Here is a 96,559-nt window from a genome sequence, read left to right as displayed (position 1 = left end):
GACGCGAGCTCGGTGTCCTGGATCGCGTTGACGAGCGTGATCGAGGTCGCGACCAGGAGGTAGGCCGCGAGCGCGCCCCGACGAGCGCCTTTCGCCCGGCCCACGGCGTGCCGAGCTCGCGGTCCGCGAGGAGCCGGGCGAGCGGGAACGACGCGAAGAAGAGCCCCTGCATCATCACGAACCCTGCCGCCCACGCATCCCGGTTCAGGATGACATACGCGAGGTAGGCCGTCGGGATCAGCGTGAAGAGGAGGTGCGCGTCGTTCCTCCTCTTCCACCACACCCACCACGAGAGCGCCACCGCCGGGAGGAGGCCGGTGCTCAGGAGCTTGAACCCGACGCCCCGCCAGCTGGAGAACCCCTGCTGGATCCCGGCGGCGTAGACGAGGTTCCTCGCGCTCGAGAGGCCGTCGAGGGCGTTGAGGAGGACGAAGGGGGGCCATCCGAGGACCGTCACGGCCGCGGGGCTGCCGCCGGACGAGAAGGTAGATGACGAACCCGAGGGCGAAAACGGCTGCAGAGAACTTGAAGAGAAACGCGATACCGACGAGGAGGCCCGGGACGAACGCGTCGCGCCGCGACACGAAGCGCCAGATGCCGAGGGCGAAGAAGAGGAGGGTCGCGAGGTCGTCCTGCTCGCCGACCGCCACGTTGAGGTTGGTCCCGGGGTAGAAAGCGAAGAGGACCGAGGCGAGGACGACCGTTTCCGCACCGAAGAGCGTCCGGCCGACGCGCGCGTGCACGACGAGGAGCCCCGCGAAGAGCGCGAGATTGACGAGCTTCAGCCCCCAGAGCCCCGCCAGGTGGTAGACGCCGTACCAGAGGACGGGCCCCACGAACGTCTTGCTCGTGATCCGGTAGCCTTCGACGCCTCCGAGCACGTCCTTCCCGAGGTTCACGGCGCCGATCACGTCCGGGTAGAGTCGGCCGTAGAAGGCGACGATCAGCGCGAGCTTGAACAGGATCGCCGTGGCGAAGAGCGCGAGGAGGGAGCGAGAGGTGCGGTTCACGGCCGGGCCTGGGCCCTCGCCGCCAGGAGGCGGCGGATCTCGCCGGGTCCGCGGGCGGCGCCGACCGCGATGAGGACCGTGAGGAACACGACCGGGAAGAGGTAGTACCGGTCCCAGTCCACCGGTGTCATCAGGGCCGGCCCCGCGGTGAAGAGCCCGACCGCGAGCAGGACGACCGCGGCGGCCGGTCCGCTCCCGTCCTTCGTCCACCGCCGGGTTCCCCGGGCCAGGAAGAGGAGGCCGAGGCCCGCGAGGAGAGCGTTGAGGGTCGCGACCCGCGTGACCGTGTACTGCTTCAGCGTGCGGCCCGCGACGACGAGGATGCGGCGGCCCGGCGTCGAGAGCCCCCACCGCGGGTCACTCTGCTGCTCGGCCAGCTGTTTCGCCCGCAGCCTCAGCATCGCTGTCAGGTGCGCCGATGGACGGTGGTGCAGCGACGGGTTGACGGCGACGAACGTCGCTGCGCACGAGCCCAGAACGAGCACCGAGGCTCCCGCGGCGAAAGCCGGTCGACGCCACCCGCGTCCGAGACCACGTCCGCCGAAAGCGAGGAGGCAGGCCAGGACCGCCCCGGCGCCGGCGACGGCCAGCCCGTTCAGCTTCGACCCTCCGGCCAGACCGGAGGCGACCCCCATCGTCGCGAGCCAGCCGAGGGCGCGGATCGCGCCCTCGCCGGAAGTGCCCTCGGGGGCCTCGTCGCGCGTCCGCAGCGCCCTCGTGCCGGCCCACATCGCCAGGCAGGTGAAGAAGAGAAGGGCGGGATCTCCCATCGCGCGGCGCAGGTGGACGAGGAAGTAGCCGGACGCCGAGAAGAGGAAGACGAACACGAGGCCCGCGATCCTCCCGGCGCCCTGCCGAACGAGCCCGTACAGGACGAGACCGCTCACGACGCTCAGGGCGGCCGTGGAGCGGCGGGCCGCCTCCAGCAGGCCGGCAGACGGCACGTTTCCGAGGAGAGCGTTCTCGTCGGGACCGAGCTTGGACTCCCATGGGCGGTTCAGGTCGGAGGCGGCGTAGCCGTGCAGGCGTCTGCCGATCGCGATCAGGTAGCGCGCCACGGGAGGCTGGTCCAGGGAGAAGTAGTGAGGCCCCCACGTGATCCGGGAGCTCCAGCCGCCGGGCGGTCCCTTCTGGGCGTGATCCGGGAGCGCCGGCTCCGGTCCGCGGACGCTCTCGCGGAACCACTGCGGCGGGATGAAGCCCTCGTCGACCGCCGCCTCGAAATAGAGGCTGCAGCAGATCCAGAGGCTTTCGTCCATGTGGAAGGGCACCCTGTCGAGGCCGCGGGAGAAGGAGAGCACCAGGACCGCACCAGCGACGACCCACTCGGCGAGGCGAGCCAGATGCGGCCGGATCGATCTCATCGTACGAGAGGCCCGCCCCCTCGGATCGCGACCCGCTCTGCACGGGTCCCTGCAGCGTTCGCCAAAGGTCGCGAGGTTAGCAGGTCGTCCCCGAGGCGAGGGGCTCACGCTGCCGGGCGTCCTCGCCGCGCACGGGCCAGGAATCGTCGGGAGGCCCGCTCTCCATGTGAGCGCGGGGGAGGACGGCGCCCTCCCCCCCCGCGGGGCGCTCAGCGCTCCTTGCGAAGCGAGGAGAGGTTCCTCGGGAGGCCGAGACGGGCAAGGTCGTCCTGGTCGCCCCGGATGCTCACGCACTGACCCCTGTAGTTCGCGTCGGAGCAGAGCTGCCAGGTCCCGCGGATGCGAATCGACATCGCCCTGTCGTTGAATCCGCGGTCGCGCAGGTTCGACGCCTCTCCCGTCACCGTGACCGAGCGGCCGCGGAACCCGGACTGCTCGTAGAGGATCGCCTCGTCGCGCGGGCCTCCGCCCGAGCCGCCCCAGCCGCCGCCGGACCGCACGAGCTGGATCGAGTTGATCTGGTCGTTGATGCCGAACTCCCGGAGGTCCTGGACGTCCTCGCCGATCTCGATGCAGCCGTCGAAGCTCGACGTCCGGCAGAGCCGCCAGCGCCCCCCGGACACCTTGACGGAGGAGATCTGGTTTCCCATCCCCATCGACCCGAGGTTGCGGACGTCCTTGTCGAAGCTCCATGAGCGTCCCGAGTAGTCCTTGTCGCGGTAGACGGTGATGGAGACGCGGCCGCCACCGGAGCCGCTGCCGCCCGGCCCGAGCTCCTGGATCGAGCTGACCTGGTCGTTGAAACCGATGTCGCGCAGGTTGGAGACGTCGCCCGAGATCTCCAGGCACCCGCCGAAGTTCGGGGAACGGCAGATGCGCCAGCGGCCGCCGAAGATCCGGACGGACGAGATCCGGTTGCTCAGGCCCATCCGCGAGAGGTCCCGGATGTCGTCCGAGAAGACCCACGAGCGGCCCCGGTAGCCCTTGTCGGTGTAGACGGCGATGCCGATGCGGTCCCACTCCGTCTCGCCGCCCCAGCCGCCCCAGGTCCCGCCGCCCCCCGCGCGGACGGGCCGGAGACTCGAGATGCGGTCCTGGAAAGGCGTCCCCTGGAGGTTGCTGCGGGACCCCGAGAAGGTCTCGCAGCGCCCGCGGAAGTCCGTCTCGGTGCACATGAGCCACGCCCCCGAGCCGATCGAGAAGCTCGAAATGCTGTTCGAGATCCTCCAGTCGCCGAGGTCGTTCACGCCGTGTCGCAGGTCGATGCACGGCGGACGCATGTTGGCGTTCTCGCAGACCCGGATGTCCGCCGCGGAAGACACGCGAGACGGGGCGAGGAAGACACCGCCGAGGAGGGCGGCGCCGGCGACGAGATTCAGAGCGCGCTTCATGTACGGAGGCTATTCGCGCACAGGACCGCGATCAAGGGGTCCGGCCCGGGTTCGGCGGGAGAACGCACGTCCGTACAGGTCGGTGCTGCAGGCAAGGGGCCCCACGTCGCGGCCGCGGAACCGGCGCGGAGAGATCTACAATCCCACCCTTCGGCCGGCCCGGCCAGTGCGAGGTAAAGACACATGTCACAGACGACCGTACGACGATCAGCGGGGCTTTCGTCCGTCCAGGGACCCGCCCTCCTCAACGCGGTCGTCGCGATCGCCTTCGCGGCCGCCCTCGCGGGGCCGGCCGCGGCTCAGAGGCTCACCGAGGTCGTCTTCGACCATGCGGGTCCGGACACGCACGAGTACGTCGAGGTCCACGCGAGCCCCGGCGCGTCCCTCTCGGGCTACACGCTCGTCGGGCTGGACGGAAGCGCCGGCGGCGACCCGGGGAAGATCCTCCACGTCTTCACGCCGACGACCGCCAACGACGCAGGGTTCTGGACGACGGGATACCTGACGTCGACGCTCGATGGGCCGGCGTTCACGATCCTCCTCGTCTCGGGCTTCACGGGCGCGATCGGGCAGGACCTCGACGCCGGGAACGACGGCGCGCTCGACGTGGTCCCGTGGACGTCCGTTCTCGACGGCGTCGCCTTCTCCGACGGCGGAGCGGGGGCGCTGACCTACGCCTCCCCCGTCCTCGGTCCCGGGTTCGACGGGAACGCGACGGCGCCGGGCGGCGCGTCCCGCTTCCCGTACTGGCGGGACACGGACTCGGTGACGGACTGGAAGCGGAACGACTTCGACGGAGACGGGCTGCCTACGTTTCCCGGTTCCCTCGCGCCGGGCGAAGCCCGGAACACCCCGGGCTCGGTGACGCGCGTGAACGTCGCGGACTACTGGGCCGCGGTCGACGCGAGCAACCCGTCAGACCTCCGGACGACGGTCCACGCCGCGATCGAGAACCACGTCATGTTCCCGTACTCTGCCGGCGCAGACGGCCCCACCGATACCTGGGACATCCTGAACCGGGCGGAGCAGGACCCGGTCGACGCGGGGATGATCCTCGACAAGTACAGGAACGCCTGGTACGTGAAGACCCCGGGCGGCGACGGGGTCTACAACCAGCGAGCACTCGTGGCCGAAGTCGTACGGCTTCCCCGAGGACGGGGACGATCCCCTACTCGGACTGCCACCACCTGTTTGCGACGAACAAGATCTACAACGGCAACCGCGGCAACGACCGTTCGGGACCTGCAACACCGGTTGCGCCGAGAACCCGACCCACCTGAACCACGGATCGGGGGGAGCGGAACGTATCCGGGCAATTGGAACTGGTCGTCTCCGTCGACCCGGACGTACGAGGTCTGGAACCATCGACGCGGCGACCTCGCCCGGGCGCAGTTCTACATGGACGTCCGGTACGAGGGGGGGAGCCACGCGGTCAATGGGAAGAGCGAGCCGGACCTCGTCCTCACGGACAACCTGTCCCTCGTCTCCGACCTCGGGCGGAACCGCCTACATGGGCCGCCTTTCCGTCCTCCTCCAGTGGCATCTCGACGATCCCGTCGACGACGACGAGCGGGCGCGAAACGACGTCATCGAGGCTTTCCAGGGGAACCGGAACCCGTTCGTCGACCACCCGGAGTGGGTGGAGTGCGTCTTCTCGGCGACCTGCGGCGGCAACCCGGCGCTCCTCTTCTCGGGCCTGAAGTCGGCCACCGACCCGAGCCTCTGCGCCGTCTCTGGCGTCGACCTCGCGTGGAACGTGCCGTCGGCGTGGAACGACGGCTGCACGTCCGGCTGCGACCGCGGGTTCCGCATCCTTCGGGACGGCGTGGCGATCTCCACGGGCGGCTGCGCCGGGCCCTTCTCCGCCTCCGCGACCTCGTGCGCGGACGCGACCGGCGTCACCGGCATGTCCTACGCCTACGCCGTCGAGGCCTTCAACCACGAGGGCGAGACGAGCACCGGCAACGGACCGATTTCCGCGGCCGACCGGACCGACGACGATCTTCCGCCGGCCTTCGCGAGCGGCCCGTCGGCATCGTCGGCCGCGCCGTCGTCGTTCACGGTGACCTGGACGACGGACGAGCCGTCGGACAGCCGCCTCGAGTACGGCGCCACCGCCTCCTACGGCTCGACGGCCCACGACGCGACCCTCGTCACGACACACTCGCTCACGGTGACGGGCCTCTCGGCGACGACGGAATACCACTTCCGCGCCGGCTCGACGGACCCCTGCGGGAACGGGCCGACCTGGTCTGCCGACGGCACGGTGACGACGGCGGCCGTCAGCACGGCGCTCGACGTCGGCGGCTACACGCTGACCCAGGCGAACTCGACCCAGACCTACACGCTGCCGGCAGGGACCACCGTACCCGCGGGCGGCTATGTCGTGATCGCGCGCAACGCGGACAAGGCGGCCTTTGAAACTGCCTGGAGCGTCACTCTCGGACCGGACGTCGTCTTCCTGAACTCGGGCGAGCAGGCGCCCATGATCAACGGTGGCGAGACCTACACGCTGACGAACGCCATGGGCGCCGTCGTCGACGGCCCGACGATCGCGCTGTCGTCGACGTTCCCGAGCGTCCGACGCAACGACCCTTGCCTGCCCGCGGGCTCGGCGGGGAGCTGGACGGCCGGAGCCGTCTCGTCGGCCACGCCCGGCTCGGGCGCCGGGGCGGGCTGCGGGACCGGTCTCGTCATCAACGAGTTCAGCGATGCGAGCGCCTTCGCCAACGAGTTCGTAGAGCTCCACTGGGACTCTCCCGCTGCGGCGCCCGCCGCCACGACCGAGGCGGCGACCGACGTCACCACGACGGGCGCGACGTTGAACGGAACGGCGAACCCGAACGGCGCGGCGACGATCGTCTCGTTCGAGTGGGGGCCGACGCCGTCGTACGGCCAGACGACGGCGGGCCAGGCCGTCGGCGCCGGGACGACGGCGCAGGCGATCTCTGCCGTGCTGACGGACATCGCCCCCTGCACGACGATCCACTACCGCGCGAGGGCGACGAGCGCGGGCGGCACGACGACCGGCGACGACGCGAGCTTCCGGACCGCCTGCACGGGCGGCCGCTTCCACGCGCTCACGCCGTGCCGCGTCCTCGACACCCGGTTCGACGCTCCGATTGCCGTCGGCGCGCCGCGCGTGGTGTCGTTCCACGGGATCTGCGGGATACCGGCCTCGGCGCGAGCCCTCGCGTCGAACTTCACCGTGACGGAGTCGTCCTCCGCCGGCTGGGTGTCCGCCTACCCGGCCGACGTCGCGTCGACGGAGACGAGCGTCGTCGCCTTCGGGGCCGGGCGAACGCGAGCCTCGAACACGATCCTCAAGCTCTCCGGGGACGGCACGGGTCGCGCCCGGCTGGAAGCGACCGTACCGGGCGCCGGGACGGTCCACGTCATCGTCGACGTAGCCGGGTACTTCGACTGACGCGGGGGAGGCGGCGGCCGGGGGGGCGCAGGGCGTTCGTGCGTCCTCCCGGGCCTTTCAGGCCCGAAGCCCACGCATTTCTCCCGCCTCCGGCAACCTTTGGCGGGCTGCCGCGTAGAAATCGGGGCGCCTCTGCCAGAACGTCTGATCTCCCAGGGGGCCTTCTTGAGCGATATTCGTCAATTCGGTGAACAGGTCGAGGGGTACTCGGTTCCCGTTCTCAACGAACGCGAGATCCGCGCAGCGGCGGGAATCCTCTTTCTCGCCACGTTCCTCGCGCTCCTGTTCATCCTCTTTCGCGGGAACTTCCTCCCCATCAAGTTCGTCATCCCGTTCTTCCTCGCGGACTTCCTGGTGCGCGTGGGCGTCAGCCCCCGCTTCTCGCCCACCCTGATCCTCGGGCGCCTGATCGTCGGGAACCAGAGCCCGGAGTACGTGGCCGCCGAACCCAAGCGCCTCGCCTGGATCATCGGGGTCGCCCTGTCGGCGACGATGTTCGTGCTGATGGTGCTGATGAACACCTACGGGCCCATCTCCGGGATCATCTGTCTCGTCTGCCTCGTCTTCCTCTTCTTCGAGGCCGCCTTCGGGATCTGCCTCGGCTGCAAGTTCTATCGCCTGGTGTACCGCAAGACTCCAGAGCTGTGCCCCGGCGAGGTGTGCGAGGTGAAGGCGCGGCAACCGATCCAGAGAACCTCACTCGCCCAGGTGATCATCCTCCTCGCCTCGATCGCGCTGATGGTGGCAGCGACCGTCACCCTGACGGAGACCCTCTCCATTCGACCCCGTCCCCTGTTCGGGGCGGAAGCGACGACTCCGGGACCGTAGCGTCCCGGGACGGAGGCAGAACGATGGGCAAGAGGGACCCGCGCGTCGACGCGTACATCGCGAAATCCGCAGAGTTCGCGAAGCCGATCCTCCAGCATCTCCGGGAGGTCGTCCACGGGGCCTGCCCGGAGGCGGAAGAGACGGTGAAATGGGGGATGCCCCACTTCCTCCACGAGGGAATCCTCTGCCACATGGCGGCCTTCAAGGCCCACTGCGCGTTCGGCTTCTACAAGTCGGCGCTTCTCTTCGACGACACGCCGAAGCAGAAGGAGGCGATGGGGGACATGGGGCGGATTACCTCTGTTGCCGACCTGCCGCCGAAGAAGGAGCTGGTCCGGCTCGTCCGGGCGGCGCGCAGGCTCAACGAGGAGAGGATCGCGGCGCCGCGCACGAAGACCGGGCCGAAGCCTCCCGTCGAGCTGCCCGGGGACTTCGCGGCCGCGCTCGTGGCGAACGCGAAAGCGCGCGCGACGTTCGCGGCGTTACCGCCGAGCCACCGGCGCGAGTACGCCGAGTGGATCACCGGGGCGAAGCAGGACGCGACACGGCAGCGCCGCCTCGCGCAGGCGATCGCGTGGCTGGAAGAGGGGAAGTCGCGGAACTGGAAGTACGAACGCTGCTAGCAGGCGCGGTGCACGCATCGGTGAGCGCGACCTCCGCGAACCGGCGTCGAAGCATCGAATCTCAACGCGGCGGCACCGGACGGGGGTGCTCGTCCGGCGATACGCCCGAACGTCGGTTCGCCTCTCTCCGGGTCTCTGCTCGAACCGTCTGGACGGCGTATGGGCCCGCGAATCGGCTGAGGACCGCCTGGAAGGTGCCGTTTGACTGAAGCCCGGCGGGGGCGGGGGCTGCCACCGTCCACCAGGTCGCCTGACCGCGCCCCCGAAAATCAAGACCTGACCCCAAGCGGTCGGCCGGTGACGAGCTCGAATCCGTGGAGGTAGCCGGCGCCGGCGGCCTCGACGCGCACGTCGACGAGCCCCGCGCCGGAGAGGAGCCCGGCCACCTCGGCCCCGTCGCAGGGATCCACCACCGCGCCCCGCGTCATACCGACGACCGCGACGGCGAGCCGCTCCTGCAGCCTGTCGAGGGACCTCTTCCACCGCGGCCCGCCGCCGCTCGTGAGGACGACGAGACGGCCTGCAGACCGGAGGCGGGAGGCGGCCTGGGCCACGAGCGCGGCCCGCTCCGCCCGCGGGACGAGGTAGAGGACGTCCACGATCACGGCCTGGTCGAACGCCCTCTCCGTGACGCGCTCGATGCCGCCGGTGCGGAACGTCCGGCGCGGGGATTCCCCCACCCAGGCCCGGGCCCTCTCCACCTTCCGCTCGTCCGGGTCCACGCCGAGGTAGGTCCCGGCATAGCCGAGCCGGTCGAGAAGGTGTGCGAGGAGCCCCGGCCCGCACCCGACGTCGAGGAGCGCCGAGCCCTCGAGCGCGAGGGCGCCCACGACGCGAGCCCAGGGTGCGCTCGAGAGGCGTGCCGCCAGGTGCGCCCGCGCCAGGGCCGGGAGGGCACTCGATGCGCGGACGACCTCGAGGACTCCCGGTACGGCGACTTCAGACCCGGCGTTCATCCCGCGTAGAGTAATCTCGAGCGGCGCGGAGCGAGGCAATCCAGGATGAGAGAGTCGGGCTTTCCCTGGCCGTGGAGCGGGCCTCAGAACCGCAAGCTCGCCCTTCTCGTCGTGGCGTGGATCGCCGCCCTCAACCTGTGGGCTCTCTTTTCGATCCAGGCCCTTCCGCTGGCCCGCCCGTCGGACTGGGACGACGACGTCACCCGCCGCGCCCCGCTCTTCGCCCGGTACGACTCCGGCTGGTACAGCACGATCGCCGAACGGGGCTACCAGGCGCCGCCCGCCCCGGGAAAGCAGTCGGAGCACGCCTTCTTCCCCCTCTACCCGATGACGGCTCGCGTCCTCCACGTCGCGACGGGCCTCGACGGGTTCCGGGCCGGCCTCCTCGTCTCGTACGCCGCGCTCCTGTTCGCGATCCCGCTCCTCGTGGAGGAAGCGAGGGAGCGTTTCGGCGAGGCGCGGGCCCGCGCCGCCCTTCCGTTCCTCTTCGTCTACCCGGTCGCGTTCTTCCTGGCGTCCGTCTACACCGAGTCGCTGTTCCTGCTCCTCGCGCTGCTCGCCTTCCGCGCGGTCCGGCGGGGGAACCTCCCTCTCGCGATCGCCCTCGGGCTCCTCCTCGGGTTGACGAGGGCGCCGGCGGCGGCCGTCGGCCCCGCGCTGGCCGTTTCCTTCTGGCTCGGCCGCCGGGAGGGCGAAAGCCGCCTCGCCGGGGCGGTCCTCCTCTTCTTCGCTCCCCTCGCGGGCGTCCTGGGCTGGATCTTCGGTCTCGGCTACGCGAAGGGCGAACCGGGCGTCTTCTTCCGGTCGATGGCGGCGTGGCGCCACGCGGCCGGCGACCCCCTCGCCGGCGCCGCGGCGTTCTGGAACGAGCTCACCGGGATGCTGACGAGCGGCTGGTTCCTGCAGAATCCCGGCGCGATCGCCCCGTATTTCCACTTCGTCCTCTACGCGGTCCTCGGTGCCGCCTTGCTCCACAGCCGCAGCTTCTCCGATGCCGCCTGGATCGCCTGCGCCCTCGCGCTCCCCGTCCTGACCGGGACGGCCACCGGAACGCCCCGCTACACGCTGACCATCTACCCGGGCCACTTCGCGGCCGCGGCCCTCTGCGAGGGGCGCCCGTGGCTGAAGTGGCCCTGGCTGGGGGCCTCGCTCTTCGGCCTCCTCGCCGAGTCCGCCCTTTTCGTCAACTGGCACTTCATCTCCTGACGATGCGAGCCCCCCGTTCCGTCTCCCTCGTCGTCCCGATGCGAAACGAGGAGCGCAGCCTGCCCCACCTCCTCGACGTCGCGCTCGACGCCCTGCCGCGCCACGCCGAGGACTGGGAGATCGTCCTCGTGGACGACGCGTCGGAGGACGAGACCGTCGCGGTGGCCGAGGCCCGGGCCGCAGCCGAGAACCGAATCCGCCTCGTGAGGCACGCCGCGAACCGCGGGCTGGGAGGGGCGCTGAAGTCGGGCTTCGCTTCGGCGACGAAGGAGTGGGTCCTCTACAGCGACTGCGACCTCCCGTGGGACCTCGAGGAAACGGGCCGTGTCTTTCGCGCCGCAGAGCTGACCGGAGCCGACGTCGTCTCCGGCTACCGGCACGACCGCACAGGGGAGGGAGTGCTCCGGACGATCTACTCCTTCCTCTACAACGGCCTCGTCCACCTCGCGTTCGGCTTCCCGATCCGCGACGTCAACTTCTCCTGCAAGCTGGTGCGCCGGCGCTTCCTCGGGGGGCTGCCGCTCGCGAGCGAGGGCTCGTTCGTCGACGCCGAGCTCCTCGTGAGGCTCCGCAACCGCGGGGCCGTCATCCAGCAGGTCGGGCTCGACTACTTCCCGAGAACGCGCGGCGTCTCCACGCTCTCCTCTCCCCGAACGATCCTGAGGATACTGCGCGACTTTGCAAGGCTCACTCCGACGCTGCGCGCCGAGAGGCGGCGCCTTCCCCGGTGACGCGGCTCGTCCTGACCGCGGACGACGCGGGCCTCGCCGGCCCCCTGTCGCGCCGCATCGCCGCCCTCCTCGCCTCGGGCCGGCTCACGGCGACGAGCCTCCTCCCGTGTGCCCCGGCCTTCGGCCTCGCGATCGCAGCGCTCCGCGACGCGGGCGTCGCCGAGGCCGGCGTCCACCTCTGCGCCGTCGGCGGCGAGACGCCGCTCTCCCCGGCGTCGGCCGTCCCGACGATGGCTCCCGGCGGCCGGTTCCCGCGCGCCTGGCCCGCGGTCGCCGCGCGCGCCGCCACGTTCCGCCTTCGCCGCGCGGAGGTCGAGAGGGAGTGGGAGGCGCAGGTCGTCGCCGTCCGCGAGGCGGGACTGCGGGTGACGCACCTCGACTCGCACCAGCACGTCCACCTCCTCCCGGCTCTCCTGCCCGTCGCCCTCTCCCTCGCGCGTCGCTTCGACGTGCCGTTCGTCAGGGCGCCGCGCGGCGACGACCCGGCGTCCGTCGGGACTCCCGCGGGGGCGGCGGCCCGGGCGAGGGCACGGCTCCTCTCCCTGTTCGGGGCGGCGGCTCGCCGCCGCGTCGCTTCCGCCGGCCTCCCGGAGCCCCCGCGCGTCCTCGGCCTCGCCGAGGCCGGGGCGATGACGCTCCCTCGCTGGTCGGCCCTCCTCGAGAGGCTTCCCGGCGATGGGACGTTCGAGGTCGTCCTCCACCCGGGCGCGGAAGACCCCGAGGCCGCCTCCCGCTACCCGTGGGGGTACGAGTGGGAGGCCGAATCCCGGGCGCTCGAGAGCGAGGAGCTCGCCGCGCTCTTCGCGGAACGCGGCGTCGAGACCGTCCCCTTCTCCCTCCTCGCGAAGGGCTGAGTCTCGCCGACCCCGACGCGTCCGCTCGCCAGATTAGAAAATCAAGACCTGACCCCGGTGTCTCGGCCGGGCCGTACGGCCCCGGAGGGCGGCACTCCCTCCCGTCAGAGCCGGTCGGGACCCTTCGAGCGGGGCACGCTTCTGAGCGGCGGACCGGGCCTGACGGTGTAGACGACCGCCGGTTCTCCACGCTCCGCGATCCTCTCTTCCAGCAGCGCCAGCAGGCGCCTGCGGCGCTCGAGAAGAGCGTCGACCTCGAGAGGGCTCATGTACGGAGCCAGCCGCCCGGCCGTAACGGCGGGGTCGAGGGCCTTCAGGCCCTCCCATATCCGCCGCTCGCATCGCTGGATTCGATCCGCCGGGATGTCCCGTTCCCGGCCGAAGGCGCGGCTGTGATCGATCCACCACACCTTGCCGGCGGAGTCGATCAGGACGTTGCCCTCGTGCCGGTCCTGGTTCCCGATGAGCACGTCGAAGACGAGCATCCTGTCGGACTCCATGGCCCATAGCCCGGGGTCGCTCGGCTCCTCGGTCTCGCTCGGGTGCCATCCCGCCCGGGCCTCCTCGATCCAGAGCTGAAGAGCGCCGGGCTGTCCCTTCAGCTGCCAGGGTACGGTGGGGGGGACGGTGTGAAGCCCCAGCAGCAGGCTGAGCTGGTACGCCGCCAGCTCGGAGAGGTACGTGTCGCGCAGGAACTCCGTGAACCGCCCCGATTCCCAGCGGGCGTTCTCCTCCTCGCGATGATGCGAGCGGAAGACCGCCTGAGCGCGCACCTTTCCGCTCTTCACGAGGACCTTCGACGGCGCAGTCGCGCCGTAGAGCTTCCTCTTCGAGACGCTCACGAGCTTCGACTCCCGTAGAAACGCCTCGACCTCCGCGCCGGTCCGGAACGGCAGGGTGCTGCCTTCGGGCCCGCGCCAGACGGTCTCGGCGTCGGGCTGGCTCGGTGCGCCGCCGAGCGACGCCAGCTGGAACCGCGGCCGGGGAAGAGTGAAGGCGCGCCCGCTCGACAACGGCGGATCGTTCAGGCTCGAGCGACCGTCCTTGTAGATCGCCGTGGTGCGGTCGCCGACGATCTCGAGCGCCGAAGGGCGCCCGTCCGAGGCATAGCCGCGCAACATGCCGGTGTCGATCAGGAACACCGCGTTGCCGAAACGGGAGACGATCCTCCGCCCGCCCTCGAGAATGTGGTGCCCCACGACGAACCGCCGCGCGCCGAGGCCGCTCAGGAGTCCGGCGACCTTCTCTCTTCCTTCTTCCTCGCTCCATTCGGCGAACCCGCGGAACCAGAGCGGCCCGGTCGGGCTGTAGATCGTCCATTCGTAGATCGACCCGGCGGTCTGGAGGACCCGGAGCATGTCGCTGGACAGCGGTGCGTCGCGCGCGAGCTCGAGCTTGACGACCGCGGAGATCTCGGGATAGGTGAAGAAAGGCAGGATGAGCCGCTCCGCGACGAGGTACTCGCGGACGCGATCGAAGGCTTCGATCTCCATCTGCACCTGGCGGTTGATCTTGTCGATCGTGGCTTCCCTCGCGTTCGGGCTGATCCCGCCGTGGACGAACACGGTGTCGTCCACCTTGACGACGGCCGACTTGCTCCGCAGCCAGCGCCCGTACTTGCCGTCGCGGCCGAGAGCCTCCTGGAACTCGACGAAGCCCAGGGGGTGCGCTTCACTCCAGGCACTCGCGTCGAGCAGCGGCCACGGCGCCCGCCCGTACCTCGTCGAGAGCCGATCGTGGAGGGCGGCATACCGCTCGTAGGCCGTCTGCCGGCGCTTCTCGGAACGGCGGTCGGCGAAGGCGGCGTACGCCGCCGGGTTCGCCTCGTGGAGAACCGAGGTCAGGTTCATCAGCTCGTGATTCCCGAGGAGAACGACGGTTCGCCCGCGCTTCCTGGAGGACTCGCGCTCGAGGTCCATCAGGAGGTCCATCACCTTCCGAACGTCCGGGCCGCGATCGAGGTAATCGCCCACCTGCACGAAGGTCGTTCTACCGCCCGTCCATCGAAGCCTCTCGTCCACGAGGCCGGCCTCCTGGAGAATCGAGACGAGCCCTTCGTACTCGCCGTGAATGTCGCCCACCGCCACCACGCGCTGTTCCGTCGCGGAGATCGCGGACGACGACAGGAGCAGGATGCAGAGGAACAGGGATCGTACGAAGCGGGGCTGGCCCCTCCGCGTAACGGGCTCGTGCCTTGCGGGTTTTCCCATGCGGGGGAAAGCGTAACTCACGGCATCGGCCCCTCGGCGTTGATTCTCGCAACGCCGAGGCGCGCCCGCGCCGGGGCCGACGCGGGAGGCCGGGTCGGTGGCTCCCTCCGACCGCTCGAACGGTTTCGAAGGGGTCCTCGAAAGCGCCGACGGCCTTGAGCGTGAAGGCGTCGACGGAAAGGGGGCGTTTCAGCTGTCACCCTCCGGTGAACACGGACGCGCCTGCGGGACGAAGGGGGTCCGGGGTCTCGAGGGCTCCCGTCAGCTCCCCGCCCCCTCGGCCTCGTACCCGAGGTTCGGGGCGAGCCAGCGCTCGGCCTCGTGGAGCGGCATCCCCTTGCGGCGGGCGTAGTCGGTCACCTGGTCGCGGCCGAGGCGGCCGACGGCGAAGTAGTGGGCTTCGGGGTGCGCGAGGACGAAGCCGCTGACGGAGGCGGCGGGGAACATCGCAAGGCTCTCGGTGAGGGTGATGCCCGCGTTCGCCGGAGCGTCGAGGAGCGCGAAGAGCGTCCGCTTCTCGGTGTGGTCGGGGCAGGCGGGGTAGCCGGGCGCGGGGCGGATGCCGCGGTAACGCTCGCGGATCAGGTCGTCGTTCGTGAGGGCCTCGGTCTGCCCGAAGCCCCATGCCTCGCGAGCGAGCTTGTGGAGGCGCTCCGCGGAGGCCTCGGCGAGGCGGTCGGCGAGCGCCTTGGCGAGGATCGAGCGGTAGTCGTCGTGGTCCTTCTCGAAGCGCTCGCAGAGGGCCGGGAGGCCGTGCCCCGCCGTGACGGCGAAGAGGCCGACGTGGTCGCGCCGCCCCGACTCGCGGGGGGCGACGAAGTCGGCGAGCGCCTCGTAGGGCGCGTCGCCGCTCTTCTCCTGCTGCTGGCGGAGCGTGTGGAGCGTCGCGAGGAGGTGCTCGCCGCGGGAGTCGGAGTAGAGCTCGAGGTCGTCGCCGACGGAGTTCGCGGGGAAGAGGCCCCAGACGGCCCGGGCCTGGAGAAGCCGCTGCTCGACGATCTCGGCGAGGAGCGCCTCTGCGTCGGCAAAGAGCTCGCGGGCCTTCTCCCCGACGACCGCGTCGTCGAGGATCTGCGGGTACCGGCCGCGCAGCTCCCAGGCGTGGAAGAAGGGGGACCAGTCGACGAACGGGATCAGCTCCGTGAGCGGAACGTCCTCCTCGGCGCGGACGCCGGTGAAGGAGGGGGCCGGCAGGTCGGCCGTCGCCCAGTCGAACGTCCGCCTGCGGGCGCGCGCTCCGGCGAGCGGGAGCAGGGGCTTGCTCTGCCGCCCCGCGTGGTCCTTGCGCAGCACGTCCTGGAGCGCCGCGTTCTTCGCGAGGAACGCGGGCCGCAGCTCGTCCGAGAGAAGGCTCCCGGCGACGCCGACGGCGCGGCTCGCGTCGGCGACGTGGACGACGGGCTGGGGCGCCGCGGGCGCGATCTTCACCGCCGTGTGGGCCGGGCTCGTCGTGGCGCCGCCGATCAGGATCGGGACGGCGATGCCCTCGCGGGAGAGCTCGCGGACGGTGTGGACCATCTCGTCGAGGGACGGCGTGATGAGGCCCGAGAGGCCGACGAGGTCCGCCCCCGTCTCGCGCGCGGCCTTCGCGATCCGGTCCGCGGCGACCATGACGCCGAGGTCGATCACCTCGTAGCCGTTGCACGCGAGGACGACGCCGACGATGTTCTTGCCGATGTCGTGGACGTCCCCCTTCACGGTCGCGAGGAGCACCTTCCCGGCGGCTTTCATCGTCCCGGCGGCCTTCTGCGCCTCGAGGTGGGGCGTCAGGACCGCGACCGACTTCTTCATGACGCGGGCGCTCTTGACGACCTGCGGCAGGAACATCTTCCCCGACCCGAAGAGGTCGCCGACGACGTTCATCCCGGCCATGAGCGGCCCCTCGATGACGGCGAGCGGCGCGCCGAGCTTCTCGAGCGCCTCGAGCGTGTCGGCCTCGACGTGGTCGGCGTTCCCCTTCACGAGGGCGTGGGCGAGCCGCTCCTCGACGGTGCCGGAGCGCCACGTCTCCGCGTGCGCCTGCGGCGCGGCACCCGTGTCGCGCGCCTTCAACCCCTCGGCGAACGCGACGAGCCTTTCGGTGGCGTCGGGGCGCCGGTTCAGGAGGACGTCCTCGACGAGACCGAGGAGCTCCCTCGGGACCTCCTCGTAGACCGCGAGCTGGCCCGCGTTGACGATCCCCATGTCCATGCCGGCGGCGATGGCGTGGTAGAGGAATGCCGCGTGCATCGCTTCGCGCACCGGGTTGTTCCCTCGGAATGCGAACGACACGTTCGAGACTCCGCCGGAGACCTTCGCGTGCGGCAGCTCCGCCTTGATGCGCCGTGTCGCCTCGAAGAAGGCGAGGGCGTAGTCGGCGTGCTCCTCGATGCCCGTGCCGACCGTCAGGACGTTCGGGTCGAAGAAGACGTCCTCCGGCGGGAAGCCCTCCTCGTCGACGAGGATCCGGTAGGCGCGCCGGCAGACCTCCACCTTGCGGTCGGCCGTTGCCGCCTGCCCCTCCTCGTCGAACGCCATGACGACCGCGGCGGCGCCGAACCGCCGCACCGTCCGGGCCCGCTCGCGAAAGGTCGCCTCGCCGTCCTTCAGGCTGATCGAGTTGACGACGGACTTCCCCTGCAGGCACGTCAGGCCCGTCTCGATGACCTCCCAGCGGGAGCTGTCGACCATGACCGGAATCCGCGCGATGTCGGGGTCGGCCGAGAGGAGGTTCAGGAAGCGACGCATCGCCGCGACCGAGTCCAGCATCCCCTCGTCCATGCAGACGTCGAGGACGTTCGCGCCCCCCTCCACCTGCTGGCGCGCGACGGCGAGTGCCCCCTCGTAGTCGTTTGCCGCCACGAGCCTGGCGAACCGCGGAGAGCCGGTGACGTTCGTCCTCTCGCCGACGACGATGAAGTTGGAGTCGGGGCGGATCGTGAGCGGCTCGAGGCCGGAGAGGCGCGTGAGCCGATCGACCGTCGGTACGGGCCGCGGCGGGATCCCCTTCACGGCCTCGGCGATGGCCCGGATATGCGCAGGGTTCGTGCCGCAGCAGCCGCCGACGACGTTCACCCAGCCCGCCTCGGCGAACGCCCGCAGGTCCTTCGCCATCGACTCCGGCGTCTCGTCGAAGCCGCCGAAGGCGTTCGGGAGGCCCGCGTTCGGGTAGGCCGAGACGAGGACGGGCGCGATGCGCGAGAGCTCCTCGACGTAGGGGCGCATTTCCTTCGCGCCCAGGGCGCAGTTGAGGCCGACCGAGAGGAGCGGGGCGTGGGAGACGGAGTTCCAGAACGCCTCGACCATCTGTCCCGAGAGGGTCCGGCCGCTCCGGTCGGTGATCGTCACCGAGAGCATGAGCGGCACGGCCGTCCCGCGCTCGGCGAAGACCTCCTCGACGGCGACGAGGGCGGCCTTGCCGACGAGCGTATCGAAGACCGTCTCGACGAGGAGAAGGTCGACGCCGCCGTCCAGGAGGCCGCGCACCTGCTCGGCGTAGGCCGAGACGAAGTCGGCGAAGACGTTCGTCCGCTTTCCGGGGTCGTTCACGTCGACGGCCAGGGAGAGGGTCCGGTTCGTCGGGCCGATCGACCCGGCGACCCAGGCGTGCCTGCCGGGGCTCGCCGCCTCGAACGCGCGGACCGCCTCGCGCGCCACGCGCGCGGCCGCGGCGTTCATCTCGCGGACGTGCCCCTCGAGGCCGTAGTCGGCCATCGAGATCGCCTGCGCGCTGAACGTGCAGGTCTCGAGGATGTCGGCCCCCGCCTCGAGGTAGGCGCGGTGGATCTCGCCGACGACGTCGGGGCGGGTGAGCGGGAGGACGTCGGCGCACCCCTGCAGCTCGCGCGGGTGGTCCGCGAAGCGCGCGCCGCGATAGGCGGCCTCGTCCAGCCGGTAGGGCTGGATCATCGTCCCCATCCCGCCGTCCAGGACGACGATCCGCTCGGAAAGGGCGGCCGCGAGGGTGGCCGGGAGCGGAGCGGGCCTCCTCATCGGCCTTCCCCCGTCCCGGCGGCGACGGACGAGGGCTCCCCGCGCGCCGGCAGCGACGCGAGAACCCTCTGCACGACGTCGTACCGCGCCATCGGCATGAGGTGGATGCCGCGGGCACGCTCGGCGATGGCACCCGCGAGCTCGATGCCGATGGAGAGCCCTTCTTCCGCCTCGAACTGAGGCCCCTTCTCGGCGGCCTTGCGCATCCGCGCGAGGATCGCCTCGGGGACGAACATCCCGGGGACCTCGTTCGCGAAGTAGAGCGCCTGCTTCAGGCTCTTCGGCGGGATGAGACCGACGAGGACCGGGATGAGCCGGGCCTCGGGCCGGGCGAAGAAGCGGTCGAGGGCCGCGACGTCGTAGACCGGCTGCGTCTGGGCGAAGGTCGCACCCGCCTCGATCTTGGCGGAGAGCTTGGAGATCTCGACGTCGAGGTCGGAAGCGGCCGGGTTCGCGGCACAGGCGATGGCGAACGACGTGGAGGTCCCGATCGGCGAGCCCACCAGGTCGACGCCGGAGTTGAGCCCTCTCACGATCCGGAGGAGGCCGAGCGTGTCGACCTCGCCGACGTGCCGTCCCTGCGGGTAGTCGCCGATCTTCAGCGGGTCGCCGCCGACGACGAGGAGCGCCTTGATGCCGAGCCCGGCCGCGCCGAGGAGGTCCGACTGGATGCTGAGGACGTTCCGGTCCCGCGGGGAGAAGTGGAAGACGGTATCGACCCCCGTCTCGTGCCGGATCATGTGCGCCACGGCGATCGAGGACATCCGGAGGCGTGCCATCGGGTTGTCGGTGACGTTGACGGCGTCGACGCCGTAGCTCCGGAGGAGCTGGGCGCCGTCGAGCGCGGCGGAGGCGTCGGTCCCCTTCGGCGGCTCGATCTCCACGGTGACGACGAGCGCTCTCGGGTCGGCGAGCTTTCTCTTCAGCGGCGAGGTCTCGAGCGACTCGGCCGCCGGGGCCGCGGGGGCGGAGACGAGCGCGCGGGCGACGCGTTCGACGACCGCTCTCCTCTTCCCGACGACTTCTCTCGCCATGGCGGCGACGTGGGCGGGCGTCGTGCCGCAGCAGCCGCCGACGATCGCGGCGCCGGCCTTCACGAAGTCGCGCGCGACCTCGCGGAAGTAGTCGGGCGTGGCGGGGTAGACCGTCCGCCCCGAGACGTTCCAGGGGTAGCCGGCGTTCGGCATCGCGGCGACGGGGACGCCGACCCGGGAGACGACCTTCTGGAAGACCTCGAGAGTCTCCTGCGGGCCGATCGTGCAGTTCATGCCGACGACGTCCGCTCCTGCCTCCTCCAGCGCCGACAGCGCCTCGACGACCTCGGTCCCGAACGTCGTCTTGCCGTCGGCGAGGAACGTCATCGAGGCGAGGATGGGGATCTCCTTCGAAAGGTCGCGCGCCGCCTTGATCGCCTCGATCGCCTCGAGCCTCGAGGAGAAGGTCTCGAAGAGGAGGAGGTCGACCTTTTCCTCGAGGAGGATGCGGATCTGCTCGGAGAAGAGCTCGCGGACCATCGCCTTCGTGAGCGGCCCGTAGGGCTTGACGAGCTGGCCGAGCGGCCCGACGTCGCCTGCCACGAGGACGTACTCGCCGGCGGCGGCCTCGTGGGCGAGGCGGACGGAGGCGCGGTTGATCTTCTCGAGGGAGTCGGCCCAGTCGAACTTGGCGAGCTTGACCCGGTTCGCGTCCCAGGTGTTCGTCGTCAGGATCTGCGTGCCCGCCTCGACGTAGTCGTCGTAGATCTCCCGCACGAGCTCGGGCTGGGCGATGGCGAGGGGGGCGCGAGGGCTCTCGGGGGCCGCACCGCGCGAAACGAGGAGCGTCCCCATCGCCCCGTCGGCGAGGAGAACGTCGGTCTTCAGGCGCTCGCGGATGTCGTGCTTCATGAAAAAACCCCTCCGAGGACGAAGGGGCGTTTCGTGCGATTCGCTTCCGTTCGGCCTCGATTTCATCTCTCCCCGGCCGTGCCGGAGCGGGAATTGGCACCTGCCACCCCACCCTGCCGGACGCCGAGAGCGCCGGGCGGGGAGGAGCCGGTTGCCGCGGCATCGCAGGGCCCGTCCCTCCGCCGCTCGTGATGAAACCCGGACTCAAAGAACCGGATGGAGCCTACGGGAGCGGAATTCGGTGCGTCAAGCGGGGCGCGGGAGAGGAGCGTGGACCCGGGCCGGCCCCCCCGCCCCGGGGGCTGGTTTAGACTTCCGCCCCAATGAGAATCCTCGTCGTCGGCTCGGGGGGTCGCGAGCATGCCCTCGTCTGGAAGCTCGCCCAGTCTCCGGACGTGAAAGAGATCTTCTGCGCCCCCGGAAACCCCGGCATCGCGCAGATCGCGACGTGCCTCCCGATCGGCGTGACCGACATCGTGGAGCTGGCCGACTTCGCCGAGACGATGAAGATCGACCTGACCGTGGTGGGGCCCGAGCTTCCCCTGACGCTCGGCCTCGTCGACGAGCTCGCCAAGCGCCACCTCCTCGCGTTCGGTCCGAACAAGCTCGCGGCCGAGCTGGAGGGGTCGAAGGTCTTCTCCAAGGCGTTCATGCGCAAGTACGAGATCCCGACGCCCGAGGCCGAGGTCTGCACGACGCGCGCCGAGGCCGAGAAGGCCGTGAAGTCCCTGGGCCTGCCGTGCGTCTTCAAGGCCGACGGTCTCGCCGCAGGCAAGGGGGTCGTCATCGTCCGCGACGAGGCGGACCGCGACAAGTCCCTGAAGCTCTTCTTCGGCGAGAGGGTCTTCGGCAGCGCCGGGGACCGGGTCCTCATCGAGAGGTACGTGACGGGGGAAGAGGTCAGCTTCATGGTTCTCTGCGACGGCGAGCGGGCGATTCCCCTCGCGACGGCGAAGGACTACAAGCGGGTCTTCGAGGGCGACCGTGGCCCGAACACGGGCGGGATGGGAGGGCACAGCCCCTCGGTCTTCGTCGACGCCGCGACCGCCCGCGAGATCCTGACCGACATCGTCCACCCGACGCTCCGGGGCATGGCCGAGGAGGGGCGCCCGTTCCGCGGGGTCCTCTACGTCGGCCTGATGCTCGAGAACGGGATGAAGCCGTACGTCCTCGAGTACAACGTCCGCTTCGGCGACCCCGAGACGCAGTGCATCCTGATCCGCATGGAGGACGACCTCCTCCCGTACCTCCTCGGCTCGGCCCGCGGCAAGTTCGAGGAGAGCGCCAAGCCGGTGTGGAAGAAGGAGGCCGGGGCGGCCGTCGTTCTCTCGGCCGAGGGATATCCCGGCCCGTTCGAACGCGGGAAGGTGATCGAGGGAATCGAGGACGCCACGGCGGAAGACGGGGTCTTCGCTTTCCACGCCGGAACGGCGAAGGCGGCCGACGGCAAGCTCGTCACCGCCGGCGGCCGGGTTCTCGTCGTCGCCGCACGGGCCCGCGGCCTCTCCGAGGCGCTTGCCCGCGCCGTGGGCGCGGCGGAGAAGATCCGCTTCGACGGAAAGTACTTCCGCCGGGACATGGGGACGAAGGCGATGGAGATCCTCCGCGAACGCACCGGCTCCGGCCTGAGCTGACGTCCCGGTCGCCACGGATCGACGGCGCGACGGGTGCCGCCGCGAAGAGCGGGACGTTCGCCTGCCGCTCTACGAGGGGGGCCGCGACTCCCGCCCGGCCGACCGCATGCGCGCCACGAAGTAAGCCGAGAGTCCCAGGAGCACGACGGCGATCACCAGGCCGGCAGGTGTCGGCCTGCGGAGCAGGACGAAGACCGCGACCGCGGCCGCGACGAGAGCCTGCGTCCGTAAACGACGGACGAATGAACCGCGGTTCCCACCGGATTCGGAAGGCGGCGAAGCTTCCTCCCGCCCGCTCTCCCGGTCCTCCGTGCGTGTTGGTCCGCTTTCGCCCGCGCGGGCGGCGCGAATCGTCTCGTATGCCCTCAGGACCGCCTTCAGCTTCTCCTCGGCCTTGAGCCGCAGCTGCGGGTCGTTTCCGAACCGGTCCGGGTGCCAGACCTTCGTGAGGTCGCGGAAGGCCCTCTTCACCTCTTCGTCGGAGGCGCCCGGGTCGAGGTCGAGGAGCCGGTATTCGTCGTCGAGCCGCATGGTTTCGGAGCGGACCTTACGACGGCGGGAATTCGATTCCAAACCTGGACGTTGTTTCGTCGTGTCGCTCCGGGTTTTCCGGAGCTTTCGTCCGCGAGAGGAGACCCGATGGAGAACCAGTTCCCGAACGTGCTCAAGTTCAAGCCGCCGAACATCCCGGGAGGCCTCGTCCTCAAGGGCGTCCTCGGCCTCGTCGCCCTCGCCGTCCTCTTTTCGGCCTGGTTCACGATCGAGCCGGAGGAGGCCGGGCTCGTCCTGCGCTTCGGGCGGTACGTCCGGACGGTCTCTCCGGGCCTTCACCTGAAGCTCCCGAGCCCGATCGAGCGCGTCGTCAAGGTCCCGGTCGAGCGGCAGCTGAAGGAGGAGTTCGGCTTCCGGACGGAGTCTTCCTCGGGGACCCGGCGGACCTACTCGCAGCAGGACCTCTCCGCCGAGTCGCTCATGCTGACGGGCGACCTCAACGTCGCCGTCGTCGAGTGGACGGCCCAGTACAGGGTCAGTGACCCCTACAAGTACCTCTTCAAGGTGCGCAGCGTCCAGAAGACGTTCCGCGACATGAACGAGACCGTCATGCGCGAGGTCGTCGGCGACCGGAGCGTGAACGAGGTCCTGACCGTGGGCCGCCAGGAGATTGCCGCGGAGGTCGAGCAGCGGCTGCAGGCCCTCTGCGAGCAGTACGAGAACGGGATCAAGGTCGAGCAGATCGTCCTGCAGGACGTCAACCCGCCCGACGCCGTCAAGCCCTCCTTCAACGAGGTCAACCAGGCCCAGCAGGAGAGGGAGAAGCTCATCAACCAGGCCCGCGCCGACTACAACCAGATCATCCCGAGGGCCAAGGGGCAGGCTCAGCAGGCCCTCGAGCAGGCGGAAGGGTTCGCGACGGACCGCGTCAACCGCGCCCGCGGCGACGCCGAGCTCTTCGTCAAGGTGCACGCCGCCTACCAGCGCGCGCCCGAGGTGACCCGGCGGCGCATGTACCTCGAGACGATGAGCGAGATCTACCCGAAGGTGAAGAAGAAGGTCGTGCTGGACGAGAAGCTGAAGGGGGTCCTGCCCCTCCTCCCGATGCCGGGCACGCCGGAGGTGAAGCCGTGAAGGAGATCCGGATCACCGTTCTCGTCGTCGGCGTGATCCTGGCGGCCGTCGTCCTCTCCAACGCCCTCTACACGGTCTCGGAGACCGAGCAGGTCGTCGTCACCCAGTTCGGCAAGCCCGTCGGCAAGCCGATCATGACGCCCGGGCTCAAGCTCAAGATGCCGTTCACCCAGACGGTCCACGCGTTCGAGAAGCGGTTCATGGAATGGGATGGCGACCCGAACCAGATCCCGACGAAGGACAAGCGGTTCATCTGGGTCGACTCCTACGCCCGCTGGCGCATCACCGACCCGCTCCTCTTCTTCCAGCGCCTCCGCGACGAGCGGGGGGCGCAGTCGCGCCTCGACGACATCCTCGACGGCGAGACGCGGAACACGATCGCCAAGAACGAGCTCATCGACCTCGTGAGGTCGACGAACCGGCCGTTCGTCGTCGCCGAGGACGTCGCCGAGCTGAGCCAGCCCGAGGCGGCCGAGAAGGTCGACCACGGCCGCGAGAAGCTGACCCAGGAGGTCCTCGCGAACGCCCGGCGCCGGACCGGGGACCTCGGCATCGAGATCCTCGACTTCCGGATCAAGCAGATCAACTACGTCGAGGCCGTGCGGCAGGAGGTCTACGCCCGGATGATCTCCGAGCGCAAGCGGATCGCCGAGCTCTACCGCTCCGAGGGGGCGGGCGAGGCGGCCCGGATCGCGGGCGAGAAGGAACGCCAGCTGCGGGTGGTCGAGTCCGAGGCCTACCGCAAGGCCCAGGAGATCCGCGGAAAGGCCGACGCCGAGGCCGCCGACATCTACGCCGCCGCCTACAACCGCGACCCCGATTTCTACCGGTTCCTCAAGTCGATGAACACCCTGCGCGAGAGCATCGACCCGGAGACGACCCTCATCCTTTCGACCGACAGCGAGCTGCTCCGGTACCTGAATTCCGCCAAGTGAGTCCGGCCGCAGAATAGAAAATCAAGACCTGACCCCTTCCCCGGGGCGGGGCTTCGGCCCCGCCCCGGGCCTGCTAGAGTCCGTGGACATGAACACGCTTCTCATTTCCACGATGGTGCTCTTCCAGATGGCGTCGTCCCACGCTCCGGCCGGCGCGACGAATGCGGCGGGCGGTTTGGCGTGGACCGCGCCCAAGGAGTGGGCCGTGGCGCCGTCCGCTTCCTCGATGCGCGTCGTCACGTACAAGGTGCCGGCCGCCGCGGGAGACACCGAGGGGGGCGAGGTCGCGGTCTTCTACTTCGGACAGGGACAGGGGGGCGGAACGCAGGCGAACGTCGACCGTTGGATCGCCCAGTTCAAGGCGGAGAAGGGGAGCGCCGGGCCCGGAAAGCCGATCGCGATCAAGGCCGGGACGATCCCGGTCACGATCGTGACGACCGAGGGGACCTATTCCTCCGGGATGCCCGGGGGCGCAATGACGCCGAAGCCAGGCTGGGCGCTCCGCGGCGGCATCGCCGAGGGGTCTCAGGGTCCCGTCTTCTTCAAGATGGTCGGCCCGAAGAAGACGGTCCTCGCGGCGACGCCGGCCTTCGACGCGCTGCTGAAGGCGCTGAAGAAGGGGTGAGCCCGGGGGCTCAGCCCACGCCGTAGGTCGAGGCGAACGGGTCGGCGCCCGGGCGGCGCTTCACGCCGTGGTCGGGATTCGCCGCGAGGTGCTCGAGTACCTTCCAGGAGGTCTCCGCCCCGGCGTTCGCCTTCCTTGCCCACTCCTCGGCCGTCCGGAAGGTCGCGTTCTCGGTCCGCATCGCGCCGAGGAGCGCGCGCTGGACGTCGAGCACGGCCGCCGCCGCCTTCTTTCCCGCCTCGACCCCCGGCTGGTGGTAGGCGTTCACGCCGACGAGGAGGGCGTAGAGGCCGACGGTCCGCTCGAAGAGCGCGACGAGCGCACCGAGAGATCGGGCGGAGACGTCCTCGACGGTGATCGTCACCGAGCCGCGCCCCTTCTCGGAAAGCGCCTCGCGCGTCCCGAGGAAGAAGCCGTGGAGGTAGTCGCCGGCGGTGACGTCCTCCTCGACGGCGAGCGAGGGGAGGCCGTCCTTGCGGTCCTTGAGCACCTCGATGAAGGTGACGAAGAAGTTCGGGACCCCGTCCCGCAGCTGCTGGACGAAGGCGTGCTGGTCGGTCGAGCCCTTGTTGCCGTAGACGGCGATCCCCTGGTGGACGGTGTTGCCGGAGAGGTCCTTCTCCTTGCCGAGCGACTCCATGACGAGCTGCTGGAGGTAGCGGGAGAGGAGGAGAAGCCGGTCCTTGTAGGGGAGGACGACCATGTCCTTGCGGCCCTGCCCTTCCGTCTCGCGATACCAGGCGAGGGCCAGGAGGGCCGCGGGGTTTTTCCCGACGTCGGGAATCCGCGTCGCCGCATCGCAGGAGCGCGCCCCCTCGAGGAGGCCGTCGACGTCGAGTCCCTGGAGCGCGGCCGGGAGGAGCCCGACGGCGGAGAGCTGGGAGGTGCGTCCGCCCACCCAGTCCCACATCGGGAAGCGAGCGAGCCACTTCTGCCGCCGGGCGCGCTTGTCGAGGTCGCTGTCGTCCTGCGTCACCGCCACGGCGTGCCGGCCGAAATCGAGCCCCTTGGCCGTGTAGGCCGCCTGCGCCACGAGCATTCCGTTGCGGGTCTCCTTCGTGCCGCCCGACTTCGAAACCACCACGGTGAGCGTCCGGGCGATGCCGCCGGCGGCGGCGATCCGGTCCATCTCGCGGGCAATCCCGTCCGGGTCCGTGTTGTCGAAGAAGAAGAGCCGCATCCGGTCGTCCGGTGTTCCCAGGGCGTCGGCGACGAGCTGCGGGCCGAGCGCGGAGCCGCCGATCCCGATCAGGAGGACGTTCCTGAAATGGCCGGCCGTCTCGGGAGCGACCTTTCCGGAGTGGATGTCGGCGGCGAACGCCTTCACCCGGGAAACGGTCTCCTCGATGGCGTGAGAGAGCACCGGCTCCGGGGCGAGCTCCGGGGCCCGGAGCCAGTAGTGGCCGACGCGGCGCCCCTCGTCGGGGTTGGCGATGCCGCCCGCCTCGAGCGCGGCCATCCCCGAGAAGGCGGCCGGGAACGCCTCGACGAGGAGCGGGTCGCTCGTCTTGGCGTGCGCCGGGAGGCACGTCCTCGAGACGTCCACGAGGAGGGGAACCGCGGGGGCAGCGGCGGAAAGGCTCCGGAGACGGGAGAGGGACGGGTCGGGCACGATTCACCTCTGCGTGGTCGCGATGGGTTCCCCTTAGACTAACCGCAAAGGAGCGTCTCATGGCCGACGGGAAGAACCTGGCCCTCGGAATCGACGTCGGGGGGACGAAGGTCCTCGCGGGCGTCGTCGACGAGAACTGGCAGATCCGCGGGCGGGGAAAGGTCAAGAGCCCTTTCCGTGGCGGGCCGGGGGAGATGACCGAGGCGCTCGTGGCCGCTGCGGACACCGCGCTCGCAGAGGCCGGTGCCGAAAGAAGCGACGTCACCGCGATCGGCCTCGGGCTCCCCGGTCCGCTCGACGCGGCGCGGACGACGCTGCTGCGGGCCATGAACCTGGGCGTCGAGAAGTGGGAGGTCCCCTCGGCGCTCGAGCCGGCGTTCCCGGGCATCCCGAAGCGGCTGGAGAACGACGTCCGGGTCGCGGCGCTCGGAGAGGCGCGCCTCGGAGCGGCAAGGGGCGAGCGCCTCGTCGTGGCGATCTGGGTCGGCACCGGAATCGGTGGGGCCGTCGTCCTCGACGGAAAGCTCTGGCTCGGCCGGAACCGCAACGCGGGCGAGATCGGCCAGAGCTTCGTCGACCTGAAGAAGGCGGGGGACGGGACGATCGACGGCACGCTCGAGGGGATCGGCGCGAAGATCGGCATGACCGCATTCATGCGGCGACGGATCGAGAAGGGGGAGAGGACTTCGGTCGCCCGGTCCGTCTTCGAGAAGGACGGGCGCCTCAAGGGCTCGGACCTGCGCAAGGCGCTCGCGGCCGGCGACGCCCTCGTGGAGCGCGCGGTCGCGCGCTCGGCCCGGGCCGTCGGCATCACGATCGCCACGCTCTGGAACGTCTTCTCGCCGGACCTGTTCGTCCTGGGAGGCGGGGTCGCGGAAGACGTCGGACAGGGGTACATCGAGCAGGTCCGCGTCGCGGCCAGCCGGCACGCCTTCTTCACGGACCTGGCGGACGTCAGGATCGTCCCCTCGGCACTGGGAGACGACGCCGGGATTCTCGGCGCCGCGGTCCTGGCCCGCGAGGGGCACGAGCCGCGGGGATGACGGGGGCCGTTTGACCTGCGGCGACCGGATCGTGAGAATCAAGGGTTCGTGAGCTGTTCCAGCTGCTCCCTCGGCACCCTCGTGAACCCCGGCGGCAACTACGTCGGGGCCCGTCTCGCCGACGCGATGGACGGGAAGATGACGATCGTCTTCGCCGGCGAGGTCGGTGTCCGGGCGGGGGAGAGGATCGTCGTCGACACGGAGGACGGGCCCGAGTACGCCGAGGTGGTGACCCTGACCCCGGTCCTGGCGAAGTCGTGCTCCCAGAAGAAGGCGAAGCGCCTCCTCCGGCTCGCCTCCGACTCCGAGTCGGCCGACTTCGCCGAACGTCTCGAGCTCCAGGACGAGGCCGCGCGCTTCGCGGCCCAGCGGATCGAGGAGCTGCGCCTGCCGGTCAGCCTCATCAAGTGCGCCGTGCCGTTCGACCGGAGGCGGATCACCGTCCTCTACTCCTCGGAGGAGCGGGCGAACCTGCGCGACCTCTGCCGCGAGATGGCCGACCGCTTCCGGACCCGCGTCGAAGCCCGGATGGTCGGTGTGCGCGACGAGACGAAGATCGTCGGCGGCATCGGACCGTGCGGCCTCACCCTCTGCTGCTCCACGTGGCTCAGGGGCTTCCACCCGGTCACGATCCGGATGGCCAAGCTCCAGGGGATCACGCCGAATCCCTCCAAGCTCACCGGGATGTGCGGCCGCCTCAAGTGCTGCCTCGCCTACGAGCTGGAGGGCGGGATCGAGGCGGCCCGCAAGATGTCGAGCAAGGGCCACGACCGCAAGGACGGTGACCGGAAAGGCCCGGCCCCCCCTCCTCCCGCCGCCTGAACCGCGCGCGGGCCCTTCGGGTAGACTTCCCCGAAACACACCCCTCGAGACGACCTCCCCTCTCGGGAAGGAGCCTGCATGGCCTTGGTCCGCAAGCCACCCACTCCGGGTCCCTCGACGGGCGCCCCCGACCCCAACAACGAGCTGGCACCGCGGAAGCTGATCCGTCCCTCGCTCTCCGACGTGAGGCGCGATCCTTCCGCCCAGCGCGGCGTCCGAAAGGGGGCGCCGGCGGACCAGACGAACGCGGAGTCGTTCTACTACCTCAAGCAGATGCAGGCGCGCACGCCCATCGTCGTCCGGCTCGTCGACGGCGAGGAGCTCCGCGGCTGGATCGAGTGGTACGACAAGGACGCCCTCAAGCTGAACCGCGAGAACGCGCCGAACCTCCTCCTGCAGAAGAGCGCCATCAAGTACCTCTACAAGGAGGAGGAGGAACGCCAGTTCCGGCGGCGGCGGGTGCGCGCGGAGCGCGGCGCCTCCGAAGAGGACGGCGGCGCCTCGGCCCCGCCCGGGGCCCCGTCCCGCTGAACCGCCTGACTTTTCCACGCCCGGGAGCCCGGCACGATGCGCCCGGGGGGCGCTAGACTTCGGGGCATGAAGACCGAGAACCTCACGCGTGAAGCCCTGAAGAAGTACGCTGCGGAAAACCGGGAGGCGTTCGAGGCCCTTCTGAAGGACTTCGTCGAGATCCCGAGCATCTCCGTCGACCCGACGAAGAAGGACGCGATCCGCGAGAACGCCAAGCTCGCGGCCGACGTGATCCGCCGGTTCGGCGGGGAGGCGAAGATCCTCGAGACCGACGGTCACCCGATCATCTCGGGGACGTGGACGAAGAATCCCGAGTGGCCGACCGTCACCGTCTACAACCACCTCGACGTCCAGCCCGCCTCGATGGAGACGGAGCCGTGGGCCACGGAACCGTTCACCTTCACGAAGCAGGGCGACCGCTACTTCGGACGCGGCACGACCGACGACAAGGGGCCTGCGCTGACCGCTCTCTACGGGATCAAGGCCGCCCTCGAGGCCGACCTTCCCGTGAACCTGCGCGTCCTCTGGGAGTTCGAGGAGGAGATCGGCTCGCCGAGCTTCGAGAAGGCGATCGCGGCGCACGCCGCCGAGCTCGCCACCGACTCGGTCCTCGTCTCCGACACGATCTGGATCGCCCGCGGAAAGCCCGCCTGCCCCGCCGGCCTGCGCGGCCTGCAGGGCTTCCTCTTCACGCTCGAGACGGGCGAGACCGACCAGCACTCGGGCGTTTGCGGCGGCGCGGCGCGCAACCCGATGGCCGAGCTGATGAAGCTCGTGAACGACTGCTTCGACGCCACGACGGGCCGGGTGAAGATCCCCGGCTTCTACGACGACGTCGTCCCGCCGACGAAGAAGGAGCTCGAGGACTTCAAGCGCTCCGGCTTCACCGTCGCCGGCTTCAAGAAGGACCACCTCTTCAAGTCGCTCCGGACCAGCGACCCCCTCGACCTGATGAAGAGGATCTGGGCGCAGCCCACCTTCGAGATCCACGGCATGATCGGCGGCTACACCGGCCCGGGCGTGAAGACGGTCATCCCGCCGCGCGGCGAGGTGAAGGTGTCGTGCCGCCTCGTCCCGAACCAGACGGGCGAGAAGATCGCGAAGCTCGTGACGAAGTTCGTGAAGTCGAAGAACAAGGACGTCGTCGTCCACGTCAAGAACCGCCTCGACCCGTACCAGGGGAAGACGGTCGGGCCGCTCGCCGAGGCGGTGAAGCGCGCGATGCAGTTCGCCTTCAAGCGCGAGCCGGTCTTCGTCCGCGAGGGCGGATCCATCGGCGCCGTCGTCACGATGGAGAACGTCCTGAAGTGCCCGGTCATCTTCCTCGGCCTCTCGCTGCCCGAGCACGGCTACCACGCCCCGAACGAGAACTTCGACTGGGAGCAGGCCTCCGGCGGCATGGCGGCCTTCACGCGTTACTTCGGCGAGGTCGCCGCCCTCGGCAAGCCCTCGAAGATCGCGACGCCCGGCAAGAGGCCGGTCGTGAAGGCGGCGGCGAAGAAGGCTCCGGCGAAGAAGGCCAAGCCCGTCGTGAAGGCCAAGCCCGCGAAGAAGGGGACGAAGAAGAAGTAGTCCCCGGAGCGGACTCCATACGACCCGGAACAACGGAACAAGGAAGCCCCCGCGACGAGCGGGGGTTTCTGCTTTGGGCGACGGTGCTGACGGACCGGGGCACGAGGGCACGAGGGCACGGGGGAGCCACTTCAGGAATCGCGTCGATTCCTCCGGGGGCCGCGTGCGGTGCGGTACGTCTCACGGCCGCCTGCTGCGCGCGCCCGACCCGCTTCCGAGTCCGCTGCGGCCGGGCGGGGGGCCCGCGCGAACTCCTCGCTTCGCTCGTCAGACACGCGCGCGGGCCTGATCCCCGCCCGGTCCTCGCGAACTCGAGCGGGTCCCCGGGCGTGCTCGGGGGCGGCTCGCGAGACGCACCGCCCCACCCGCGGCCGGCGCGCTTCAAGCGTTCGTGAGGGAGACCTGCGGAACGAGAGCGCTGAAGGCCTAAGGCCGGACTTACGGTCGGATGAGCGAGTAGACGAAGGCGTCCTGGAACTGCCCGTGAACGAGGAAGCGGGAACGGAGACAACCCTCGAGGAGGGCGCCTGTCTTGAGGGCGACCGCCTGGCTGGGGGCGTTTCCGACGGCGACGAGGAGCTCGAGGCGCTGCAGGTCGGTGTTCTGGAATGCCCATGCCGCGACCTGACGCGCGGCCTCCGTGGCGAACCCGCGGCGGGTCGCTGAGGAACGGATCCAGTAGCCGAGGTTTCCGAGGCGGAATCCCTTGTTGATCTGGTTCACGCCGCAGCAGCCCAGCAGGCCTCCGTCGGCACCGATGACGAGAAACTCGAAGGCCGTGCCGGCCTCACGGGCTGCCGGCTGCTGCGCGATCCAGGTGGTCGCATCCTCGAGGCCGTAGGTGAGCGGACACCAGGGCGCCCACGGGTGCAGCTCGGCCATGGACTCGCGGACCGCGTCGAAGACTCGATCGGCGTCTTCAGGAACGGGAAAGCGCAGCGTGATCGTCACGCGTTCGAGTATGCCGCCCGGTCGACGATCTGTCGTATCGCGGATGGTGAGCGGGCGGGAGGGGTGTCCCGCGAGCGGCCTTCGAGCACGTGCGGGGCCCCGCACGGCTGCCGCGAGCAGGTCGCCGGATCAGGCGAGCGCACGTGTCCGACGAGCGAAGCGAGGAGTTTGCGCTCGCCCCGGCGGCCCGCGGAGCGGAGCCGTTGCGGGTCGCGCGCGCGCAGCGGCCGCCGTGGGACACCCCTCCCGCCCGCGACTTGAGAGCACGGAACCCAAAGGCGCCGGGTGTGCCCTCGTGCCCTCGTGTCCTCGTGTTCTCGTGCCCTCGTCGCTGCCCCGCCGGTCAGAAGAGGCCGAGGGCTCCCTTGCCGGCGTAGCCGGTCAGCTCGACGTAGGCGCTCCCGGCGGGGCTGCCGGAGCCGGGGAGGGGGCGGACGGCGCAGGCTCCTTCCCAGTAGGTGACGCGCGTCGAACGATCGGTGACGAGCTCCTGGTCGGGGAGGAGGGGGACGACCTCGAGGGCGAGATTGGCTTTCGGAACGCGGAGGATCCAGCGGGCCGGGTAGACGCCCTTCGAGCGCGGGCTCGTCCAGCGGTCCGTCACCTCGACGGTGAAGTCGGTTGGCGCGAGGGGCGTGGAGCGGCCTTCGCGATCGACGAGGGTGCCGGAGGAGTGGAGCGTGCGGGAACCGTCGGGACCGCGCAGGAGGTAGAGCATCAGGTCACGGCCGTCCTCGAGCTGGACGGAAAACCAGTCCCACCCCGTCGTTCCTTTTCCGATGGCTCCCGAGCCCCACTCGTGGTCCATCCACGCGGTGCCGGTGACGGCGTGGGCTGTCTGGCCGCGCGTGAGCCAGCCTTCGGCTTTCAGGCGGGTGAAGCTGACGTAGCGGCTGACGGCGTCCGGTTCGGGGGCCTTGCGCGAGAGGCCGTTCTCGCCGTGGAGGACAGGAGGCTTGAGCGGTGTCAGCAGGAGCGTCAGCGTCTCCTCGCGGCCGTTGGCGGGGTCGCTCGCATGGAGGAGGAGTTTGCCGCCCAGTTCCGTGAGCCTCCAACTCTCGTTCGCCACGTCGAGGTGCGTCGACCGCGCGGAGGCGCCGCCGGGCCCGTCGCGGTGAATCCGCTCGGCATAGCGGAACGTCTTCCCGTCGACGTCCGTTCGGGCGAAGTGGGCGAGGTGGAGGTCGCGCGGGGCGAAGGAGGAGGTGCGCGTCCCCTTCGCCTCGTCCGCGACGCCGGTCCGGAAGAAGGTGAGCTGGAAGCCGGAGCGGCGGCCGTCGGCGTCCTGCAGGTGGCCGGTGACGTACCACCACTCGACGCGCGCGTCGTCGTGGGCCCCGTGGTCGCGGGGAAAGGAGACGGTGGCTTTGGGGTCGAGGGGGCGGAACCGGTCTGCAGCGGGTGCGGGAGCGGCCGAGGCGAGGAGCGCCAGGGCGAGGAGCGTTCTCATCACGCCTATTCCTCCTTCAGGACGGCGGCGGCGTCGGTCGCGGCGGCGAGGCGGGCGGGGCGGCCTGCGGCCGATAGAGTGGCGAGTGCGACGAGGGCGAGCGCCCCGGCGAGGAAGCCCCACGGGACGTCGGTCCGGATCGTCCAGCCGAACGACTGCTTGTTGACGACGTGGATGAGGATCCACCCCATCGCGCCGCCTGCGAAGACGCCGAGGGCGATGCCGAGGGTGGAGAGCGCAGCGGCCTCGTACCGGACGGCGCGGGAGATGCGGGCGGAGGAGGCGCCGAGGACGCGCAGGAGTCCGATCTCCCGCCGCCGCTCGAGGACGAGCGCGAGGAGCGTCGAGAAGACGCCGAGGACGGCGACGGCGATCGCGACCGCCTCGAGGGCGTAGGTCACCGCGAACGTCCGGTCGAAGAGGGCGAGGGCCGCGTCGCGGAGCGAGGCGTTCGTCTGGACGCGCAGCGCGAAACGGCCCTCGGCCGCGGCGAGGATGCGGCGGCGCCCTTCCTCGGGAGATAAGGCGGGGTCGAGCCGCAGTGCGAGGCTGACCGCGCCGTCCATCCGGAAGAGGCGGCGGAAGAGAGTGCGGTCGATCGTGATCGTCCCGCGATCGTTCGAGTAGTCGCGGTAGACGCCGGCGATGCGGAGCGTGACGGGGCCGTCGACCGCGGGCAGTGTGACGAGGTCGCCGGTACGGACGCCGAACTTCACGGCGTAGGGCTCGGAGACGACGGCCTCGCCCCGGGAGAGAGCGCGCGCGAGGACCTCGCGCGTGTCGCTCCCGTCGGCCATCGGCAGGTCGCCGTGCGCCGCGACGAGGGCGAAGCGGCCCGACCCGACGGTGAAGGGGACTCCGTCCCGCGTCGCCTCGAACGAGAGGAAGGGGTCGACGGAGGCGACGCCGGGAACCCGCTCCAGGAGCGTGACGACCTCCTCGGGGAGCCGGCCGAGCGCGCGCTGCGACCGCCCTCCCTCGGGGGCGACGAAGAGGTCGGCCTTCAGCGTCTGCGAGACCCAGTCGACGACGGTGGCGCGGAAGGAGCCGACCATCACCGCGACGGCGACCATCATCGAGATCCCCATCGAGAGGGCCGCCACGGCGACGGCCGTCCGCGACAGGCTCCCGGTGAGGTTCGCGCGGGCGATGCGTGCCTCGACGCCGAGGAGGCGGACGGCGAGCCGGTCGGCGCGCCGGGCGACCGTCGTGACGGCGAAGGGGGCGAGGAGCGAGACGCCGGCGACGACGAGGAAGACCGCCGCGAAGCCGAAGAGGGGAAGGCCGCCGACCGGCCCGGGACGCGTGGCGAGGGCGGCGAGGAGGAGGAGGAACGCGCCCGCGATCGCGAGCGGCTTCACGGCCCTTCGCCGCGAGGCCTCGACGGAGCCGTGCCGGAACGTCGAGGCGGGGTCGACGTGGGCCGCTTCGAGGGCGGGAGCGAGGGCGGAGAGGATGGAGGTGAGGAGGCCGGCGAGGAAGGCGATGGCGAGGGCCCGCGGCTCGAGGGCGAGCGACGGGGCGGCCTGTGTCAGGTAGAAGTCCGTCGCCGTCCCGCCGACGGCGGCGAGCGCGGCCTTCGCCATGCCGGCCCCGAGAACGAGGCCGAGGAGGCTGCCGAGGACGCCGAGCGCGGCGCCTTCCGCCAGGAAGACGAGGAAGACCGATCGGGACGAGGCTCCGAGCGCGCGGACCGTCCCGATGTCGGTCCGGCGCCTCAGGACCGAGATGGAGAGCGTGCTGTAGACGAAATAGGTCCCGACGAGGAGCGCGATGAGGCCGAGCGCCGTGAGGTTCACGCGGAAGGAGCGGACCATCCGGTCGACCGTCGCCGTCCGCCGCTCGGGGCGGCCGACGGTCACGCCGGGGGGGAGCGAGTCCCGCACCGACTCTTCGAGAGCGGCGCGGTCGGCGTCGTTCAGGCCTTCGGGAAGGACGAGGTCGATCCGGTCGAGGAGCCCCTCGCGGGAGAAGAGCTCCTGGGCCGTGGCGATGTCGGCGAAGACGACCGACCCGGCGGCCGCACGGGCGGCCCCTTCGAGCCGGAGGATTCCGGCCACGCGGAGCCGCCGGACGGCGCCGCCGGCGAAGACGCCGAGCTCCGATCCCTCCGTGAGGCCGAGCCGCTCTGCGAGCGGGGCGGGCACGAGGACGGAGTTCCGCTGGAAGACCGCGAAGAGGCGGCCGAGGGTCGTCTCTTCGGCATCGAGCCGCGAGGCGAAGCGGTAATCGCGGACCGCGGGGTCGGTGACCGGGTCGATGCCGAGGATCTCGACGACGTCGCCGTCTCCCCCCTGCAGCGCGGCCGTCGCGACGACGGCGGGGACGACCGTGACGCCGCGCGCCCGGAGCCAGGAGAGCCGCTCGAGCGTCTCTTCGGGGATGCCGGGGCCGTCGGCGAGGACCGTCAGGCCGGCCTTTCCGGCGACGACGTCGACCGTCGCGGAGAAGGAGGCGAGGACCGAGGCGTTCGCGAGGAGGATCGCGGCCATCGTCGCCACGCCGACGGCGATCCCGGCGACGGTGAGGGCGAAGCGCAGCCGGTCGCGCCGGAGGGGGCGGAAGAGGAGCGGCCCGAAGAGGGGCGCGACGCGGCTCACGCTTCGAGGAGGCCGTCGCGGAGGCGGAGGACGCGCGTCGCCCGGGCCGCCGCCTCGGTGGAGTGCGTGGCCAGGACGATCGTCACGCCGCGCCCCGCGACGAGGTCCGAGACGAGGTCGAGGACCCGTGCCCCGGAGCGCGAGTCGAGGTTCCCGGTCGGCTCGTCGGCGAGAAGGAGCGAGGGCCTGGCGACGAGGGCGCGCGCGACGGCCACCCGCTGCATCTGTCCCCCGGAGAGCTGCCAGGGGAAGGCGCCAGACTTCTCCGGGAGGCCCACCTCCCCGAGGGCGGCCGCGGCCCTTTCGTCCGCTTCCGCGGGCGGTACGCCGTCGAGGAGGAGCGGCAGGGCGACGTTCTCGAGCGACGTCATCGTCGGCAGGAGGTTGAAGAACTGGAAGACCGTCGCGGCCGTCCGGCGCCGGTAGAGGTCGCGTCCGGCGTCGGAGAGGAGCGCGAGGTCGTGGCCGTCGACGAGGACGCGCCCCGAGGTCGGACGGTCGAGCGCGCCGAGGAGGTTCAGCAGGGTCGACTTGCCGCAGCCGGAGGGGCCGAGGAGGGCCACGAAATCACCGGGCTCGAGTGAGAACGAGACCCCCGCGAGGGCCTCCGAAATGGCGCCCTCTCCCGCCCCCGGGACCGGTACCCAGGCCTTGCGGACACTCTCGACGACGACCCTGGCGCCCATCGTTCGACAATACGCCGGCCCGTTCCGGCGGGATGGGTCGGGACGCGCGCGGCGCCGCGTATCATCGACGACCGGAATGGAGCGGCTCCGCGACCTCTGGCGCCACCGGGCGCTCGTCGGCGTCCTCGTGGCGCGCGAGGTGAAGGCGCGCTATCGCGGGAGCGTCCTGGGCTTCTTCTGGTCCCTCCTGAACCCACTCCTCATGCTGGCCGTCTACGCGGTCGTCTTCCAGCTCCTCCTGCCGAACCGGAGCCCGTCGACGTCCCCGTACGCCCTCTTCCTCTTCTGCGGCCTCCTCCCGTGGAACTGGCTCTCCTCCTCGATCTCCGACGGAGCCGCCTCGCTCCTGACGCACGGCGCGCTCCTCAGGAAGATCCTCTTCCCGGCGGAGGTCCTGCCGGCCGTCGCCGTCTTCGCCCAGGGGGTCCACTTCCTCCTGGCGCTTCCGGTCCTCCTCGCGGCGCTCCTCGCCGGTGCGTTCGGTGCGTTCGGCCCGCGCGTCCCGCTCGGGTGGGCCCTCGTCCAGGTGCCGCTCCTCCTGCTTCTCCAGGCCGTCCTCCTCCTCGGCATCGCTCTCTTCCTCTCCGCGCTGACGGTCCACTTCCGCGACGTGAAGGACCTCCTGCAGACCGTCCTTTCCGTCCTGTTCTTCGCGACGCCGATCCTCTACTCGCTGAAGGACCTCCCGAAGGGGCGGATCACCGGACTGCTGGCCCTGAATCCCCTCGCGCCCCTCTTCTCCGGCTGGCACGACGCCCTCTTCTACGGCAGGTTCTCGCCGCCGGGGACGTGGGCGGCCGCCGCGGGGATCTCGCTCGTCGCCTTCGCCATCGGGTGGGCGTTCTTCGACCGCCTCCGCGACTCCTTCCCGGAGGCCGTCTGAGCGCGCGCTCTCCCGTCGCCGTCGAGGCGCGCGACCTCTCGAAGGTCTACCGGCGGTGGGGCCGGACCCGGGCGTTCGGGACGCTGAAGTCGGCGCTCCTCGGGCGGGGCTTCGGAAAGGTTCTCGAGCCGTCGGAGACGGTTTCGGCGCTGTCGGGCGTCTCGTTCGACGTGCGGCGCGGCGAGACGTTCGGCGTCATCGGGGCGAACGGCTCGGGGAAGTCGACGCTCCTCAAGCTCGTCGCCGGCCTCTTCAAGCCGACCTCCGGGACGCTCCGCGTCGACGGCAAGGTGTCGGCCCTCATCGAGCTCGGCGCGGGCTTCCACCCGGAGATCTCGGGGCGCGAGAACGTCGTCATCAACGGCGTCATGCTCGGCCTGACGCGCCGCGAAATCGAGCGCAAGCTCCCGTCGATCATCGAGTTCTCCGGGCTCTCGGAGTTCATCGACGAGCCGGTGAAGACCTACTCGTCCGGGATGTACGTGAGGCTCGGGTTCGCCGTCGCGGTTCACGTCGACCCCGAGGTCCTCGTCGTCGACGAGGTCCTCGCGGTGGGCGACGAGGCGTTCGCCCGGCGCTGCCTCGACACGATCAAGGAGTTCTCCGCGAGGGGAAAGACGATCTTCTTCGTCTCCCACTCGCTCGTCCTCGTCGAGGAGCTCTGCGATCGCGTCCTCTACCTTTCCGGAGGAAGGGTCGCGGGGCTCGCCGAGCCGCGCGAGATGCTCGCCGCATACAGGCTGGATGTGTCCGCGGGCGAGGGGACGCGCCTCCTCGCCGAGCACGCCGTGGAGCAGGAGACGCTCCGGGCCGAGGAGGCCGCCCCGGCGCCCGGCCCGGCGCCCGAGACCGCGAACGAGGTCGAAGCCCCGCCGGCCGAGAGGGCCCGCCGCTGGGGAGACCGGTCGGCGACGATCGACGGTGTCCGGCTCCTCGGGGTCGCCGGCGACGAGCGCTACGCGTTCCGGACGGGAGAGCCCGTCACGGTCGAGATCGAGGCGACCCCCGCGCGCCCCCTCTCCGACTTCGTCTTCGGCGTCGGCCTCTTCACGCCGGAGGACGTCTGCGTTCACGGCACCAACACCGAGATCGACGGGCTCATGCCCGGCGCGTTCGACGGGCCGGCGCGGGTCCGGCTCACGATCGGGAGCTGCGACCTCGGCCCCGGCACCTACCTGATCGACGTCGCGGTCCACGCGCGCAACGGAACGCCCTACGACTACTGGCGCGGGGCATGCCGGTTCCGCGTCGACTCGCCGCGGACCGAGGCCGGAATCTGGTCTCCCGAGCGGTCCTGGTCCACCGAGGGGGGAGTCTCTTGGGCCCGTACCTGACGAGCGGGAGCCGCTTCCGCGCCGAGCCGCTTCCGGTCGCCTCCCGCGTCCTCCTCTGGACGCTCCTCGCGATCGCCGTCACGTTCCTCGTCGTCGAGACCGGGCACACCCCCTTCTTCGAGCCCGACGAGTCGCGCTACGCCGAGATCCCCCGCGAGATGCTCGCCACCGGCGACCTCGTCGCGCCGCGCCTGAACGGGTATCGGTACTACGAGAAGCCGCCGCTCCACTACTGGGCCGTCGCGGCGTCGATGTCCCTGTTCGGCGAGGAGGAGTGGGCGGCGCGCCTCCCGGTGAAGCTCTCGGCCGCCGGGATGGTCCTCGTCACCGTCCTCTTCGCCCGGCGGCGCTTCGGGGAGAGGGTCGCCCTCCTGGCGGGGCTGATCGTGGCGACGTCGCTGCTCGTCGTCGCGCTCGCCCGCCTCAACATCATCGATCCCCCCCTCTCGCTGGCCCTCTCGTCGGCGGCGTTCGCCTTCGCCTCCTTCCAGGAGCACGAGCGATCTGGGGACCGGGGACGCGCCCGGGCCGCGCTCTACCTCCTCCACTTCTCCTGCGCGGCGGCCGTGATGCTCAAGGGCCTCGTCGGCCTCGTCCTTCCCGGGGGGGCGATCCTCGTCTGGGCACTCCTGTCGAGGAGGATCTCGATCGTGCCGAGACTCTTCTCGCCCGGGCCCCTGATCCTGTTCCTCGCCCTCGTCCTGCCGTGGCACCTCGCCATTGCGCGCCGCGACAAGGAGTGGTTCGACTTCTACGTCGTCGGCGAGCATTTCCGGCGGTACTTCGAGACCGGGCACCGCCGGAGCGCCAACCCTCTCATCTTCGTCTGGGCACTCCTCCTGGGCCTGCTCCCATGGACCCCGTACCTGGGCAGGCTCGCGGGGGCCTTTCCCTCGGTCCGCCGCGGGGAATGGCGGGAGAGGGGCGCCGAAGCGTTCCTCCAGGTCTTCTGGATCCTCGTCCTCCTCTTCTTCACGGCGTCGCGGTCGAAGCTCGTTCCCTACATCCTTCCGGTCTGGCCGGCCGTGGCCGTCCTCGTCGCGCTCGGCCTCGAGAGGGCCCGGCAGCGGGGAGCGCCGCTGCGCCCGGAGAGAAGGGTCGCGGGTCTTCTCTTCGGCGTTCTGACCGGCGCCGTCGCCGCATACGCTTTTGGGGCGGGGATGGCGGCCCGGTACGGTGTGGTGGCCGAGGCCGCCGTCGCGACGGCCTTTCTCGGCCTCGGGGCCCTCCTGAACCTTCTCCCGGCCCGGGGCGACGCCCGCTCCCCGCGGAGGCCCGCCTCGACGGAACGCCTCGCCCTCACGGTCGCGGCCCCGTGGATCGGGTTCGTCGCGGCTCTCGTTTTCGCTCTCCCCTCCGTCGCCAGGTCCATCACTCCCTGGCCAATGGTGGCCGTCCTGAAGCGCGAGCTGCGTCCCGACGACCTCCTCCTGCAGAAGGGGCACTACGTGCAGGCGCCAGCCTTCTACACCAAGAGGCTGACGCCCATCGCCGGCCTCCCGTGGAGCGAGCTCGACTTCGGGCGCGAGGAGGCCCGCCGCCGCGGTCTCTACCTGTCCGACGAAGAGTTCGCCCGGAAGTGGCACGGGCCCGCCCGGGTCCTCTGCATCGTCCACTTCGGCCACCTTCGCGACTTCGGAAACCCCGCCCGCGGCCTTTCCCTGCCGCACGTCCTCGCGAAGAGCCCCAATGGGAAGTTCTATCTCGTCGCGAACCGGCCGTGAGGGTGCCGGGCCGCCCGCCGGGGCGGCGTTCGGCCCGCGGGACGCCGTCCCATAAAATCGGAAGCCCGTGACGAATTCCGCCCCCGCCGCCCGCAAGGTCTCCATCGTCATCCCCGTCTACAACGAGGAGAGGAACCTGCCGCACCTCCTTCCGAGGCTCGTACCGGTTCTCGAAGGGCTGGGGAGGCCGTGGGAGGTCGTCTTCGTCGACGACGGCTCGCGCGACCGTTCGCTCGCCCTCCTGAAGGAGGCCGCCCGGGGGTGTCCGGGGCGCGTGAAGGCGGTCGAGCTCCTGCGCAACGCCGGGCAGCACATGGCGATCATGGCCGCGTTCGGGGAGACGGACGGCGAGTACGTCATCACGCTCGACGCGGACCTGCAGAACCCGCCGGAGGAGATCCCGAAGCTCGTGGCGAAGATGGACGAGGGGTACGACGTCGTCGGGACGGTGAGGACGAAGAGAAAGGACTCGCTCTTCCGGAAGGCCGCCTCGCGCCTCGTGAACCGGACGACCGGGCTCCTGACCGGCATGCGGCTCGGCGACTACGGCTGCATGCTGCGGGGCTACCACCGCGACGTCGTCGACGTGATGACCGCGTCCGACGAGGTCTCGACGTTCATCCCGGCGCTGGCGCAGCTCTACGCGCGCAGGCCCGTCGAGATCGAGGTCGCGCACGAGGAGAGGGCGGAGGGGGAGTCGAAGTACTCGCTCCTGCGTCTCGTGCGGCTCAACTTCGACCTGATGACCGGCTTCTCGGTCGTCCCCCTCCAGCTGTTCGGCCTCCTCGGGTTCCTGACGGCGCTCTTCGGGTTCGGTTTCGGCCTCTTCCTTCTCGTCCGGCGCGTCATCGTCGGCTCCGAGGTGGAGGGGGTCTTCACGCTTTTCGCTCTCGCGTTCCTCGTGATGGGGGTCATCATGGCGGGCGTGGGAATGGTCGGCGAGTACGTCGGGCGGATCTACCAGCAGGTGCGTGGCCGCCCGCGCTTCCTCGTCCGCCGCGTCCACGCGGGAAAGGAGGAGCCATGAGCGGAATCGTCATCTGCGCATACGGCGACGTCGGGTACCGCTGTACGAAGTGGCTCCTCGACGCGGGTGAGCCCGTCAAGCTCGTCTACACGCACCCCGACGCCCCCGGCGAGGAGCGCTGGTGGGAGCCGGTCGCCGACCTCGCCCGCTCGCGTGGCGTTCCGGTGAAGCTCGTCGCGTCGATCGACGCCCCGTCGGAGGAGGCGGTGATCCGGGCCGCCGGGCCCGACGTCCTCTTCTCCTTCTACTTCCGGAAACTGATCCCGGCGAGGGTCCTTTCGATCCCCGTGATGGGGGCCCTGAACATGCACGGCTCCCTTCTCCCCGCGTTCCGCGGCCGGTCGCCCGTGAACTGGGCCATCCTGAAGGGGGCCCCCGTCACCGGCGCCTCCCTCCACTACATGACCGACAAGCCCGACGCAGGAGACCTCGTGGACCAGGAGCCGGTCCCGATAGGGCCCGACGACGAGGCGCTCACCGTGGCCCGCCGTGTCACCGAGGCGGCCGTGACCGTCCTCGCGCGGAGCTGGCCGAAGCTGAAGGCGGGGACGGCCCCGCGCGTCCCTCTCGACCTGTCGAAGGGCTCCTACTTCGGGGGCCGCAAGCCCGAGGACGGCCTCATCGACTGGTTCCGCCCGGCGCAGGAGGTCCACGACCTCGTCCGCGCCGTGACCCACCCGTGGCCCGGTGCCTTCACCGACATCTTCGGCCCGCGCGTGACGATCTGGAGAACGCGGCTCTCGGGCTACGGCGGCCACGACACCTTCCCCGAGAAGATCGAGCTGACGGAGAAGTCCGTCATCGTCTATTGCGGAGACGACCGCCCCGTGGAAATTCTCCTGGCGCGCCCGGAGGGGCAGCCGGACCTGAACGAGGCTGCGTTCCGGGCCTGGACCCTGGCCCGGGGCTGAGGCGGCCGGAAAGGCGCGATGCGCGTCCTCATCCTCGGAGTCAACGGCTTCATCGGCAACGCCCTCACGCGGCGAATCCTCGGCACGACGGACTGGGAGGTCTACGGCCTCGACGTCGGCAGCGACCGGATCACGGAGTTCCTCGACGACAGCAGGTTCCGCTTCCTCGAGGGCGACATCGCCATCAACCGCGAGTGGATCGAGTACCACGTCAAGAAGTGCGACGTCGTCCTCCCGCTCGTCGCCATCGCCACGCCCGCGACCTACGTCAAGAACCCGCTCTCGGTCTTCGAGCTCGACTTCGAGGAGAACCTCCGCATCGTCAAGATGGCGGCCAAGTACGGCAAGCGGGTCGTCTTCCCGTCGACGTCGGAGGTCTACGGGATGTGCCCCGACCGCGAGTTCGACGAGGACTCCTCGCCGCTCGTCTACGGCCCGATCCGCAAGGAGCGCTGGATCTACTCCGCCTCCAAGCAGCTCCTCGACCGGGTCATCTGGGCGATGGGAAACGCGAACGGCCTGCGGTTCACCCTCTTCCGCCCCTTCAACTGGTACGGCCCGCACCTCGACGACGTCGACGCGCCGAAGGAGGGGTCGAGCCGCGTCCTGACGCAGTTCCTCCACAACATCCTCTACGGCGTCCCGATCAAGCTCGTCGACGGAGGGCACCAGCGGCGCTCCTTCACGTTCATCGAGGACGGGATCGACGGGCTGATGAAGATCCTCGTCAACGAGAACGGCTGCGCCGACGGTCAGATCTTCAACCTCGGCAACCCCGAGGCCGACCTCTCGATCCGCGAGCTCGCGCAGCTGCTCCTCGCGGCGGTCGGGACCTACGAGAGGTTCGCCCCGCTCGCGAGGGACGCGAAGGTCGTCGAGGTCTCCTCCGCCGACTACTACGGCGCGAACTACCAGGACATCACGACGCGTGTCCCGTCGATCCGCAAGGCGAAGGAGTGTCTCGGCTGGACGCCGTCGACCGATTTCCCGACGGGCCTGAAGAGGACGCTCGACTTCTACCTCTCCGGGCGGACGACGCCCGAGGTGTAGCGTCCTGCCTCCGCGCCTCGCCCTGAAGGTCGACGTCGACACGCTTCGAGGGACGGTCGAGGGGGTTCCCCGCCTCCTCGACCTCCTCGCCCGCCACGGCGCGCGCGCCACGTTTCTCTTCTCGCTCGGACCCGACTCGACCGGGAAGGCGGTAAAGCGCGTCTTTCGGCGCGGCTTCGTGAAGAAGGTCATGAGCGCCTCGCCGGCCGCGTCCTACGGAATCCGGACGATGCTCTACGGAACGCTCCTGCCGGCGCCCGACATCGGCACGCGCAAGGACGCCGTCCTCCGGATGCGCGAGGCGGCCGCGGCGGGACACGAGTGCGGCGTCCACGCCTGGGACCACGTCGACTGGCACGACCGGCTGCCGCGGATGGATCGGGGCGAGGTCTTCGCGACGTTCGGCCGGGCGGCGGAGCGGTTCGCCGACGTCTTCGGCCGGGCGGCGGAAGTGGCGGGAGCGCCCGGGTGGACGGCGAACGGCCTTTCCGTAGAAGCCTACGAATCGCGCGGCATCCGCGTGGCTTCGGACACACGCGGAGGGCCGCCCTTCCGTCCGCTCCGGTCCGACGGGACCACGTCCTCGCTCGTGGAGGTCCCCTCCACCCTTCCGACGCTCGACGAGCTCCTCGCCTTCGACGAGTTCCGCGGGGAGAAACGCGACGGGGCGGTCGACTCCCTTCGGCGGGCCGTTCGAGAGGCGGAGGGAATCAGCGTCCACTCCGTCCACACGGAGATCGAGGGAGGGCGGGCGTTCGCGGGCCTCTTCGCCCGGCAGCTCGAGGCCTGGGTCGAGGACGGAGTCTCCTTCGTGACCCTCTCCGACGCCGCAGCCGGCGCCGGCGCACTCCCGGCACGACCGCTCCGGTTCACGGCCGTCCGTGGAAGGTCGGTCCCGGTGGCGACCGGAGAGCCCGCGGGTCAATCGTAAGATGGAGAAATCGGGGTCAGGTCCAGAACGGTGTATTGTTGAAAACAATACACCGTTCTGGACCTGACCCCATGTTCTCCGCTCTGCGGGGGATCCGTCAGGGCGCCAGCAGGATCTCGACCCGCGATTTCCCGGACGGCACCGCGACACCGACGAGGTGGATCTGGGTCGCGTAGACCGTTCCTTCTCCGCCGTTCACCGTCGCCCGCACGCGCGGCGTGAAGGAGCGGTCGACGAGGAGGAGTGCGGGGCTCGAACCGCTCGTCTCGACGACGAGGGCGTCGGGGCCCTCGGCGACGACGCGGGCGCGGGCCTCGGGATCGGCGTCGGGAACGTCGGTTCCGACCGGAGGGCGCCCGGCGACGACGCCGTCGGTGGCGGGGTCGAAGGTCGCGTCGTCCACGATCGCGACCGCCGCGCTGACCGAGGCTGCGCCCCGGACACGCGAGAGCCGCCGCGTGCCCGCAAGCGGGTCCGCGAGACGGTAGAGGGTCGCCGCCGGTCCGATGCGTCCCTCGGTGAAGAGCGGAACGAGGCCCGGAAGACCGGGCGGGACGTCGCCGGCGATGACGCTTCCGACGCCGGCCGCGCGGAGCCACTTCAGCCGGGCGGGCCAGTCCCGCTCCGTGACGACGTTCCGGGCGAAGCGGTCGAGGAGCGTGTAGCTCCCGTCGGGGTCGGGGTCGTACGCGTAGCGGAGGCCATGGGGCGCGCCGGCGAGCGCCCAGCCCTGCGAGACCTGGGCGAGGGAGAGGGCGTACCTCTCGTCGGCCGGCAGGGGGCCCGAGAGCCCCCGCCTCACGGCGTCGATGTCCTTCCCGGTCCACTCGAAGACGCGTCCCGGAACGCGCGCGGCCGCCGCGACGAGCGGCGACGGCCGGTCGAACCACTCGGAAGGGGCACGCGGGAGATGGAACCGGGCGTGCGTGAGCCCCTCGGCCGCGAGCGCGAGGAGGAGGAGCGCGCGGCCGCGCAGGTCGCCGAGACCGCGGGAGAGGAGGAGCCCGAGGGCGAGAACCAGCGCGGCGGAAGCCGCCGCCTGGCGGGGGAGCCGCGCGAGGACCGGCGCGAGGACGACGCCCGGGTCCGAGGCCCACGAGGGGTCCCAGAGGGAAAGGAGCAGGCGCTGCGGCAGCTCGGGCCGGACGCGGGAGGCGACGGCCACGATACCGAGGAGCCCGGCGAGGACGAGAAGGGCGAAACCGGCGCGGGAGCGCCAGCGGGGGAGCGCCTCCTCGAGGAGGAGGCGCTCGACGGCGAGGGATGCGAGTACGGCGACGGCGATCGTGGCGATCAGGAGCGCTTTCACGGGATAACGGACCGAGTGGAGGAACGGGAGGGCCTCGTAGAGAGCGCGCGCACCCGGGATCCACGGGAGAAACGAGACCAGGAACGCGAGGCCCCGCCGCGGCGAGCCAGAACCGTCCCTCGCGCCGCCTCGGAGAGAGGGCGAAGGTCGCGGCGAGGAGCAGCGGCAGGACCCCGAAGGAGAGCGACGCGAGGTAGGGCGGGTTCCCCTGCGAAGCGGCGAAGCCCCAGAAGGCACCCGAGAGGGTCCGCGACGGGTCGCCGAAGAGGAACGGGAATGGGGTCTCGAGGAGCCGCAGCGGGTGGAAGCCGACCGCGGAGAACTCGGCCCACGAGAAGCCGCGCAGACGGCGGGAGGAGGCTTCCGTCGCCCGGAGGACCTCGAGGAGGTACGGCGCCGCGGCGAGCGACGCCAGAAGACCGCCGCCGATGAGGGCGCCGATGGGCCGAAGGCGCGTTCCGCGGGGGCCCGCGAGAGCGAAGGCGAAGGCGAGGAGGATCCCGAGGAGGCCCAGCGCCGGCTCGCCCGCGTGCGCGAGCAGGGCGCTGCTGGCGGCGACCCCGAGGAGACCGAGCTGGAGAGGACGGCGCCCCTCGAGCCGCGCGGTCGCGACGGAAGCGAGGAGCCAGGGGATCCACGCGAGCGTCGTCGCGGCATTCAGGAACGCGGTGCAGGAGAGGGCGAAGCCGGAGAACGAGAACGCGAGCGCGCCGGCGAGGGCGGCCAGCGGGGTGCGGCCGAGGAGGCTCAGGAACAGGAGGAACCCGAGCCCTCCGAGCGCCGCATGAAGCAGGATCTGGACGCCGAGCCACCGGGGCGCCACGGGGAAGGGGTAGGCCAGGACGAGGTTCGGGTTGGCCCGGAAGGGCTGACCGAAGGAGGCGTGCGGGTTGAGCGAAGCGCCGTCGAGCGAAGCGGCCAGGGCGCGGGCCGGGCGCTGCGTCGTGGCGATGTCGCGGAACGAGGGGGTCGCGCGCCCCGAGAGGAGGTCGAGGTTCGCGACGGCGACGGCGACGAGGACGAGCGCGGCGAAGGCGGCCGGGAGAAAACGCTTCACCGGAAGATCGGGTCGCTGCGGTAGCCCCACTTCTGGAGCTTGTAGCGGACCATGACGCCGAGGATCGAGAGACCGTAGACGCAGGAGCGGAAGAAGTTGATCTGCGACGCCTCGTCGAAGTAACGGGTGACGATCGGGATCTCCCGGATCCGCATCCCCTTCCAGATGCCGGCCGCGATGATCTCGGTGTCGAAGACGAAGTCGTCGGAGAAGGATGCGAGGTTCACCGACTCGAGGTAGCGGCGCGAGTAGGCGCGCAGGCCCGAGTGGTACTCGGTGAGGTAGAGGTAGAAGGTCGCGTTCTCGATGGCCGTGAGGAAGACGTTCGCGAGGTACTTCCACTTCGGCATGCCGCCCTCGAGAGGCCGCCCCCCGAGCATCCGGCTCCCGAACATCGCGTCGACCTTCCCCTCGGCGATCGGCTCGATCAGGTCGTGGAGGACCGACGCGTCGTACTGATGGTCGGGATGGATCATGACCACGACGTCGGCCCCGCGCGCCAGGGCGGTCCCGTAGCAGGTCTTCTGGTTTCCGCCGTAGCCCCGGTTCGCCGGGTGGACGACGACCTCGAGACCCTCGATCGTGCGGGCGAGCGCCACGGTCCCGTCGCGGGAAGCGTCGTCGACGAGAAGGATGTCGTCGACGAACTCCTTCGGGATCTCCTCGAAGCTCCTGAGGAGGGTCTTCTCGGCGTTGTAGGCGGGCATGACGACGGCAATCCGCTTCCCATGGCGCATGATCGGAGGATTATGACGACTCTGCGGCGGAGCCCGGGAGCGTGGATCGTGGCGGGGCTCTTCGCCCTGCTCGCACTCCTCGTCGTCCCCGTCTTTCCGCACTTCGTCTCGCCGAACGAGACCACGCGATGGGCCCTCGCGGCGGCGGTCGTCGAGGACGGGACTCTCGAGGTGACGGGGCCGGCCCGGATCCTCGGCCCCCGGATGGAGGACGTCGCCGAGGTCGACGGGCGGCTCTACTCGAACAAGGCGCCGGGGACGGCACTGGTGGCGCTTCCCGGCTACCTCGCGGCCCGGACCTTCGCGGGGGCCCCGTCGGCTTCCTCCCTGCGCCCCTCGCTGACCGCGATGCGCCTCGCGGGGGCGACGCTTCCGGTTCTCCTCCTCGCCGTCGTCTTCCTGCGCCTCTCGCCGGAGGCCGGGCGAAGAGAAGCCCTCTTCGGTCTCCTCTTCGCGACCCCGCTCTTCGCGTACGCCCTGCTCCTCTTTGCGCACGCGTCCGTCGCGGCCTGCCTCTTCGCCGCCTGGGCGGCCCTCTTCGCGCCGGCCCGTGCATCCTCCGACGTCGTCCGGGAGCTCGCGGCGGGGGCGCTGCTCGGTCTCGCGGTCCTTTCCGAGTACCCCGCGGCGATCCCGGCGCTCGTCCTCGTCGCGGTTGCGGCGTGGGGAGCTCCCGCGCGCCTCCTCAGGATCGTCCTCGGGGGTCTTCCTTTCGCGGCGCTCCTCGCCGGGCACAACGCGGCCTGCTTCGGCAGCCCGTTCGTCCTCTCGTCGGGGCTCGAGAAGGACCCCGCCTTCCGGGAGCTGGCCCGGCAAGGTCTCTTCGGAGTCGGCCTCCCGCGCCCGTGGATCCTCGCGCGGCTCCTCCTCGATCCGTCGAAGGGCCTGCTCGTCTTCTCGCCGCTCCTGCTCCTCGCTCCCGCGGGCCTCGTCGCCGCCCGCCGGACCCTCCCTCCGAGAGGCTTTGCCGCGCTGGTCCTCGTTCCGGTCGCCATCCTCCTGACCTACGGCGGCTATCCGAACTGGCACGGAGGCTTCACCGTCGGAGCGAGGTATCTCGTCGGGGCGCTCCCGTTCCTCCTGCTTCCGCTGGCGTACGTGAGGTGGGGACCGCTCGCCGCGGGCCTCGCCGGGGCCTCGACGGCCGCAGTCGCCCTCACGACGCTCGTCTTCCCCTTCGTCCCGCCCGGGTTCCCGCTCCCCTGGGGGAGCTTCGCGGTGCCTCTCCTCTCGGAGGGACTCGTGGCGCCGAACCTCTTCCACTTCGTCTGGCGGCCGCTCGCGATCGCCGCGCCCTTCGTACTGGTTCTGGCGGCGGCCCTCGCGGCTTTCGGCCGGCAGAGGCTCGCCCCGTTCCTCGCCGGGGCCTTCCTCTGGACCGCCGCGGGCCTCGCGCTCCCGCTGCTCGCACCCCTGTCGCCGCCGCTCGTGGTGCAGCGCGGGTACGTGGAGGAGGTCTACTTCACCAGGGGAGGGGCGCTCGCGCGCTCGATGCCGGCGGGGGTGCCGGTTCCGCCGCGGCTCGGGGCGCGGAAGGCTCTGGAAGAGACCCTGCCGCCCTCTGCGTGGCCGTTCTGACGCGCCAGACCCGGAAGCGGGGCACGACTCTCCCGTCGGGCGAGCGGTAGGCCGTCCGCGAATCGAGGGCGAGCTCCAGGAATGGGACGGGACTCGCCGTGGGCGACTCGTGGACACGCACGGAGAACGTCGCGTCGGGGGGCGTGCCCTGCCGTCCGGCCGCGCCCGCGTACGCGGGGAGGACGGCCCGCAGGTCGGTCGTGAAGAGCCAGCCGCAGCGCGCGTCGTCGAGGATCCGCTCCGCCTCGCCGTCGTCCGTCGCCGTGAAGAGGCGCGCCTGCCGTCGCCAGCCGTACCCGAACGGGTCGGCGGCGGCCGGGTATCCGGTGAGCGCGGTGACGAAGTGCCCCGCGGACCAGGGAGCGAAGACCCCTGGAATGGACCCGGTCAGGGGCTGAGGGAAGGCGGCAGGGTCCGCGGGGGGCGGTGCGAGGGTGCGCAGGCGGGCGAGAGTCTCCACGAGGTCGGTTCCCGGCGCGCCGGCGTACCGCACGACCCGCCCGTAGTGCGGCAGGCCCGGTAGAACGACGAGGAGGGCTGCCGCCGTGGCCGCCGCGGCTGCGGGACGCATCCGTCCGCGCGGGGCGAGCCGGGCGAGCGCTTCGGCCAGGGCGAGCGCGGCCAGCGGCGCGAGGTAGTAGACGTTGCGTTGCTGCGAGAGCGCCATCACGAAGAGGACGCCGCCGAAGAGAGCGAGGAGCCGCCGGTCGGCGCGCCGGCGGGCCCAGAGGACGACGGCGAAGGGAAGGAGGACGAAGCCGGGAGAGAGCTCCTCCACCGCCGCGCGCAGGGTCGCGCCCAGCGGCGGCCTCACGAGGGGGCGCGCCTCGGCGATGACGGCGAGGAAGTCCTTCGGGTAGGAGAGGTAGCCGCCGCGGTCCATCTCGTCGACGCTGACGCCCGCCGCGTGGACGGCGACGTACCGGGATCCCCGCAGGACGGCGGAGGACAGAGGCGGCGCGAAGGGGACCGTCGCCGCCGCGAGGAGGAGCGCGAGCCCCGCGAAGGCGCTTCGGGCCGCTCCCTGCGCGCGGAAGGTGGCGATGACCGCGACGGCGGCCGAGCCCGCGAGGAGGAGCGCGGGCTGGAACCAGCCGAAGGAGACGAAGGTGAACGGCAGGTCGAGGCCCGCGGCGTACGGCAGCGTTCCGAGGGCCGTGAGGCTGGTCGCGGAAAGGGCGAGAAGCGTGGCATCGCGCGGACGGAGGGCGAGGGCGGCCCAGAGGAATGCCAGGGCGGCGGCGAAGACCGCTCCCTGCCACGTGAGAACCATCGCGGCGACGGCACCGCCGGCCAGGACCGCCCGGCGCAGGGAGGAGCCGGGTGCAAGCCCCTCGCCGCGTGCCCTCGCGAGGGCGAGGAGGAGGAGCAGGAGGAGAAGGGCTTCGGCGACGTGGTGGTCACCGTGGCCGAACTGGCTCCAGATCGCCGCGGCGGGAACGAGAGCGTAGCCGGAGACCGCGAGGATCGCCCGCCGGCGGGAGAGCACGCGCCGGGCCAGGTAGAAGAGGGGGACGACGTGGAGCGCCCCGAGGAGGGGCGGGAGCGTCGCCAGCACCCGTGCGACCTCGTCCTGCGTGGCGTCGGCTCCGTAGGCGAGACGGGCCGTGCCACCCGCGAGCAGGTCGAAGGCGGGCGGCCAGATGTAGATGCCGCCCTCCGGGTGGTTCAGCCACGCGTCGCGGACCGGAACGCGCGGAAACCTCCGCGCGACGGCGGTCGACCGGCGGAGGTGGGCATACGAGTCCGGCGAGGCGAGGCGGAGTCCGCCCGTCGTGGCCGCGGGGAGCGAGAGAAGGCGGACGGCCAGGGCGAGGAGAAAGGCGCCGCCGAGCCAGAACAGCTCCGCGCGTGTCGTCCGGAGAGACCTCACCTGCCGAGTCTTACACTTCACGCCAGATGATGCGTCCTCTCGGCCGGGCCGCGGCGGCGGGAGCCGTCCTCCTCGCGCTCCTGGGCGCGCTGCTCGCCGTCGACCACCAGCGGCTCGACAGCGCCACGATGGACGAGCCGTTCCACGCGCTCGCCGGCTGCGAGTACGCACTCTCCGGGACCTACTGGGCGAACCTCGAGCATCCCCCGCTCGCCAAGCTCCTCGCGGGGGTTTCGGCCGGTCTCGCGGGAGCCCGCCCGCCCCGGCTCCCAGCCCCCTTCAGCTTCCGGACCGCGGAGTCGCCCCAGCCGTTCCTCTACCAGAACGAGATCCCGCCGGAGCGGCTCCTCGCGGCCGCACGCCGGCCCTTCCCTCTTCTCTTCGTCGGGGTCGTCCTCCTCGCCTCTTTCGCCGCGTGGCGGGCGGCCGGGCCCGTGGCCGGCCTCGGTACGGCGCTCCTCCTCGCCTTCGAGCCGACGCTCGTCGCCCACGCGGCCTTCCTCCACACCGACGTCGTCGCGGCCCTCGGCTTCCTGGCGACCGTCGTGGCGGCGCACCGGGCGCTGATGCGCCCGTCCGCGCTCCGGTGGGCGGGAACCGGCCTCCTCCTCGGCCTCTCCCTCTCGGCGAAGTTCACGGCGGTCTTCCTCGTCCCGATCCTCCTCGTCCTCGTTCTCGTGCGGCTCCTCGCGGGCCGCCGGGAGACGGGGCGCTTCTCGCTGGCGCCGCTCGGAGGACTGCTCCTCGCATCGGGAGTGGCCGGGGCCGTCCTGCTCGGGGTCTATGCCGTCTCGATGCGGAACATGCCGTCTGCCGAGGCGGAGAGATCGGCCCGGTACTTCCTCCTCGGCCGGCTGGCGTCCTCCGGGACCGTGGAGCGAGTCGCCCGCATCTCTCGTCTTCTCCCGCCCGCGGGGCACTACGTGGCCGGGCTCGCCGGCGTCGCGGAACAGAACCGGCGGGGAGGCGGGATCAACGTCTTTCGGAGAGAAGTCTCGATCGAGGGATTCCCCTCGTACTTCCCGGTCGCGTTCCTCGTGAAGTCCTCGGTCGGCTACCTCGCCGCGCTCCTCGTCGCCGCGGGGCTGGTCGCCGCGCGGCGCGTCCGGCCCGGCTTCGGCGCCCTCGTCTTCCTCCTCCCGCCCGCCTACGTCTTTCTCGCGAGCGCGGCGAGCAGCTACAACATCGGCGTGAGGCACGTCCTGCCCGCCGTGCCGCTGCTCGCGGTCGCCTCGACGGTCGCGATCACGCGCGGGTTCTCCCGCAACGTGGGTGCGGCGGTGCTCGCCGGGCTCGGGTTGCTCCAGGCGGGCGAGACCCTCGCCGTCCACCCCCACGAGATCTCTTTCTTCAACGTCGCCGCGGGGGGGCCGTCCCGTGGGCACCTCTGGCTGAACGACTCGAACCTCGACTGGGGCCAGGACCTCGTCCGGCTCGCTCGCGAGCTCGAACGGCGCGGCGACGTGGCCGGCACGACGGTCGCGTACTTCGGTGGCGCGGACCCGAGGCACGACGTCCCGAAGGCCCGCCTCTTCGACGCCGCGACGACGCCACTGACCCCCGGGCTCTACGCGGTCTCCTCGTTCCTGCTCGCGGCCGGTCCGGAGCTGATGGCCTTCCACGGGGACGTGCCCCGCGCGGTGGGCTACCAGCGGCTGCGCCGAGCGCTGGCGGAACGGGGGACGCGGGAGGGGCGCGTGGGATACTCGATCCTCCTTTACCGCCTGCCCGAGGAGAGGACTCCGCCGCCGTGAAGCTGTCGATCATCATGCCCGCCTACAACGAGCGGAAGACCCTCCGCGAGATCGTCGCCCGGGTTCTCGCCGTCGACCTCGGGCCCATCGAGAAGGAGCTCGTCATCGTCGACGACGGGTCGACGGACGGCACGCGCGACATCCTCCGCGAGCTGGACGGCCGGGACGGCATCCGCGCCGTATTCCAGCCGTGCAACCTCGGGAAGGGGGCGGCGGTCTGGGCCGGGCTGCGCGCCTCGACGGGCGACCTCGTCGTCATCCAGGACGCGGATCTCGAGTACGACCCGCGCGAGATTCCGGGTCTCCTCCGGCCGGTCCTCGAAGGAGAGGCGGACGTCGTCTACGGCTCGCGGTTCCTCGGTCACCCGGGCGGGCACCGGGTCCTCTACTTCTGGCACGCGATGGGGAACCGGCTCCTGACTCTCATGTCCAACATGTTCACGAACCTGAACCTGACGGACATGGAGACCTGCTACAAGGTGATGACGCGCTCCGTCGTCGACCGGCTCGACCTGCAGTCGAAGCGGTTCGGAATCGAGCCCGAGATCACCTGCAAGGTTTCCCGGATGCACGCGCGGATCTTCGAGATTCCGATCTCGTACCACGGCCGGACGTACGAGGAGGGCAAGAAGATCGGCTTCAAGGACGCCCTCCAGGCCGTCTGGGTCATCCTGAAGTTCTTCCGCTGGGAGGCCCCGCGGGGGGACGTGGGCGGGATGACGCTCCGGAGGATGGAGAAGCTCGCGCCCTACAACGCCTGGCTCCACGACCGTTTCGACGCCGCGCTCGGACAGCGGGTCCTGGAGGTCGGCTCGGGCGTCGGCAACCAGACGCGGTTCTTCGTCGACCGCGAACGCGTCGTGGCGTCGGACGTCGAGATCCACTACGTCCGCGAGCTGAAGGCGAAGTTCGGAGACCGCTCGAACGTCAGGATCGCCTCGTACCGCTTTCCCCTCGCCGACGCGGACCGCTCCGAGCTCGCGGCCGAGAAGGTCGACACGATCGTCTGCCTGAACGTCCTCGAGCACATCGAGGACGACGGTGGCACGCTGCGCGACTTCGCGTCGGTCCTTCCGAAGGACGGCCGGCTCGTCCTGCTCGTCCCGTCGCTGAAGGCTCTCTACGGAACGCTCGACGTCCACCTCCACCACTTCCGCCGGTACGAGCGGGACGAGCTGAAGCGCCTCGTGACGAACGCGGGGTTCGAGATCGAGAAGATCCGTTTCCTGAACCGGCCGGGAGTCTTCGGCTGGTGGCTCAACTCGCGGGTCCTGAAGCGGAAGGTCCTGCCGAAGGGGCAGCTCGCGGCGTTCCGATGGCTCCTCCCGCTGCTGAAGCTCGAGGAGAAGACCGATCCCTCGTTCGGGATGTCGCTTCTCGTCCTGGCGCGGAAGGCGTGACGCCGGGGCGCCTCGCCCGGCTCGCTCCCTTCGCCGCCCCCGCGGCGCTCCTCGGCGCCGCCGCCTTCAGGTTCCACGACTACCTTCTCGGGGGGAGCGTCGTCTCGCGCGACGCGGGGTTCTTCTTCGTCCCGCTCCGGGAGGTCACCGCGCGCCTTCTCTCGGCCGGAGAGCTGCCGCTCTGGAACGACGCCACCGGCGCGGGGCGCGCGCTCGCAGCGAACCCGAACGCCGCCGTCTTCTGGCCGGGCACCTGGCTCGTGCCGCTCGCCGGGACGACGGGCCTCTTCCTCCTCCACGTCGCCCTCGTCCTCCTCCTCTCTTACGCGGCGCTGCGATGGCTCGGCGTTTCGCGCGGGGCCGCGCTCGCGGGAGGGAGCGTCCTCCTGTTCTCGGGCGTCTTCCAGACGGTGCCGCTCCTCACCACGACCGTCGCGTCCGCTGCGCCCATCCCGCTGGCACTCGTGGCGCTCGGGACGCTCGACCCGTCCGACGCCCGGGGAGCGCGGAGGCGGGTGGGGATCGCAGGGCTCGCCCTCGGCCTCTCGCTCCTGGGTGGAGAGCCGGTCGTCACCGCGACCGGGGCAGCGGGCGCGACGGTGCTCGCCCTCCTGCGCTCCGGTCTCGACGCGCGGGCGGGTCTGTGGCCGCACGCCCGCGGGCGCTTCCTCGCGCTCGCCGCGGCGGCGCTCCTGTCGACGGGAATCGCCGCCGTCCAGCTCCTCCCGACGGCGGGGGAGCTCGGCCGCTCGGCCCGCGCCACGCAGATGCGCGCCGAGGAGGGAGCGCTCTTCTGGTCCGTCCGTCCCGCCCGCGTGCTGACGCTCCTCGAGCCCCGCCTGACGGGCGACCCACAGGCCGAGGACGACCGCGACTACTGGGGAGCCTCGACGTTCGACGCGGGGAACCCCTACTTCCACGACCTCGCCCTCGGTCTCGTCCCGCTCGTCCTGGCCGCAGGCGCGCTGGGAGACTCCCGTGGCCGGGCCGCGCTCGGCCTCGCGGGCCTGGCGGCGGTCCTGTCGTTCGGACGGTTCGTCCCTCCGGTCGGAGCGTTCCTCGGGGCGCTTCCGATCCTGAGGTACCCGGAAAAGTGGTGGATCCTCGCGACGTTCGGCCTGTGCGGCGCAGCGGCCGTCGGAGTCGACCGGCTGAGCGACGACCCGGCGGCTCCGCGGCGGCTCTCTCTCGCGGCGGCCGTCCTCGCCGCTCTCCTGGCCGGTCCGACGCTCCTCGCGCTCGTCGCGCCGGAGGCGCTCGCCTCTCTCCTCCGCGTGTCGGGACTGGCGGGGCCGGACGTCATTGCGGATCGGGCCGCCACCCTGCTCCGCCCGGTCCTTCTCGCAGGCGTGGCCACCGCGCTCCTGCTCGCGCTCCTGCCGCGCCTCGTCCGCTCGGGTCGGCTCTCTCTGCGCGCGGCCTTCGCGATCGGCGCCGCGCTCTTCCTCTTCGACGCGGGACGTCGCGTCACCGGGTCGGCACCCGCCGGACCGGCGGACTTCTACACGAACCCTCCTGCGGAGGTTCGGGCCGCGCTGTCGGCGGCCCGCGGCGGGCGCTTCCACGCCGACGGCGCGGACGACGCGGCGCGGGCGACGGCTCTCGCGTTCGAACGGGGCGGGCTCGACCCGCTGCGGCCCCTCACGGGAGCGGTCTTCGGCCTGAGGTACGGCGGGGACAACGACGTCGACAGGATGTCGCCGCCGCAGGCCGTCGCGTTCGCCGCGGCGCTCGCCCGTCTGCCCTGGGGCGAGGAGAAAGTACGGCGCCTGCGAACGATCGGCGTCACGGCGGGACGGACCGATGACGCCGGGCCCGGTCCCGTGGGCGTTCGCGAGACGGCCCGGTTCGGCCGTGGGCGGATCGTGGCGATCGACCGGGCGAGGACCGAGCATTCCCTCGTCTCCCGCGCGATCTTCGCCCCGTCCGGTCTCACCGTTCCCGCGCCCCCCGACCCGCTCGCGGATACGGTGCTCGAGGGGACCGGTGCGCCCCTCCCGTTCGGAAAGGGGGAGGTCGAGGTTCTCGAGCGAACGAACCACCGTCACCGGCTGCGGGTCCGGGTCGACCCGCCCGGCGGGCTCCTGGTCGTGGCGCTCGCCCTGGACCCGTCGTGGAAGGCGCGCATCGACGGAGTTCCGGTCGCGACCAGGCGGGCCGACGGCTTCCTCACGGCCCTGGGCGTTCCAGCCGGTGCGCACGACGTCGTCCTCTCCTACGAGAACCGCTCCATCGCGGTGGGGGGTGCCGTCACGCTCCTTTCTCTCGCAGGCGCGGCATTCCTGCTGCGAAACGGCAGGCGCCGGTGACGCGGCTGCGGGGCCTGTCCGTGCGCCTTCAGGACCTGGCGAAGCGAAGGCCGTTCGAGGTGAGCCTCCTGCTGGCCCTCGTGCTCCTCCTCGTCCCGTACCGGACGCTCCTCGGACCGGGGGTCCCGTCGGGCCGCGACCTCGTCCCGTACTTCTACCCGCTGAAGACCCAGCTCGTGGAGGCGATCCGTGCCGGGGAGGTGCCGTGGATCGACCGGTTCCGGTGGGGCGGCCTGCCGCTCCTGTCGTGGCCGGGTGTGGCCGCGTTCGACCCGGGAAACGTCCTGTTCCTCCTCCTTCCGACGGCCGTCGCCGCGAAGGCGTGGATGCTCCTGCGCGTCCTCTCCGGCGCCGCCGGCTTCGCCGTCTTCCTGCGCGTCACGGGCCTGCCGCCGCTCTCCTCGGCGCTCGGGGCGCTCGCGTGGGGGGCGAGCGGGATCACGGCCTCCTCGGCGAGCTTCCTCGGATTCTCGTCGGCGTATGCGGCGCTGCCGTGGTTTGCCGCGGCGCTCCTCCGCGTCCGGTCGAGGCGAGACCCACGCGCCGTTGCCGCCCTTGCCGCGGCGACGGCGCTCCTGATCGTCGCCTCGGTGCCGGAGCCGCTCGTCGCCGCGGCCCTCCTCGCCCTCGTCCTTCTCGCGGGGCGGGGAGAGGGCGGCGGGGCTCGCGAGAGGCTCGGGGCCGCGGCGCTGTGGGGAGCGGCGGGCCTGCTCGGCGCCCTGCTCGCCGCACCGGCGGTCGCCACGTACCTCGTCACGGGCCTCGACAGCATCCGAAGCGTTCAGGGGGCGCTTCTTCCCGGGTTCGCGGCGCTGGGCGCGCTCCCGCTCGCCAGGCTCCCCGAATTCCTCGCCGATGGGATCGTCGCGGACTGGACGCGCGTGACCCGGGTGGACGGGATTCCCGGCTACCCCTACCTCCCGTCGCTGACGCCGGGGCGCGTCACCTGGACGCTCGCTCTCCTCGCCCTGGTGGCCGGCCGGGGTGCGCGGCTGAGGGCGATGGCGACCGGTCTCGTCGGCGTCCTCCTGGCCCTCGGCCCGGCAACGCCCGCCTTCGGGCTCCTTCTCACCGTCGTGCCGTTCGCGTCCTCGATCCGCTATCCCGAGAAATACGCGATTCTCTTCGGATTCGGTGTCGCCTGGCTCGCCGCCCTCGGTGCGGCGGCGCTCGAGAGAGCGCTCGGCGGGAAAGGACGTGCCTTCGTTTTCGTCTCTCTGGCAGTGCTCCTCGTCTTCGACCGGGCAGCGATCACGGCACGCCTCTTTCCGATGTCCCCGCCATCTCTGCTCGAGGAGCGCCCTGCGGTCCTGGCGGCGCTGCCGCTCTCGTCCGGAGAAGAACCTCCTCCGAGGGTCTTCCCTTACGCCTCGTACCGGGTCGCAGGCGGGAGCGGCACCGACGACCCGCAGGGAACGGGAGTCCGGGCGACGCGCTGGGCCTTCCCCCACTCGGCCAGCCGGTTCGGCGCCGCGAGCGTCTTCGAGCGGGACTACGACGTGGCCCTGCCACGTCCGCAGCTCGAGTGGGTCCACTTCCTGGAGAGCTCTCCGGGAGGGAGACCGCTGCCGATGGCCCTCGCCCGCGCCGCGGGGGCGCTCGGGGCCGTCGTGGGAGAGCCCGGGCCCGCGGGCGAATCCGTTCCGGCGTTTCTGCCCTTCGGCGATCCGGTCCCGCCGTTCCGGTTCGTCGAAAGGGTCGTCCTCGGAAGCGACCCGCGGGAGCTGGCCGACCGTTTCCTGGAGGAGGGCATACCTGCGATGGCAGCCTTCGTCGTAGGTGCCGGAGAGAGCTTCGTGCCCTCGCGCGGCCGGGTGCTTCGGGTCTCGGACCGCCCGTCGCGGATGGAGGTGGAGGTGGCGGTGGAGGGCCCCGGCCCTGCCTACCTGCTCCTCTGCCGGCCCCTCGCAACGACCCGGGACGCTGTCCTGGACGGGCGGAGCGTCCCCGTCGACGACGCGAACTTCGGATTCTCCGGGCTCACGGTTCCCAGAGGCCGCCACGTCGTCCGATTGCGACCCACCCGGAGATGGCTGATCATCGCGACGGTGTTCTCCGCCCTCGCACTCTCGATCGTCACGATTCTCTGCCGCCGTCGAAGTCCCGAGGGCCTCCCGGGGCGATGAAGATCTCCCGGAACGCGCGCCGGCGCGTCGCGCTCTACGGCGGTGCCGTCGTCGTGGCCGCGATCGTCCTCGCCGTTCCCGGGCTCCTGAAGAGCCGAGCCCCGAGCGTCGCGGTTCCCGAGTTCGACATCGCCCAGCTGCGCTCCCGCGAAGCGACCGTCCTCCTCCGGGAATACGTCAGGATCGACAGCTCGAACCCGCCGGGAAGGACCGTGGAGACGGCGCGCTTCTGGGCGGAGAAGCTCGGCTGCGAGGGAATCCCGTTCGAGATCGTCGGTTCCGACCCGGAACGCCCCATCGTCGTGGCACGCCTCTCGGGCCGCAGGAGGGATGAGGCCCTGCTTCTGCTGCACCACATGGACGTCTTCCCGGTGGGCGACCTCTCCGAATGGGAACACCCGCCTTTTGGAGGCGTGGATGGAACGGGCCGGTTCCGCGACTACATCTGCGGGCGGGGGACCATCGACATGAAGGGGCAGGGGATCGCCGACTTCCTGGCGATCGCCTCCCTCCGCCGGGACGGTCTCGTCCCGGAGCGGGACATCGTCTTCGTGGCCGAGCCGGGAGAGGAGACGTACACGCCCGAGATCGGCATCGGCTGGGTCCTGGATCACCGTCCGGACCTCCTGGCAGGGGTGACGGACGTCTTCAACGAAGGGGGCGTCAACGAGGTCTCCGGCGACAGGATCGCCCGGTTCGGGATCGAGGTCCTGCAGAAGGCAGCCATCATGGCCACGGCCGAGGCGGCGCGGGAGGAGAGCCTGAAGGCCTTCTCGGAGTTCCTGGAGGCTCGGATGGATGCGGAGCCCTACCAGGTCCTCGACGAGGTCCAGGACTTCCTCGCCTTCGTGGCTCCATCTCGGTCGGATCTCTGGGGACATCAGATGAGCGACACGCGCGCGGCCGTCCGGGCCGGCCGGCTCAGCCAGGGGATCCCTGAGCCCTACCGGGCACTCATGCGCGACATGTACTACTCGGGGAAGGTGCTGCCGGCGCCGGGGGGCGGGGGTTTCACGACGAGCGTCGTGGCCACGCTCCTCCCCGGCCGTTCGGTTCACGTGCGCTGGGAGGAGATGCAGGCCTGGGCCACCCGGTACCGGGTTCGGCTTCGACTCGTTTCCCTCACCCCCGACAGCGTTCCGGCACAGCGGAAGGGGCGGGCCTGGGAGACGCTCCGGACCGTCCTCGCCCTCGATCCCGTCGAGAGGGCGGACGTCGGTCCCTACGTGCTGTCGGGAAGCTACACGAACTCCTCCTACCTGCGCCTCCGCGGGAGCGTCCGTGCGTTCGGAATCTCGCCGTTCGGACTGAACCTCCTCGACGCCGTGACCGTCCACAGCAAGAACGAGAGGATTCACCTCCCCGCCTACATCGACGGCGTCGAGCGGACGGCCCGGATCGTTCGCGAGTACGCCCTCGCGCCCTGACGGGGCAGAAAAGGAGAACGCCATGTCCACGGTCGGTTTCTACTACCAGCGCCCCGGTTGAACGAGCTGCACACGCACCCGTGAGGTGCTCGACCGGACGAAAGCCCGCATCACCCAGGAACGCTCCTCGAAGTCGGCCCCGATGACGGACGCCGACGTGAAGGCGCTCCTCGCCGCCGTCGACGACGTCGTCGTCGCCAGGGGAAAGAAGGCCGTGACGCTCGCCGCGAAGGAGGCGACGCTCGACGGCCTGAAGGGGCCGACGGGCAATTACCGCGCGCCGATGCTGCGCGTGGGAAGGAAGCTCCTCGTCGGCTTCCACCCCGAAACCCTCGAGGCGCTCCTCAGGGCCTGAGACGGATCGGGACCCCCGACGGCGGGCGCGCCAGCCGGGTCGCCGCGCCGTCGGGGTCGCCCGCCTTCCACCACGGGAGCTGGTCGAGGCGGTGGGGCGACCCGACGTGCCCGGAGGCGCCGAACGGCACGACGAGCGTCGCGGCGTCCGGCTCTCCCCAGTCGACGATCCAGCGGAGCGACTGCCCGAACGCAGGCGATGCCGCGCGCGGCGTTCCCGGCGCGCCGGACTGGGGCGGGCGCGGGGGGTCGAAGAGCCACGAGAGCCCGGGGACGTAGCCGAGCGGATGACGAGCCGAGAGGCGGTTCGCCCCGCCCCAGCTCCACCCCGAGCGGCCCTTGCCGTAGCGCTTCTCGAGCGCGGCGACCGCGTCGTCCGCCGCTCCCTTCAGGAAGGCGTCCCGGCCGCCGAGCCCCGCGGCGCGAAACGCGGCGTCGTTCGCTTCGAGGAGGTCGTTCCAGTTGTCCCCCTCGAGGTGCCAGCGGACGGGCGGGGCGTTCCAGGCCGCGAGCGCCCGCTCGCGCACGGCCCGGCGGAGGGCGCGGGCGACGAGGTACCGCGCGGTCGCGGCGTCGGCCGTGCCGTCCCACGCTTCGAGGAGGCGCCCGAGGTCACCCGGCAGGAAGGGGCGAAGGGCCGCTGCCGTCCTGCGCATCGTCTCCGAACGCTCGTCGAGCTGGATCGCCTCGGCCCCGCGCCGCGTCACCTTCGTTCCCGCGGCCTTCGCCTCCAGAAGCAGGTCCCGGATCCGCCGGGCCCGGCCGGGGTGACCCCAGTCGGACGAGACGACGTACCCGAACGACGTCCCGATCGTCCGCTGGTTTGCCGTCACGACGAACCCTTCGGGCGGATCGACGACCCGGGGCAGCTCCTCCATCGGCACGAATCCGCGCCAGGCGTTCTCCGGGTCGGAGGCGTCGTAGGGGACGCTCCCGTCGGTCCCCGCGCGGCGCACCGGGAGGAGGCCGGCGGGACGCCACCCGATCGATCCCGACGCCGACGCCCAGACGACGTTCTGCGGAGGACCCGTGAACCGGTCGAACGTCGCGAGAAAGGTGGTTTCGTCACCCGCCCGGAGGAAATCCGCGTTCGGGACCCTCAGGTTCGAAGGGTCGAGGGCCGTCCACCGGACCGCGAGGTCCCCCTCGAGAAGCGGCCCGTTCGACGTCGAGCGGACGACGAGCGACTCCTCTGCGCCGCCACGGATGTGGATCGTCTCCTTCCGCTCGACGACCGGCTCGAAGCCGTCCCCGCGGCGGGCGCGACCCTTCTCGATCCGCTCGCGGTAGAGGTCCTGGACGTCCCCCTCGAGGTTCGTGAAGCTCCAGGCGACCTGGTCGGTCCGCCCGATCGTCAGAGCCGGCAGGCCCGGGAGCGTCACCCCTTCCGACGTCCGGCCCGCGACGACGAAGCGCATCGGCAGCCAGATGGCGGGCATCTCGTGCCCGAGGTGCGGGTCGCCGGCGAGGATCGGCCTGCCGCTCGCCGAAAGGGACCCGGAGACCGCGAAGGCGTTCGACCCGGCGATGCCCTCCTCCTCCATCGTCTCGAACCGGGCCGCCTTCGGGAGAGCGGTCGGCGCGGAGTCCCCGACGACCGGAAGGGCCGGCGGTGCGAGCGGCGGGGCGTCGGGGACGAGGAGGACGTCGTCGGCCGTGGCGCGGGGCAGAAGGAACGCGCGGACGGACTCCGGGAGGCCTGCGAGCTTCTCCGCGCCCCGCTGCGCCTCCACGTCGTCCGTCAGCTGCTCGTACATCAGGAGAAGGACGGCGAGGGAGTCTGCGGGGCGCCACGGCTCGGGCTCGCGCCGCAGGAGGGCGAACTCCAGCCCGAGGCGGCCGCGGTGCGCCGTGAAGTACGCGTTGATGCCCGATGCGAGGGCCTCGAGGTCGGCCCTCTCGCGGGGCGGCAGGAGCGGCACCGCGGCCTCGGCGACGCGAGCGAAACCGTAGAGGCGGTGCCTGCGGTCGAGCGGCAGCGCCGAGGAGCCGAAGAGCTCGGCCAGGCGCCCCGACGCGTTCCTCCGGAGGACCTCGAGCTGGAAGGCACGGTCGCGGGCCGTCAGCCACCCCTGCGCCTGCAGGGCGTCCTCTACGGACGCGGCGTGGATCGTGGCGACGCCGCGGTCGTCGATGTCGACGGTCACCTCGGCGGCCAGGCCCGGCAGTCGCCCTCCCTCGTTCCCGGGGAGATTCCGCTTCACGAGGACGAGGAGGACGAGGCCAAGGAGGAAGACGACGGCGACGATTCCGAAGAGGGCACGTATCGCGAGGCGGCGCATGCGCCGTGAAGAGTACGGGAAACGGGAAAGGGGAGGCCGGAGGCCTCCCCTTCGTCGTCACGCGGCCGAGCCGCGACCGGTTACTTCGCGGGCGGGAGGATGACCGAGTCGATGACGTGGATGACGCCGTTGGAGGCGCCGACGTCGGTCTTCACGACGTTCGCGTCGTTGACCTTGACCCCGCCGCCGGCGACGGTGATCTTCACCATGGAGCCCTCGACGGTCTTGGCTTCCTTGAGCTTGACGACGTCGGCGGCCATGACCTTGCCGGCGACGACGTGGTAGGTGAGGACCTTCGTCAGCTGCGCCTTGTCGGCGAGGAGCTTCTCGAGAGTGCCGGCGGGGAGCTTCTTGAAGGCGTCGTCGGTCGGGGCGAAGACGGTGAAGGGGCCCTTGCCCTTGAGCGTGTCGACGAGGCCCGCGGCCTTCAGCGCCGTGGCGAGCGTGTTGAAGCTCCCGGCGGCGACGGCGGTGTCGACGATGTCCTTCGCCTTCGGCTCGGCGGCCCGCGCGGGGGCGGCGACGGACACGGCGAGCGCGAGGGCAGCGACGGTGGCGGTGAGGGTCTTTTTCATTGTCTATCTCCGATGCGGTCGCCTCTGGCGCCCGTCGGCCGTTCTACGGGCGGAGGCGCTCCCCCGGATTTCGCGCGACCAGGGACTTCGAGGGCCAAGGCCGGCCGCCGCCTAGAATCACGGGATGGAAACGGTCTGCATCGAAGGCGTCGAGATCGCGCTCGCGCACCCCGACGAGTTCCCGCTCGACTGGAAGGGACGGAAGGACCTCCTCGACCAGCTCCTCGCCGCGTGGCTCGTCGTCGAGAAGGGGGACCTCCCGCTCCACCCCCGTCTCGTCGGCAGGCCAGGCGTCGGCAAGACGACTCTGGCGTACGCCGCGGCGAAGCGGATCGGCCGTCCCGCCTGGGTCTTCCAGTCGACCGTCGACACCCGCCCGGAGGACCTCCTGGTCACGCCCGTCGTCGCGGGCGAGGGGAAGATCCGATACGTGGCCTCGGGCGTCGTCACGGCGATGCTGAAGGGGGGCGTCGCGATCCTCGACGAGGGCAACCGGATGAGCGAGAAGTCGTGGGCCTCGCTGGCCCCGCTCCTGGACGCGCGCCGGACGGTCGAGTCGATCGTCGCCGGGGTGAAGATCCGGGCGCATCCCGATTTCCGCTTCGTCACGACGATGAACGACGACGCGTCGACGTTCGAGCTCCCCGACTACGTCAACTCGCGCCTGACGCCGACGATCCTCGTGGACTTTCCCGACGAGGAGGAGGAGCTCGCGATCCTCGCGGAGAACCTCCCGTTCGCCCCCGAGGCGCTGCTGCGCTGGGTGACGCGCTTCCTGAAGAGCGCGCACGAGGCCGACGAGTCGTTCAGCGTGCGGGACGGCATCAACGTCGCGCGATACGCCCTCAAGCGGCTCTCCCAGGGAGGCGGCGAGCCGGTTGCGCGGCTTCTCGAGTCGGTCCGCTTCGTGCTCGGCGAAGAGGCCGTCGTCCACGCGCCCGCCACGGGCGGCGACCTCCCTTCCCGCCCGGCCGGGCCTCACCGCGTCTGAGTCTTCGCGGCGTGAGCCCGCATCGATCGTGAGCGTCGTCGCCCCGTACCCCGCGCCCGATCCCGAGACCGGCGTCGTCCAGGCGGGCGAGGGGCTCTACCTCCTCCCGACGCTCCACCAGTCGGTGGAATTCGCGGTCCTCGTCCGCCGCGCCTTCTTCGCACTCCGGCCCACGGCGGTCGCCGTGGAGCTTCCGCAGACGATCGAAGAGGCGTTCCGCAAGGCGGTCCTCAGGCTCCCGCTCCTCACCGTCGCCCTCTGGCCCGACGGCGACGAGACCGTCTACCTCCTCGTCGAGCCGCACGAGCCGATGACCGAGGCGGCGCGCCTCGCGCTCGAGAACGGCGCGGCGCTCCACCTCGTCGACCGTGACGACGGCTCGTACCCGTTCCGCCGCGAGGCGCTCCCGGATCCCTACGCGCTGACGAGGATCGGCGCGGGGCCGTTCGTGGCGGCGGTCCTGGACGCCTTCCCGCCCTCGGACGACGACGCGGACCTCCTCCGCGAGCGGGCGATGGCCGTCCGCCTCGCGCGGCTCGCCGAGGCGGGAGAGCGGGTCCTCTGGGTCGGCGGCGCCGCGCACGTCCGGGGGATCCTCCGGGCGCTCGGAGAGCCGCAAGCAGAGCCGTTCGGGCGCGTGCGGCGCGAGGGGGTCCGCATCGCCGCGCTCTCTCCCGAGTCGAGCCGCGAGGTGATGAGCGAGATCCCGTACGTCTCGGCTGCCTACGAGAGGGCGCGGTCGGCGGGTGGCGCGTTCGCGTTCGACGGGGAGACCGACACGCTCCGCGTCGTCGACGCCCTCCTGCGCGAGGCGGCCCAGCGGTATCGGAAGAGCCGGGACGAAGAGGTCCCGCGCACGGCTTTCCGGGCCCTCAGCCAGTTCTCGCGCAACCTCGCCCTCCTCGAGAACGTCCTGACCCCCGGCTTCTACGAGCTCGTCGTCGCGGCGCGTGGCGTCGTCGACGACGACTACGCCTGGGAGACCTTCGACCTGGGAGCGACGTGGCCCTGGCCCGACACGACCGCGAGCCTCCCCGTCGTGACCCTGAAGGGGGAAGACCTCCACATCGAGGGCCGGCCGGTCCGGTTCCGCCGGCGCTTCCCGGGCAAGGAAAGGCGCCTGCGCGACCTGCCGCTCCGGCGCCGCCCGAAGGAGCCGAAGCCGGGCGACTGGAAGAAGCTGAAGTTCGGCGACGGCATCTGCAGCCACCCGCCGGAGGACATCGCCGTCGAGCGCTTCGGCAACCGCCTCCGCCGCCGCGCGATCCGACTCCTCTCCGAGGACTCGCGGCGCGTCGCCCCGTTCACGACGAGCCTCCTCGACGGCATCGACGTGCGCGAGTCGCTCCGCCACCACCACGAGGGGCGCCTCTGGGTCTACGAGGAGGCGCGCGTCCGCGGCGGCGCGGGCTCCGTCGTCGTCATCTTCGACGAGGAGGCGGAGAAGTACCCGTGGAAGACGACGTGGATCGGCGAGCACGGCCAGGAAAGCGACATGGCCTTCTACGCCACGCCGCTCGGCGAGAGCGTCGTCGGCCCCGGCATCTCCGAGTGCACGTACGGGGGCTTCCTGATGACGATGCCCCCCGGCCGCCTCTTCGACGTCTGGCGCGACCCGGACTATCGCGGCCCCTTCACCGGGGCGGAGGTCCTCCTCCTCGCCGCCCTCGACTACGCCCGCGAGCCCCGCGTCGTCTACGCCGCCCCGAAGCCCCCGCGGCCGTTCCTGAAGCGCTTCGCCGCGCGCCTCGGCAAGCAGGTCGTCTACCTTCCCCTCGGCTCCCTCTCCTCGCTCTCCCTGAAGAAGCTCCGCCGCTTCCACGTCCTGGCGAACAAGGACGCCCGCGCCTGGGCCAAGGACTATGTTTGAATTGGGGGTCAGGTCTACCTTCTACACTCTACGGGACGTAGAGTGTAGAAGGTAGACCTGACCCCTTGTCGGGGGGCGTCAGTTCACGCCGCCGGGCGGCGTCGCGATGCACCCGGGCTTGACGCCGAGCTCGGCGAGGGCCCGCTCCCAGAGGCCGGCGACGTCGGCGGGGAAGGCGAAGGCGGGGTCGTAGGGGAGGACGAGCCAGGAGCCGTCTTCCATCTCGTGCTCGAGCTGGCCGGGCCCCCAGCCGGAGTACCCGAAAACGAGGAGGCCGCCGACCGGCCCCCCGTCGGGTACCGCGGCGAAGACGCGCGGCAGGACCTCGGGGGTCGCCGAGACGACGAGTCCGGGTGCCATGTCGATCGACTCGATCCCGGCGAACGGCTCGCGGTGGACGACGATGAGGCCGGGCGTGGCGACGGGGCCGCCGATGCGCAGCGGGGTGTCCGGGTGAATCGTCCGCGAGACCTCTTCGGGCAGGAGCGCGATCGCGCCGCCGTCGACGAGCCGGTTCACGATCCAGCCGACCGCCCCTTCCTCGGAGTGGTGCCCCATCAGGACGACCGTCTTCTCGAAGTTGGGGTCCGAGAGGACCGGGGCCGCCAGCAGCAGGTAGGGCGGGGTCAGCGTTTCCACGGCGGGAGAAGCGTACGCCGGGGCGGCCGGCGCCGCCACAGCGGCCCTTGCCCCTCCCGTCCGCCCCGGGGGCCCTACTCCTCGAGGTAGGTGTAGTGAGAGAGGGCGACCTCGAAGTCCTTGGCGATCGACTTCGCCTCGGCCTCTCGGACCCGGTCCTTGTCGACCGCCTTGCGGAGCTGCTTCCAGATGCCCTCGAGGATCTCCGCCCTCTCGTAGTTCATGTAGGAGAGGACCCGCTCGCACGTCTCGCCCGGAAGGAGGTCGAGGATCCGCGTCCGGTTCTCCTCGTCGACCGCCACGAGGACCTCGTGCGCCTCGCCGAAGAGGTTGTGCAGGTCGCCGAGGACGTCCTGGTAGGCCCCGACGAGGCAGAACGCGAGGTAGTAGGGCTGCGAGCGCTTGAAGGAGTGGAGCGGGAGGAACTCCTTGATGTCGCGCAGGTCGATGAACTTCTCGATCTTGCCGTCGGAGTCGCAGGTGATGTCGGCGAGCGTCGCGATCTCGCCCGGCTTCTCGCGGAGGCGGTGGATCGGGAGGATCGGGAAGAGCTGGTCGATCGCCCAGGAGTCGGGGACCGACTGGAAGACCGAGAAGTTGACGACGTACTTGTCGGCGAGCTCCCGCTCGAGGTCCTCGAACTCCTCCGGAACCTCCTTGAGCCCCTTCAGGTGGCGGCGGATCCTGTCGCAGGCGTCCCAGAAGAGGATCTCCCCCTTCGAGCGGTCCTCGAGGGAGACGTAGCCGAGGTTGAAGAGGGTGAAGAGCTCCTCCTTGTACTGGAGGGCGTCGTGGTAGCTCTCGCGCATGTTCTTCGCGGTGACGCCCTTGAAGACGTCGTAGAGCTCCCTCACGACGTGGTTCTCGTCGCCGTTCAGGGTGACGGTCTTGTCCTGCTCGATCTTGTCGGCGACGTCGAGGACGTTCGACACGAGCACCGAGTGGTACGCGGTGACGGCGCGGCCCGACTCGGTCACGAGGGTCGGCACCGGGACTTTCTCGTCCTCGCAGATCGACTTGATGTTGTAGACGACGTCGTTCGCGTACTCCTGGACGGTGTAGTTCATCGAGGAGTCGAACGAGGTCTTGCTCCCGTCGTAGTCGACGCCGAGGCCGCCGCCGAGATTCAGGTAGGTGATCTCGACTCCCGAGCGGTTCAGCTTGGCGTAGACGCGCCCCGCCTCGCGGATGGCGTCCTTGATCTTGCGGATGTCGGTGATCTGAGAGCCGATGTGGAAGTGGAGCATGACGAGGCAGTCGAGCATCCGCTTCGCCTTGAGGATCTCGATCGCCGCGAGCATCTCGGTCGTCGTCAGGCCGAACTTCGCCGCCTCGCCCCCCGATTTCGCCCACTTCCCCGAGCCGCGCGCGTAGAGCTTGGCGCGCATCCCGATGAGGGGCCTCACGCCGCGCTTCTTCGCGACTTCGAGGATTCGCTCGAGCTCCGAGACCTTCTCGAGCGTGAGGATGACGTTCCGCCCCATGCGCACGCCGTCGAGGGCGAGGCGGATGAAGGCCTCGTCCTTGTAGCCGTTCGTCGTGATGAGGCACTCGGGGCCGAGGTCCTGCGAGAGCGCGGCGATCAGCTCGGGCTTGCTGCCGGCCTCGAGGCCGTAGCCGTACTTGCGGCCGGCCTCGATGATCTCGTGGACGACGACCTTCTTCTGGTTGACCTTGATCGGAAAGACCCCGCGGTAGTGACCGTCGTAGTCGTATTCCTTGATCGCCTTCCCGAACGCCTCGTTGAGCTCCTTCACCGACGACGTGAGGATCTGCGGGAAGCGGATGACCATCGGCGGCGTGATGCCGCGGCCGGCCACCTCGTCCACGACGTCCTTCAGGTCGGCGAAGCGGTGCCCTTCGCGCGTCGGGTGGACGAGGAGGTGGCCGTCGTCGGAGATCGAGAAGAACCCCTTGCCCCAGGCATCGATGCCGTAAAGCTCCTCGGCCTCCGAGAAACGGTCGGGGGTCCGAGAGGGCTTCCGGGCGGAGCGGGAGGGCGACTTCTTGGATGCGGCCGTAGGCATGGCGACGGAGTTTACGAAAGGACGGGGGCGCGCGGGGGATGCTCTGGCCCGCCGAAACGATTTCGACCGGGCCGCGTATACACTGCCGCGCCGTGTCCGAGCTTTTCGCCCCCCTCCAGCCCTTCGATTCCTTCCGCCTGAGGGTCTCCGACCTTCACGAGCTTCACGTGGAGCAGGCCGGGAACCCGGCCGGCAGGCCCGTGATCTTCTTCCACGGCGGTCCCGGCGCCGGGATCTCCCCGTTGCACCGCCGATTCTTCGATCCGTCCTTCTGGCGGGTGATCCTCTTCGACCAGCGCGGCTCCGGGCGTTCGACGCCCCTCGGCGACGTTCGCGAGAACACGACGGCCGACCTCGTGGCCGACACGGAGCGGATCAGGGAGCGGCTCGGGATCGACAAATGGCTCGTCTTCGGCGGCTCCTGGGGCTCGACCCTCGGCCTCGCCTACGCCGAGGCGCACCCTGAACGTTGTACCGGGCTCATCCTCCGCGGCATCTTTCTGTCCCGCAGGGCCGAGGTCACCTGGACTTTCGGCGGAGGCCTTCAGCGGGTCTTTCCCGACGCCTGGGCGGAGTTCCTCGCGACCCTCGACGAATCCGAAAAGGCCGATGTTCTCGAGGCCTACCACCGCCGCCTGTACTCCGGCGACCCGGCCGTGACACGCCAGGCCGCCCTCGCCTGGAACCGCTGGGAGGAGCTTGCCTCGCACCTCGTCGCCGACGTCCCGCCCGTGGCCGAGGAGGACGTGCCGGCCGAGATCGCCCTCGCCCGCATCGAGGCGCACTACTTCGTCAACGGCGCCTTCCTCTCGCCGGAAGACCAGCTCCTTCGGGACGTGACCCGCATCCGGCACCTGCCGGGCGTCATCGTCCAGGGGCGCTACGACATGGTCTGCCCGGCCGTCTCCGCGTGGGACCTCCACGAGGCCTGGCCCGAGTCGCGCCTCGTGATCGTCCCGGCCGCGGGGCACTCCGCCGACGAGCCGGGAATCGTTTCGGCACTCGTCGATGCCACGGAGGAGTTCAAGAAGCTCGGCTGACCCGGCGAGCACGGACAAGCGCGGGAGCTTCGAGGAACCGGGAGACCGGGAGACCCGGAAGACCCGGAAGACACCAGCTTCACCGTCACGTCGCTTCGGCCGGGGGCCGCGTGCGGGCCGGTGCGTCTCACGGCCGCCGCTGCGCGCGCCCGACCCGCTTCCGAGCTCGCTGCGGCCGGGCGGGGGCCCGCGCGAACTCCTCGCTGCGCTCGTCAAACACGCGCACGGGCCTGATCCCCGCCCGGTCCTCGCGAACTCGAGCGGGTCCCCGGTCGTGCTCGAGGTCGGCTCGCGAGACGCACCGCCCCACCCGCGGCCGGCGAGCTTCAACGATCCGCAAGGGAGCCGTCTTCGGCGGCCGCAGCACCGTATAGTAGAAAATGAAGACTGGCCCCAAACGCGTGCCGTTGCCCCGGTGGGCCGAGCCCCGGGGGCGGGTCCTGCGAGCCGACTCGAGCACGGCCGGGGACCCGCTGGCGCGCGCCGCGAGGCGCTCGGGGCAAAGCGAGCGCTGTTTGAGCGAGCCGAAGGCGAGCGAGTTCGCGAGCGACCCGAGCGCAGAGCGCCGCACGCCCTGCGGGTCGGCCGCGCGCAGTCCGAGGCGAGCTGGACCCGCCTCCGGGGTGAGGCTCCCTTCTCCGGTGCTCTGGTGCTCTGGTGCTCTGGTGCCCGGTCTGGTGTTCTCCCCGGGCCCCCGGTCGGTCTCTTCAGTGGCTCCCCGGGCTACTTCTTCGCCGTCACCCGCTTCAGCCGCGAGCGGATGATCTCCCGCTCGTAGACGATCTCCTTCGGCATCGTTCCCTTGAACTGGTCGAAGAACGTGTCCTGGTCGGAGAGCTCCTTCTTCCACTCCTCGTAGTCGATCGTCTGGGCATCCTCGACGTCCTCCATCGGAACGGCGAGGTCCTTCAGCGGCAGGTCGGCCCACTTCGGCACCCAGCCGATCGCGCTCTCGGAGGCGCCGGCGCGCCCGCGGGCGCGGTCGATGATCCACTTCAGGATCCGCATGTTCTCGCCGAACCCCGGCCAGAGGAACGAGCCGTCGGGCCCCCTGCGGAACCAGTTCACCATGAAGATCTTCGGAAGAGCGGCGACCTTTCCTTCCATGTTCAGCCAGTGCTCGAAGTAGTTCCCCATGTCGTAGCCGCAGAAGGGAAGCATCGCCATCGGATCGCGGCGTACGACGCCTTCCTTGCCCACCGCCGCGGCCGTCGTCTCCGAGCCCATCGTGGCGCCGAGGTAGACGCCGTGGGTCCAGTTGAACCCCTGCAGGACGAGCGGGACGGTCGTGGAGCGCCGGCCGCCGAAGATGATGGCGGAGATCGGCACGCCGTTGCGGTCGTTCACGCGCGGAGAGAGAGCCGGGTTGTTCGCGGCCGGAGCGGTGAAGCGGCTGTTCGGATGGGCCGCCTTCTCCGTCGAGCCGCGCTGCCACGGCCGGCCGCGCCAGTCGATCAGCTCCTCGGGCGCGACGCCGTCCTTCCCCTCCCACCAGACGTCGCCGTCGGGCGTCATCGCGACGTTCGTGTAGAGCGTGTCGCGCTTGATCGACTCCATGGCGTTCGGGTTCGTGGCGTAGTTCGTGCCGGGTGCCACGCCGAAGTAGCCCGCCTCGGGGTTGATCGCCCAGAGGCGGCCGTCGGCGCCGGGGCGCATCCAGCAGATGTCGTCGCCGACCGTCCAGACCTTCCAGCCGTCGAAGCCCCGCGGCGGGATGAGCATCGAGAAGTTCGTCTTGCCGCAGGCCGAGGGGAAGGCCGCGGCGACGTAGGTCGTCTCGCCCGACGGCTCCTCGACGCCCATGATGAGCATGTGCTCGGCCATCCACCCTTCGTTGCGACCGAGGTAGGAGCCGATGCGCAGCGCGAGGCACTTCTTGCCGAGGAGGACGTTGCCGCCGTAGCCGGAGCCGATCGACCAGATCGCGTTGTCCTCGGGGAAGTGGCAGATGAAACGGCGCTCCGGGTTCAGGTCGAGCATCGAGTGGAGGCCGCGGTTGAAGTCGTTCGAGTCGCCGAGCATCCGGAGGGCGCGGGTCCCCATGCGGGTCATGATCCGCATGTTCAGAACGACGTAGACGCTGTCGGTCAGCTCGACGCCCACCTTGGCCATCGGCGAGCCGATCGGCCCCATGACGTAGGGGACGACGTACATCGTCCGCCCCTTCATCGAGCCGTCGTAGAGCTGCCCGAGCTTTCTGTACGCCTCGTCGGGCGCCATCCAGTTGTTGTTCGGCCCGGCCTCCTCCTTCGTCTTCGTGCAGATGAAGGTGAGGTGCTCGACGCGGGCAACGTCGGCGGGATCGGAGCGGTGGAGGTAGCAGCCGGGAAGCTTCTCCTGGTTGAGCGGGATGAGGACACCCGTCGAGACGGCGAGGGACGTGAGCCGCTCCTTCTCCTCCTCCGACCCGTCGCACCAGACGACGTGATCGGGCTTGCAGAGGTGCGCGCACTCCTCGACCCAGGCGAGGAGGTGCGGGTTGGCGGAAAGGGCTTTGCCGACGACGGCCTCGGTGGCGGTGCTCATGGCGCTCTCCTCCTCGCGGCGACGACGAACGAATCCGGACGCTCGAAGGTCCCTATCATAATCGGGGGATGACCGAACCGGGCCCGCCGTTCTCCCTCCGGCTCCTCGGCCTCTACCCGAAGAAGGCTGGCTCCGCCGCAGTAGGTGCCGCGGCCCGGACCCGACTTCCCCGGGCCCTCAGGGAGCCGCTTCTCGGCCGATTCGCGGCCTCGTACGGAGTCGACCTCTCCGAGGCGGAGAAGCCGCTCGGCGAGTACGTCTCCTTTCTCGACCTCTTTACCCGGAGGCTGAAGCCGGGCCTGCGCCCGCAGGACCCGGCCGTTCCCGGCGGGCTCAACTCGCCGGTCGACGGGGCGCTCATCGCGTCCGGCCGCGTCGCAGACGGAACGCTCATCCAGGCCAAGGGGCTCCCGTACCGCCTCGACGAGCTCCTCGCCGCCGATCCGCTCGCCTCGCGGTTCGAAGGGGGCGCGTACGCCACTCTCTATCTCTCGCCGAGGGACTACCACCGGATCCACGTGCCGTCCGCCGGACGGGTCCTCGCGGTGGGGCGGGTCGAGGGAGAGCTCTGGCCGGTGAACGAGGCCTCCACGGCGTTCACGCCGGGGCTCTACGTGCGAAACCGGAGGGCGTACTGGATCGCCGAAGGATCCGGCGAGGTCGAGGGGCTCTGGGTGGCGGCCGTGATGGTGGCCGCGACGCACGTGGGGGGCGTCGTGGTCGATCCTCGCTGGCTCGGAGGGCGGCCGCTCGCCGCGAGGGACAGGTTCGAGGTCCCGGGACTCCCGTGTGCGCCGGGAGACGACCTTGGCACCTTCGAGCTCGGCTCCACCGTGGTCCTTCTCGTCGGCGGCGAAAGGGCGAGCCGTTTCGCGTGGGGCCGTCCGCACGGCCCGGTCCGCGTGGGGCAGCGCCTGGGGGCATTCGGCGGGGCCTGAGGCAAGCCACGCCGGACGATGTCAGCGGGAGCGTCCGGCCACCCCGCGACCCGGTGCTATCCTTCCCGGCTCGATCTTTTCTACGGACCTCGGGTCCCCCGACCTCCGGGGGGCGAGAGAGGGAAGCGGGTGTGATTCCCGCGCGGCCCCCGCCACTGTGACCGGGGACGCGAAGGACGTAATCCCACTGGGGGCGAGCGATCCGCGAGAGCGGGTTTCGCCTCCGGGAAGGGGTCCTTGCGCGGACGATCCGGGAGCCAGGAGACCTGCCCAGGGCCCATCGCAACCCGCCGCGCCGTCTCCGGGGCTCGAGAGGACGCGGGAGACGCCTCCGCGCGCGCCTCCCGCCTCCCTTCGATGGGACAGCGGAGCGCAGCAGACCGGAGGTCTCGTGAACCGTCTCGTCCGTTCCCTTCTCTTGCCGATCGTCCTTTCCCTGCCGGCCGCGGCCCAGCTGCCGCAACCGGGCCCATCCCCCGTCGCAACCGAGGTCGTCGTCACCGCCGCCGCCGTCCCCGAGGACGCAGCGACCCTCGGCGTCGCGGCGACCGTCGTCGACCGGGCCGCGATCGAGCGCTCCCGCGCCACGACGGTGGCCGACCTCCTGCGCTCCGTTCCCGGCGTCGACGTGGCGCAGAGCGGCGGGGCGGGCGGCGTCACGTCGCTCTTCCTGCGCGGGACGAACTCGAACTCGGCCCTCGTCCTCGTCGACGGCGTCAAGCTCAACAGCCCCTATTTCGGCGGCGTCGACCTCTCCTCGCTCGGCACCGCGAACGTCGAGCGGATCGAGATCGTCCGCGGGCCCTTCTCGGCGCTCTACGGCTCCGAGGCGCTCGGCGGCGTCGTCCAGGTGATCACGCGACGGGCCGTCGCCGACGGTTTCGCGGGGCAGGCCCACTTCGGCCTCGGGAACGCCTCCGCCCGCGAAGGGGGTGTAAACGCCGCGCTTCGCAGCGGTCCGGTCGGCGTCAGCGCCGGCTTCCGCCGCGGGACGATCGCAGGGGACCTCCCGAACGAGTTCTTCGAGGGGACCGACCTCTCCGCCGCGCTCGACGTCCAGCTCGGGGCAAACGCGAAGGCGGGCGTCACGGTGAGGCGGGAGTCGTCGCGCACCGGAATCCCCTTTTCGGGGGCGACGCCCACGCCTCTGCGCGCGACGACGGCCGACACGACGCTCGTCTCCGTCCCGCTCTCCCTCGCCCTCGGGGCGCGGACGACGCTCGAGGCGGCGGGGACCTTCGCGGACGATTCCCCGACCTACACCGACCCCGACGACCCCTGGGGCTTCACCTTCTCCGAGACGAAGGCGCGCCGCGCCGGCGGCCGCGTCGTCCTCTCGCACGTCGCCGGCGCGAACCGGATCTCCGTGGGCACCGACTACGAGCAGACGAAGGTCGACAACGAGGACTCGTATGGAGTCCAGCTCGACGGCCTGACGACGCGCACCTGGTCCGTCTTCGCGGAGGATCGCCTCTCCCTTGCCGACGACCGGGTCGCGATCACCGCGGGCGTGAGGCGCGACGAGAACAGCGCCTTCGGTGCGTCCACGAATCCCCGGGTCGCGCTCTCGTGGACCGTCGCCCCCGCTCTGAAGGTGCGGGCGGCCGCCGGATCGGCCTTCCGGGCCCCGTCGACCGGCGAGCTCTACTACCCCTTCTCGGGGAACCCCGGCCTGCAGCCCGAGGAATCCGTTTCGTACGAGGCCGGGGCCGAGTGGACGATCTCCCGGGGTTTCGTCTTCGAGGCGTCGCTCTTCCGGAGCGACGTGAAGGACCTCATCCGCTACGACTTCGCGACCTTCGCGAACGTGAACGTCGGCCGGGCACGGATGACGGGAGCCGAGGCCGTCGTGCGCGGGGTGCTCTCCGCCACGACGTGGGCCCGCGCGGCGTACACCTGGCTCGACGCCCAGGACCTCGACACCGGCCTCCCGCTCCTCAGGCGTCCGAGACACCGCGCGTCGGCGTCGCTCGGCGGCGACCTCGGCCGCGGCGCGAGCGCCGAGCTGACGGGCCTCTACGTGGGCGAGAGGGACGACGTCGACGCCACGACGTACGCGCGGGTCACGAGCCCCGCCTACTTCCGCGTCGACCTGGCGGCGACGGGCCCGCGGCTCCTCGAGCACCTGGCCCCGTTCGTCCGTGTCACGAATCTCCTCGGTCGCGACTACGTGGAGGTGGCGGGCTATCCGTCACCTGGCCGCCGCTGGGTCGTCGGCCTCGACGTCTCGTTCTGATCCCGGACCCCTGAAAGGGAAGGAGGCCCGGAGCTTCGCGGCTCCGGGCCTCCTCCAGAACTGCCGGCTCTCCGGGCTATCCGCGGCGCAGCAGCCAGGTCCCGGCTCCGCCGAGGACGAGCGCGAGGGCGAGACCGCCCAGCACCCCGAGGGCCGGAATGCCCTCGAGCAGCCCGTTGCCCTGGACGCGGATGGTCTCCTGGACCGGCGGAGCCGTCCCGAAGGCGGCCGAGACGACGATGTCGTCGAGAGCGGCACCGGCCGAAGCCGGAGCAAAACCGACCTCGAAGCTGCACCCGCCACCAGCCGGAATGGCGAGCCCGTCGCTGCAGGTACCGGGGGCGATGGGGAAGACGGCCGAATTCGGCCCGGCGCGCGTGTACCACGGCGTTCCGAGGACCATGCCCTGCTGCGTCCCGTTGAAGATCGTGAACGTCGCCGCGGGTGCTGCGGATCCCACGAAAACGGTCCCGAAGTCGTGGAAGAGCGGCGAGAGCCAGGCGATGGCGGCCGTCCCGTAGGCGGAGAACGCCAGCTTCAGCTCGCCGGCCTCCGAGGGGTTGCGAATGCCGAGCTCGGCGAAGGGGATCGCGAACGTGTAGAGCTTGTGGCGGTACCCGGCCCGGGCCGTGGGGCCGAAGCGCGAGAGCCCCCAGCGGGTCTGCTCCTCCGACACGCGGAACTCCCGGATCTCCCCGCCCGCGACGACCTGGATGCCGGCCCAGTCCGCGTCTCCGTCGCGGGTGTTGTCAGGCGTGAACTCGACGGCCGCGTACAGGTTCTCCTGGTCGTTCGCGATCCAGCCGAGCGTGAGGCCGGCTGGGTGCCCCGTGGTCGGGACGCAGCGCTCCGAGAAGAGGGCGTCCTTGGGGTCGAGCGCCTCGGGCCAGGCGGGCGCACGCCCTTCGGGCGCGGGCGTGAAGCGGTAGAAGGAGGAGCCGGCCGTCAGCTCCTGAAACTGGTTCTGCGGCGGAAACGCAAACGGTGACCCCTCGACGACGGGGCCCTCCACGCGCGCCGTGAGGCGCAGCGGGTTCTCCAGCCGCGACGCGGCAAAGCTCACCTCGATCGTCCGTCCGAATGCGTCGAGGACGTCGTGGTCCCGCCGGAGACTCAGGGCGAGGGCCTCCGGCTCTGCCGCGCCCTCGAGGCGGGTCGGCGCCGTCGCCCCGAGCGAGACCTCGTCGATGTGCGCGGCGCCGCCGCCGTGCTGGATCAGGCGGACCCGGACCCGGGGGCTGGCGAGCGCGGCTGCCGGAAGCTCCACGAGCGCCTCGCGGAAGTGGCGGCCGAACGACAGGTCGGCGACCGGGCTCCAGAAGCCGTCGACGAGCGCCTGGACCTCGAAGCCTCCCTGCGGGAGGCCCGGCGAAGGAAACGCGGGATTCGTCGGGGACGTCGTGGCCGCGGCGGACGCGCCAGCCGCGACGATCAATACGAAGCCGAAGGCGAGCGAAGAATGGCGCACGGAACCCTCCTCATGGTGGAACTGCCCTGTTGCGAGTTTCGGAGACGATATCGCAGGTCGGCTCCGGCCGAGCCGAAAAGCAGAAAGGGCCGGGAGCCTCGCGGCTCCCGGCCCTCGAAGGACCGGAGGGTGCTTCGACGGCTACGAGAGGCGGCGTCCCACGAGGAACACGCCGCCGAGGGCGACGAGGGCCGCGAGGAGACCCAGGCCGACACCGTCGAGGACGGGAATGGCCGCGCCGGCGACAGCCGTCACCAGGATCGTCAGGGTCTGGACGAACGGTGTCCCGACACCGTTGCTCGCGGTCACGGTCACCGTGTAGGTCCCCTCGGATCCGGGCGCGGCGGTACCGGAGATCGTGGCGGTCCCGTCGCCGTTGTCGATGAAGGTGAGGCCGGCCGGGAGGGTCCCCGCGAGCGTGAGGGTCGGAACGGGGAAGCCGGTCGTCGTGATCGAGAACGTCCCACCGGTTCCCGCCACGAAGAAGGTGGATGCCGGGCTCGTGATCGCCGGGCCGGCGATCACGGTCACCGTCGCGGTGTCGGTCGCGAACAGGCCCTCGGAAGCGGTCTCCGTGGCCCGAACGCCGACCGTGTAGGCACCCGGGAGGAGCGCGACGGCCGAGAAGGTGACCGGGTTCCCGACCGTCTCGTAGGTGCCGTTGTTGTCGAGGTCCCACTCGACGGTCAGGGCGTCCCCGTTGGGGTCGTTCGCGACGGCCGTGAGGGTCGTCGTAAATCCGACCGTCACCGAGTAGGGCCCGCCCGCCTCGACCGTCGGTGCGGCATTGACGGCCAGGTTGAGGCCGACGATCAGCGGGTCGTGGTCGGAGATGCGGAAGGGAAGCGTCGAGTAGAGGGACGCCTGCTGTCCGACGGACTTGAACTCGAGGTTGTAGTCGAGAACCACCGGCTCGTCGGCGTTCATGTGCCACTCGGTCACGCCGGTGACCTGCGCGGCGAGCGAGGGGGACCCGAGCGCGTGGTCCAGGTAGCCCCACTCGGCGTCGAACGAGTAGGAGTACGCGGCGGGCCCCACGAACGACTGGATCAGGTCCGTGTAGCCGGCGTTGACGAATGTCGTGATCGGGTCCTCGTACCGGTAGGCGTTCATGTCGCCGACGAGGAGGAAGTCCGGGTCACCGCTCGCGGTCGGGTCGCCCGCCAGCCACGTGTTGATGAGCGCGGCCGCCTGGGCGCGGGAGACGTTCCAGCACCCCTGGCCGTCGCCCTGGTCGTTGTTGGGGGGGTCGTACTTGGGGTCATTGGGGTCGGTGGGAGGACAGCTCCCCTTCGAGCGCAGGTGGTTCACGACCAGCGTGAACCTCGCCCCCGAGCTGTTCAGCTGGAAGGTCTGCGCCAGGGGCGGCCGGTTGCCGTAGTCGAAGGGCACGACCCCGAGCGTCGCGTGGGCGCCCACGGGGGCGACGACGGCGGGCTTGTAGATGATCGCGGCGCGGATCGAGTCGGTCCCGATCGGGCCAGTGGCGATGAAGTCGTAGGTGTTGGCCCCTGCCACCAGGTTGACCTGGTCGACGAGGTGCTGGATCGTGTTGTTCGTCAGGTCGTTCTCGATCTCGAGCAGCCCGGCGATGTCGGCGTTGATGGCCACGATCGTGTTGACGAGCTTGGCGGTCTGACGTGTGAGCTCCGTGGCGTCGTTGGCGCCTCGGCAGCTCCCGGTGCCCAGGGGGCCGCAGATGTCTGGCCCGGTGTCGAGAGTGGTGAAGAAGTTGTTGACGTTGAACGCGGCCACCTTGAGGTTGCCGCCGACCGCCGCTGGCGCCGCGGGGCGGGGATTGGCGGCCGGCGTGAACGCAACCCCGGCCAGCCCGCCCGTCGGCTCGACCATGTAGAGCCCGTACCGGTCGTAGAGCACGCCGGCGAGGCCGGCCACGGTGTAGCCGGAGCGAAGAGTGTTGGACGCGCTGAGGCCCGGTGCCGGGTAGCCGATCGGGTCGAGGTTCTGACCAGTGCTTGTGTCGTCGAGGACGATCGCGTTGCGCAGGTTGAGTCCTTCCTGCGCGACGGCAGCGGCGCCCGGCGTGGTCACGTGGGTGCCCACCGGCAGGCGGCCGTTGGAGAGGACGATCTGCCCGTAGCGGCCCAGGTCGTAGTTGTCGGTGACGGTCAGCGTCTGCGGGAAGGTGACGAGCATTCCCTCGTACCGCTCGAGGTCGCTCACCGCGTTCACCGGGAAGCTGATCGGCGTGGCGGCGGGAACGGCACCCGTCCCGTCTTTCACGATGCTCGTGACGGAGCCGAGCTCCGTGAGGTCACTCGACAGCCCCGAAGCGGTCGAATGGAACTCGACAACGGTGCCGGTGACCCGGACCTTGTCGCCTACGAGAACCGCCACGAGGTCGCTGTAGACGCAGATGCCTTCGGAAGTGAGGGGGTCTGCGTCGACGTCGCCAGATTCTTCCTGGACGAAGAAGCCGCCGAGGGCGGGTGCTGCCCCTTGGAACACCCCGGTGACGATCCCCTCGATCGTCACCACCTGCCCGACCAACGGGCTCAGGAGGCCGGAGCCCTGGATCTCGTGGATGAGGCTGATCGTCGCGGGGGGCGTGGCCGTCGTGAACGTCCAGGCGTAATCCGATGCCATCGGATCGGCGGTGCCGTCGAGGTCGATGACGGCCGCGGCAACCACGCCGACGGCGCAGCTGGTGCCCGCGGGCAGGTCGCCCGCCGGGTTGATCGTGATGGTCGTCGTCCCGCTCCCCGAAACGACGAATCCTCCCGCGAAGGGGGTCCCGGAGGGGCACGCGAGGGTGAACGAGGCCGCGCTCACGGTCACCGCCTCGGTGAACGTGACCGTGATGTTGGAGGCGACCGCGACGTCCGTCGCGCCGGCTGTCGGGTTCGTGGAGACGATGGAGGGCGCGGTGTCGACGGCGGAACAGGAGACGCTGTGGCTCCTGAGGCCGCTGAACGTGTCCTGGTCGAATCCGTCCCACTCCACCGCTGGGTCGAACGCGTTGCCGATCGTCGTATCGCCCGCACACACGCTGCTCTTACGGCGCAGGGTGTGGTTCACCGTCGCGAGAATCCCGGTGCCCCACGACGCGCCCGGATCGGTCCCGACCTGGCCGAACGAGTCGAGCACCGTACCTCCGGAGCCGCCCTTTCTCAGGACCAGGGCGTCGTCGCCATTGAACCAGCCGCTTCCGGTGACCTGGTCCGCGAGGTCGCGCAGGGTCTGGCTGGCATCCGTCGGCGCGATGACGTATGTCGCCCCGGCCGCGACGGTCCCCGTCAGTGCGACGAACGAGCTGACAGTGGCTGAACCATTGCTGTAGGTTTCGAGACGGTAGGACCCTGTGCCGAGGTCGATCGCAGCCGCCGTGCCATTGAAGAACTCGATCGCCTTGTTGCTCGCCGACCCTTCGATGTACTCCGAAATGATGAGGTCGGTCGGTTGCGCGGCGATCGGGCTCGCTGCCGCGAGCGCGAAGACCGCGAGGACGACGAACGACGAGAGGGCGACTCTCCGGGCCGGTGTGTTCATCTGGATCTCCCTTGAGGAGTGAAGTGCGCGCCGGGTGGGGTGTGATGTGCGCGACAAGAGGTCAGGGATCTTATCCACCCACGGGCCGGATGTCCGTTAATCTTTCGCGTAGCGAGAAGGAGGTCCTGCCATGAAATGGACCCGCGGCGGACGGAGCGCAAATCTGGAAGATCAGCGGGGCGGCGGAGGCTCCTACGGGGGCGGGCGCGGCCCGGGGATGAAGCTCGGCATAGGCGGCTTCCTCCTGCTCGCGGTGTTGAGCCTCGTTTTCAAGAAGGATTTCTTCTCCCTCGTCGGGGGCGGAGGGGCGCTCGCGCCGAGCGCCGACGTCTCCGCCGGGTCGGGGGTCCCGGGCGGCGGCGCGGTCGCCGACCCGCAGGAAGAGGAGCTCGTCGAGTTCGTATCCTTCGTCCTCGACGACGCGCAGGCGACGTGGACGAAGCTGCTCCCCGCCGCCGGGGCGACGTATTCCGACGCGAAGCTCGTCCTGTTCCGCGACGGCGTCGACTCGGCCTGCGGCTCCGCGGGGTCGTCGACGGGTCCCTTCTACTGCCCCGGCGACCAGAAGGTCTACATCGATCTGGGTTTCTACGCGGAGCTGAAGGACCGGTTCGGCGCTCCGGGCGACTTCGCGCAGGCGTACGTCATCACCCACGAGATCGGCCACCACGTCCAGCACCTCCTCGGCATCGACGACGCGGTCCGGCAGCGCCAGGCGGCCGATCCGCGGAACGAGAACGCCTACTCGGTGGCCCTCGAGCTCCAGGCCGACTGCTTCGCGGGCATCTGGGGACACGAGACGGCGCAGCGCGGGATCCTCGAGCGGGGAGACGTGGAGGAGGGGCTGGGCGCCGCGGCGGCGATCGGCGACGACCGGATGCAGAAAGCCGCGGGACGGCGGGTCTCGCCCGACGCCTTCACGCACGGTTCCTCGGAGCAGCGCGTGGCGTGGTTCCGCAAGGGGCTCGAGACGGGCGACTTCAAGGCCTGCGACACCTTCCGCGCGATGCGGTAGGCCGCTCGGCGCACCGCCGCGCCGCCCGGTTCAGTGCCCCTCGGGAGGCAGGGGCGGAAGCGGCGGCCGCGCCTGAGGCAGGGGTGGCCCGCTCGTCGCCGTCGTGACGACCGTCGACCGGCGCTCCTTCCAGAGGGCGAAGATCATCGTCAGGATCGCCAGGATGATCTCGTCGACGAACGGGATGAAGTCGGGGATGAAGAGGTCGAGGACGAACACGGTCGCCAGGAGGGCGAAGAGGCCCGGGAAGCGGAGGTTCATGCCGCCCAGCACCTTCTGGATGATTCCCCGCTTCCGGAGCGTCTCGGGGTCGCGCGGTGTCGTGTCCATGCCGCCGATCATAGGGAAAACCGGCGGTCTTGACCCGGGAGACCCGGGGATGGTAGTTTCCCCGGTCCGCGGAGGCGCCTGCGCCTCCCTGGTCTTTCAAAACGTGGGGCTGTAGCTCAGTTGGGAGAGCGCTTGAATGGCATTCAAGAGGTCGACAGTTCGATCCTGTTCAGCTCCACCATTTCTTTCCGTGAGGGTTTTTCGCCGGGCAGAGTCCCGGCGTTTCTGTTTTGCGGGCCGCCCCGACCTCAGTTCCACTTCTTCAGCCGCGGCCAGAGCTCGCCCAGCGGCGTCCTGAGGCCGCGGCAGACCCAGATCGGCCCGTTCTCCTCGGCCATCCCCCAGGGGTGCTGGTGGCGGCCCGCTTCTTCGACGGACGTGCAGAGGCGTTCGAGGCTCTCCCGGTCGTCCTGGAGGACGACGAGGACGTCGCCGGTGAAGGCGGGCGGGCCCCAGAAGAAGTGATTCTGGTGGGCCGAGATGGCGCGTGGCAGGCCGTGCGCCGGACCGAAGAGGTTGATCGCGCCCGCCTCGCCGTAGTTGTTCGCGAAGATCGCGGCGCGGTCGCGTTCCTCCGGCGTCAGGCCGTTCCAGACTTTCGCCACGTCGGCCACCAGCTCGGGCCAGCCGAACTGGTCTCCGAAGTGCTGCGGCAGAGGGCCGCGGTGGGCCACCTCCGATTTCGGCGGCTCGAATCCGATCCGCCTCGTGTAGGCGACGAACCCGGGAGGGTCGAGGATCGGCAGGACGAGCGGCGCGACGGGGACGGTGAGGAGGACCGCCCAGGCGGTGACCGCCGCCCGGGGCCACGCCCTTCCAGCGAAGCGCCGGCGGCGCTCGAACAGCTCGTCGAGGCCGACCGCCCCCGCCGCGAGGAGCATCGGGTAGATCGGCGTCAGGTAATAGGCCTTCGCCTTCATCGCGAACATCAGGACGAAGAAGACGGCGAACGCGCTCGCGAGCGCGCGGTACCGGCCGTTGCGGGCGAGGAAGAGCCACGCGAGCCCGCCGAGCCAGAGGGGGAGGAGGTGCGGTCCCTGCTGGAGGACCTGCTGCAGGAGGAACTCCCCGGGGCCGAGGACGACGTTCTTACCGGTGCGCGCGACGTTGCGGAGGTCCTCGAGCGTCGGGAAGCCGTGCGCTGACTGCCAGAGGAGATTCGGGAGAAAGACGAGAAGAGCGACCCCCGCTCCGGCCCAGGGCCACGGCCCCGCGAAGGCGCGGCGCATCGGCGAGAGGAGGAGGCCGGCCAGGAGCGCCAGGCCGAAGAACGCCGTGGAGTGCTTGTTGAGGAGGCCGAGCCCCGCGACGAGACCGAAGAGGAGCCAGAGGCGCGGGGAGGCGCCGTCGGCGAGCCGGACGAGGACGAACGCGCATCCCGTCCAGAAGAGCGGCTCGAAGACGTTCATCGAGAAGAGGCCGGCGATACCGAGGAAGGCCGGCGTGGCGAGCGCCGCGGCCGCCGCGAGCCCCTGTGCCGCGCGGCTGCCGCCGAGGCGCCAGGCCAGCAGGCCGGTCAGGAGAACGACCGCCGCCCCGGCGAGCCCCGCGATCCCGCGCAGGACCGGGAGCGACCCGCCGAGGAGGAGCGCGACCTTCGCGTAGAGCCCGATGGCCGGCGCCGCGTCGACGTAGCCCCAGGCCAGGTTGCGCCCGCAGTCGAGGAAGTAGAGCTCGTCGCGGAAGGTGCCGTACCGGTTCGCGAGGGCGAGGTGGACGGCGAGCTTCGCGCCGGCGACCGCGAGGAGGAGCCCCCACGCCGGGGCCGTGCCGGGCCGGCTCTCCGGCGTCGTCATTCCCGGTACGCCGCGGCCATCTCCGCCGTCTCGGCCCGGAGGGCCTCGACGAGCGAGGAGGGAGACATCGCGATCGCCTCCCGTCCGAACGAGAGGACGAAGCGCCGCGCCTCGAAGAGCGAGCCCGCCGGCAGGTCGAGCTCGAGCTCGCCGCCCGGGAGCGGCGTCAGCTTCTGCTTCGGGTGCCAGCGGACCTCCGCCACCCAGGCCGCCATCGCCTTCGTGAAGCGGACGCGGAACCGGAACGGCTCGCTCCCGGAGAAGATCCCGATCGTCTCGCCGAAGTGGCGCTTCAGGTCGAAGTCGCGGGGAATGGTGAAGGGCTCCGTTCCGACCTCGGCGTCGCGAATGCGGGCGACGTAGAACGTCTTGACGGTCCGCGGGTCGTCGTCGCGATCCTGGGCCGCGACGAGCCAGTCGCCCGCGGCCAGGACGAGGCCGTAGGGAGCGAGCTGCCGCGTGCTCGTCTCGCCCCCGGGCTTCTGGTAGCGGACCTTCAGGATCGTCCGTTCACGGATCGCGGTCGCGACCGCCGTCCAGACGGCCGGGTCGACGAGGCGGATCGGTTGCGGGTGGATGTAGAGCCGCTCGACGAACGCGCCGGGGCTGACGCGGATCTCCGCCGGCATCATGTCGGAGAGGCGCTGGAACGCCTCGCGAAGCCCTTCGGCGACCGGCGTCCCTTCGTACTGCTGGAGCACCTTGCTCGCGACGCCGATGGCGAAGAGGCCCGGCCCCTCCACCGGGATCCACGGCAGGTGCCAGGACGGGTCGGAGTAGCGGAACGACCCGCGCTTGCGATCGAAGACGATCGGGGCGTCCATCTCGTCGCGCATGAAGCCGACGAAACGCTGCACCGTCTTCGTCGACGTCTTCCACCGGGCGGCGAGATTCGTCGCGTTGACGAGGCGCCTGCGACGCAGGAGGTCGTCGAACTCGAGGATGCGACGGAAGAGGGGCCGGTCCTTGACCGCCACGGCGCCGATGCCTCTCAGGCCCCCCGGCCGGAGTAGTTCGCCTCGATCCAGCGCCGGTACTCGCCGCTCGCCACGTCCTCGACCCACGGGAGGTTGTCGAGGTACCACCGCACGGTCTTCCGGATGCCGGTCTCGAACGTCTCGGCGGGCTTCCAGCCCAGCTCGGAGAGGATCTTCCCCGCGTCGATGGCGTACCGGCGGTCGTGCCCCGGGCGGTCCTTCACGTAGGTGATCAGGCGCGTGCGGGGGCCGGCCTCGTCGGGGCGCATCTCGTCCAGCAGGCTGCAGAGCGTGTGGACGATCGTCAGGTTCGGCATCTCGTTCCAGCCGCCGACGTTGTAGGTCTCGCCCGGGCGCCCTCTCTCCAGCACGGCGCGGATGGCCGAGCAGTGGTCGGCGACGTACAGCCAGTCGCGGACGTTCATGCCGTCCCCGTAGACCGGCAAAGGTTTGCCACGGACCGCGTTCAGGATCATCAGGGGGATGAGCTTCTCGGGGAACTGATAGGGACCGTAGTTGTTCGAGCAGTTCGTCGTCAGCGTCGGCAGGCCGTAGGTGTGGTGGTAGGCCCGCACGAGGTGGTCGGACGCGGCCTTGCTCGCCGAGTAGGGGCTGTTCGGCGAGAACGCCGTCGCCTCGGTGAAGGGAGGGTCCGACGGCCCGAGCGAGCCGTAGACCTCGTCGGTGGAGACGTGGAGGAACCGGAAGGCGGACTTCTCCGGCTCGGGGAGGGCGTTCCACCAGCCGCGCACGGTGTCGATCAGGTGGAAGGTGCCGACGACGTTCGTCTGGATGAAGTCCTCGGGTCCGTGGATCGAGCGGTCCACGTGGGACTCCGCCGCGAAGTTCACGATCGCGCGGGGCCTGTGCCGTGCGAGCAGCTCGCCGACGAGGGCCCGGTCGCCGATGTCTCCGTGGACGAAGACGTGGCGGTCGTCCGCCTCCAGAGGGGCGAGGCTTCGCGGGTTGCCCGCGTAGGTCAGCTTGTCGAGGTTCACGACCGGCTCGCCGGAGAGGGCGACCCAGTCGAGCACGAAGTTCACGCCGATGAAGCCGGCCCCGCCCGTCACGAGAATCAAGAGGTCCTCCTGGCTGCGGCCTTCAGTCCGCGTCGCCGAATCCGTTCGGGTTCTGCTGCTGCCACCGCCAGCTGTCCGCGCACATCTCGTCCAGGCCGCGAGCCGCCTTCCAGCCCAGCTCCCGCTCGGCCTTCGACGGGTCCGCCCAGCACTGCGCGATGTCGCCCGGCCGCCGGGGCACGATCCGGAAGGGGATCGCGCGACCCGAGGCCTTCTCGAACGCCTGCACGAGCTCCTTCACGCTGGTGCCGCGGCCCGTGCCGAGGTTCCAGACCCGGACCCCGGGCCCTTCCTCGAGCTTCTCGACGGCCTTCAGGTGGCCCGCCGCGAGGTCCACGACGTGGATGTAGTCCCGCACCCCGGTGCCGTCGGGAGTCGGGTAGTCGTCGCCGAAGACGTTCAGGGCGTCGCGCCGGCCGACGGCCACCTGCGAGACGTAGGGCATGAGGTTGTTCGGGACGCCGCGGGGGTCCTCGCCGAGCCGCCCGCTCTCGTGAGCGCCTACCGGGTTGAAGTAGCGCAGCAGCGCGATCCGCCAGCCGGGCTCCGCCGTGGACAGGTCCGAGAGCACCTGCTCGACCACGAGCTTGCTGCGCCCGTAGGGATTCGTCGGAACGCCGGTGGGGAAGTCCTCCCGGATGGGGACACTCGCGGGGTCGCCGTAAACGGTCGCGGAGGAGCTGAAGACCATCGTCGTCACGCCGGCGCGGGCCATCGCCTCGAGGAGGCTCACGGTCCCGCAGACGTTGTTGTCCCAGTACAGGAGGGGCCTTGCGACCGACTCCCCCACCGCCTTCAGACCGGCGAAGTGAATGACCGCGTCGACGTGGTGCGCGCGGAAGAGCGCGTCGAGCGCGGAGCGGTCTCTCACGTCGCCCTCGACGAAGGGGAAGGTGCGCCCCGTCAGCTCCGTCACCCGGCGGAGGGACTCCCGCCGGGCGTTGCAGAGGTTGTCCAGGACGACGACCTCGTGGCCGGCCCGCAGGAGCTCGACGCAGGTGTGGGAACCGATGTACCCGGCGCCGCCGGTGACGAGAATCCTGCTCATGGCGCAGCCTGAAGACGCCGTCCCTTACTTCGCGGCGGCGAGCGCCTTGTCGTAGTCCGGGTGGTGGGTCATCTCGGGGACGATCTCGGCGTACCTGACGAGGCCGTCCTTGCCGACGACGAAGATCGCGCGGGCGAGGAGGCGGAGCTCCTTGACGAGGACGCCGTACGCGTTCCCGAACGAAGCGTCGCGGTGGTCGCTCAGCGTGAGCGCCTTCTCGATGCCGGCGACCGAGCAGAAGCGCTTGTTCGCGAACGGCAGGTCCATCGAGACGTTCAGGACGACGACGTCGTCGGCGAGCTTCGTCGCCGTGTCGTTGAACCGGCGCAGCTGCGCGTCGCAGACCGGAGTGTCGAGGGACGGGGTGACGCTGAGGACGACCGTCTTGCCCGCGAAGTCTTTCAGGCTCTTCGCGCCGAGGCCGTTGTCCAGGACGGTGAAGTCGGGGGCCTTGTCGCCGACCTTGATCTCGGGTCCGACGAGGGTGAGGGGGTTCCCGAGGAACGTGATGATGCCGGTTCTCTCCATGTGCGTTTCTCCTTCTTCGCGGGGTTCTCAGCTCGCGGCGAGCTTCGTGACTTCTTCCTTGAGGAGCATCGAGCCCCCCTTCAGCAGGTCGTCCCGGGTGATCTCGCCCTTCCCGAGGCGGGCGAGGAGGGCGCGCTGCGCCCGGTATTCCCTGTTGTCGATGCCCGCCTTGCTCTGGAGCAGGCGCCACGCCTTCCGGCGCTCCACGCAGAGCAGGACCATCTGGCGCGAGAGCGAATAGTAGCCCGGCCGCCCTTCGTGGTCCTCGGCCTTGATGACGACCCCGAAGTCGGGGACGAAGGCGGGGCTCTTCGGGTCGAGGACGCGACGCTTGACGACGTCGTCCTGCGAGAGGAGGACGAGGACGTCGTCGAGGGCGACCATCGTCGACGCCGTCTCGGGGGCGACCTTCTTCAGGTGCTGGCGGAAGCGGGCCTCGGTGACGGCGTAGTGGGCGACGGTGTACTTCACCTTCTCGCCCGTCGACGTGAGCGTCGTCTCCCACCAGTCGCGGTCGTGGTTCGGATTCCCCTTCAGCTCGAGCGCCTCGCGGTACGTCTCGCCCTTGCCGGGGTTGTAGGTGAACTCGGGGAGCATCCGGCTGTCGCGGGAGCGCTGGGACTGCAGGGTGGAGACGTCGTCGCCGACGCCGTGCTCCGGCTGGCACGGCGTGAAGCTCTGCACGAACGCGGTCCCGCGGTACTCGAGGGCGTCGAGGATCGCCTTGTAGAGCTTCGGGGCGTTCGCCATCGAGACCTGCGCGACGAAAGGCGAGCCGTGGCCCGCGCAGAAGATCTCGGCGAGCCCCTTCTTCTCGGTCAGCTTTCCCTGGGTGGCTGCGCCGATCTGGTTCATGTCGAAGCCGCCCGTGATGACCGACGAGTCGGAGTTCTGCCCGCCGGTGTTCGAGTAGACCTGCGTGTCGAGCATCAGCATCTTCACGTTCGGGCGGTTCTGGAGGACGACCTTCGAGACGTTCTGGAAGCCGATGTCGCCCATCCCGCCGTCGCCGCCGATGGCCCAGGCCTTCGGCAGCTCGGCGACCTCGAGGTCGGTCATGAGGGCGTCGGAGAAGTGTGCGAGGTCGAAGACCTCGGCGGCCGTCAGCGGGCCGTCGTCGCGGAGAAGGGCATTGGCGAGCCGCTCGGGAATGACGGAGCGGCGGGCGTGGTCCTGGATGAACGCCTCGCCGAAGAGCCAGGCGACGGTGGCGCCGTCCTGGAACAGGGAGTTCATCCACGGGTAGGGGTGCGGGTTGTTCGGGGGGGTCGAGCCGAAGACGGTGTTGCAGCCGGTATGGGCGCCCATCGCCATGACCGACATCCCGTTCGCGAGCCGGCCGTCGATCGCCTGCAGCTCGCGGTGGTTCCACGCCTCCTGCGCGAGGACGGCGCGGAGGGCGTCGACGACCTCCGCGTCGGAAATCGGCCCGCGCCCGGCGAGGCGGGCGTCCGTGTCCTCGTCGGTCTCGCCGCCGAGCCCCATCAGGAGGTGCGCGACCGCCCTCGTGAACCGGGCGTAGTCGGCCGGGCTCTTCTCCTTCAGGGCCGCGAGTCGCGCGGCGCCGGACTCGGCGACGGCCTTCGCCTTGGCCGCGAGCCGGTCGGCCTTGGCGTGGTAGAGCGGGCGCATGTAGGCCTCGGTGACCGAGGCGACGGCGCGCAGGACGGTCTTCTCGCCGCAGCCGGCGCAGGCGCCGTCTCCCGAGACGAGGGCGTCGTACGTCGAGCGGACCATGAGGTGGTTGCGCAGCGCCGCCTCGCGGGACGTCTGCGGATGCCCGGCGTCGTAGAGGCCGAGGTACTTCTGCGGCGTGTCGCCGAGAAGGTTGAGGAAGCTCGTCGCCGTCGCGTGCCTGGCGTTCAGCTCCTCGGTCTCGTCGACCATCTTCAGCGCTTCGTGGTCGCCACATTCGGTGACGCACTCGCCGCACCCCTTGCAGAGATCGGAGACGAAGATGGAGAAGATCCCTCCGCCTCCAGGGGTCTTCTTCTCGGGGTTCGCGAAGATGGCGTTGACCTTGTTGTAGGCGAGCGGGAGCGTGTCGAGGATGGCGTACAGCTGCGCCTTGCCCTGGTCCGAGACGACGCCGATCGGCTCGACGGCGGCGCGGACGAGGTCCCTCACGGGCGTACCGGCCTTCGACTTCTGGGCCTCGACCATCCCGGCGCGGACAGACCTCTCGACGTCCGGCACGCTCGCGAGGAGCCGGGCCCGGTCCATCGGGTCCTGCACGTACGCGCGCACCGCCGTCGTCAGGATCGTCGTCAGGTCCTGCGCCGTGTTCGGGAGCGCCGTGTCGGGGCACGACGAGATGCACTCCATGCACTGCGTGCAGTTCTCGGCGATGAAGACCGGGGTCATCCGGCGCGCGACGTACTTCGTGGCCGTCTCGCCGGTCGCCGCCGCGCCGACGCCCGCTGCCGCGAGAACCGACGCCGGCTGGTGGTAGCCGAGGCCCGCCCGGAACTCCTTCTCGAACGTCTCTCGCCGGAAGACGGGAGCCCTCTCGGCCTGCACCGCCGGCTTCGGGACCGCCCGGCACGTCGCCCCGCACTCGGCAAGCGGGAAGAGCGACTCGCCCCGCATGCTCGAGCGGTCGGGCGCGTCGACCGCGCCGTAGACGATCTCCCTCACCCGCGAGAAGCCCTGGAGCATGACCTCCATGTTCGAGGCGACGACGGCGTCGCCGAAGCGGCCGAACTTCTTGCGGTACTGCTTCTCGACCTGCTCGTTGAAGTGGTCGCGGGCGATCCCGAACTCCTCGAGGAAGGGCGAGACCGCGAAGAACGCGCCGAGGAAGGCGTTCCCCTGCATCCGGAGCTGCAGGTCCGGCCGCTCGGTGGCGGCGCGGGCGATGTCGAAGCCGGGGAGGGTGTAGAGGCGGATCTTCTTGTCGAGGATCTCCTGCCGGTACTTCCTCGGGATCCGCGTCCAGGCCGTCTCGGGGCTCTCGTCCGACTCCCAGACGAAGGCGCCTCCCTCGTCCATCCCGTCGAGCGGGTTCGTGTGCGTGAACGCCTTCGGGTCGCAGCAGAGGACGACGGTCACGTGCCTGAGGTCGCAGTTGACCCGGATCCGCTCGGGAGCGACGACGAGGAAGTACTCGGTGGGCGCCCCCTTCTTCTCCGACCCGTACTTCGGGTTCGCCGAGACGTGGACGACTTCCTTCCGCCGGCCCAGCTCGTCCACGGCCCCGTCCCGCTCCGCCACGTGGTCGCCCAGCTCGCCGATGATCTCGCCCAGGTTCTTGCCGGTCGTGATCATTCCCCAGCCGCCGATGGAGTGGAGGCGGACGGCGATGGCGCCGTGGGGGAGGAGCGACGGCCGCTCCGCGGCCTTCACCTCGTACGGGTGGTCGATTCCGACGACGAAGAGAGTCTCCCCGTCGGCCTCGGTCCGGCCGTCCTTGCGGGCGAGCGATCCGGTGGCGAAGCCGTAAGCGCCGAGGATTCCCTCGGGCCGGAAGTCGCGCGAGCCGAGGCCGTAGATGCCCGAGAAGAAGCGCGGCACGGCAGCCGGCGGGATCGTCCCGGCCTGGACCGCCTTCGTGAACGCGGTCCGGATGTCCCTCGCGAGGGGGTTGTCGCCGGCGAGCGGCTGGTCGGTCCGCTCCATGACGATCACGTTCCTCTTCCCGGCGAGGGCGGCCACGTAGGCGGCCTCCGGGGTCGGGCGGAGGACGTTCACGTGGATCGACCCGGCCTTCTCACCCTTCGCGCGGAGATGGTCGACGGCGGCCTCGATGTTCTCGGCCGCCGATCCGAGCGAGACGAAGACGGTCTCGGCGTCGCCTGCGCGGTACTGCGAGAGGAGGCCGTAGTGGCGCCCCGTCAGCTCTCCGAACTCGGCAAAGGCCGCCTCGAGCATCGGGAGGATCGGCTCGCAGAACTCGGAGCGGTGCGCGACCACCCCGTTCATGTAGTGCTCCTGGTTCTGCACGGGGCCGAGGAGGAGCGGATTCTGAAGGTCGATCATCGCCGGCACGCGGCGGCGTTTCGGCCCGAAGAGGGTCCGTTGCGCGTCGGTGGGGCAGTCGATGAGGTCGTGGGGCGCGCCGAGGAACTCCCTCATCAGCTCGGCCTCGTGGCGGAAGAACGTCCGCTCGAGGTGCGAGGTGAGGAAGCCGTCCTGGATGTTGATGCCGGGCGTGAGGCTCAGCTCCGCGACCTTGCGGATGATCAGCGCCTGGTCGGCCGCCTGCTGCGAGTCCTTGCCGAACAGCATGATCCAGCCGGTGTCCATGACGGCGTAGATGTCGTCGTGCCCGCAGTGGACGTTCAGCGCGTGCTTCGTCAGCGCGCGGGCCGAGACCTCGAGGACCATCGTCGAGAACTTGCCGGGCGCGTGGTAGTACTGCTCGGAGCCGTAGACGATCCCCTGCCCCGAGGTGAAGTTCACGGTGCGCTTTCCGCAGACGGAGAAGGCGATCGCGCCCCCCTGCGCCGAGTGCTCGCCTTCGGTCTCCACGGCGAGCTTGCTGGCGCCGAAGACGTTCAGCTTTCCCTCGGCGAACGAGAGCTGGTAGTTCTCGCCCATCTCGGTCGACGGCGTGATCGGGTAGAAGACCCCGCCGTCCGTGATGCGCGCTTCCGTGTGGTAGGCGACGAGCTGGTTCCCGTTCGTCGTGATCCGGATGCCGGGGTAGCGAGGTGTTCCGTTCATTTCGACGCCTCCAGTGCCCTTCTTGCGGCCTTGCCGAGGGCGGGTTCCTTCGTCTTCCTCGTGACGTCGAGGTAGAGAGTGGCGACGGCGCGTGGACCGGCAGCGAGAGCTTCCAGGTACTTCGCGGCTCCTGCACGCCGGAGGAGCGTCTCGGTGATCTTCACGCCGACGACGGAAGAGTGCCGGCTCCAGAAATCACCACGGAGGGTCGCGGCGGCGAGAGCGGCCCGCCGGTCCTCCTCCTTCGCCTTGGGGTCGAGGAGCGTTTCCGCTGCCGCGTTCCAGCGGTCGAAGCTTCTCTGGATCGGCTCCTGGAACATCGTCCCGACCGGGAAGAACTCGTCGGGAATGAGGAACAACGTCGCGGGGCCGTCGCCGACGGTGCGGGACAGGAGGGTGTCGAAGTCGGAGCCCTTCTCCTCCGGCCAGGCCGGGGGAACGCGGAACGGCGAGAAGAGGCGCGTCCACGACTCGGCGGTCGCGGAGCGCAGGAGCGAGAAGACGGCTTCGCGGGGGACGATCTCGGCGACCCCCTCGGGCGCGAGCCGGGGCAGGTCGGCGAAGAGCCACGTCGTCTCGCCGTCGCTCTCCGCGATGATGTCGTCGAAACCGGCGAGGCTGAAGAGGGGGACGACCCGGAGGCGGGCCGTGACGGGCGTCGACGAGGGGAGGAGGGCGGCGATGCGGCGCGCCTCGACCATGGCCGCGGGCGTGCCGTCGGTCTCGAGGGCGTCGAGGATCTTCGAGAAGGTCGCCGCGCGGCTGGAATAGCCGCTCAGGAGCGGGTCGGGGGTTCCGGCCGCGACGGAGACGAGCCGGCCCAGCACGTCGTCGGGGTTGCGGCCGCCGCGGGAGAGGGCCTGCTGGAACGCACGGGAGGTCCGGAGCCGCTTGAGCGCCTCCGGGGCCTCGGGACGCCCGGCGAGAAGCGTGAGGATGTCCCGGGCCGGGCCGACGTCGACGGACATCGTCACGTCGTGAACGGGAGGGCGCGCGACGTCGATGGGCGGGCCGGACTGCGGAAGACCGGCAGGGGCGGCCGCCAGGAGCAGGAAGAGCGCAGCGTCAAGCAAGTATCGCCTCGCACGCCGACGCGACGTCGGCGAAGTTCGTCAGGACGGTGTCGGCGCCGGCGGCGCGAAGCTCCTCGGGGGTCGTCCGGCCCGTCGCCACCGCCACGACCCGGGCGCCGATCGCCCGGCCGCACTCGACGTCGGCGCGCGCGTCGCCGACGACGACGGTCTCGGCCGGTGAGAACGTCCGTCCCGTCCGCTCGAGCGCGCGGGCGAGGGCGATCGGCCCGAGGTCGACGCGCCGCGGCGCTTCGTCACCGAAGACACCGAAGTGGAAGCTGTCCCAGAGGCCGGCCGCCGTCAGCTTGATGCGGGCGCCGCGTTGGACGTTTCCCGTCAGGAGGGCCGGGACGACCGACGGGGAGGCCGAAACGCGGGCGACGAGGTCGGCGACCCCCGGTTTGAGAGCCGGGGGCTCGGCGGAAAGCGCCGCCTCGAGGAGGTCGAGGTAGAGGGAGAGGGCGGCGGGGCGGCGCCGGGCGATGACGTCGTCGGGGATGCCGGCCTTCTGCATCAGCTCGAGGACGATGATCGGGTCGAGCTTCCCCTCGAAACGGTAGGAGGCCACGTCGCCGTCCGTTCCGAAGGTCCTGCGCAGCGCTTCCGAGAAGGAATCGAGCCCCCTCTGTCCCGACGAAAGAAGCGTTCCGTCGATGTCGAAGAGGACGAGGCGAGGGCTGCTCACCCGGCCTCCCGTGCCCGGTCGAGGCGGCGTGCCACGTCCGCGGCGAACGGCACGAAGACGGAGCGCCAGTAGGCCCAGTCGTGGCCCCCGGGCTCGAGCACGAGCTCGCTCCGGCCGCCGAGCGCGACGACGAGCTTGTGGAAGTACGCACCGACGTCGGAGAGGAGGTACTTGTCTTCGGTCCCGCACCGCAGGAGGAGCTCGGGTGCGCGGCCGGCGAGACCGGGATCGTCGAGGAGGATCGCGGCGAGGTCGTGGCGCTGCCAGGGGCCGGTTGCGGCGCTTTCGCCGAAGACGCGCCGGAACGCCGGGCGGACGAGGAACGGCAGGGTCTCGTGGGAGCGGCGGGAGAGCTGCTGGACGGCCGCGGAGAGTCCGGCGGCTACGGTGAAGAGCTCCGGCGAGCGGAGCCCCCAGCGGATGGCGCCGTACCCGCCCATCGAGATCCCGGCAACGGCGCGGGCGGACCGGCGCGGGAGCGTCCGGAAGGCGTCGTCGACGAACGGGACGAGCGTGGACCCGAGGAACGCGCCGTACTTCACCTTCCCGTCGTCGGAATCGGTGAACCAGGTGCCCACGCCGCGCGGCGACACGACGAGCATCTCGGGCAGGCGGCCGGCCGCCATCTCGGCGTCCAGCAGTGCGGCGATTCCACGCCTGGAGAGCGTCTCCTCGTTGCCGAACCCGTCGTGAAGGAAATAGAGGACCGGATAGCGACGCCCCGGCGCTTCCGTGTAGGAGGGCGGGAGCTGGACGACGACCCGGGCCGGCTCCGGGAGGTAGGGCGAAGCGACCAGCCTCGTTTCGAGGCGCGGCTCTGCCTGGGCCCCGGCGGAGGCGACGAGGAGCACGGCGGCGAGGAGCGGTGTGGGTCTCAGGAGTGCCTCCCGCAGGGATTGTAGGTGTCCGCCGGAAGCGATCCGGCGTGCTAGCCTCCGCCGGATTCGCGTTCGTCCTCCGCGGAAGACCGTTCGGCGACGAGATGAGCGCCACCGCGGAGGATCCCGGCGCGGGAGGCCTGAAGCGGATGAGCGTGCCAGCGGAACAGAAGGTGCTTGCCGGGAAGACCGTCGTCGTGACCGGAGCCGGTCGGGGAATCGGCCGCGCCATCGCGCTCGCCGCGGCCCGGGCCGGCGCGACCGTCGTCCTCGCCTCCCGGACCGCGGAGCAGCTCGAGGACGTGGTCCGGGAGGTCGCCTCCCTCGGCGGGACCGCCCTCGCCGTGACCGCCGACGTGAGGAGCAGGGACGACGTGGAGCGCCTCGTCGCGCGCGCCGTGGAGGAGACGGGGCGCCTCGACGCCGTCGTCAACAACGCGGGCGTCTTCGTCTGGAAGCCTCTCGAGAAGCTCTCCGAGGAGGAGTGGGACCGGGTTCTCGAGACGAACCTCAAGGCGACGTACCTCCTCGTCCACTCCGCGCTCCCCGAGCTGAAGAAGAGCCGGGGCCGCATCCTGAACGTCTCGTCGGTCCATGGCACCGCGGGCGACGCGAACGTCGTGGCGCACTGCGCCGCCAAGTTCGGCCTCGTCGGGTTGACGAAGGCCCTCGCGCTCGAGCTGCGGCCGCACGGAATCGCGGTCAACGCCATCTGCCCCGGGTCGACCGACAACCGGACCCGCAACCTCGAGGGGGTCCCGCACGAGAAGCCGCTCGAGGAGAAGCTCGACGCCTTCGACGTCGCGGCCGCCGCTCTCTTCCTCCTCTCGCCCGCCGCCGAGACCGTCACAGGGGCGGTTCTCGACGTCTGGGGAGGGACCAGGGTCGAGGTGAAGGCGTGAGGAATCCGTGCCGGAAACCCGCGCGTAGAGCAGTTGGAGTGAAGAGTGGCCACAGGTAGACCCCGCGTCGTCACGTCCCGGAAAGCCCGCCCCGATCTCGGGGACCTGTCCGGGCCGTTCCTCCTCGCCCTCCTCGGAGGGGACGAAGCGGCCGCAGAGGAGCTGGTCTCCCGCTCTCGCTCCCGCGGGGCCGACACGGCCCTCGTCGTCAGGGACCTCGTCATGCCGGCCCTCTGCGAGGTCGGCCGGATGTGGACGCGGGGGGAGGCGTCGATCGCCGAGGAGCATCTCGCGACGGCCCTCGTCAGCCGGGTCCTCTCCCGCTCTTCCGGTGGCGCGGCCATCCGGGCCGGATCCGCCCCCAGGATCGTCTTCGCGTGCCTCGCGGGAGAGTTCCACGACCTGGGTATCCGCTTCCTCGCCGACGTGGCCCGCGAATCCGGATGGGACGCCGAGTCGCTCGGGGCCAACGTTCCCCGGGAAGCGCTCGTCCGTTTCGTCCGGCAGCGGCCCCCGGCCGCCCTCGCGCTGTCCCTTTCCCTCGCGGGTCACATCCCGGAGGCGGCCCAGACGATCGCAGAGGTCCGGGCGGCAGCGCCCCACATCACGATCCTCGTGGGCGGCCTCGCCATCCTGGAGGATCCCGAGAGGGTCGCCCTCACCGGGGCCGACGCCGGCATCGCCGACGCGGTGACCCTTCGCGACTGGCTCCGGGCGCAGGAAAAAACGAAGGCTCGGACATCCCGGAAGAGTGCTACCGGCAGCGGCCTTCCCGAGTCGATGCCGCCGTCCCTGCGTCGTCGCGTCGCCCGGTCCCGCTGACCCGTCCCCTCCTGCTACAGTCCCCTCCGTCCGGTCGAGCGCCTGCCCGTAGCTCAGCTGGATAGAGCATCGGCCTTCTAAGCCGAGGGTCAGCGGTTCGAGCCCGCTCGGGCAGGCCAGTTATTCTCCCCGCCCCCCTTGAATCCTCTCCCTTCGGACGATCCCCCGTGGCGAGGCTGACGAAAAACGGAAAGCCGAGGCTGCGGGCCGGCTGCCCGCCTATGATTCCGGCATGCCACCCGCCCCGGGGAAAGAGGAGTTCGGCAAGCTGACGGCGCCCGCCGGCGGGGCAACCTCCGAAGCCCGCGGGAGTTCCGGGTTCGCCTGCGA

70 protein-coding genes, 2 tRNA genes, 1 pseudogene and 2 riboswitches (1 of these 75 running past the window's edge) are annotated in these 96,559 nt (G+C 70.8%); of the genes and pseudogenes, 39 read left to right on the top strand and 34 right to left on the bottom strand.

The window, feature by feature from the left end; genetic code table 11:
- The 4 genes from IPN03_18125 to IPN03_18110 form a co-directional block, all read right to left on the bottom strand.
- A partial coding sequence (locus tag IPN03_18125; protein ID MBK9375581.1) for a glycosyltransferase family 39 protein occupies positions 1 to 1,010 on the bottom strand: 1,010 nt, incomplete at its 3' end.
- On the bottom strand, positions 1,007 to 2,374 hold the full coding sequence (locus IPN03_18120; protein MBK9375580.1) for a phospholipid carrier-dependent glycosyltransferase: 1,368 nt from the start codon (positions 2,372 to 2,374) through the stop codon (positions 1,007 to 1,009). The genes IPN03_18120 and IPN03_18125, both read right to left, overlap by 4 nt.
- Positions 2,375 to 2,583: 209 nt before the next feature.
- On the bottom strand, positions 2,584 to 3,765 hold the full coding sequence (locus IPN03_18115; GenBank protein MBK9375579.1) for a hypothetical protein: 1,182 nt from the start codon (positions 3,763 to 3,765) through the stop codon (positions 2,584 to 2,586).
- A 392-nt stretch (positions 3,766 to 4,157) separates the two neighbouring features.
- Positions 4,158 to 4,298, bottom strand: coding sequence for a hypothetical protein (locus IPN03_18110; protein MBK9375578.1), 141 nt, complete (start codon positions 4,296 to 4,298; stop codon positions 4,158 to 4,160).
- Positions 4,299 to 5,275: 977 nt separating this feature from the next.
- Here IPN03_18110 and IPN03_18105 point away from each other — a divergent pair.
- The 3 genes from IPN03_18105 (at position 5,276) to IPN03_18095 (ending at position 8,643) form a co-directional block, all read left to right on the top strand.
- On the top strand, positions 5,276 to 7,192 hold the full coding sequence (locus IPN03_18105; protein ID MBK9375577.1) for an endonuclease: 1,917 nt from the start codon (positions 5,276 to 5,278) through the stop codon (positions 7,190 to 7,192).
- A 165-nt stretch (positions 7,193 to 7,357) separates the two neighbouring features.
- Positions 7,358 to 8,020, top strand: a complete 663-nt coding sequence (locus IPN03_18100; protein MBK9375576.1) for a DUF4395 domain-containing protein — start codon at positions 7,358 to 7,360, stop codon at positions 8,018 to 8,020.
- Between the two features lie 23 nt (positions 8,021 to 8,043).
- Complete coding sequence (locus IPN03_18095; GenBank protein ID MBK9375575.1) at positions 8,044 to 8,643, top strand: YdeI/OmpD-associated family protein; 600 nt, start codon at positions 8,044 to 8,046, stop codon at positions 8,641 to 8,643.
- Positions 8,644 to 8,912: 269 nt separating this feature from the next.
- Here the strand turns inward: IPN03_18095 and IPN03_18090 are convergent, their stop codons facing one another.
- Positions 8,913 to 9,599, bottom strand: a complete 687-nt coding sequence (locus tag IPN03_18090) for a class I SAM-dependent methyltransferase (protein MBK9375574.1) — start codon at positions 9,597 to 9,599, stop codon at positions 8,913 to 8,915.
- Between the two features lie 45 nt (positions 9,600 to 9,644).
- Here IPN03_18090 and IPN03_18085 point away from each other — a divergent pair, with 45 nt between their 5' ends.
- From IPN03_18085 to IPN03_18075, 3 genes are read left to right on the top strand one after another with little or no spacing between them, the layout of a single operon-like run.
- Positions 9,645 to 10,805, top strand: a complete 1,161-nt coding sequence (locus IPN03_18085) for a hypothetical protein (GenBank protein ID MBK9375573.1) — start codon at positions 9,645 to 9,647, stop codon at positions 10,803 to 10,805.
- Between the two features lie 2 nt (positions 10,806 to 10,807).
- On the top strand, positions 10,808 to 11,536 hold the full coding sequence (locus IPN03_18080) for a glycosyltransferase family 2 protein (GenBank protein ID MBK9375572.1): 729 nt from the start codon (positions 10,808 to 10,810) through the stop codon (positions 11,534 to 11,536).
- Complete coding sequence (locus IPN03_18075; protein MBK9375571.1) at positions 11,533 to 12,390, top strand: ChbG/HpnK family deacetylase; 858 nt, start codon at positions 11,533 to 11,535, stop codon at positions 12,388 to 12,390. The genes IPN03_18080 and IPN03_18075 overlap by 4 nt, the downstream gene beginning before the upstream one ends.
- 104 nt (positions 12,391 to 12,494) lie before the next feature.
- On the opposite strand, the gene IPN03_18070 is transcribed toward IPN03_18075, so the two are convergent.
- The 3 genes from IPN03_18070 to IPN03_18060 form a co-directional block, all read right to left on the bottom strand.
- A complete protein-coding gene (locus IPN03_18070) occupies positions 12,495 to 14,600 on the bottom strand; it encodes a metallophosphoesterase (GenBank protein ID MBK9375570.1) in 2,106 nt (701 codons plus the stop codon).
- A 261-nt stretch (positions 14,601 to 14,861) separates the two neighbouring features.
- Positions 14,862 to 18,572 carry a methionine synthase gene (gene metH / locus IPN03_18065; GenBank protein MBK9375569.1) on the bottom strand — a complete coding sequence of 1,237 codons (3,711 nt, stop codon included), beginning with the start codon at positions 18,570 to 18,572 and terminating at the stop codon, positions 14,862 to 14,864.
- Complete coding sequence (locus IPN03_18060; protein MBK9375568.1) at positions 18,569 to 20,458, bottom strand: bifunctional homocysteine S-methyltransferase/methylenetetrahydrofolate reductase; 1,890 nt, start codon at positions 20,456 to 20,458, stop codon at positions 18,569 to 18,571. Before IPN03_18060 ends, metH begins: the two co-directional genes overlap by 4 nt.
- A 59-nt stretch (positions 20,459 to 20,517) precedes the next feature.
- A riboswitch (SAM riboswitch) is annotated at positions 20,518 to 20,656 on the bottom strand.
- Between the two features lie 125 nt (positions 20,657 to 20,781).
- Between IPN03_18060 and purD the strand changes: the two genes are divergently transcribed.
- Complete coding sequence (gene purD, locus IPN03_18055; GenBank protein ID MBK9375567.1) at positions 20,782 to 22,092, top strand: phosphoribosylamine--glycine ligase; 1,311 nt, start codon at positions 20,782 to 20,784, stop codon at positions 22,090 to 22,092.
- A gap of 69 nt (positions 22,093 to 22,161) precedes the next feature.
- Here the strand turns inward: purD and IPN03_18050 are convergent, their stop codons facing one another.
- Complete coding sequence (locus IPN03_18050; protein ID MBK9375566.1) at positions 22,162 to 22,623, bottom strand: J domain-containing protein; 462 nt, start codon at positions 22,621 to 22,623, stop codon at positions 22,162 to 22,164.
- A 108-nt stretch (positions 22,624 to 22,731) separates the two neighbouring features.
- Between IPN03_18050 and hflK the strand changes: the two genes are divergently transcribed.
- From hflK to IPN03_18035, 3 genes are all read left to right on the top strand, one after another.
- Positions 22,732 to 23,718 carry an FtsH protease activity modulator HflK gene (gene hflK / locus IPN03_18045; GenBank protein MBK9375565.1) on the top strand — a complete coding sequence of 329 codons (987 nt, stop codon included), beginning with the start codon at positions 22,732 to 22,734 and terminating at the stop codon, positions 23,716 to 23,718.
- The gene (gene hflC, locus IPN03_18040; protein ID MBK9375564.1) at positions 23,715 to 24,653 is read left to right on the top strand and encodes a protease modulator HflC; all 939 of its coding nucleotides are present in this window, start codon (positions 23,715 to 23,717) and stop codon (positions 24,651 to 24,653) included. Before hflK ends, hflC begins: the two co-directional genes overlap by 4 nt.
- Positions 24,654 to 24,780: 127 nt before the next feature.
- Positions 24,781 to 25,278 carry a hypothetical protein gene (locus tag IPN03_18035; protein ID MBK9375563.1) on the top strand — a complete coding sequence of 166 codons (498 nt, stop codon included), beginning with the start codon at positions 24,781 to 24,783 and terminating at the stop codon, positions 25,276 to 25,278.
- Between the two features lie 10 nt (positions 25,279 to 25,288).
- Here IPN03_18035 and IPN03_18030 read toward each other — a convergent pair whose 3' ends face one another.
- Positions 25,289 to 26,890: a glucose-6-phosphate isomerase gene (locus tag IPN03_18030; protein ID MBK9375562.1), complete on the bottom strand. Its 1,602-nt coding sequence runs from the start codon at positions 26,888 to 26,890 to the stop codon at positions 25,289 to 25,291.
- A 59-nt stretch (positions 26,891 to 26,949) separates the two neighbouring features.
- On the opposite strand from IPN03_18030, the gene IPN03_18025 reads away from it, so the two are divergent.
- From IPN03_18025 to IPN03_18010, 4 genes are all read left to right on the top strand, one after another.
- Positions 26,950 to 27,933 (top strand): ROK family protein, encoded by a 984-nt coding sequence (locus tag IPN03_18025; protein MBK9375561.1) that lies wholly within the window; start codon positions 26,950 to 26,952, stop codon positions 27,931 to 27,933.
- 48 nt (positions 27,934 to 27,981) lie between these two features.
- Positions 27,982 to 28,755, top strand: a complete 774-nt coding sequence (locus IPN03_18020; GenBank protein MBK9375560.1) for a hypothetical protein — start codon at positions 27,982 to 27,984, stop codon at positions 28,753 to 28,755.
- Positions 28,756 to 28,833: 78 nt separating this feature from the next.
- Complete coding sequence (locus IPN03_18015) at positions 28,834 to 29,286, top strand: hypothetical protein (GenBank protein MBK9375559.1); 453 nt, start codon at positions 28,834 to 28,836, stop codon at positions 29,284 to 29,286.
- Positions 29,287 to 29,352: 66 nt separating this feature from the next.
- On the top strand, positions 29,353 to 30,858 hold the full coding sequence (locus tag IPN03_18010) for a M20/M25/M40 family metallo-hydrolase (GenBank protein MBK9375558.1): 1,506 nt from the start codon (positions 29,353 to 29,355) through the stop codon (positions 30,856 to 30,858).
- 438 nt (positions 30,859 to 31,296) lie between these two features.
- Here the strand turns inward: IPN03_18010 and IPN03_18005 are convergent, their stop codons facing one another.
- The 4 genes from IPN03_18005 to IPN03_17990 all read right to left on the bottom strand — a co-directional run bounded on the left by IPN03_18005 (position 31,297) and on the right by IPN03_17990 (position 36,545).
- Positions 31,297 to 31,809 (bottom strand): GNAT family N-acetyltransferase, encoded by a 513-nt coding sequence (locus tag IPN03_18005; GenBank protein ID MBK9375557.1) that lies wholly within the window; start codon positions 31,807 to 31,809, stop codon positions 31,297 to 31,299.
- A gap of 343 nt (positions 31,810 to 32,152) precedes the next feature.
- A complete protein-coding gene (locus IPN03_18000) occupies positions 32,153 to 33,262 on the bottom strand; it encodes a carotenoid 1,2-hydratase (GenBank protein ID MBK9375556.1) in 1,110 nt (369 codons plus the stop codon).
- A gap of 2 nt (positions 33,263 to 33,264) precedes the next feature.
- Complete coding sequence (locus IPN03_17995) at positions 33,265 to 35,859, bottom strand: ABC transporter permease (protein MBK9375555.1); 2,595 nt, start codon at positions 35,857 to 35,859, stop codon at positions 33,265 to 33,267.
- A complete protein-coding gene (locus tag IPN03_17990) occupies positions 35,856 to 36,545 on the bottom strand; it encodes an ABC transporter ATP-binding protein (GenBank protein MBK9375554.1) in 690 nt (229 codons plus the stop codon). Before IPN03_17990 ends, IPN03_17995 begins: the two co-directional genes overlap by 4 nt.
- Positions 36,546 to 36,621: 76 nt before the next feature.
- On the opposite strand from IPN03_17990, the gene IPN03_17985 reads away from it, so the two are divergent.
- The 6 genes and pseudogenes from IPN03_17985 to IPN03_17960 all read left to right on the top strand — a co-directional run bounded on the left by IPN03_17985 (position 36,622) and on the right by IPN03_17960 (position 44,405).
- Positions 36,622 to 37,428: an ABC transporter permease gene (locus IPN03_17985; protein ID MBK9375553.1), complete on the top strand. Its 807-nt coding sequence runs from the start codon at positions 36,622 to 36,624 to the stop codon at positions 37,426 to 37,428.
- Positions 37,380 to 38,762: an ABC transporter ATP-binding protein gene (locus IPN03_17980; GenBank protein MBK9375552.1), complete on the top strand. Its 1,383-nt coding sequence runs from the start codon at positions 37,380 to 37,382 to the stop codon at positions 38,760 to 38,762. Before IPN03_17985 ends, IPN03_17980 begins: the two co-directional genes overlap by 49 nt.
- Positions 38,747 to 40,486 (top strand): glycosyltransferase family 39 protein, encoded by a 1,740-nt coding sequence (locus IPN03_17975; GenBank protein ID MBK9375551.1) that lies wholly within the window; start codon positions 38,747 to 38,749, stop codon positions 40,484 to 40,486. Before IPN03_17980 ends, IPN03_17975 begins: the two co-directional genes overlap by 16 nt.
- Positions 40,487 to 40,553: 67 nt before the next feature.
- Complete coding sequence (locus IPN03_17970; protein MBK9375550.1) at positions 40,554 to 41,513, top strand: glycosyltransferase; 960 nt, start codon at positions 40,554 to 40,556, stop codon at positions 41,511 to 41,513.
- Positions 41,510 to 43,474: pseudogene (locus tag IPN03_17965) on the top strand (bifunctional UDP-4-keto-pentose/UDP-xylose synthase). Before IPN03_17970 ends, IPN03_17965 begins: the two are co-directional and overlap by 4 nt.
- Positions 43,475 to 43,478: 4 nt before the next feature.
- A complete protein-coding gene (locus IPN03_17960) occupies positions 43,479 to 44,405 on the top strand; it encodes a polysaccharide deacetylase family protein (GenBank protein ID MBK9375549.1) in 927 nt (308 codons plus the stop codon).
- A 97-nt stretch (positions 44,406 to 44,502) separates the two neighbouring features.
- On the opposite strand, the gene IPN03_17955 is transcribed toward IPN03_17960, so the two are convergent.
- Positions 44,503 to 45,714: a hypothetical protein gene (locus IPN03_17955; protein MBK9375548.1), complete on the bottom strand. Its 1,212-nt coding sequence runs from the start codon at positions 45,712 to 45,714 to the stop codon at positions 44,503 to 44,505.
- A 301-nt stretch (positions 45,715 to 46,015) separates the two neighbouring features.
- Here IPN03_17955 and IPN03_17950 point away from each other — a divergent pair, with 301 nt between their 5' ends.
- A complete protein-coding gene (locus IPN03_17950; protein MBK9375547.1) occupies positions 46,016 to 46,795 on the top strand; it encodes a hypothetical protein in 780 nt (259 codons plus the stop codon).
- Here IPN03_17950 and IPN03_17945 read toward each other — a convergent pair.
- Entirely contained in the window at positions 46,768 to 47,508 is a 741-nt protein-coding gene (locus tag IPN03_17945) for a glycosyltransferase family 2 protein (protein MBK9375546.1), read from the bottom strand. The two genes, IPN03_17950 and IPN03_17945, sit on opposite strands and share 28 nt — an antisense overlap.
- Before the next feature lie 12 nt (positions 47,509 to 47,520).
- Between IPN03_17945 and IPN03_17940 the strand changes: the two genes are divergently transcribed.
- Positions 47,521 to 49,086 carry a hypothetical protein gene (locus tag IPN03_17940; GenBank protein ID MBK9375545.1) on the top strand — a complete coding sequence of 522 codons (1,566 nt, stop codon included), beginning with the start codon at positions 47,521 to 47,523 and terminating at the stop codon, positions 49,084 to 49,086.
- Here the strand turns inward: IPN03_17940 and IPN03_17935 are convergent.
- The gene (locus IPN03_17935) at positions 48,971 to 50,959 is read right to left on the bottom strand and encodes a hypothetical protein (protein MBK9375544.1); all 1,989 of its coding nucleotides are present in this window, start codon (positions 50,957 to 50,959) and stop codon (positions 48,971 to 48,973) included. The two genes, IPN03_17940 and IPN03_17935, sit on opposite strands and share 116 nt — an antisense overlap.
- Before the next feature lie 26 nt (positions 50,960 to 50,985).
- On the opposite strand from IPN03_17935, the gene IPN03_17930 reads away from it, so the two are divergent.
- From IPN03_17930 to IPN03_17905, 6 genes are all read left to right on the top strand, one after another.
- Positions 50,986 to 52,713 (top strand): glycosyltransferase family 39 protein, encoded by a 1,728-nt coding sequence (locus IPN03_17930; protein ID MBK9375543.1) that lies wholly within the window; start codon positions 50,986 to 50,988, stop codon positions 52,711 to 52,713.
- Entirely contained in the window at positions 52,710 to 54,113 is a 1,404-nt protein-coding gene (locus IPN03_17925) for a glycosyltransferase (protein ID MBK9375542.1), read from the top strand. The genes IPN03_17930 and IPN03_17925 overlap by 4 nt, the downstream gene beginning before the upstream one ends.
- A complete protein-coding gene (locus tag IPN03_17920) occupies positions 54,110 to 56,422 on the top strand; it encodes a hypothetical protein (protein ID MBK9375541.1) in 2,313 nt (770 codons plus the stop codon). Before IPN03_17925 ends, IPN03_17920 begins: the two co-directional genes overlap by 4 nt.
- Positions 56,419 to 58,548, top strand: a complete 2,130-nt coding sequence (locus tag IPN03_17915) for a hypothetical protein (GenBank protein ID MBK9375540.1) — start codon at positions 56,419 to 56,421, stop codon at positions 58,546 to 58,548. The genes IPN03_17920 and IPN03_17915 overlap by 4 nt, the downstream gene beginning before the upstream one ends.
- The gene (locus IPN03_17910; GenBank protein MBK9375539.1) at positions 58,545 to 59,975 is read left to right on the top strand and encodes a M20/M25/M40 family metallo-hydrolase; all 1,431 of its coding nucleotides are present in this window, start codon (positions 58,545 to 58,547) and stop codon (positions 59,973 to 59,975) included. The genes IPN03_17915 and IPN03_17910 overlap by 4 nt, the downstream gene beginning before the upstream one ends.
- 142 nt (positions 59,976 to 60,117) lie before the next feature.
- Positions 60,118 to 60,330 carry a hypothetical protein gene (locus IPN03_17905; GenBank protein MBK9375538.1) on the top strand — a complete coding sequence of 71 codons (213 nt, stop codon included), beginning with the start codon at positions 60,118 to 60,120 and terminating at the stop codon, positions 60,328 to 60,330.
- On the opposite strand, the gene IPN03_17900 is transcribed toward IPN03_17905, so the two are convergent.
- Positions 60,320 to 62,611 (bottom strand): penicillin acylase family protein, encoded by a 2,292-nt coding sequence (locus IPN03_17900; protein MBK9375537.1) that lies wholly within the window; start codon positions 62,609 to 62,611, stop codon positions 60,320 to 60,322. The two genes, IPN03_17905 and IPN03_17900, sit on opposite strands and share 11 nt — an antisense overlap.
- Positions 62,612 to 62,691: 80 nt before the next feature.
- Positions 62,692 to 63,186: a fasciclin domain-containing protein gene (locus tag IPN03_17895; protein MBK9375536.1), complete on the bottom strand. Its 495-nt coding sequence runs from the start codon at positions 63,184 to 63,186 to the stop codon at positions 62,692 to 62,694.
- A gap of 124 nt (positions 63,187 to 63,310) precedes the next feature.
- Here IPN03_17895 and IPN03_17890 point away from each other — a divergent pair, with 124 nt between their 5' ends.
- Together IPN03_17890 and IPN03_17885 are read left to right on the top strand one after the other, a co-directional pair.
- Positions 63,311 to 64,177 carry an AAA family ATPase gene (locus IPN03_17890; protein MBK9375535.1) on the top strand — a complete coding sequence of 289 codons (867 nt, stop codon included), beginning with the start codon at positions 63,311 to 63,313 and terminating at the stop codon, positions 64,175 to 64,177.
- 28 nt (positions 64,178 to 64,205) lie between these two features.
- Positions 64,206 to 66,047: a hypothetical protein gene (locus IPN03_17885; protein MBK9375534.1), complete on the top strand. Its 1,842-nt coding sequence runs from the start codon at positions 64,206 to 64,208 to the stop codon at positions 66,045 to 66,047.
- Between the two features lie 78 nt (positions 66,048 to 66,125).
- On the opposite strand, the gene IPN03_17880 is transcribed toward IPN03_17885, so the two are convergent.
- Positions 66,126 to 66,686, bottom strand: coding sequence for a YqgE/AlgH family protein (locus IPN03_17880; protein ID MBK9375533.1), 561 nt, complete (start codon positions 66,684 to 66,686; stop codon positions 66,126 to 66,128).
- A gap of 74 nt (positions 66,687 to 66,760) precedes the next feature.
- Positions 66,761 to 68,713: a biosynthetic arginine decarboxylase gene (speA, locus tag IPN03_17875; protein MBK9375532.1), complete on the bottom strand. Its 1,953-nt coding sequence runs from the start codon at positions 68,711 to 68,713 to the stop codon at positions 66,761 to 66,763.
- A 92-nt stretch (positions 68,714 to 68,805) separates the two neighbouring features.
- Between speA and pip the strand changes: the two genes are divergently transcribed.
- Positions 68,806 to 69,753, top strand: a complete 948-nt coding sequence (gene pip / locus IPN03_17870) for a prolyl aminopeptidase (protein MBK9375531.1) — start codon at positions 68,806 to 68,808, stop codon at positions 69,751 to 69,753.
- A 723-nt stretch (positions 69,754 to 70,476) separates the two neighbouring features.
- Here pip and IPN03_17865 read toward each other — a convergent pair.
- Positions 70,477 to 72,279 (bottom strand): phosphoenolpyruvate carboxykinase (GTP), encoded by a 1,803-nt coding sequence (locus IPN03_17865; protein MBK9375530.1) that lies wholly within the window; start codon positions 72,277 to 72,279, stop codon positions 70,477 to 70,479.
- A gap of 68 nt (positions 72,280 to 72,347) precedes the next feature.
- Between IPN03_17865 and psd the strand changes: the two genes are divergently transcribed.
- Entirely contained in the window at positions 72,348 to 73,217 is an 870-nt protein-coding gene (gene psd, locus IPN03_17860) for a phosphatidylserine decarboxylase (protein MBK9375529.1), read from the top strand.
- A 74-nt stretch (positions 73,218 to 73,291) separates the two neighbouring features.
- Positions 73,292 to 73,506: riboswitch (cobalamin riboswitch) on the top strand.
- A gap of 102 nt (positions 73,507 to 73,608) precedes the next feature.
- Positions 73,609 to 75,453, top strand: a complete 1,845-nt coding sequence (locus tag IPN03_17855) for a TonB-dependent receptor (GenBank protein ID MBK9375528.1) — start codon at positions 73,609 to 73,611, stop codon at positions 75,451 to 75,453.
- A gap of 76 nt (positions 75,454 to 75,529) precedes the next feature.
- Here IPN03_17855 and IPN03_17850 read toward each other — a convergent pair whose 3' ends face one another.
- Both IPN03_17850 and IPN03_17845 read right to left on the bottom strand, forming a co-directional pair.
- Positions 75,530 to 76,921, bottom strand: coding sequence for a hypothetical protein (locus IPN03_17850; protein ID MBK9375527.1), 1,392 nt, complete (start codon positions 76,919 to 76,921; stop codon positions 75,530 to 75,532).
- Positions 76,922 to 77,062: 141 nt separating this feature from the next.
- Entirely contained in the window at positions 77,063 to 80,431 is a 3,369-nt protein-coding gene (locus tag IPN03_17845; GenBank protein MBK9375526.1) for an ExeM/NucH family extracellular endonuclease, read from the bottom strand.
- 130 nt (positions 80,432 to 80,561) lie between these two features.
- Between IPN03_17845 and IPN03_17840 the strand changes: the two genes are divergently transcribed.
- Complete coding sequence (locus IPN03_17840) at positions 80,562 to 81,446, top strand: zinc metallopeptidase (protein MBK9375525.1); 885 nt, start codon at positions 80,562 to 80,564, stop codon at positions 81,444 to 81,446.
- Between the two features lie 30 nt (positions 81,447 to 81,476).
- On the opposite strand, the gene IPN03_17835 is transcribed toward IPN03_17840, so the two are convergent.
- A complete protein-coding gene (locus IPN03_17835) occupies positions 81,477 to 81,776 on the bottom strand; it encodes a hypothetical protein (protein MBK9375524.1) in 300 nt (99 codons plus the stop codon).
- A 105-nt stretch (positions 81,777 to 81,881) separates the two neighbouring features.
- Between IPN03_17835 and IPN03_17830 the strand changes: the two genes are divergently transcribed.
- Positions 81,882 to 81,957 (top strand) — tRNA-Ala (locus tag IPN03_17830).
- A gap of 67 nt (positions 81,958 to 82,024) precedes the next feature.
- Here IPN03_17830 and IPN03_17825 read toward each other — a convergent pair.
- The 9 genes from IPN03_17825 to IPN03_17785 are packed head-to-tail and all read right to left on the bottom strand — an operon-like array spanning position 82,025 to position 94,478.
- Positions 82,025 to 83,572 (bottom strand): glycosyltransferase family 39 protein, encoded by a 1,548-nt coding sequence (locus IPN03_17825; GenBank protein ID MBK9375523.1) that lies wholly within the window; start codon positions 83,570 to 83,572, stop codon positions 82,025 to 82,027.
- Complete coding sequence (locus IPN03_17820) at positions 83,569 to 84,549, bottom strand: WYL domain-containing protein (GenBank protein ID MBK9375522.1); 981 nt, start codon at positions 84,547 to 84,549, stop codon at positions 83,569 to 83,571. Before IPN03_17820 ends, IPN03_17825 begins: the two co-directional genes overlap by 4 nt.
- Positions 84,550 to 84,563: 14 nt before the next feature.
- Positions 84,564 to 85,628 (bottom strand): dTDP-glucose 4,6-dehydratase, encoded by a 1,065-nt coding sequence (rfbB, locus tag IPN03_17815; protein MBK9375521.1) that lies wholly within the window; start codon positions 85,626 to 85,628, stop codon positions 84,564 to 84,566.
- Positions 85,629 to 85,650: 22 nt separating this feature from the next.
- Positions 85,651 to 86,676: a UDP-glucose 4-epimerase GalE gene (gene galE, locus IPN03_17810; GenBank protein MBK9375520.1), complete on the bottom strand. Its 1,026-nt coding sequence runs from the start codon at positions 86,674 to 86,676 to the stop codon at positions 85,651 to 85,653.
- Between the two features lie 24 nt (positions 86,677 to 86,700).
- Positions 86,701 to 87,204: a thiol peroxidase gene (gene tpx, locus IPN03_17805; protein MBK9375519.1), complete on the bottom strand. Its 504-nt coding sequence runs from the start codon at positions 87,202 to 87,204 to the stop codon at positions 86,701 to 86,703.
- A gap of 27 nt (positions 87,205 to 87,231) precedes the next feature.
- Positions 87,232 to 91,869, bottom strand: a complete 4,638-nt coding sequence (locus IPN03_17800; GenBank protein MBK9375518.1) for a 2-oxoacid:acceptor oxidoreductase family protein — start codon at positions 91,867 to 91,869, stop codon at positions 87,232 to 87,234.
- Positions 91,866 to 92,942 carry a hypothetical protein gene (locus tag IPN03_17795; protein MBK9375517.1) on the bottom strand — a complete coding sequence of 359 codons (1,077 nt, stop codon included), beginning with the start codon at positions 92,940 to 92,942 and terminating at the stop codon, positions 91,866 to 91,868. The genes IPN03_17800 and IPN03_17795 overlap by 4 nt, the downstream gene beginning before the upstream one ends.
- The gene (locus tag IPN03_17790) at positions 92,935 to 93,627 is read right to left on the bottom strand and encodes an HAD family hydrolase (GenBank protein MBK9375516.1); all 693 of its coding nucleotides are present in this window, start codon (positions 93,625 to 93,627) and stop codon (positions 92,935 to 92,937) included. The genes IPN03_17795 and IPN03_17790 overlap by 8 nt, the downstream gene beginning before the upstream one ends.
- The gene (locus IPN03_17785; GenBank protein ID MBK9375515.1) at positions 93,624 to 94,478 is read right to left on the bottom strand and encodes a hypothetical protein; all 855 of its coding nucleotides are present in this window, start codon (positions 94,476 to 94,478) and stop codon (positions 93,624 to 93,626) included. The genes IPN03_17790 and IPN03_17785 overlap by 4 nt, the downstream gene beginning before the upstream one ends.
- A 131-nt stretch (positions 94,479 to 94,609) precedes the next feature.
- Here IPN03_17785 and IPN03_17780 point away from each other — a divergent pair, with 131 nt between their 5' ends.
- The 4 genes from IPN03_17780 to IPN03_17765 all read left to right on the top strand — a co-directional run.
- Positions 94,610 to 95,407 carry an SDR family oxidoreductase gene (locus IPN03_17780; protein ID MBK9375514.1) on the top strand — a complete coding sequence of 266 codons (798 nt, stop codon included), beginning with the start codon at positions 94,610 to 94,612 and terminating at the stop codon, positions 95,405 to 95,407.
- Positions 95,408 to 95,452: 45 nt separating this feature from the next.
- On the top strand, positions 95,453 to 96,229 hold the full coding sequence (locus IPN03_17775; protein MBK9375513.1) for a cobalamin B12-binding domain-containing protein: 777 nt from the start codon (positions 95,453 to 95,455) through the stop codon (positions 96,227 to 96,229).
- 42 nt (positions 96,230 to 96,271) lie between these two features.
- Positions 96,272 to 96,348: transfer RNA gene (locus IPN03_17770), tRNA-Arg, on the top strand.
- A 113-nt stretch (positions 96,349 to 96,461) separates the two neighbouring features.
- Positions 96,462 to 96,559 carry the 5' end (the start) of a PAS domain S-box protein gene (locus IPN03_17765; GenBank protein MBK9375512.1) on the top strand. It continues 2,275 nt past the right edge of the window, so the window shows 98 of its 2,373 coding nt (coding positions 1–98); it begins with the start codon at positions 96,462 to 96,464; its stop codon lies beyond the right edge, outside the window.

This window comes from Holophagales bacterium (assembly GCA_016719485.1).
Lineage (GTDB): Bacteria > Acidobacteriota > Thermoanaerobaculia > UBA5066 > UBA5066 > UBA5066.
This window is presented reverse-complemented; position numbering and strand designations above follow the sequence as displayed.

Coding starts and splice junctions, on each gene's coding strand:
- IPN03_18120 (MBK9375580.1), bottom strand. CDS start 2,374: ATGAGATCGATCCGGCCGCATCTGGCTCGCCTCGCCGAGTGGGTCGTC.
- IPN03_18115 (MBK9375579.1), bottom strand. CDS start 3,765: ATGAAGCGCGCTCTGAATCTCGTCGCCGGCGCCGCCCTCCTCGGCGGT.
- IPN03_18105 (MBK9375577.1), top strand. CDS start 5,276: ATGGGCCGCCTTTCCGTCCTCCTCCAGTGGCATCTCGACGATCCCGTC.
- IPN03_18095 (MBK9375575.1), top strand. CDS start 8,044: ATGGGCAAGAGGGACCCGCGCGTCGACGCGTACATCGCGAAATCCGCA.
- IPN03_18090 (MBK9375574.1), bottom strand. CDS start 9,599: ATGAACGCCGGGTCTGAAGTCGCCGTACCGGGAGTCCTCGAGGTCGTC.
- IPN03_18085 (MBK9375573.1), top strand. CDS start 9,645: ATGAGAGAGTCGGGCTTTCCCTGGCCGTGGAGCGGGCCTCAGAACCGC.
- IPN03_18080 (MBK9375572.1), top strand. CDS start 10,808: ATGCGAGCCCCCCGTTCCGTCTCCCTCGTCGTCCCGATGCGAAACGAG.
- IPN03_18070 (MBK9375570.1), bottom strand. CDS start 14,600: ATGGGAAAACCCGCAAGGCACGAGCCCGTTACGCGGAGGGGCCAGCCC.
- metH (MBK9375569.1), bottom strand. CDS start 18,572: ATGAGGAGGCCCGCTCCGCTCCCGGCCACCCTCGCGGCCGCCCTTTCC.
- IPN03_18060 (MBK9375568.1), bottom strand. CDS start 20,458: ATGAAGCACGACATCCGCGAGCGCCTGAAGACCGACGTTCTCCTCGCC.
- purD (MBK9375567.1), top strand. CDS start 20,782: ATGAGAATCCTCGTCGTCGGCTCGGGGGGTCGCGAGCATGCCCTCGTC.
- IPN03_18050 (MBK9375566.1), bottom strand. CDS start 22,623: ATGCGGCTCGACGACGAATACCGGCTCCTCGACCTCGACCCGGGCGCC.
- hflK (MBK9375565.1), top strand. CDS start 22,732: ATGGAGAACCAGTTCCCGAACGTGCTCAAGTTCAAGCCGCCGAACATC.
- IPN03_18035 (MBK9375563.1), top strand. CDS start 24,781: ATGGCGTCGTCCCACGCTCCGGCCGGCGCGACGAATGCGGCGGGCGGT.
- IPN03_18025 (MBK9375561.1), top strand. CDS start 26,950: ATGGCCGACGGGAAGAACCTGGCCCTCGGAATCGACGTCGGGGGGACG.
- IPN03_18015 (MBK9375559.1), top strand. CDS start 28,834: ATGGCCTTGGTCCGCAAGCCACCCACTCCGGGTCCCTCGACGGGCGCC.
- IPN03_18010 (MBK9375558.1), top strand. CDS start 29,353: ATGAAGACCGAGAACCTCACGCGTGAAGCCCTGAAGAAGTACGCTGCG.
- IPN03_17990 (MBK9375554.1), bottom strand. CDS start 36,545: ATGGGCGCCAGGGTCGTCGTCGAGAGTGTCCGCAAGGCCTGGGTACCG.
- IPN03_17985 (MBK9375553.1), top strand. CDS start 36,622: ATGGAGCGGCTCCGCGACCTCTGGCGCCACCGGGCGCTCGTCGGCGTC.
- IPN03_17945 (MBK9375546.1), bottom strand. CDS start 47,508: ATGCGCCATGGGAAGCGGATTGCCGTCGTCATGCCCGCCTACAACGCC.
- IPN03_17940 (MBK9375545.1), top strand. CDS start 47,521: ATGACGACTCTGCGGCGGAGCCCGGGAGCGTGGATCGTGGCGGGGCTC.
- IPN03_17930 (MBK9375543.1), top strand. CDS start 50,986: ATGATGCGTCCTCTCGGCCGGGCCGCGGCGGCGGGAGCCGTCCTCCTC.
- IPN03_17910 (MBK9375539.1), top strand. CDS start 58,545: ATGAAGATCTCCCGGAACGCGCGCCGGCGCGTCGCGCTCTACGGCGGT.
- IPN03_17905 (MBK9375538.1), top strand. CDS start 60,118: ATGACGGACGCCGACGTGAAGGCGCTCCTCGCCGCCGTCGACGACGTC.
- IPN03_17900 (MBK9375537.1), bottom strand. CDS start 62,611: ATGCGCCGCCTCGCGATACGTGCCCTCTTCGGAATCGTCGCCGTCGTC.
- IPN03_17895 (MBK9375536.1), bottom strand. CDS start 63,186: ATGAAAAAGACCCTCACCGCCACCGTCGCTGCCCTCGCGCTCGCCGTG.
- IPN03_17890 (MBK9375535.1), top strand. CDS start 63,311: ATGGAAACGGTCTGCATCGAAGGCGTCGAGATCGCGCTCGCGCACCCC.
- speA (MBK9375532.1), bottom strand. CDS start 68,713: ATGCCTACGGCCGCATCCAAGAAGTCGCCCTCCCGCTCCGCCCGGAAG.
- IPN03_17865 (MBK9375530.1), bottom strand. CDS start 72,279: ATGAGCACCGCCACCGAGGCCGTCGTCGGCAAAGCCCTTTCCGCCAAC.
- psd (MBK9375529.1), top strand. CDS start 72,348: ATGACCGAACCGGGCCCGCCGTTCTCCCTCCGGCTCCTCGGCCTCTAC.
- IPN03_17845 (MBK9375526.1), bottom strand. CDS start 80,431: ATGAACACACCGGCCCGGAGAGTCGCCCTCTCGTCGTTCGTCGTCCTC.
- IPN03_17840 (MBK9375525.1), top strand. CDS start 80,562: ATGAAATGGACCCGCGGCGGACGGAGCGCAAATCTGGAAGATCAGCGG.
- IPN03_17835 (MBK9375524.1), bottom strand. CDS start 81,776: ATGGACACGACACCGCGCGACCCCGAGACGCTCCGGAAGCGGGGAATC.
- IPN03_17825 (MBK9375523.1), bottom strand. CDS start 83,572: ATGACGACGCCGGAGAGCCGGCCCGGCACGGCCCCGGCGTGGGGGCTC.
- galE (MBK9375520.1), bottom strand. CDS start 86,676: ATGAGCAGGATTCTCGTCACCGGCGGCGCCGGGTACATCGGTTCCCAC.
- tpx (MBK9375519.1), bottom strand. CDS start 87,204: ATGGAGAGAACCGGCATCATCACGTTCCTCGGGAACCCCCTCACCCTC.
- IPN03_17800 (MBK9375518.1), bottom strand. CDS start 91,869: ATGAACGGAACACCTCGCTACCCCGGCATCCGGATCACGACGAACGGG.
- IPN03_17780 (MBK9375514.1), top strand. CDS start 94,610: ATGAGCGCCACCGCGGAGGATCCCGGCGCGGGAGGCCTGAAGCGGATG.